Annotated in this window: 99 protein-coding genes, 1 tRNA gene, 1 other RNA gene and 5 pseudogenes (1 of these 106 running past the window's edge); 76 read left to right on the top strand and 30 right to left on the bottom strand. The window is 37.3% G+C overall.

Features of this window, described 5'->3' with window-relative positions; genetic code table 11:
* Together CBF29_RS01935 and CBF29_RS01930 are read left to right on the top strand one after the other, a co-directional pair.
* A protein-coding gene (locus tag CBF29_RS01935; RefSeq protein WP_126806716.1) for a glycoside hydrolase family 140 protein crosses the window boundary here: on the top strand, nucleotides 1-380 show its end. Its footprint begins 916 nt before the window's first position; the window shows 380 of its 1296 coding nt (coding positions 917-1296); its start codon lies beyond the left edge, outside the window; the stop codon is at nucleotides 378-380.
* The gene (locus CBF29_RS01930; protein WP_126806715.1) at nucleotides 373-1674 is read left to right on the top strand and encodes a PTS sugar transporter subunit IIC; all 1302 of its coding nucleotides are present in this window, start codon (nucleotides 373-375) and stop codon (nucleotides 1672-1674) included. Before CBF29_RS01935 ends, CBF29_RS01930 begins: the two co-directional genes overlap by 8 nt.
* Nucleotides 1675-2017: 343 nt before the next feature.
* Here the strand turns inward: CBF29_RS01930 and CBF29_RS14220 are convergent, their stop codons facing one another.
* The 3 genes from CBF29_RS14220 to CBF29_RS13680 all read right to left on the bottom strand — a co-directional run bounded on the left by CBF29_RS14220 (nucleotide 2018) and on the right by CBF29_RS13680 (nucleotide 3205).
* Nucleotides 2018-2281 carry a transposase gene (locus CBF29_RS14220; protein WP_425469880.1) on the bottom strand — a complete coding sequence of 88 codons (264 nt, stop codon included), beginning with the start codon at nucleotides 2279-2281 and terminating at the stop codon, nucleotides 2018-2020.
* 505 nt (nucleotides 2282-2786) lie between these two features.
* Nucleotides 2787-2972: a transposase gene (locus CBF29_RS14215; protein WP_126807086.1), complete on the bottom strand. Its 186-nt coding sequence runs from the start codon at nucleotides 2970-2972 to the stop codon at nucleotides 2787-2789.
* A 62-nt stretch (nucleotides 2973-3034) separates the two neighbouring features.
* Nucleotides 3035-3205: a hypothetical protein gene (locus tag CBF29_RS13680; protein WP_170169959.1), complete on the bottom strand. Its 171-nt coding sequence runs from the start codon at nucleotides 3203-3205 to the stop codon at nucleotides 3035-3037.
* Between the two features lie 297 nt (nucleotides 3206-3502).
* Between CBF29_RS13680 and CBF29_RS01915 the strand changes: the two genes are divergently transcribed.
* Nucleotides 3503-3778 (top strand): hypothetical protein, encoded by a 276-nt coding sequence (locus CBF29_RS01915; protein ID WP_126806713.1) that lies wholly within the window; start codon nucleotides 3503-3505, stop codon nucleotides 3776-3778.
* Between the two features lie 330 nt (nucleotides 3779-4108).
* On the opposite strand, the gene pbp4 is transcribed toward CBF29_RS01915, so the two are convergent.
* From pbp4 to CBF29_RS01900, 3 genes are all read right to left on the bottom strand, one after another.
* Complete coding sequence (gene pbp4 / locus CBF29_RS01910) at nucleotides 4109-6118, bottom strand: penicillin-binding protein PBP4(5) (protein WP_126806712.1); 2010 nt, start codon at nucleotides 6116-6118, stop codon at nucleotides 4109-4111.
* 146 nt (nucleotides 6119-6264) lie between these two features.
* Nucleotides 6265-7941, bottom strand: a complete 1677-nt coding sequence (rnjA, locus tag CBF29_RS01905; protein WP_126806711.1) for a ribonuclease J1 — start codon at nucleotides 7939-7941, stop codon at nucleotides 6265-6267.
* A 1-nt stretch (nucleotide 7942) separates the two neighbouring features.
* Nucleotides 7943-8158 carry a DNA-directed RNA polymerase subunit epsilon gene (locus CBF29_RS01900; RefSeq protein ID WP_126806710.1) on the bottom strand — a complete coding sequence of 72 codons (216 nt, stop codon included), beginning with the start codon at nucleotides 8156-8158 and terminating at the stop codon, nucleotides 7943-7945.
* Nucleotides 8159-8496: 338 nt separating this feature from the next.
* On the opposite strand from CBF29_RS01900, the gene CBF29_RS01895 reads away from it, so the two are divergent.
* The 19 genes from CBF29_RS01895 to CBF29_RS01805 all read left to right on the top strand — a co-directional run bounded on the left by CBF29_RS01895 (nucleotide 8497) and on the right by CBF29_RS01805 (nucleotide 28513).
* Nucleotides 8497-10230, top strand: coding sequence for an ABC transporter ATP-binding protein (locus tag CBF29_RS01895; RefSeq protein WP_126806709.1), 1734 nt, complete (start codon nucleotides 8497-8499; stop codon nucleotides 10228-10230).
* Nucleotides 10223-11977: an ABC transporter ATP-binding protein gene (locus CBF29_RS01890; RefSeq protein ID WP_126806708.1), complete on the top strand. Its 1755-nt coding sequence runs from the start codon at nucleotides 10223-10225 to the stop codon at nucleotides 11975-11977. The genes CBF29_RS01895 and CBF29_RS01890 overlap by 8 nt, the downstream gene beginning before the upstream one ends.
* A gap of 286 nt (nucleotides 11978-12263) precedes the next feature.
* Complete coding sequence (locus CBF29_RS01885; protein ID WP_425469879.1) at nucleotides 12264-14375, top strand: amino acid ABC transporter substrate-binding protein/permease; 2112 nt, start codon at nucleotides 12264-12266, stop codon at nucleotides 14373-14375.
* On the top strand, nucleotides 14376-15107 hold the full coding sequence (locus CBF29_RS01880; RefSeq protein WP_126806704.1) for an amino acid ABC transporter ATP-binding protein: 732 nt from the start codon (nucleotides 14376-14378) through the stop codon (nucleotides 15105-15107). It abuts the gene before it with no gap.
* A gap of 230 nt (nucleotides 15108-15337) precedes the next feature.
* The gene (locus tag CBF29_RS01875) at nucleotides 15338-16294 is read left to right on the top strand and encodes a glycosyltransferase family 2 protein (protein WP_126806702.1); all 957 of its coding nucleotides are present in this window, start codon (nucleotides 15338-15340) and stop codon (nucleotides 16292-16294) included.
* A 281-nt stretch (nucleotides 16295-16575) separates the two neighbouring features.
* Entirely contained in the window at nucleotides 16576-17541 is a 966-nt protein-coding gene (locus tag CBF29_RS01870) for a ring-cleaving dioxygenase (protein WP_126806700.1), read from the top strand.
* Between the two features lie 3 nt (nucleotides 17542-17544).
* Entirely contained in the window at nucleotides 17545-18150 is a 606-nt protein-coding gene (locus CBF29_RS01865) for an alpha/beta hydrolase (protein WP_126806698.1), read from the top strand.
* Nucleotides 18126-18779 (top strand): flavin reductase family protein, encoded by a 654-nt coding sequence (locus tag CBF29_RS01860; protein WP_245987228.1) that lies wholly within the window; start codon nucleotides 18126-18128, stop codon nucleotides 18777-18779. Before CBF29_RS01865 ends, CBF29_RS01860 begins: the two co-directional genes overlap by 25 nt.
* Nucleotides 18780-19015: 236 nt before the next feature.
* Nucleotides 19016-19738 carry a DNA/RNA nuclease SfsA gene (gene sfsA / locus CBF29_RS01855; protein ID WP_126807084.1) on the top strand — a complete coding sequence of 241 codons (723 nt, stop codon included), beginning with the start codon at nucleotides 19016-19018 and terminating at the stop codon, nucleotides 19736-19738.
* A gap of 132 nt (nucleotides 19739-19870) precedes the next feature.
* Entirely contained in the window at nucleotides 19871-20869 is a 999-nt protein-coding gene (locus tag CBF29_RS01850) for a Gfo/Idh/MocA family protein (RefSeq protein ID WP_126806694.1), read from the top strand.
* Between the two features lie 15 nt (nucleotides 20870-20884).
* Complete coding sequence (locus CBF29_RS01845; RefSeq protein ID WP_126806692.1) at nucleotides 20885-22069, top strand: DEAD/DEAH box helicase; 1185 nt, start codon at nucleotides 20885-20887, stop codon at nucleotides 22067-22069.
* A 46-nt stretch (nucleotides 22070-22115) separates the two neighbouring features.
* A complete protein-coding gene (locus tag CBF29_RS01840) occupies nucleotides 22116-24803 on the top strand; it encodes a sigma-54-dependent transcriptional regulator (protein WP_126806690.1) in 2688 nt (895 codons plus the stop codon).
* Between the two features lie 171 nt (nucleotides 24804-24974).
* Nucleotides 24975-25295: a PTS sugar transporter subunit IIB gene (locus CBF29_RS01835; protein WP_126806688.1), complete on the top strand. Its 321-nt coding sequence runs from the start codon at nucleotides 24975-24977 to the stop codon at nucleotides 25293-25295.
* Between the two features lie 44 nt (nucleotides 25296-25339).
* Entirely contained in the window at nucleotides 25340-25651 is a 312-nt protein-coding gene (locus CBF29_RS01830; protein WP_126806686.1) for a PTS lactose/cellobiose transporter subunit IIA, read from the top strand.
* A 303-nt stretch (nucleotides 25652-25954) separates the two neighbouring features.
* Nucleotides 25955-26176, top strand: a complete 222-nt coding sequence (locus tag CBF29_RS01825; RefSeq protein ID WP_126806684.1) for a hypothetical protein — start codon at nucleotides 25955-25957, stop codon at nucleotides 26174-26176.
* A 48-nt stretch (nucleotides 26177-26224) separates the two neighbouring features.
* Entirely contained in the window at nucleotides 26225-26374 is a 150-nt protein-coding gene (locus tag CBF29_RS01820; protein ID WP_126806681.1) for a DUF3188 domain-containing protein, read from the top strand.
* Between the two features lie 15 nt (nucleotides 26375-26389).
* A complete protein-coding gene (locus CBF29_RS01815; RefSeq protein WP_126806679.1) occupies nucleotides 26390-26803 on the top strand; it encodes a DUF3284 domain-containing protein in 414 nt (137 codons plus the stop codon).
* A gap of 157 nt (nucleotides 26804-26960) precedes the next feature.
* On the top strand, nucleotides 26961-28229 hold the full coding sequence (locus tag CBF29_RS01810) for a PTS sugar transporter subunit IIC (RefSeq protein ID WP_126806676.1): 1269 nt from the start codon (nucleotides 26961-26963) through the stop codon (nucleotides 28227-28229).
* A 212-nt stretch (nucleotides 28230-28441) separates the two neighbouring features.
* A tRNA-Arg gene (locus CBF29_RS01805) sits at nucleotides 28442-28513 on the top strand.
* Nucleotides 28514-28612: 99 nt separating this feature from the next.
* On the opposite strand, the pseudogene CBF29_RS01800 reads toward CBF29_RS01805, so the two are convergent.
* The 6 genes and pseudogenes from CBF29_RS01800 to CBF29_RS01775 form a co-directional block, all read right to left on the bottom strand.
* Nucleotides 28613-28915 (bottom strand): annotated as a pseudogene (locus CBF29_RS01800) (transposase); the annotation flags it as partial.
* Between the two features lie 158 nt (nucleotides 28916-29073).
* Nucleotides 29074-29436: a response regulator transcription factor gene (locus CBF29_RS01795; RefSeq protein ID WP_211334239.1), complete on the bottom strand. Its 363-nt coding sequence runs from the start codon at nucleotides 29434-29436 to the stop codon at nucleotides 29074-29076.
* A gap of 688 nt (nucleotides 29437-30124) precedes the next feature.
* Nucleotides 30125-30721: pseudogene (locus tag CBF29_RS01790) on the bottom strand (GrpB family protein).
* A 52-nt stretch (nucleotides 30722-30773) separates the two neighbouring features.
* Nucleotides 30774-30938: a DUF3781 domain-containing protein gene (locus CBF29_RS14210; RefSeq protein WP_425469878.1), complete on the bottom strand. Its 165-nt coding sequence runs from the start codon at nucleotides 30936-30938 to the stop codon at nucleotides 30774-30776.
* Nucleotides 30939-31355: 417 nt separating this feature from the next.
* Nucleotides 31356-32216 carry an AraC family transcriptional regulator gene (locus CBF29_RS01780; RefSeq protein ID WP_126806674.1) on the bottom strand — a complete coding sequence of 287 codons (861 nt, stop codon included), beginning with the start codon at nucleotides 32214-32216 and terminating at the stop codon, nucleotides 31356-31358.
* Between the two features lie 503 nt (nucleotides 32217-32719).
* Nucleotides 32720-33568 carry a MurR/RpiR family transcriptional regulator gene (locus tag CBF29_RS01775; protein ID WP_126806672.1) on the bottom strand — a complete coding sequence of 283 codons (849 nt, stop codon included), beginning with the start codon at nucleotides 33566-33568 and terminating at the stop codon, nucleotides 32720-32722.
* Nucleotides 33569-33725: 157 nt separating this feature from the next.
* On the opposite strand from CBF29_RS01775, the gene CBF29_RS01770 reads away from it, so the two are divergent.
* From CBF29_RS01770 to CBF29_RS01760, 3 genes are all read left to right on the top strand, one after another.
* Nucleotides 33726-35033 (top strand): PTS sugar transporter subunit IIC, encoded by a 1308-nt coding sequence (locus tag CBF29_RS01770; RefSeq protein ID WP_126806670.1) that lies wholly within the window; start codon nucleotides 33726-33728, stop codon nucleotides 35031-35033.
* Nucleotides 35034-35046: 13 nt separating this feature from the next.
* Nucleotides 35047-36213: an aminotransferase class I/II-fold pyridoxal phosphate-dependent enzyme gene (locus tag CBF29_RS01765; RefSeq protein ID WP_126806668.1), complete on the top strand. Its 1167-nt coding sequence runs from the start codon at nucleotides 35047-35049 to the stop codon at nucleotides 36211-36213.
* Between the two features lie 1131 nt (nucleotides 36214-37344).
* The gene (locus CBF29_RS01760; protein WP_126806666.1) at nucleotides 37345-38199 is read left to right on the top strand and encodes an NAD(P)H-hydrate dehydratase; all 855 of its coding nucleotides are present in this window, start codon (nucleotides 37345-37347) and stop codon (nucleotides 38197-38199) included.
* A gap of 62 nt (nucleotides 38200-38261) precedes the next feature.
* Here the strand turns inward: CBF29_RS01760 and CBF29_RS01755 are convergent, their stop codons facing one another.
* Nucleotides 38262-39494, bottom strand: coding sequence for an aminopeptidase (locus tag CBF29_RS01755; protein WP_126806664.1), 1233 nt, complete (start codon nucleotides 39492-39494; stop codon nucleotides 38262-38264).
* Between the two features lie 227 nt (nucleotides 39495-39721).
* Here CBF29_RS01755 and CBF29_RS01750 point away from each other — a divergent pair, with 227 nt between their 5' ends.
* The gene (locus tag CBF29_RS01750; protein WP_126806662.1) at nucleotides 39722-40291 is read left to right on the top strand and encodes a TetR/AcrR family transcriptional regulator; all 570 of its coding nucleotides are present in this window, start codon (nucleotides 39722-39724) and stop codon (nucleotides 40289-40291) included.
* Nucleotides 40292-40367: 76 nt separating this feature from the next.
* Here the strand turns inward: CBF29_RS01750 and CBF29_RS01745 are convergent, their stop codons facing one another.
* The gene (locus tag CBF29_RS01745; RefSeq protein ID WP_126806660.1) at nucleotides 40368-40811 is read right to left on the bottom strand and encodes a flavodoxin; all 444 of its coding nucleotides are present in this window, start codon (nucleotides 40809-40811) and stop codon (nucleotides 40368-40370) included.
* Between the two features lie 281 nt (nucleotides 40812-41092).
* Between CBF29_RS01745 and map the strand changes: the two genes are divergently transcribed.
* From map to CBF29_RS01730, 3 genes are all read left to right on the top strand, one after another.
* Nucleotides 41093-41848 carry a type I methionyl aminopeptidase gene (gene map / locus CBF29_RS01740; protein ID WP_126806658.1) on the top strand — a complete coding sequence of 252 codons (756 nt, stop codon included), beginning with the start codon at nucleotides 41093-41095 and terminating at the stop codon, nucleotides 41846-41848.
* A 31-nt stretch (nucleotides 41849-41879) separates the two neighbouring features.
* Nucleotides 41880-42788 carry a YihY/virulence factor BrkB family protein gene (locus CBF29_RS01735; RefSeq protein ID WP_126806656.1) on the top strand — a complete coding sequence of 303 codons (909 nt, stop codon included), beginning with the start codon at nucleotides 41880-41882 and terminating at the stop codon, nucleotides 42786-42788.
* Between the two features lie 394 nt (nucleotides 42789-43182).
* A complete protein-coding gene (locus CBF29_RS01730; protein WP_170169958.1) occupies nucleotides 43183-44925 on the top strand; it encodes an LTA synthase family protein in 1743 nt (580 codons plus the stop codon).
* Nucleotides 44926-45056: 131 nt separating this feature from the next.
* Here the strand turns inward: CBF29_RS01730 and CBF29_RS01725 are convergent, their stop codons facing one another.
* Nucleotides 45057-46181 carry a glycosyltransferase family 4 protein gene (locus tag CBF29_RS01725; protein ID WP_126806652.1) on the bottom strand — a complete coding sequence of 375 codons (1125 nt, stop codon included), beginning with the start codon at nucleotides 46179-46181 and terminating at the stop codon, nucleotides 45057-45059.
* A 212-nt stretch (nucleotides 46182-46393) separates the two neighbouring features.
* Here CBF29_RS01725 and CBF29_RS01720 point away from each other — a divergent pair, with 212 nt between their 5' ends.
* From CBF29_RS01720 to CBF29_RS01690, 7 genes are all read left to right on the top strand, one after another.
* Nucleotides 46394-47557, top strand: a complete 1164-nt coding sequence (locus CBF29_RS01720; protein WP_126806650.1) for an LCP family protein — start codon at nucleotides 46394-46396, stop codon at nucleotides 47555-47557.
* A 135-nt stretch (nucleotides 47558-47692) separates the two neighbouring features.
* Complete coding sequence (locus CBF29_RS01715) at nucleotides 47693-50659, top strand: GH25 family lysozyme (protein WP_126806648.1); 2967 nt, start codon at nucleotides 47693-47695, stop codon at nucleotides 50657-50659.
* Between the two features lie 109 nt (nucleotides 50660-50768).
* Complete coding sequence (locus tag CBF29_RS01710) at nucleotides 50769-51995, top strand: glycosyltransferase family 4 protein (protein WP_126806646.1); 1227 nt, start codon at nucleotides 50769-50771, stop codon at nucleotides 51993-51995.
* Between the two features lie 14 nt (nucleotides 51996-52009).
* Nucleotides 52010-53029, top strand: coding sequence for a polysaccharide biosynthesis protein (locus CBF29_RS01705; protein ID WP_126807081.1), 1020 nt, complete (start codon nucleotides 52010-52012; stop codon nucleotides 53027-53029).
* On the top strand, nucleotides 53029-54138 hold the full coding sequence (locus CBF29_RS01700; protein ID WP_126806643.1) for a capsular polysaccharide biosynthesis protein CapF: 1110 nt from the start codon (nucleotides 53029-53031) through the stop codon (nucleotides 54136-54138). The genes CBF29_RS01705 and CBF29_RS01700 overlap by 1 nt, the downstream gene beginning before the upstream one ends.
* Before the next feature lies 1 nt (nucleotide 54139).
* Complete coding sequence (wecB, locus tag CBF29_RS01695) at nucleotides 54140-55264, top strand: non-hydrolyzing UDP-N-acetylglucosamine 2-epimerase (RefSeq protein ID WP_126806641.1); 1125 nt, start codon at nucleotides 54140-54142, stop codon at nucleotides 55262-55264.
* Nucleotides 55265-55267: 3 nt separating this feature from the next.
* Nucleotides 55268-56269 (top strand): glycosyltransferase, encoded by a 1002-nt coding sequence (locus CBF29_RS01690; RefSeq protein WP_126806639.1) that lies wholly within the window; start codon nucleotides 55268-55270, stop codon nucleotides 56267-56269.
* A gap of 136 nt (nucleotides 56270-56405) precedes the next feature.
* Here CBF29_RS01690 and CBF29_RS14205 read toward each other — a convergent pair whose 3' ends face one another.
* Both CBF29_RS14205 and CBF29_RS14200 read right to left on the bottom strand, forming a co-directional pair.
* Nucleotides 56406-56669 (bottom strand): transposase, encoded by a 264-nt coding sequence (locus tag CBF29_RS14205; protein WP_170169957.1) that lies wholly within the window; start codon nucleotides 56667-56669, stop codon nucleotides 56406-56408.
* A 599-nt stretch (nucleotides 56670-57268) separates the two neighbouring features.
* Entirely contained in the window at nucleotides 57269-57463 is a 195-nt protein-coding gene (locus tag CBF29_RS14200; protein ID WP_425469875.1) for a transposase, read from the bottom strand.
* Between the two features lie 495 nt (nucleotides 57464-57958).
* Between CBF29_RS14200 and CBF29_RS14335 the strand changes: the two are divergent.
* From CBF29_RS14335 to CBF29_RS01590, 18 genes and pseudogenes are all read left to right on the top strand, one after another.
* Nucleotides 57959-58912 (top strand): annotated as a pseudogene (locus tag CBF29_RS14335) (oligosaccharide flippase family protein); the annotation flags it as partial.
* Between the two features lie 69 nt (nucleotides 58913-58981).
* On the top strand, nucleotides 58982-59161 hold the full coding sequence (locus tag CBF29_RS01670; RefSeq protein ID WP_126806633.1) for a hypothetical protein: 180 nt from the start codon (nucleotides 58982-58984) through the stop codon (nucleotides 59159-59161).
* A gap of 13 nt (nucleotides 59162-59174) precedes the next feature.
* Complete coding sequence (locus tag CBF29_RS01665) at nucleotides 59175-60038, top strand: glycosyltransferase (protein WP_126806631.1); 864 nt, start codon at nucleotides 59175-59177, stop codon at nucleotides 60036-60038.
* A gap of 28 nt (nucleotides 60039-60066) precedes the next feature.
* On the top strand, nucleotides 60067-61248 hold the full coding sequence (locus CBF29_RS01660) for an oligosaccharide repeat unit polymerase (RefSeq protein WP_126806629.1): 1182 nt from the start codon (nucleotides 60067-60069) through the stop codon (nucleotides 61246-61248).
* A gap of 29 nt (nucleotides 61249-61277) precedes the next feature.
* Nucleotides 61278-62288 (top strand): hypothetical protein, encoded by a 1011-nt coding sequence (locus CBF29_RS01655; RefSeq protein ID WP_126806627.1) that lies wholly within the window; start codon nucleotides 61278-61280, stop codon nucleotides 62286-62288.
* 103 nt (nucleotides 62289-62391) lie between these two features.
* Complete coding sequence (locus tag CBF29_RS01650; protein ID WP_126806625.1) at nucleotides 62392-63171, top strand: glycosyltransferase family 2 protein; 780 nt, start codon at nucleotides 62392-62394, stop codon at nucleotides 63169-63171.
* A 24-nt stretch (nucleotides 63172-63195) separates the two neighbouring features.
* Nucleotides 63196-63909, top strand: a complete 714-nt coding sequence (locus tag CBF29_RS01645) for a glycosyltransferase (RefSeq protein WP_126806623.1) — start codon at nucleotides 63196-63198, stop codon at nucleotides 63907-63909.
* Between the two features lie 578 nt (nucleotides 63910-64487).
* Nucleotides 64488-64732 (top strand): annotated as a pseudogene (locus CBF29_RS13925) (IS256 family transposase); the annotation flags it as partial.
* Nucleotides 64733-65005: 273 nt separating this feature from the next.
* Nucleotides 65006-65782: an oligosaccharide flippase family protein gene (locus CBF29_RS01635; RefSeq protein WP_170169956.1), complete on the top strand. Its 777-nt coding sequence runs from the start codon at nucleotides 65006-65008 to the stop codon at nucleotides 65780-65782.
* Nucleotides 65783-66207: 425 nt separating this feature from the next.
* Entirely contained in the window at nucleotides 66208-67077 is an 870-nt protein-coding gene (rfbA, locus tag CBF29_RS01630) for a glucose-1-phosphate thymidylyltransferase RfbA (protein WP_126806619.1), read from the top strand.
* A gap of 10 nt (nucleotides 67078-67087) precedes the next feature.
* Nucleotides 67088-67660 (top strand): dTDP-4-dehydrorhamnose 3,5-epimerase, encoded by a 573-nt coding sequence (gene rfbC, locus CBF29_RS01625; protein WP_211334238.1) that lies wholly within the window; start codon nucleotides 67088-67090, stop codon nucleotides 67658-67660.
* Between the two features lie 16 nt (nucleotides 67661-67676).
* A complete protein-coding gene (gene rfbB / locus CBF29_RS01620) occupies nucleotides 67677-68705 on the top strand; it encodes a dTDP-glucose 4,6-dehydratase (RefSeq protein WP_126806615.1) in 1029 nt (342 codons plus the stop codon).
* 44 nt (nucleotides 68706-68749) lie between these two features.
* On the top strand, nucleotides 68750-69589 hold the full coding sequence (rfbD, locus tag CBF29_RS01615) for a dTDP-4-dehydrorhamnose reductase (protein ID WP_126806613.1): 840 nt from the start codon (nucleotides 68750-68752) through the stop codon (nucleotides 69587-69589).
* Between the two features lie 176 nt (nucleotides 69590-69765).
* A complete protein-coding gene (locus CBF29_RS01610) occupies nucleotides 69766-70689 on the top strand; it encodes an LCP family glycopolymer transferase (RefSeq protein ID WP_126807077.1) in 924 nt (307 codons plus the stop codon).
* A gap of 731 nt (nucleotides 70690-71420) precedes the next feature.
* Nucleotides 71421-72638 (top strand): O-antigen ligase family protein, encoded by a 1218-nt coding sequence (locus tag CBF29_RS01605; RefSeq protein WP_126806610.1) that lies wholly within the window; start codon nucleotides 71421-71423, stop codon nucleotides 72636-72638.
* Between the two features lie 2 nt (nucleotides 72639-72640).
* Complete coding sequence (locus tag CBF29_RS01600) at nucleotides 72641-73567, top strand: glycosyltransferase (protein ID WP_126806608.1); 927 nt, start codon at nucleotides 72641-72643, stop codon at nucleotides 73565-73567.
* Nucleotides 73568-73917: 350 nt separating this feature from the next.
* Nucleotides 73918-75330: a lipopolysaccharide biosynthesis protein gene (locus CBF29_RS01595; protein WP_170169955.1), complete on the top strand. Its 1413-nt coding sequence runs from the start codon at nucleotides 73918-73920 to the stop codon at nucleotides 75328-75330.
* A gap of 896 nt (nucleotides 75331-76226) precedes the next feature.
* The gene (locus CBF29_RS01590) at nucleotides 76227-77150 is read left to right on the top strand and encodes an LCP family glycopolymer transferase (RefSeq protein ID WP_126807075.1); all 924 of its coding nucleotides are present in this window, start codon (nucleotides 76227-76229) and stop codon (nucleotides 77148-77150) included.
* A 290-nt stretch (nucleotides 77151-77440) separates the two neighbouring features.
* Here the strand turns inward: CBF29_RS01590 and CBF29_RS13920 are convergent, their stop codons facing one another.
* The 3 genes from CBF29_RS13920 to CBF29_RS01575 all read right to left on the bottom strand — a co-directional run bounded on the left by CBF29_RS13920 (nucleotide 77441) and on the right by CBF29_RS01575 (nucleotide 79243).
* Nucleotides 77441-77617 (bottom strand): transposase, encoded by a 177-nt coding sequence (locus CBF29_RS13920; protein WP_342775179.1) that lies wholly within the window; start codon nucleotides 77615-77617, stop codon nucleotides 77441-77443.
* Between the two features lie 502 nt (nucleotides 77618-78119).
* On the bottom strand, nucleotides 78120-78425 hold the full coding sequence (locus CBF29_RS13915; protein ID WP_126806603.1) for a hypothetical protein: 306 nt from the start codon (nucleotides 78423-78425) through the stop codon (nucleotides 78120-78122).
* A 137-nt stretch (nucleotides 78426-78562) separates the two neighbouring features.
* Complete coding sequence (locus tag CBF29_RS01575) at nucleotides 78563-79243, bottom strand: helix-turn-helix domain-containing protein (RefSeq protein WP_126806601.1); 681 nt, start codon at nucleotides 79241-79243, stop codon at nucleotides 78563-78565.
* 699 nt (nucleotides 79244-79942) lie between these two features.
* Here CBF29_RS01575 and CBF29_RS01570 point away from each other — a divergent pair.
* The gene (locus CBF29_RS01570; protein WP_245987231.1) at nucleotides 79943-80443 is read left to right on the top strand and encodes an AAA family ATPase; all 501 of its coding nucleotides are present in this window, start codon (nucleotides 79943-79945) and stop codon (nucleotides 80441-80443) included.
* Between the two features lie 166 nt (nucleotides 80444-80609).
* On the opposite strand, the gene rpsD is transcribed toward CBF29_RS01570, so the two are convergent.
* Complete coding sequence (gene rpsD, locus CBF29_RS01565; RefSeq protein ID WP_126806599.1) at nucleotides 80610-81221, bottom strand: 30S ribosomal protein S4; 612 nt, start codon at nucleotides 81219-81221, stop codon at nucleotides 80610-80612.
* A 279-nt stretch (nucleotides 81222-81500) separates the two neighbouring features.
* Between rpsD and CBF29_RS01560 the strand changes: the two genes are divergently transcribed.
* Genes CBF29_RS01560 through CBF29_RS01545 form a run of 4 tightly spaced genes read left to right on the top strand, consistent with a single transcriptional unit; the run spans nucleotide 81501 to nucleotide 84057 of the window.
* Nucleotides 81501-81905 (top strand): CidA/LrgA family protein, encoded by a 405-nt coding sequence (locus tag CBF29_RS01560; protein ID WP_126806596.1) that lies wholly within the window; start codon nucleotides 81501-81503, stop codon nucleotides 81903-81905.
* On the top strand, nucleotides 81883-82593 hold the full coding sequence (locus CBF29_RS01555) for an LrgB family protein (protein WP_126806593.1): 711 nt from the start codon (nucleotides 81883-81885) through the stop codon (nucleotides 82591-82593). The genes CBF29_RS01560 and CBF29_RS01555 overlap by 23 nt, the downstream gene beginning before the upstream one ends.
* Nucleotides 82594-82608: 15 nt before the next feature.
* Nucleotides 82609-83256: a DNA alkylation repair protein gene (locus CBF29_RS01550; RefSeq protein ID WP_281272902.1), complete on the top strand. Its 648-nt coding sequence runs from the start codon at nucleotides 82609-82611 to the stop codon at nucleotides 83254-83256.
* A 30-nt stretch (nucleotides 83257-83286) separates the two neighbouring features.
* Entirely contained in the window at nucleotides 83287-84057 is a 771-nt protein-coding gene (locus CBF29_RS01545) for an HAD family hydrolase (RefSeq protein WP_126806591.1), read from the top strand.
* Nucleotides 84058-84149: 92 nt separating this feature from the next.
* On the opposite strand, the gene def is transcribed toward CBF29_RS01545, so the two are convergent.
* Entirely contained in the window at nucleotides 84150-84731 is a 582-nt protein-coding gene (gene def, locus CBF29_RS01540) for a peptide deformylase (RefSeq protein ID WP_126806589.1), read from the bottom strand.
* A 280-nt stretch (nucleotides 84732-85011) separates the two neighbouring features.
* Here def and rpsO point away from each other — a divergent pair, with 280 nt between their 5' ends.
* Both rpsO and pnp read left to right on the top strand, forming a co-directional pair.
* Nucleotides 85012-85281: a 30S ribosomal protein S15 gene (gene rpsO / locus CBF29_RS01535; protein WP_126806586.1), complete on the top strand. Its 270-nt coding sequence runs from the start codon at nucleotides 85012-85014 to the stop codon at nucleotides 85279-85281.
* A 185-nt stretch (nucleotides 85282-85466) separates the two neighbouring features.
* Entirely contained in the window at nucleotides 85467-87584 is a 2118-nt protein-coding gene (pnp, locus tag CBF29_RS01530; RefSeq protein ID WP_126806584.1) for a polyribonucleotide nucleotidyltransferase, read from the top strand.
* Here pnp and CBF29_RS13670 read toward each other — a convergent pair.
* Entirely contained in the window at nucleotides 87581-87730 is a 150-nt protein-coding gene (locus tag CBF29_RS13670; RefSeq protein WP_170169954.1) for a hypothetical protein, read from the bottom strand. The genes pnp and CBF29_RS13670 overlap by 4 nt on opposite strands.
* Nucleotides 87731-87804: 74 nt before the next feature.
* Nucleotides 87805-88707, bottom strand: coding sequence for an Rgg/GadR/MutR family transcriptional regulator (locus CBF29_RS01525; protein WP_126806582.1), 903 nt, complete (start codon nucleotides 88705-88707; stop codon nucleotides 87805-87807).
* Nucleotides 88708-88857: 150 nt separating this feature from the next.
* Between CBF29_RS01525 and CBF29_RS01520 the strand changes: the two genes are divergently transcribed.
* The 4 genes from CBF29_RS01520 (at nucleotide 88858) to rpmG (ending at nucleotide 94911) form a co-directional block, all read left to right on the top strand.
* Nucleotides 88858-90117 carry an MFS transporter gene (locus tag CBF29_RS01520; protein WP_126806580.1) on the top strand — a complete coding sequence of 420 codons (1260 nt, stop codon included), beginning with the start codon at nucleotides 88858-88860 and terminating at the stop codon, nucleotides 90115-90117.
* A 344-nt stretch (nucleotides 90118-90461) separates the two neighbouring features.
* Nucleotides 90462-92408: a threonine--tRNA ligase gene (gene thrS / locus CBF29_RS01515; RefSeq protein ID WP_126806578.1), complete on the top strand. Its 1947-nt coding sequence runs from the start codon at nucleotides 90462-90464 to the stop codon at nucleotides 92406-92408.
* A 145-nt stretch (nucleotides 92409-92553) separates the two neighbouring features.
* Nucleotides 92554-94632 (top strand): peptidoglycan D,D-transpeptidase FtsI family protein, encoded by a 2079-nt coding sequence (locus tag CBF29_RS01510; RefSeq protein WP_126806576.1) that lies wholly within the window; start codon nucleotides 92554-92556, stop codon nucleotides 94630-94632.
* Nucleotides 94633-94761: 129 nt separating this feature from the next.
* Nucleotides 94762-94911 (top strand): 50S ribosomal protein L33, encoded by a 150-nt coding sequence (gene rpmG / locus CBF29_RS01505; RefSeq protein ID WP_126806574.1) that lies wholly within the window; start codon nucleotides 94762-94764, stop codon nucleotides 94909-94911.
* Between the two features lie 411 nt (nucleotides 94912-95322).
* On the opposite strand, the gene CBF29_RS01500 is transcribed toward rpmG, so the two are convergent.
* The 6 genes from CBF29_RS01500 to CBF29_RS01475 all read right to left on the bottom strand — a co-directional run bounded on the left by CBF29_RS01500 (nucleotide 95323) and on the right by CBF29_RS01475 (nucleotide 100336).
* A complete protein-coding gene (locus CBF29_RS01500; protein WP_126806572.1) occupies nucleotides 95323-95745 on the bottom strand; it encodes a cupin domain-containing protein in 423 nt (140 codons plus the stop codon).
* A 208-nt stretch (nucleotides 95746-95953) separates the two neighbouring features.
* Entirely contained in the window at nucleotides 95954-97207 is a 1254-nt protein-coding gene (locus tag CBF29_RS01495) for a CapA family protein (RefSeq protein WP_126806570.1), read from the bottom strand.
* 462 nt (nucleotides 97208-97669) lie between these two features.
* The gene (locus CBF29_RS01490) at nucleotides 97670-97888 is read right to left on the bottom strand and encodes a hypothetical protein (RefSeq protein ID WP_211334234.1); all 219 of its coding nucleotides are present in this window, start codon (nucleotides 97886-97888) and stop codon (nucleotides 97670-97672) included.
* Nucleotides 97889-98405: 517 nt separating this feature from the next.
* Nucleotides 98406-98804 carry a hypothetical protein gene (locus tag CBF29_RS01485; RefSeq protein ID WP_126806565.1) on the bottom strand — a complete coding sequence of 133 codons (399 nt, stop codon included), beginning with the start codon at nucleotides 98802-98804 and terminating at the stop codon, nucleotides 98406-98408.
* A 324-nt stretch (nucleotides 98805-99128) separates the two neighbouring features.
* Nucleotides 99129-99496, bottom strand: a transfer-messenger RNA (tmRNA) gene (gene ssrA, locus CBF29_RS01480).
* 66 nt (nucleotides 99497-99562) lie between these two features.
* On the bottom strand, nucleotides 99563-100336 hold the full coding sequence (locus CBF29_RS01475) for a Cof-type HAD-IIB family hydrolase (protein WP_126806563.1): 774 nt from the start codon (nucleotides 100334-100336) through the stop codon (nucleotides 99563-99565).
* Between the two features lie 381 nt (nucleotides 100337-100717).
* On the opposite strand from CBF29_RS01475, the gene CBF29_RS01470 reads away from it, so the two are divergent.
* The 11 genes and pseudogenes from CBF29_RS01470 to CBF29_RS01420 all read left to right on the top strand — a co-directional run bounded on the left by CBF29_RS01470 (nucleotide 100718) and on the right by CBF29_RS01420 (nucleotide 114876).
* On the top strand, nucleotides 100718-101560 hold the full coding sequence (locus CBF29_RS01470) for a hypothetical protein (RefSeq protein WP_126806561.1): 843 nt from the start codon (nucleotides 100718-100720) through the stop codon (nucleotides 101558-101560).
* A gap of 21 nt (nucleotides 101561-101581) precedes the next feature.
* The gene (locus CBF29_RS01465; RefSeq protein ID WP_126806559.1) at nucleotides 101582-102613 is read left to right on the top strand and encodes a DUF5105 domain-containing protein; all 1032 of its coding nucleotides are present in this window, start codon (nucleotides 101582-101584) and stop codon (nucleotides 102611-102613) included.
* A gap of 271 nt (nucleotides 102614-102884) precedes the next feature.
* Nucleotides 102885-103607: a response regulator transcription factor gene (locus CBF29_RS01460; protein WP_126806557.1), complete on the top strand. Its 723-nt coding sequence runs from the start codon at nucleotides 102885-102887 to the stop codon at nucleotides 103605-103607.
* On the top strand, nucleotides 103607-105067 hold the full coding sequence (locus CBF29_RS01455; RefSeq protein WP_126806555.1) for a sensor histidine kinase: 1461 nt from the start codon (nucleotides 103607-103609) through the stop codon (nucleotides 105065-105067). The genes CBF29_RS01460 and CBF29_RS01455 overlap by 1 nt, the downstream gene beginning before the upstream one ends.
* Nucleotides 105068-105141: 74 nt before the next feature.
* Nucleotides 105142-105411 carry a UPF0223 family protein gene (locus CBF29_RS01450; RefSeq protein WP_126806553.1) on the top strand — a complete coding sequence of 90 codons (270 nt, stop codon included), beginning with the start codon at nucleotides 105142-105144 and terminating at the stop codon, nucleotides 105409-105411.
* A 13-nt stretch (nucleotides 105412-105424) separates the two neighbouring features.
* Entirely contained in the window at nucleotides 105425-106192 is a 768-nt protein-coding gene (locus CBF29_RS01445; protein ID WP_126806551.1) for an inositol monophosphatase family protein, read from the top strand.
* A gap of 102 nt (nucleotides 106193-106294) precedes the next feature.
* A complete protein-coding gene (typA, locus tag CBF29_RS01440) occupies nucleotides 106295-108139 on the top strand; it encodes a translational GTPase TypA (RefSeq protein ID WP_126806549.1) in 1845 nt (614 codons plus the stop codon).
* Nucleotides 108140-108920: 781 nt separating this feature from the next.
* Nucleotides 108921-111869, top strand: a complete 2949-nt coding sequence (locus CBF29_RS13845) for an FIVAR domain-containing protein (protein ID WP_211334232.1) — start codon at nucleotides 108921-108923, stop codon at nucleotides 111867-111869.
* Between the two features lie 820 nt (nucleotides 111870-112689).
* On the top strand, nucleotides 112690-113382 hold the full coding sequence (locus CBF29_RS01430) for a YveK family protein (RefSeq protein WP_126806547.1): 693 nt from the start codon (nucleotides 112690-112692) through the stop codon (nucleotides 113380-113382).
* Nucleotides 113383-113397: 15 nt separating this feature from the next.
* Nucleotides 113398-114084, top strand: a pseudogene (locus CBF29_RS01425) (CpsD/CapB family tyrosine-protein kinase); the annotation flags it as partial.
* Between the two features lie 27 nt (nucleotides 114085-114111).
* Entirely contained in the window at nucleotides 114112-114876 is a 765-nt protein-coding gene (locus CBF29_RS01420) for a tyrosine-protein phosphatase (protein WP_126807067.1), read from the top strand.
* The last annotated feature ends 467 nt before the right edge of the window (nucleotides 114877-115343 follow it).

Below are 115343 nucleotides of genomic sequence, written 5' to 3'. Positions count from 1 at the left end.
TTGATAGTCCGATGTACTGGCAAGAAGCTCTTCAATTACCGGGGGCCCATGACTATGGTTTTATAAAACAACTATTTGAATTGTTAAAAGTTGACAATTTAATTCCTTGTAATGAGTATCTATTAAATGTTAGTGAGCAAATACGGATGTCTGTTACACCTGATAGCCAGTATTATTTAATCTATATCCCAAGTAATACAACGATTAGTGTTAATGTTAATTTTTCTAATTATCAAGTAACGCTTATCGATTTTAAAAACAATAATTTTTTGAAACCTGATTACAGAGTTAAAGAAAATAAAACGATATTTACATCTCACAGTTGTCAAGAGGATGTTTTAATTGTTGCGCAAAAACAAGGAGGAATTGAAAATGGATAAATATATGGATAAAGTGTTGATTTTTGCAGATAAAATATCAAATAATAAATATTTAAAAGCTGTGTCAAACGGTTTGATGGCGACGTTACCAATTAATATTATAGGTTCTATTGCTTTGTTACTTGCAGTTTTACCTATTGAAGCGTGGAAAAACTTTATAAGTACAATCAACATTGGAGGGTATTTTTCTGTCGGGTATAGTATGACTGTAGGGGTAATCTCTATTTATGCTTCTTTTTTAGTTGGGCACAGGCTAGCTACTGAATTTAATCAGTCAGCTGTTCCCGCAGGCCTCGTTTCAATGTTCTCTTTTTTAATAATGACCCCTCTAATCACAATAGATGAAACAACAACACTCGATATGTCTAAATTAGGTGCTCAGGGGCTTTTTACAGCAATTATTTGTGGATTAGTTTTCTCAAGACTTTATTGTTTCATTCTAGAAAAAAATATTTCCATAAAAATGCCAGAAGGTGTTCCTCCATTTATTACAGATACTTTTGCGGGATTGATACCAGGAATAATTTCAGGTTTTATTGCCATCATTATAAGTTGGTTGTTTGGTTTTACTTCTTATGGGTCTTTTTCAGATTTTATTTATCAAATTTTAGCTACACCACTTCAAAGTCTTTCTTCTAATGTGGGTTCTCTGTTACTCATCGTATTTATTCAAATGACGCTCTGGTTTTTTGGTATTCATGGTTCCCTGGTAGTGGGAAGTTTTATAACGGCACTTTACATGCCAATGGATGTCCAAAATATGGATGCATTAGCCGCTGGAGTTGCGCGTTCAGAGCTTCCAAATATTTTAAGCAAATCTTTTTATGATTTGTTTTCTGGGATTGGAGGTGCAGGCGGGACACTGTCATTAATAATAGTAATACTTATATTTTCTAAATCAAAACAATCTCAAACAGTTGCTAAATTAAGTTCCGCACCTGGTTTATTTACTATCAATGAACCTATGGTTTTTGGATTACCGCTAATTTTAAATCCTATTATGGCAATACCTTTTATTTTGACACCGCTTGTACAAACCTTAATTGCTTATCTAGCTATTTGGAGTGGATTATTTCCAAGATTGAGTGGTGTTCAAGTGCCGTTTGGAACGCCTATTTTAATTAATGGTTTTTTGGCAGGAGGATGGAGAATTGCTCTGCTTCAGTTAATTTGTGTTTTTGCGGGATGTTTTCTATATTTGCCTTTTGTGAAATTGATGGATAAAAATAACGAAAAAAATGAAGATTTGTCGAATGAAAATGGTAAGTTGGGTTCAATGAAAGAAACAGTTTAATTAGATTGGATGTAGTCTTTAGACTATTGTCAAGAAAAAATAATAAATTATGCAGATTTTCGTATATAAGCCTTAAAACAGTATAGATTGGAAAATCAGAGATAGATATAAGTTAGTGTGTATGTTTTTGTAATGTAGCAAAGCTGATTAATAATAAATCAAAATATTATTTTAAATTTCAGTCTGTCAAGTCCGAAATTTTGTGTGAAATACGAATCTGTCAAAAGTACAATTTTTAGCCATGTTGAGTCCTGTTGCTAACTCAGTCGGTTTATCGTTGGTGTCAAGAGTAGAAACGAAGCGGCTCTTGATGCCAACGATCAGTTGATTACAATACTGTTGGCTAAATATCTGTCAGATTAAATTTCAGATGCTTCCTTGGAGATGATGACCAGCTCTCATCATTTTCTATCAATAGAGCACCAAGAATTCGTATGGCTGAATCGTAGTTTGAGAAAATAGGAATCACTTTCTCAAGTAGACGAGCTTCTTCGTTCAACTGTTCAAGTATATTGGTCGCACGAAAGCGATGGCTGATAGTTTCAGGTAAAACCATGACTTGCACGGTGTTTTCAAAGGGAACCTTTAAAGTATTACAGGTATTGATTAGTCTTTAATCGTTACCATATTTGAGAATGAAGTTTTTTTCGCTCTCGGGTAACCTTGATGTCGAAATCTTTGGAAATAGCTTTGACCCCACCTTTGATATCTGTGGCTGTTTTTTTGGAAGCTTATCAAAGATGTTTCGGATGAAATGTATTTGCTATCGTTGCCAGCTGTCATTAAAAAGCGTTGATTGTAGGCCGTTGACTAAGCCTAGGTGAGAATATCCGAAATAACTGATTTCACATCGGACAAGTCGCTACTTTAAATTGTTCAAACACGGCAGAGCAGTTACTTTGAGATTGATGACTTCTAATCTTCGACCCCTAAAATAGAACGGATTCTTACTGTTTCGAAACCGAGCGTGATATAAATCTCTTTGGAAGGACCCGATGATTTTTGCTAACTATCATATAAATGATGTCGCACATGATAAATGGATGGGTCCTACGGGCAAGACTTTTTGTTTGTCACTCTTGGACAATCGGGTCAAATTACCTCATCAGTTTTTATTCCAGAAATTTAGAGACTGTCTGACAATCTATGATGATTTCGCTAGCTTCCGTTACTTTTCTCATAGAGATACTCGAGATAACCATTTCGATTATTTCCAATACCATAGCTTGTTTACTGTGTTGATATCGTTCGAATAAATCTGAGGTGAATTTACCGTCAAGTGTCCGAGGGACTCTGATTACAAGGTGTCGATACGTATTGTAAAGCCGTGGTAATAGTGATTGTCACGTTGGGAGAGACGCTATTCGTTGCGTTTATAGTGCGTTACCTGGATATAGGCACTGTGTGCTGTTTGTTCCATCAGTTGATTGAAGAGAATTGTTAACACAGCCCTTGGTGTCTGAGTAGCATCACTTTCAGCAATGATTTTTTGAATATTTTTGCTATTAAAAATAAAATGTGATTGGGTCATTGATTTCAACCCTATGAGTGTTTTTTTTGCCAAAAAGATTGTATTCAAAACAATTGGCAACGGCTCTTTTTATTTTATACTTTTACACAATTATATGGACTTTGTCCCCGTGAGATTATCAAGTTGAAAAAATTATTTTATAACTGCCAAGCTTAATTTTAAAATCTGTGTAAATTTCAAGTAATACCAATCCTATTAAGCCTTTGAACTAGAAAAACAGTTGTGAAATAGGTAATTATCTAGTACAATTTTTATATAAGATGAAATGTCACTATAATAAAATGGGGGTAGGTTGAAATGGGCAAGAAGTATTTGAATTATGTTGGGAATATTGTTATTGACTCTGAATATCATGCGTTGGGAGAGCCTAAAGATTACATAGAGGTTCGTGTAGATGTCGATCTTCCGTTTAGACTTTATTGCAGCAGCCATGCAGAAGATTGGGAAGAGGTATCGGAAGACGAGCGTTTGGAGCTGATTTCGCAGCTGAAAGATAAAAAAATTAAGTATTCCAAGAGTGATTATCGTTACTATATTATTGATTTTCATTTGGCCAGTCTAGGGGCGTTATAATCAGTAACATTTGGAAGCGTTTCATGTTCGAATGGGAATTTATCTGAACGGAAATGTTAAAGGGATTTTTCTATGTGCTTTTATGCACATTGAAAGTTAAATTTTTTCCCACTATGGATAAATAAAAAATTTAAAAATGTGTTGATGAAATTATCAAAAAGAATGACCGTTTAAGGCTTTTATACAAAAGTTCTTTAACGGTCGTTTTTTATGTTGTCTATTTTTCTATTAACAGAAGAACGTTACAAATAAAACAAGAATGGGCAGTCATACAACAAGCTATCACGATAACACTAGGAATAAATTTTCAATCTTTTTTCAGCAATCATGTTATCGATTATGGAGATACGTTAAAATCTCAGGTGCCAGTTGTGTGGCAGAGGTATCACCTTGCCTATCCTCAAGCATAGAAACTAGCAAATAACTGCTGTCAGCGGGATCGAAAGCTAAAAGAAAACTATTTTCCTTTCCTTTTTCATCTTGTGTATCTTTGATTTCAGCGGTTCCTGTTTTTGCAGCAATCGTAAAACCAAGTGTATTCAATGAATGAGCTGTTCCATTTTCATTTGTGACGACTTCAGTCATATTTTCTTTAATTGCAGCGGCTGATTCAGCTGTAATGACATCAGCTTTGGTTTTAGTTTCAGAGGTCATTATTAATTTAGGATAGGCTAAAGTACCGTTATTTGCAAAGACTGAATAAAGTGCTGCCTGTTGAATAGGATTGATTAATAGCTGCCCCTGTCCGTAACCGGTATCCGCCAAGAGGATTTCGGAATTAAAGCGTTCCTCATTGGAAATCTGTGCCGGACTCATGGCTATCGGCAGGTCCAGTTTTTCTCCGAAAATAAACTTGTCCAATCCCTTGCGGAAAACCTCTTCGCCCATTTTTAGTGTGGCTTGTGCCATGTAAATATTATCAGAAAAAACAAGAGCTTTCTTTAAATCAACGGGAGTCACATCCGAGACTCGGGTGACTTGATAATCCCCCCATGAAGAATCTTTTTGCCATTTAAGTCCATTGATAGCTATTTCTTCATTCGGGTCAATGGTGCCGGCATCCAAACCAATGGCAGCAGTGACAGATTTAAATGTCGAGCCGGGGGCATAGCCAGTAGCAAAACGGCTAATGAAAGGTTTAGCTTCATTCTTTTCGTAAGCATCATAATCTTCTTGGGAAATACCGTGTGTCATCTTATTCGGATCATAACTTGGTGAACTTACGGCCGTGAGTATGTCCCCTGTGCCCGGTTCCGTAATGACGGTGGCACCCGCATTATTTCCAAGAGAATTAAAAGCAAGAACTTGAGCTTCTGAATCAATGGTCAGCTGAATATTTTCTCCGTCTTTCTTCTCTTTTTCTAAAAGGATTGATGTTTCGTTGCCGCTTTCATCTGTAATGCTTATCTTACCACCATCAGTCCCGCGAAGTTGTTCATCAAAAGCGGCTTCAAGTCCTCCGCGACCAATCTTTCCGCTGCTGCTCAACTCAGAGTTTTTTTCAATATCTTCTGCGGTGATTGTCCCCACATAGCCAATCAAATGTGCGGCGGCTTCCCCTAACGGATAAACACGGCCAGTGGTGATTTGAAAAGAAGCACCAGTAGGCATTTGGGCAGGAGCTGGATCAGTCAAGATTTTCAAGGGAACAAAGTAATCCGGCTGCACCCAAGGTTGATTCAAAGCCTGCAAGATATCTTCTTCTTTAAGGTCAAATTGCTCTGCAATCTTTCGGATATTATTTTCTTTTTCTGTTCCTTCTCCCAGTCTCTCTGGCACGACACCTAATTGCTGAATGTCTCCCTCAGTTGCCAGAGGTTTTTCGTTGCGGTCAAGCAAACTCCCTCGAAGGGCAGAATCTTTAGAGATGCTGATTTTGTCTCTCCCTGACATTTTCGGGAAAATCAGATTGGGCTGCCAGATGATGCCTAATGCTTTTTCTCCCACATCGATTGTCCCTTTATACGTTAAATCTTTTATTTTTCCAAGGGAAGTTGTCAATGAAAGAGTATATGAGAAGGATAATTTTTTGTCTTCTTCTGATACTTCAATTGATTTAAATTCAAGATTTTCTGCACCGATACCTGTAAAAATGTTTTGATACTTTTCGATGATTTCTTCGTCAGGAAATCCGCTTTTTGCTTCTGTTTTTTCGGAAAGAACTTTAGATAAGTCACCAAATTCTTTATTTTTAAGTATATTAGTAAAGTTTTGTACTAATGTCTTGGCTTCCGTTAAACGCTGGTGTTTTTGATAGTACTTGAACCCAAAAAAACCGCCAATTAGTATGAGCAAACTCAATGTACTCAGGATTAAGGGTAAAGATTTCTTTTTCTTCATAGTCGCACCACTTTCTCTAATGTTGGATTAAGGTCATTATACTCGAAAAAAAGGTATAAAACAGCTTTTGAAAATAAATAGAGTTTGATAGGCGCAGATAAAAATAAAAGAGACAGCTGGAAATTTCTAGCTGTCTCTTGAATCATTTATTCACTTTCTTCCAATACCATTGGCAAGATCATTGGGTAGCGCTCTGTTTTTTCAACAAGGAACGGTTGTAATGTTGAAATAATCGTTTCTTTGAGAGCTGCCTCATCACAATCTTTTTCTTTTAATCTGCGGGCGATGGCACGATCTAACAACTTTTGACATTGATTGATCAACTCGCCGGATTCACGCATGTAGATAAAGCCTCTTGATAAAATATCTGGGCCTGCTTTAATCACTTTCTTTTTAAAATTCACAGTGGCAACTGCAAGGACTAGACCTTCTTCAGAAAGTATTTTACGGTCACGCAAAACAATGTTGCCAATATCTCCAATACCGCTGCCGTCTACATAAATATCACCTGCAGGGAATTTTCCAGCTCTTCTGGCACTATCGGCAGTCAATGCCAGCATGTCGCCGTTGTCCAAAATAAAGCAGTTTTCAGGTTTGACCCCGGTGTCTTGGGCTAATTGAGTATGGATTTTAAGCATCCGATACTCGCCGTGAACAGGCATAAAGAATTTTGGCTTCATCAGACTTAACATAAGTTTTTGTTCTTGTTGTCCGCCGTGTCCGGAAGTGTGGATATTATTTACTTTTCCATGAATCACTTCGGCCCCAGCTTCTGACAACAGGTTAATCACCCGGTTAACAGAAAGAGTATTGCCGGGAATCGGAGAACTTGAAAAGACGACAGTATCTCCCGGGTGAATACTAATCTGCCGGTGAGTGCCGTTTGCGATTCGGCTTAACGCCGCCATAGGTTCACCTTGAGAGCCTGTACATAGAATCAATAATTCATTTGCGGGATACTGATTGATCGAACGAGAATCAATAAAGGTATCTTTCGGGACATCAATGTAGCCCAGTTCTTGTCCGTTAACAATCGCATTTTCCATACTGCGGCCGAAGACAGCAATTTTTCTGCCCGTTTCCACTGCCGCCATGGCTGTTTGTTGTAGCCGGAAAATATTTGAAGCAAATGTAGCGAAAATGATGCGCCCATCAATTTTTTCAAAAATTCTTTGAATAGATTCGCCAATAAATTGTTCTGATTTAGTAAAGTCAGGTATTTCTGCGTTAGTACTGTCTGACAGCAGGCAGAGGACTCCTTCTTCACCGATTTTCGCCATCTTTTGAAGGTTTGGCGGTTCGCCTACAGGAGTGAAATCAAATTTGAAGTCTCCCGTACAGACGACATTGCCGGAAGGAGTTTTGACGACCACTCCCAAGGCATCAGGAATACTATGAGTTGTTCTGAAAAAAGAAATAGTTGTTTTTCGGAACTTGATGACTGTGTCTTCTGCAATCTGGTGAAGCTCGGCATCGCGCAGCAAGCCATGTTCATCTAATTTGTTTTTGATCAATGCTAGAGCCAAAGGACCAGCATAAATTGGAATGGCAGCTTCTTTCAGTAAATAAGGAATGCCTCCAATATGGTCTTCATGTCCGTGGGTGATGACTAAAGCTTTGACTTTATTTAAATTTTGAAGAATATAGCTGTAGTCAGGAATCACATAATCAATACCAAGTAAATCATCTTCAGGAAACTTGATGCCTGCATCTACAATGATGATTTCATCTTGGAACTGGATGCCATAAGTATTTTTTCCAATTTCCCCTAGGCCGCCAATACTAAACACGCCGGTTTCATTGTTTTTTAAATTTACTTTCATTTTACTTAAACTCCGTCAACGAAAAATCTGCATGTTCTTTTTCGTAAGCTAAATGCTTCTCGTCTAAAAATTGTAGAAATTCTAGATTGTAAGAAGTATGGGTTTCGAATAAGCGACGTGCTTCAACTTCATCGTCTGCCTCTAGATAGAGGGATTTTGTTTGTTCCCTTTTTGGATTTTGATGTTTTGTTTCTTGGTAATATGCTTTAAATATCATATATACGCTCCTTCTATTATATTTTTTTTCACACTAAAAACAGGTGATCCTCACCTTTAATTTTGTCTACAACACCACGCTGAAATCATGTTGATTTTTTGTGGAATGAAACCTCGTCTTCGTTTCATCGGCTTTATGTTTATTTAGTATTTTCATTTGTGTGCCATTCAATCATAGTACCTGTTCATAAAAGACAAAACAATTCTACCATAATTCTAGAGATAAGTATAGAAAGTGCCTCAATTTGGTGATTGTAAAGTAATAGAATTCTTGTCATTTGCGTTAATTTTGTGGTATATTGAAAGAATCATTAAAAGGTAGGGGGAGAAGATGATAAGATGAAATTAATGTGGCATTATACTGTCAGACATAAGAAATTGCTGCTTCTAAATTTTTTAAGTGTCTTTGGATTTATTATCATTGAACTGGGATTGCCGACACTTTTAGCTCGGATGATCGACCAAGGTGTGGCTCAGCAGAATTTCGATTATGTGAAGAAAATGGGTTTTGTCATGTTGGGTGTGACAATCATAGGAAGTATTTTGAACTTGTTTTTAGCTTATTTTGGAGCGAAACTGACGACAAAAATCATCGTGGATGTTCGTGACGATATGTATCGCAATATTCAAACTTTTTCCCATAGCGAATATGAAAAAATTGGTGTATCTTCACTGATCACCCGCATTACAAATGATGCCTATCAAGTAATGCTTTTTTTGGGTCAAGTATTACGAACAGGGTTTATGACACCTATGATGTTTATCGGCAGTTTAACGATGATCCTCATACAAAATGCTTCTTTAGCTAAATATGTTCTGTACAGTATCCCAATTTTGTTGGTGGGGATCTATTTGATTGCAAAATATTCGGAACCTATGTCTCAAAGACAGCAGAAAAGTTTGGATAAAATCAACCGCATCGTCCGGGAGAATCTCTCGGGATTACGTGTGGTTCGTGCCTTTGTCAACGAAAAATTTCAGGAAAAACGTTTTGGAGAAGTCAATGAAGTTTATGCTAAAAACTCAATCAATCTGTTTACCTTGATGTCTAGTGCTCAGCCAGTCTTTTTTATTTTCTTCAATTTTATTATCGTACTGGTCATTTGGGTGGGCGCAAAACAAATTGAAGTAGGGTCTTTGCAAGTGGGAGAGTTAGTTGCCTTTATTGAATATATCTTTCATGCGTTGTTCTCATTCATGATGTTTGCGGGTATTTTTATTATGTACCCTAGAGCAGCTGTTTCAGCTGACAGAATTCAGGAAGTGTTGGATACTAAAACCTCGATTCTTCCGAATGAAGGTGGAACGACAACAACCGAAACAGCGGGATATGTTGAATTTAAAGAGGTTAGTTTTGCTTATGACGACACAGAAAGTCCTGTGTTGCGCAACATCAGTTTTTCAGCTAAACCGGGACAAATTGTGGCCTTTATCGGAAGTACCGGCAGCGGCAAGTCGACGTTGATTCAATTACTGCCAAGATTTTACGATGTAACCAAAGGACAGGTGCTGATTGATGGGGTGGACGTAAGAGATTACAACATCGACAGTCTGCGGAAAAAAATCGGATATATCCCTCAAAAAGCTCTTTTGTTCAGCGGGACTATTCGTGATAACTTGTTGTTTGGAAATCCTGATGCTAAGGCTGAAGATTTTGATTATGCGTTAGAAATAGCCCAAGCGGCAGATTTTGTTTCCCAGAAAGAAAAAGGCTTGGAAGAGCCGGTGTCAGAAGGCGGGTCAAACTTTTCCGGTGGACAAAAGCAGCGTTTGGCGATTGCCCGTGCATTGATACGCCGTCCTTCAATCTATGTTTTTGACGACAGTTTTTCAGCATTGGACTACGCAACAGATGCCAGACTGCGTAAGCGTTTGGCTCAAGAAATAACAGATGCTACTGTTTTTATTGTTGCACAGCGGGTAAGTACAATCATGAATGCAGATCAAATCATTGTATTGAATGAAGGAGAGATTGTTGGACAGGGCACACATCAAGAGTTGTTGAAATCTAATCAAATTTACTATGACATAGCTTCATCTCAATTATCAGAGGAGGAGTTGGCCTATGAATAATTCAGTAAGATCTTTGAGAAGATTGTGGCGCTACCTAAAAGAATATAAAGGGACCTTTTTCTTGGCTGTTTTTTTTGAAATCACGGCTACTTTAACCAACGCAGTATTTCCTGTTGTTATGGGGTTACCTACCACTCGGATTAAGGAAAATCTAGAAGCAGGCCAGCCGATCGATTTTGATTATATTTTTAAAATCATTATTATTGTGATTATCATGTCGCTCATCTGCAATGCGGGGTTCTTTGGTTCAAGCGCCTTGATGTCTAGGGTCGTACAGCGTGCCATGAGAGACTTGCGGACGAATATTTCTGAAAAAATCAATCGCTTGCCAGTATCCTACTTTGATACTCATCAGCGGGGAGATGTTTTATCTCGGATGACCAACGACGTGGATGCGTTGACGAATGCTTTACAGCAAAGTCTGCTTCGGATTATTTCAGCTTCAATCGGAATAGTTTCTGCTATCGTGATGATGTTTAGAATCAATGTGATTTTAGCGTTGGTTTCTATACTGATGATTCCGGCTTCGCTCATTATTTCTAAATCCATTGTCGCTGTCTCTCAAAAATACTTTAGACGGCAGCAAAAAGCTCTAGGAAACTTGAACGGCTATGTTCAGGAAAACATGACCGGGTTTTCTGTGTTAAAACTATTCAGTCGTGAAAAAGAAAATTATCGGGAATTTGAAGAATTAGTTCATGAACTAGGAGATTTCGGTTTTAAATCAGGCTTTATTTCCGGCTTGATGATGCCATTAGTTCAGTTGACAGCGTATCTGACTTATATCGTCGTGGCTGTCGCCGGCAGTTACTTTGTCATCATGCGAACGATGACCATTGGTAATCTGCAAGCCTTTATTCAATACGTTTGGCAGGTCAATCAACCGATGGGACAGGTGACACAACTTTCGGCAGTTATTCAAAGTGCCTCAGCGTCAACGCAACGGATTTTTGAAGTGTTGGATGAAAAAGAGGAAGAAGAAAATGTTGAGGATGTCGTTCTTCAAGGACCAGTGGAAGGACAGGTGACATTTGAAAATGTGTCTTTCAGTTATTCGCCGGACAAGCCATTGATAGAAAACCTAAACTTTAATGTTTTACCAGGACAGACAGTGGCTATCGTCGGTCCCACAGGAGCCGGGAAGACCACACTCATTAATCTGCTGATGCGGTTTTATGATGTGACAGACGGTGCAATAAAAATCGATGATGTAGATACTAAAACCATGAATCGAAAAGAAGTTCGTTCGATGTTTGGGATGGTATTGCAAGATGCGTGGCTGTATCATGAAACAATTATGGAGAACATCCGATTTGGACAACTGGCAGCGACTGATTATGAAGTGGTGGACGCTGCTAAAATGGCTAACGTGGATCACTTTATCCGGACAATGCCGGAAGGGTACAAAATGATCATCGATGAGGAAGCAGAAAATGTCTCCTTGGGACAAAAACAACTCCTCACTATCGCAAGGGCTATTTTATCCAATCCTAAAATATTGATATTGGACGAAGCTACCAGTTCCGTGGATACACGACTGGAGATGCTGATTCAAAAAGCGATGCAGCGTGTGATGAAGGGGCGGACGAGTTTTGTCATTGCTCACCGTTTGTCAACCATTCGCGATGCTGATCTAATCTTAGTGATGGATCAAGGATCGATTATTGAGCAGGGGACACACGAAGAACTGCTGGCTCAAGGTGGTTTTTATGAGAAGTTGTACAATAGCCAGTTTGCAGAAGAGTAACTTGGCGAAAAAAGCAAAGGACATTTCCTTTGCTTTTTTGATTCAGATGAACAGGTGTCTTATTATCGGGAAAAACGCCGTCTTGATGATGACACTAGTCATGGGACTAAAGTCAGAAATGTCAAAATGACGTTGAAAAAAATTAGAAAAGCAACTGCTTCTTTTCTGAAAAAACTGTCTTATCAAAGAATATTAGTATATAATTATTACTATTACTTATCATTAAAAAACAAGGGGGATATGTATGAGAAGAAAGAATATCTGGCTTGCAGCGGCAATCATAGTCATGTCATTTTTTATAATTAAGCTGGAGCCGTCCGCCCAAGCAGCAGAAAAAACATACGATATCGGAACGGATTTAACATTTGCTCCATTTGAATTTCAGGATGCTGAGGGTGACTATATCGGAATTGACATTGATTTGCTCCATGCTATTGCAGAAGACCAAGGGTTTAAATTCAACTTGAAACCTTTGGGATTTGACAGTGCCATTCAGGCAGTACAATCCAATCAGATTGACGGGATGATTGCAGGGATGAGTATCACAGAGGAACGGAAAAAATCTTTTGATTTTTCTGATGCTTATTTCGATAGTGGAATACAAATGGCTGTCAAAAAAGGAAATGACCAAATCAAAGGTTACGAAGATTTAAAAGATAAAACCGTTGCGGCAAAAGTTGGCACAGAGAGCGCAGACTTTTTAGAAAAAAACAAATCAAATTATGGTTACGATATCCGAAACTTTGACGATGCCACAGGATTATATCAATCTTTGGAAAATGGCGGTGTTGATGCTATTGTGGATGATTACCCTGTCTTAGGTTACGCAGTGACCAATAATCAAAACCTTCAGTTTGCAGGTGAGAAAATCACAGGGAGTTCGTACGGCTTTGCAGTTAAAAAAGGGAAGAATCCAGAGTTAATCGAAAAATTTAATGCCGGGTTGAAAAAGTTAAAGGCCGACGGAACGTATGATAAAATTTTAGCTAAATATATTTCAAGCGGCAATGATCAGGAAAGTTCCGCAGAAATGGTCAAAGTGACACCGAAGAAGGACACATATATTGTTGCCAGCGATTCTACCTTTGCTCCGTTTGAATTTCAAAATGCCGACGGGGAATATGTGGGTATCGATGTTGACTTGCTTAAAAAAATTGCTGAGATGCAAGGATTCAATCTTGAATGGCAGTTTATTGGTTTCAGTTCAGCAGTCCAATCCGTGGAATCCGGTCAGGCAGATGCTATTGTTGCTGGGATGACAATCACAGAAGAACGTAAAAAGTCTTTTGATTTTTCTGATGCCTATTTCCAAAGCGGTATTCAAATTGCAGTGAAAAAAGGCAATACCTCCATTCAATCTTATGAAGATTTGAAAGGTAAGACCGTAGGGGCAAAGATAGGGACAGAAAGTGCCGATTTTCTTGAAAACAATAAAGAAAAATATGGTTTTAAAATCAAATATCTAGACACCACAGATACATTGTACAGTTCATTGGAAATCGATGAAATTGCAGCCATGATGGATGATTATCCGGTGATTGGGTATGGCGTGGCTCAAGGACAAGAAATAGAAACCCCAATTCTCCGAGAAGAAGGAGGTTCCTACGGTTTTGCAGTCAAAAAAGGGAAAAACAGTGAGTTAATTGAGATGTTTAACGCAGGACTTGCAGAATTGAAACGAACAGGGGAATACGACAAGATCGTCGGGACATACATCAAAGAAAGCAGTATAGAAAATACCGTAGACGAAACAACGTTTGCCGGTGTGATAAAAAACAACTGGCAAAGACTCTTGAATGGCCTAGGGTTGACTTTGTTAAATACAGGGATTTCTTTTGCTTTAGCATTGGTTATTGGGGTGGTCTTAGGACTATTTAGTGTTTCGCCAAAACGTTTTCTTCGTCTGATTGCTACCATTTACGTGGATATCATCCGTGGAATCCCCTTGATGGTCCTAGCCTTTTTTATCTATTTCGGCTTACCTAATGTGCTAGGCTTCAATATTCCAGTTTTTGCGGCCGGAGTGATCACCCTTACATTAAATGCCAGTGCTTATATTTCAGAAATAGTCCGGGGAGGGATCAACGCTGTTCCTAAAGGACAAATGGAAGCGTCAAGAAGTTTGGGATTGTCTTATGGCAGAACCATGCGGCGCATTATTTTGCCGCAAGCTTTTAAAATCATGATCCCATCTTTTATCAATCAATTTGTTATTTCTTTGAAAGACACAACGATTCTGTCAGCCATTGGTATGATTGAACTACTGCAAGTCGGGAAAATTATCGTTGCTAGAAATCTTCAAAGTACACTGGTGTATTTTATGATTGCCGTCATGTATTTGATTGTCATTACTGCATTGACCAAGCTGGCCAAAGTAATAGAAAAGAAGGTGAACTAGTTGAGCGAAAAAATTCTTGTAGAAAATTTAACAAAAAAATTTAATGAACAGGAAGTGCTTCATGGCTTGAATCTTTCCGTTAGCGAAGGAGAGGTTGTGTGTATTATAGGTCCTTCTGGTTCAGGGAAAAGCACCTTTCTGCGCTGTATGAATAAACTGGAAGAAATTTCCAGCGGACATATTGTGATTGACGGTGTAGATATCGCTGATAAAGGAACCGATATTAATGCCGTACGTCAGCATATCGGAATGGTCTTTCAGCACTTCAATTTGTTTCCTCATCTATCTGTGATGGAAAACATTATTTTAGCTCCAGTAGATTTAAATAAAATGAGCAGACAGGAAGCAGAAAAAAAGGGTGAGGAACTTTTGGATCAAGTTGGTCTAGCGGAGAAAAAAGATGTTTACCCTAAATCTTTATCTGGCGGACAGAAACAGCGTGTGGCGATTGCACGTGCCTTGGCGATGAATCCTAGTATTATGCTTTTTGATGAGCCCACATCTGCTCTTGATCCAGAGATGGTGGGGGATGTGCTGAATGTGATGAAAAAACTTGCTGAAGAAGGCATGACCATGGTCATCGTGACCCATGAGATGGGCTTTGCCAGAGAAGTTGCCGACCGTGTCGTTTTTATCGATAGCGGAAATATATTGGAAATTGGTACACCAGATGAAATTTTTAGCCAACCAAAAAATGAAAGAACTAGAAATTTTCTAGATAAAATATTATAAAACTTTGTTACTGGCTCGCTGGATAATTTTTTGTCTGGTGAGCTTTTTTGATGAGCGATTATTATGAAAAAAATGATGTTATAATTAAAAAACCGTAGCTTGCTACGAGCCTTTGGTCAGTTGAATTGCAAGTAATCTTGACGTATACTGGCAAAGAAGAGTTTTTGTCTTACCATACAGGTTTGTCTACTCTTTTAAAAGACATCGGACAGAAAGGAGTTCGCTCACTAATGATTAGAACATTATCGATTATAGTACCTTGCTTTAATGAAGAAGAATCGATCCCTTTATTTTATCAGGAGATGGAGAAAATCAGGGAAGGACTGCCTTACAGATTCGAATATATTTTTGTCAATGATGGTTCAGGAGATAATACATTGAAAGTCATCAAAGAAATTTATCAGGAAGATAAAAATGTTCGCTATATTTCTTTTTCAAGGAATTTTGGCAAAGAGGCTGCAATTTATGCCGGTTTGCAACACTCAACGGGAGAGTTGGTCACATTGATGGATGTTGATTTACAGGATCCCCCCGAATTGCTGCCGGAGATGATCGGCTTGCTGAAGACCAAAAAGATTGATTGCGTGGGGACACGGCGAGCAGATAGAAAAGGCGAACCAAAAATCAGAAGTTTTTTTGCCAGACAATTTTATAAATTGATCAACAAGGTCAGTGATACAAAGATGGTCGACGGTGCGAGGGATTTTAGATTAATGACTCGGCAAATGGTCGATGCAGTGTTAGAACTTTCAGAATATAATCGGTTTTCCAAAGGGATTTTTAGTTGGGTAGGTTTTGAAACAGAATATATTTCTTTTGAAAATCGTGAAAGACAAGCAGGAGAAACCTCATGGTCTTTTTGGGAACTATTTAATTACTCTATCAATGGCATCATTAATTTTTCTGAAGTGCCATTAAATATTGCTTCATTAATCGGCGGGCTCTCATGCCTTTTTTCTGGCGTTGCATTGATTTTTATTATTGTTAGAGCACTGATTTTTGGGGATCCCACCTCTGGCTGGCCATCCATGGTTTCTATTTTTTTATTTGTTGGCGGCATGCAGTTGTTGAGTTTAGGAATCATCGGAAAATATCTTGGTAAAATATTTTTGGAAACAAAAAAAAGGCCGATTTATCTGGTGAAGGAAACTGAAAAAGACAGTCCCTCAGAGGGGCAAGAAAATTAACAGATTAAAACAATTTTTGCTTGTTGACAGCATAGACTAAGTTGCCTTTTCAGAGGTGTCTTGGTCTATATTATTTCTTGCGAAGCGGACTTTTTGTAGTATGTTCCTAAAATAATATCCTAGATATCAGAAAGTAAAGGCTTTTGATTTAACAGATAAAGATTGATATTTTTGACATGTTTCCCAATAATTTTCATTCCAAGCATTTAAGTTGATTAGTCAAGTGATAAAAGTTATTATACTTACATAAAGTAAGATCCATAAGAGAGGAAGAGATAATAATGACAGTTAATTTTGATGTATTAGGGTTGCACCATGTGACAGCGATGACGAGTGATGCAGAGAAAAATTATAAATTTTTTACAGAAGTTTTAGGGATGCGTTTAGTAAAGAAGACAGTAAATCAGGATGACATTTATACTTATCATACGTATTTTGCCGATGATCTTGGCTCTTCTGGCACAGTGATGACGTTTTTCGACTTTCCCAACAATCCTAAAGGAGTACAAGGGAATAATTCGATTACACGCACAAGTTTCCGAGTACCTAACGATGAAGCTTTGTCCTATTATGCTGACCGTTTTGATACATTTGATGTTTCCCATGAAGAAATCAAAACAGAATTTGGTAAAAAAGTTTTGAAGTTTACAGATTTTGACAATCAACGTTATCAGTTGATTTCTGATGAGAATAACGAAGGCATCAAATCAGGGACAGCTTGGAAGAAAGGTCCAGTGCCAGCAGAGTTTGCTATTACAGGTTTAGGTCCAGTGGAGATAACAATCAACTATCCAGATCAAATGCAAATTTGGTTAAGAGATGTCTTAGGTTTTAAAGAGACTGCGACAGAAGGTGCAGCAACTCTCTTTGAAGCAGGAGAAGGCGGTAACGGCGCATCGGTGATTATGGTGACTGACAATGAGAGTTCTGTTGCTCGTCAAGGGTTTGGCGAGGTGCATCACGTGGCAGTGATGGTCAAAGATATGGAAGCAATCAATCACTGGACCAAGAGAATGAATGACTTGGGATTGCCTAATTCAGGACACGTTGAACGTTATTACTTTGATTCACTTTACGTTCGCATCGGTTATATTTTATTTGAATTTGCTACTGACGGCCCTGGATTTATGGGCGATGAGCCTTATGAAACAATGGGAGAAATTTTGTCTCTAGCACCATTTTTAGAACCAAAAAGAGCTGAAATCGAAGCAGCTATTCGACCTTTTGATACTAAATGGGAGGGATAAACATTGGAACATATTTTTATTAAAAAAGCTTCAGACCAGCCTGTATTGGTATTATTGCATGGAACAGGAGGGGACGAACACTCCTTAGTGCAAATCGCTGAACATTTGCTGCCAGAGGCGTCAATCCTCTCATTAAGAGGCAGGGTCAGCGAAAATGGCATGAATCGCTTTTTTAAGAGGCGTGCAGAAGGAGACTTCGATTTAGCCAGTTTAGAAGAGGAAACAGATTATTTACATGGTGAAATCAAAACTCTGGCCCAAGAATATTCTTTGGAGATATCTAAAATGATATTGCTCGGTTATTCTAATGGGGCAAATATCGGTGCTCATCTATTGTTGACAAGAGAAACACCATTAAAATTTGGTCTATTTTTCCACGTCATGTCTCTACGGGAGTTGGAAAAAGTACAGGCGAACGAGCATCAGCGTGTTTGGCTTTCCCACGGCACCATGGATCCTTTAGTGACAGAAGAAAATTATTCACTCCTGCTGGATTATTTTAGAAGCGGCGGCTCTCAAGTGACAGATTTTTCGCTCCCTGTTGGGCATGGGCTACATTCAAAGGAAATTGAGAGTGCTCAAAAATGGCTGAACAGTCTGGAGGGATGAGGATGCACGTTTATCGCAGTGAAGAATTAAGCAAGGCAGAGCAATACAAGTTTCTTTCTGGGAGTATCATTCCCAGGCCAATTGCGTGGATAATGACGAAAGATTCAGAAACAGGAAATTTAAATTTGGCACCATTTAGTTTTTTCTCGGGTGTCAGCAATGAAGAACCGCTATTGTCTCTTGCAATTTTGAGAGTTCAAGGCGAAATGAAAGATACCGCTCGGAATTTGCTGAATCAAAAAGAAGGAGTCATCCATCTGGTAGAGGAACATTTGCTGGAGAAAATGAATGAAACTTCTCGACGACTAGCTCCGGAAGAAAGCGAGCTTTCTCTCATTGATGTCACATTAGTTCCCAGTGAAACAGTCAGCTTGCCCGGTATTTTAGAAGCAAATCTTCGTTTAGAAACCCGTCTCCATAACCACATCCCCATTACCAGTGGGGACTCGGAGGCTGTAGTCACAGATTTGTTCATTTTGAAAGTGACGGCGTTTCAGTTTGCATCAGAAATCTTTGATGAAAAAGAAAAACATTTTAAACTGGATAAATTAAAAGCCGTTGGGCGTTTATCAGGTCCCAACTATGCTGTTTCATTCGATGAGCTAGTTGAATTAGAAAGACCCCAATAATAAAAAAAGACCGCAGAGGAAAATTATTTCTGATGCGGTCTTGTTCTGTATTAAAAAGATATTGTAAACATTTTAAAAATATTCTAGAAGCTGGTTTCCAAGCTTTGATTGCCCGCCAGTATTATTGTTATTAAAATTTCCTCCTATCATAAGTCAGTGGTTGGTTTTCTTTTGGCTGTGCCATACAAGAAGTTTCCTACTTAGTGTATAATAAAGTGTGAAATGGGGTGGCTGTAATCGTTTATTATAATCGTGTGGAGCTGGGGACATTTATTGAACGTCCCAATCGTTTTGTGGCAAGATGTCTGCTTCACAGTACCAATGAAGTGGTAACTGTCCATGTGAAAAATACAGGGCGTTGTAAGGAGCTCTTATTAGAAAACGTTCAAGTAGGCTTATCTTACCAACCAGGTCCTCAACGAAAGACCGATTTCGATTTGATTAGTGTTAAAAAGGGTGACAGATGGGTTAATATCGACAGTCAAGTGCCTAACGAGCTGGCCGAAATAGGTTTAACGACTAGCGTGATTCAATTACCCGGGCTACTTGGGGATATCAAGTTATTGCAACGGGAAAAAACATTTGCCTCCTCTCGCTTTGATATTTATCTGGAAACAGATGCAGATGAGAAAGCGATTATCGAAGTCAAAGGGTTAACGCTTGAGCATAATAATATCGGTGCATTTCCCGATGCGCCTTCACAACGAGCCAGTAAGCATGTGGCCCATCTGCGCCAACTGATGACAGAGGGTTATCGCAACTATTTGTTATTCATTATTCAAATGGAAAACATTGCAAAGTTTACAATCGCTGACCATATTGATCGGAAACTTTATGAAGAAGTCTCTGAGGGGATGGAGGAAGGTCTTCAAGTTCTCGGCTATGATTGCCGAGTAGGAGCAGATTTTATTCAGTTGCACCAGTCGGTTTCTTTTGAATTAACTCAAAAATTTGGTTAGAATGAAGAGTATATTTTTAGTATCGATTTCTTCAAATTGCATGAATCCCCAAAATAGATTTGTGAAATACAAGATGTTCTTTAGCAAAACAGAAACTAGACAGCCAGACAAAAAGAATAGGAGTGATTTTTTATGTTAAATCTAGGTATCATCGGTACTAATTGGATCACGCATCAATTTGTTGAAGCAGCGATAGCAATAAAAGAATTTGAGCTTCACAGCGTGTATTCTCGCAAAGAAAATACTGCGTTGGAGTTTGGGAAACCCTATGAGGTGACCAATATTTTCACAGATTTGGAGCAGTTTTTGGCTGACCCGGCATTAGAGGTAGTTTATATTGCCTCTCCAAACAGCTTGCATTATGAACAAGCAAAAGCGGCGATACTTAATAAAAAACACGTCATAGTTGAGAAACCGGCAGTTTCGATGTATGGAGAATTGGAAGAATTAGTGACTTTGGCTGCTGAGCACGGTGTATTTTATTTTGAAGCAGCACGTAATATTCATGAAGCTAATTTTAAAAAGGTGGCTGAGTTATTGCCTCCTAAAGAAGAACTGGTTGCAGCTAATTTTACATTCATGAAGTATTCTTCTCGATATGATGCGGTGTTGGCTGGCGAGGACCCTAATATATTTTCTCCACGTTTTTCAGGCGGGGCCTTGATGGACTTAGGTATCTACTTGGTGTATGCTGCGGTAGCATGGTTTGGAGTACCGGAAAACGTTCATTATTTCGCCAGAAAAATTTCTACTGGTGTTGATGGGACTGGACAGATTATTTTTCGGTATGCTAATTTTGATGTCGTGATGATGACTGGAAAAACAAGTACGAGTTTTATGCCGGCAGAAATCATCAGCTATCAGGAAACTATTTTATTGGACGCAGTTAACAGTATCTCAGAAGTCAAAATCTATCATAGACAAACAGATGAGACAGAGATAATACCAGTGACAAAAGAAGAGAATCCGATGGTGGAGGAAGCAGCCGTATTCGCTGATATGATCAATCATCCTCAAGAAAACGAAAAAGAGTATGAACAATTGCTGGAACTTACTAAAGATGTTCACAAAATTATGGAAGAATTACGTCTTCAGGAAAACATTACATTTCCTGCCGATAAAAATAACTAACAAAGGAAGTCATCAATGGATGTAAATAAATTTTCAGCTGAGTGGCAATCACAGTGGGAAAAATCAGGCTATACGACCCCCACGGCAATTCAACAGCACATGTATGAACCGATAAAATCTGGAGAAAATATTCTGGGAGTTTCCCCCACAGGTACCGGAAAAACATTGGCTTACTTGCTGCCTTTATTTGAGAAAATAAAAGCAGGTGCCGGGAACCAACTGCTGGTGTTATTGCCGTCTCAAGAGCTGGCGATGCAGGTCACGGAGGTTGCCAGATTGTGGCTGGAAAGTATGGCTTTAAATGTTCAACCGGTCATAGGACAAGCAAATATCAATCGGCAAATCGAGCGGCTAAAAGAAAAACCGGAAGTGCTGGTGGGGACGCCGGGGCGTGTGTACGAATTGGTCCAACAAAAAAAAATCAAAGCTCACTTATTGAAAACAGTCGTCTTAGATGAAGTCGATCAATTGCTGGAGCATTCAGAATTAAATGCTGCTCAAAATATTTTAAAAAGACTGCAGCAAGAAACACAGCTGATCGGCATTTCAGCTACTGGAAAAAATATTGAAGCAATGTTTACCGATTTGATCAGGAAAGAAATTCTTTTAATCGATGTGACAAAAGAGATGTCTGATAATCTGCAGGTGATTCATGCCTATCTTCGGTTGCCCTTAAGAAAAAGAAGTGCAGCCCTTAGAAGTTTAGCTCACGTCAGAGACATGAGAGCTATCGTCTTTTTCAACGAAGTGTCGGAACTGGGGGCGGTTGCTGAAAAGATGACTTATGACGGCATACCAAATGTGACGCTTGCGTCGGATCAGTCGAAGTTTGAACGTCAAGGAGCCATTCGACTGTTTCAGGAAAAGAAAGTTCCTTTTTTGCTAACGACAGATTTGGGTGCCCGGGGGTTGGATTTTCAAGATGTGGGTTATGTCATCCACTATGACATCCCTTACGAACAAGCACAGTATCTACATCGTAGCGGTCGGACTGGAAGAATGAATCAGGCTGGGACGGTTTTGACGTTTTTAAGCAATCATCAAGAGAAAGATTTAAAAAAAGTCAGTAGCTACGTGAAAGAAGGTTTACAGGAGATGTTCTTGTTTGGAGGAGAGCTGCTGTTTGAGAAACCTGAGCCGACGAAACACAAAGTCGTTAATAAAAAAACGAAACATAAAAAGAAAAAAAAGAAACGCTGAAGAAGTTAAAAGTCATAAAAGTAATAAAAGAAAGTTAGGGGTTAAGATGACCAATCGGCAAGAACAAATATTCACGTATTTAAAGCAGCAGCCACATGGGATGGATGCCAGCGAAATAGCTGAAAAGATGTCTTTGGATCGCAGCAACGTCAGTCGTTATTTGAATGAGCTTGCAAAAGAGGGACGTGTCAACCGAATTCAGGGGCGTCCTGTTATCTTTAAGGTGGTTGAAGAACTTTCCGAGGGAGAGAATTCGCAGCAATTTGAAATTTCATTTGACGATTTGGTAGGTGCTCACGATTCACTGAAGGTCAGCATTCAGCAGGCGAAAGCAGCTATTTTATACCCACCTAAAGGCTTGCATACGATTGTATTTGGAGAAACAGGCACTGGGAAATCTCTTTTTGCCGAATGTATGTATCGTTTTGCGGTAAGCTCGACCAACTTGCAAAAAGATGCACCTTTTATTTCTTTCAATTGTGCAGACTATGCTCAAAATCCTCAACTGTTGTTTGCCCATATTTTTGGCGTAAAAAAAGGGGCCTACACAGGGGCTGATGAAGATCGTGAAGGGCTGCTGGCCAAGGCTGACGGAGGTATTTTATTCTTGGATGAAATTCATCGTCTGCCGCCGGAAGGGCAAGAAATGTTATTTACGTTTATCGATAAAGGAGTTTATCGACCTCTAGGTGAGAGCTCTCAGACCTATGAAGCCTCTGTTCAGATTATCGGAGCTACTACTGAGAGTTCTGAAATATTTTTGACAACTTTCAATCGGCGCATCCCGATGTCGATTACTTTACCTCCCCTTAGAAATCGTTCCATTGACGAGCGCTATGACATCGTCACCTTGTTTATCAAGCAAGAGGCGGATCGTCTGAGACAAAAAATTGTCGTGGAAAGAGATGTGATAATGGCCTTCATGCTTTATCAAGCTGAGGGGAATATTGGTCAGGTCAAGAGAGATTTGAAACTGGTGTGTGCCAAATCTTACTTATATTATCGAACACATGAAGAAGAATATTTAAAAATCAAGCAGAAGGACCTGCCTTTACAAGTCCAAAAAGGGCTGTTAAAGATTAAGGAGATGCCCGACCGGGTAGAGCGTTTTATTGATAAAAGCAGCCATTATCTGACGTTTGAACCAGGCTCTCAAGACGTTGTCTGGCAGCAGGACCCTGCCAGAGATATGGATGTCTATGAAGCGATAGAGAAAAAAGTTACCAGTTTGTCAAAAGAGGAATTGGCTGAAGTAGATTTGGAAAAAATCATCGCATCAGATGTGGGACAATTTTTCGAAGCATATGTTGGCGAGTTAGCCAGAAATGATATTCATCGAGACTTGATTTCTGATGAACTATGGTCTTTAACAGACCGATTGTATGACATTGCCGAAGAAAAACTAGGCAGGACATATAATGAAAAGGCCCGATTTACGTTTGCGTTACATCTTCAAGGAACTTTAGAAAGAATCAAAGACAATCGAATCATTGTTCATCCAAACTTAAACGACGTTCGCATCAATTACCGTGAAGAATTTCAGGTGGCGCTGGATCTTTCAGCTATCATTGAGGCAGAATTTAATATTGAGATTCCATTTGATGAGATTGGTTTTATCACCATGTTTTTATCTATGGATTTAACCGAACCCACGAAAAAAGTGAACAATGAAGTGGCTGTCCTGCTATTAATGCATGGTAAATCAACGGCTTCAAGTATGCTTGAGGCAGTTCAGGAACTGTTAGGGACGGAAAATGGTATCGCGTTTAACATGCCCCTGGACATGGAAGTACAAACGATGTATGAAAAAGTCAGAGATTACGTCATTGAACATAAAAAAGACATGCATAGCGGGATGTTGCTGCTGACAGATATGGGTTCTTTAAACACCTTTGGCAATATGATTTTTGAAGAAACAGGAGTCAAAACTAAGGCGATTTCTATGGTCAGTACGATGATTGTTTTAGAAGCTGTCAGAATGGCACGGATGGGCAGGACGCTGGAGGATATTTATCAAAATATCCAAGGCTCGTTTGAAGGTATTATCCGAGATCAGTTCAGACCAAAGAAAAAACTTAAAAAAGCGGTGGTCGTGACTTGTTTTACCGGTGAAGGTGTCGCTGCAAAACTTTATGAGCGAGTCTATCCGGTGGTCAATACCGAAGAAGTTCAAATTTTTCAGCTTCAGTTTTTAGAAAAAGAATCTTTTAGGGAACGGATTGACAATCTGATTGAAGAATATGATGTAAAAGCCATCGTAGGGACCGTAGATATTGAATATCAAAATATCCCCTTCTTTTCAGCTTTTGATATCTTTAATGGCGAAAAGTTAAATGATTTCAAACGCATTGTGGCCGAGGAAATCCCGATTGAACAAATGATCACGTCTCTTGAAGGGTCTTTGAAGTCTGTTACCTCTGTTCCTGAATTGCTCCAGTCACTGCAAAAACTAGTGACGGAAATTCAAACAGATGCAAAGATTTTGGTGGAGCCAGGTGTAGATGCAGCGATTTTGATTCATTTAGCATTTATGGTAGACAAGCTGAAAAACGGAGAAAAAGCTCGCTCATTTACAGAATTAGAGGAATTTAAAAGAAACCATCGGATTGAGTTCAACGTAGTAAAAACTAAGTTGATGCAAATCGAAAAAAAATACAAGCTAATGTTCCCAGAAGATGAAATTGGGCTAGTTGCCCAAATGTTTGTCGAAAATCAGGTTAGAAATTTCTACTAAAAGTATCGACAAGGAGAATGAAGTTACACACTTTAATATTAGTGTGTAGCTTTTTTTTTCGTTTGTGTAGTATAATGAAAGAGTAAGGACTGCCACTCTAGTCTTTGGCTAAAAAGATGTTGGCATACTTATTGCTTATAAATAAGATATAATAGTTTAGGAGGAAGAAAAATGTCAAAAAAAACAATTATGTTAGTATGTTCCGCAGGAATGAGTACAAGCTTGCTTGTCACTAAGATGCAAAAAGCAGCAGATGCAAGGGGTCTTGAAGCAGATATATTTGCTGTGTCAGCTTCTGAAGCCGATCAAAATATCGAATCTAAAGATGTGAATGTTTTGTTGTTAGGCCCTCAAGTAAGATTTATGAAAGCGCAATTTGAAGGGAAATTAGCACCTAAAGGAATTCCACTAGACGTTATCGATATGAAAGATTACGGTATGATGAATGGTGAGAATGTATTAAACCAAGCGTTAAAATTAATTGGAGAATAGTTGAATAGTTTATTCGATGCTATTTTAAGTATGGAGGAAAATAAATGGAGCAGGAAAATTTAGAAGCCGTAATGGGTTTGATCATTAACGCTGGGAATGCCAAGAGTGATGCCATGGAAGCAATACACGCTGCCAAGGCTGGGAAGTTTGATGAAGCAGAAGAGAAAATAAAATCTGCTGAAGAATCACTTGTTCAGGCACACCACTCTCAAACCGGATTACTTACTAAAGAAGCCCAAGGCGAAGCAATGACGATTACGTTATTGACCGTCCACAGTCAAGACCATTTGATGACTGCGATTGCTTTTACAGACTTGGCAAAAGAGATTATCGACTTATATAAAAAGATCGGCTAAACAACGGACAGGTTGACTAGTTGGTTAGATCCTTTTTGGTGTTAAAAGGCGATCCTTTTTTCATAAAATGATTTCAGGAGAACACTCAATGAACGGATTAGCAGATTGACGAAAAATGATATCTTGCCAGTTGCTGCAAAACAAGAAAAACATTAGTTGTTTTTGCTGTTTGAGCAGTACTTATTTTGTCAGCAATAAAGTCTAACTTGTAAGCAGCATTTGGAGAATAATTGCTGATATACGGGCTGATATTATGTTTGTCATCTAGTTCATAGAAAATAGAAATAAGAGAGGTTGAGACAAATGATTGCAGTAAATTCTGCTATGCAACAAGATGCGATTATTGAATTGCTAAATGCATTTAACAAAGAAGGTATCACGTTTGTATTTAAGGAAAAGTCAGGTATCAAGCTGCTTTTTGAAACTAACGAAGGGGATTTAGAAAAAGCGGCAAAACTAGCAAAAGCTGAAATCAAAGCCCAGCCTTGGGGAAGTGTGTTGTACTTTCAGGTAACGCCTGCGTAAAACTCAAGATGAGGCTCAGTATCTATCGATTAAAATGGATTATTTCTGATGAGTGTCAGCTTGTTGGTTTTTGTGCTGACTTCAAATGCTAAGATAGGTACTTATGATGTGTTGAGTATTGTCACCGCCTGTTCATTTTTAACTTTAGGACTGTTTTTCTTTGTAAAAGGTAAAAATGACGAAAAGCAAAAGAAATAACACTGAGGTGAGAATATGGAAATTGTTAAACGGTTAAAAGTACCGGCATCTTACTTTTTTACCAAAGTCGTTGAATCTATTGTGATGGACATCAAGCAATCAACAGGCGACAGTTTGGCACTCGAAGAATTGGCAGGGTGTGAGTATGAAAAAAAATACCCGAACGGTCAACGGGTCAAAATAAGGATTATAGAATTAGTTAAAGATAAAACATATACTTTTGAGACATCTAATGCTCGAAATGTATTTGTATCATCTTATGAGATCAAAACACTGGATGAGGGCAGTTGTGAAATTCATTATTCAGAGACGGTAGAATCTCACGGCACCCTCAACAAAGTGAATGATGCTTTGGTCGGCTTTATGTTTGGCTTCTTTAAAAAGAAGCAGTTTAAAAAAATGTTAGAGCAAGTTGAAGCATCCTATTAAAAAACCATTATTCCTTGGGCAGAAATGTGTTTAGCCAAATACTTATTTTATTTATTATTGCTTGCGTTGTGAAGCAAGCTTCCTAAACATTTTACAAATAATAAGTGGTATAACAGTCGCAAGACTCTTATATAAAAATATTTCAGGAGGAAAGAAAATGGACAGATTTATTAGCTTTATGGAAAAAAAGTTTGTTCCTATCGCGTCAAAAATCGGTGCACAGCGTCATTTGGTTTCTATCAGAGATGCCTTCATGGTCTCCATGCCAATGATGATTTTGGGTGCTCTGGCAGTGGCAATTAACAACTTGCCGATTGATGCCTTCCAAAATGCGATGAATTCGATTTTTGGAGAAGGAAATTGGCAAGCTTTCGGGGGCAGTGTTTGGAATGGTACTTTTGCAATTTTATCAGTTTTTATCGCATTTTTAGTTGCTTATAACTTGGCTAAATCTTACGGGAAGGAAGGAACTTCAGCAGGAGCTGTTTCCTTGGGAGCATTCTTCGCATTGGGCGGTGCAAACGGCATGTCATCAACAGGATTATTCGTTGCACTTATTACAGGTATTGTTTCAGCAGAATTGTTTGTCCGCCTAATTGGTAATGATAAGTTGGTAGTTAAGATGCCAGAAGGTGTGCCACCAGCAGTTGCAAAATCATTCGCAGCTTTGTTTCCAGCAATGATTGTCATCAGTTTATTCGGTTTATTTGCCGCTATTTTGGCAGGAGCATTCGGTATTCCAGATATTATTACTTCATTTTATGAAGCGGTACAAAAACCGTTTATGGGATTGGCAAACACTTATCCTTCAGCATTGCTAATTGCATTTATCACACCTTTCTTATGGTTCTTCGGATTGCATGGGGCCAATATGATCGACCCATTCATGCAGACGATTAATGTGGATGCGATTGAAAAAAATATTGCAGCGATTGCAGCAGGAGATCCTGCACCTTATATCGTTAACAAACCTTTCATTGACAGTTTCGTTAACTTGGGAGGTACTGGAGCTACTATTGGTTTGATTATTGCCATTTACCTTGTTGGTCGTAACAGTAAGGCCTACATGGTAGTTAATAACTTGAGTGCTGGGCCTGGATTGTTTAACATCAATGAACCAATGCTGTTTGGTTTACCTATCGTGTTAAACCCAATCATGTTTTTCCCATTCATTTTGGTTCCGATGGTGTTGGTAACGGTAGCCTATTTTGCAACAAAATCCGGTATTGTACCACCGGCAACTTTTATTGCACCATGGACTACACCGCCGATTATCGGAGGATTTTTGACGACTCAAAGTATTTCTGGTGGTGTCTTAGCAGCAGTCAATGTGCTGATTTCAACAGTCATTTATATGCCATTTGTTAAAGTCAGCACTCTTCAACAAATCAAACGTGAAGAAGAGGCTGCAGCTGAAGCTGAATAGGCAGCAAGAAAGTAAATAGTTTAAAAGAATTGCACAGGAAATGTTTTTTCCTGTGCAATTTTTGAAATTTCAAGATTAGTCTAGACAATTAGCTGGATTAATGAGAAAATATATAATGTTTGATATGTATCATTGTTTTTCATTTGAGAGAAAGAATGGGATTTGTCAGGTAAAGAACTATAAGATACTGGAAACAGAGATAATCAAACTATGTCCCCTTAGTAAAATGGATATTACACGACCCTCCTAAGGTTGAATTGTAGGTTCGATTCCTACAGGGGACGTCATAAAAAAGTCGAAAACTTTTATGTTTAAGGTTTTCGGCTTTTTTATTTACACTATATATTGGTTCTTTCTCAAATTGGGCAAAATATCCAATGCTCTTTTTCATTTCGCTGATAGCGCTCAAATACCGACGGTGAAAATCCGCCATCACGTGTTCTAGGCACTTTTAATTCAAGGGTTCCGATACGAGTTGTAAAATCTCGTTCATAGTAGCCATTTCGTTGGCTTTGAGGGTTTTCTGATCGTTCGTAGTCCTCAGCTTGAATGTATTCCGTTCGTTGGTTTTCCATTAACTGGTTGAATACTGTGGTCAAAATATTTTTAGACACATCATCTTTTACCGAATGTTCTATAATTCTTTGAACCTCTTCGCTTTTCAGTGTAAAATGTACTTGGATCATGTAAAGTCCACCTTGGTATGTTTTAGTGGTTTAAAATATTGTACCGTGAATGGGCTGTTACATGGCCTTTTATCTTTTACACAATTATATAGACTTTATCACTTGAGTAGGGTTTTTCATAAGTATTTTAAGGATGGCATATTCTGTTCTTGTCAATGTTATCTCTTTTTTTCAATAGTAACAATATGGCAATCAGTGTTTAATATTAGATTATCAAATGTCAAAATTGGATTTGTCGCCGAAATATCAGGGTTACGAAGTTGTACAGCAATTCGAGCTAGAAGTTCTTTTGTATCGAAAGGTTTTGTCATATAGTCAGAAGCCCCCGCAAGTAGCAACTCCACTTTGTTATCTATGTCAACTTTAGCGCTAATGACAATAACAGGTATGTTCTTAATCTTTGGCAAAAGCTCTTCACCGCTTAGTCCGGGCAACATTAAATCCAGCAAGATAATATCTGGTTTTGAATTGGCTAACACCAGTAGTGCTTTCGTGCCAGAAAATGCAATTAGTACCTCAATACCCTTCTTTAATCAACACCTCAGAGAGCATTTCCCCAATATGTTCATCATCGTCAATTATCAAAGTTTTTTTCTTCACCATTTATTTGTCCTCATTTTTTATAGACTCATTTTCATCACGTATTGTTCGAAAAAATCATCCATTATTTCTTTTGTTAATAACCACTCATGATATTTTTCTTTTAAGTAACTTGTTCCGTTTTCAGTTGTTTTGAAATAAGTTCTTTTTTTCCCGTGAGTTATTTTTCCTTTATAATGTAATCACCTTTGCTACAAAGTTCAATTCCTCTAATGTTAAATCATCATGTAACACTGTCTATTTACCTGAGAACTCCAGTGTATATTCTTCTGCAGTAGTTTTTGCCTCACGAATAATTGTCATAGCAACACTTGTTTCAAAGCTTTTTCACCTGTAATAAAAAGATGATTATCGTATAGGGCCAATACTTGTGTCTGATCGCCGATAATCAAATCCTGTTGACTTGTAAAAGCAATTAATTCTTTAAATATTTTGTTGTTTTCTTTTCTGAATTCAACGTCTATTCTCCTGAAACGAAAATAAACAACTTGCATATCCTTTGATTATGATTTTATATTTTTAATTCTATCACCTGCATAAAAAGTATAACAAAAAAGCAGACGATAAAAAAGTTAATGGGAATTACATCTGCATAAAGTCGGTTCATTACTAGTCTTGACGTTCATATCGGTTAAAATAAAGTTTTTTTGCTAAGTCAGTATTTATTTTGATGAAGTTGCTCTTTTTTTCAGTGTAGGTATTTCTATCATGTTCGTACTTTTCCCAAAGATTAAGTTTTAATTCTTGATACTCTTTAGCAATGTCTGGATGTTCGTTGAGGTAATCTCTAAAATATAATTCGTCATTATCACTCACATATCTCAAATGGACATGAAATACTTTTTCGGCAAAACCGTTTATTGTATATCCTTTATTCAAGGAGATTCGTGAGGTCATTTCGGACATAGGTATATAACCTAAAGATTCCATCTTTTCTGCAATGCGCTTCATTGACTTATCATTAGAAATTTCAATTAAAATATCAACTATGGGTTTAGCCCAAATAGTAGAAATTGCTGTACTGCCTATATGTGATATGTGCTTATAATTGTCAGTACCTAGTGAGTTTCTGAGAAAGTCTCGTTCTTCATTGAACCATTTTTTTCACTCATTTTTATGAGGAGTTAGTTCAATAGGAAAAAGTTCCCACAACTCTTCCAACGATAAATCACTTAACTTTCTATCTGAAGGGTTAGTTTTTTTCAATTGTCTTTTCCTCCCTGTGTATGTGCGGTTATTAGTGTAAAACTATGTGCATTTACCGTGATGATGTATCATCACTGACTGCATACCAATTTTTCCCTTTCCTTGTTATGATGCAGGAAGGAGAGCGTAACTTGTTTTTACACCAATCAACCACATCATCAGTTTCCAACGAAAGATTCCTCTTTATCCGTATAATCCCTAATTCCGTTGTATGCAACTTGTCCAAATGTTGAATTAATTCATTTTCTAGTTTTGAAATGTTTTACCCTTCTTTCTTTAAGCATAAATTTCATCCATTAGAGAGTAAACATTAGGTACATTTTTTTAATTATAACAGGAAAAACAGTTCGGTTGAAACTCTTCTTTCGTATCTGAATTCTGCTTTGGCTCTTGCTGTTTGTCTTAATCAAAAGAATATCCTCTGTTTTACAGAAAATTAAAAAGAGCAAACCATTTAAAAGGATTGCTCTTAAATATTTTATTTTTGATTTTCAATTTTTTTTGCCTTTTTATGATAATCAGGAAACTAATTTAAATAACCTACCCAATCCCCCATAATGACTGATTTATTCCGATTTGAAGCGGACGATAAGTATTTTTTTACGTCTTTGCGATATTTGACTCTTTTTAGAAACTACTTTTCCTTTACGGCAATCCAGATTTCACTATACTTTTCAACCGAATTGTCCTCAAATTTTGTAAACGATATTTCAGGTGCTTCGACTAATTCATATTTTGATGCAGGTAGCCATTCTGAAAATATTCTTGCCCATGTTTCTTGTAACGTACTAGGAAAAGTTCCTTTGATTGGAAAGATTGCCCACAAATTGCTGTCAATGCTAATCTGTGTTAAATCGTAACGGTCACTTTTTTCAGTAGACAAGAAACCTATCAGATGTTCCAAGGAACCTTTCTCGTCAGTTCGTTGGTCGTTAAAACTATAAGAAGCATTAACCACTTGGTTTGGATACAAGTTTCCTAGCTTATGCATTTCGTTCTTCTGTTCCTCTGTAATTGACTGTGCCAGTTTAATGATCTCATCATTCTCACCTTCAAATTGCATAGGGACTCTTTTAGAGACACCTATAATGTTAAATGGTTCTTTTTTTTCAATCCGAAATTCCATTGAAATTCCTCCTTGTATTTTTAATGAAAATTCAAGCTTAGGGAAAAATTTCTGCCTCTTACTTTTTATGACTTCAGAAGGTCTGAAGCCGCTCCAATCTAGAAAAGCATTTGAAAAACCATCAGTGGACTGATAACGATATTTGAATGCCACATCAGTTACCTTTTCTCCCAAAAGCAAGTCTTGATTTGCCACGGATAATCGTCTGTTGCGAATATATTCATGTAACGACATCCCAGTAAGAAAAGAAAACATTCTTCTAAAATGATAGTCTGACGTTCCTGTGATTTTCGCAATGTCTTTTTGGGATATCTCTTCTTGCAAATGTCTTTCAATATAATCAATGACTTGGTTGAATTCATCAAGCATAGTTTCCCCTCCCTTGTAGCAAAAGTATACAACTAGAAATTTAATGGGGCACGATAGTATAAAGACGGAAAATATCGGATTGCCTAAATTATTGGATTAAAATTTTTATTGACTATATTTTATCTTTTTTGCTTAAATAATACTTCTACTTTGCATAATTTTTTGACTAACATCATCGTTTTTGATTAGTCTAGTCAAATGCTTCTGGTGAAATCACCAAGAATTTTTTCCGATTTTCATATCATGATCTGATACTTGACAGTGGACTTAGTTTTGAAGCTTATTAAGATTTTTTGCAGGCATCTAATATTTTTTGTCCGCTGATGACTGACCAAGCGATGATAGCCTAGTAATAGTTTTAAAATGAGGCTGACCCAAAAGTAGTTTTTAAGCCCGAGATTGAAATTTATAAATTGAAAACTCCATGAAATCATTTTCTTAAAATATTGCTTTCATGGGATGTCCTCTATTTGGGATTTTTGAGTCAGTCTTTTTTTTGTAATTTAAAATTCAAATTTGGAGATGGGTGTATATTTTTGATTTTTATAATTATTATCAAAATTACGATTAAATACACAAGAATATAATACATTTAAAACATATTCAATAGCAATTTGGGAAGAGAAATTCGATACTTTGACACTTGACTGTTCTTTATTTGGCAAAAGTAATACCTCTGTGGCATAGGACGCTAGCGGGCTATTTCTATCAGAAGTAATTGCAATGATTGGTGTACCATTTTTATGAAAATGACGTGCATCATTGACTATTTCAGCTGTTTTCCCGCTATATGATACTAGAACTGCTATGTCGTTGGGGGTAGAACTATTTGCTAGAAAAAATTGTTCAGCTTGAAAATCAATTAGTCGTACGTATTTATTAATTCGTAATAATTTCAACTGAAAATCTTTTAATCTTAAGAAACAATCACTAACACCTATCGCAGTAATTTTTTGGGCGGAGACAATCAAATCCACACAGTGATTCAATGTTCTTGTTTTTAAAAGGCTTTGTGTTTCACTAACAGTTTCGTTAGTTAATTGAGCAATTTTTGATGAAATCATTAAGTCTGTATCTTTTGGATCGAAAGGCATATGGACATCAATCTCAGCTACTCTGCGAAGATGGTCTTCAAAGTCTCGGGCAAGAACTATTTTAAACTCTTGATACCCTTTTACACCACATTTTTTACATAAACGGACAATCGTAGATGTGGAAGAATGAGTTCTGTTAGCAAGTTCATAAATCGACATATGTAAAACGGTTTCTGTATCTGAAAGGATATATTCTTTAATAACTTGTTCACTAGATGTAAAACTGGTGTGCTGTGTTAAAAAATTAATAATATTCATTTATTATCTCCTTGTCTCGAAACTTTGTTTCATCATTATCTTACATTATTATTCATATTTTTGAAACATAGAAACAAAACGTATTCAAAGCGTTTACTTTTCGACCGGAGATAACTATGATAAAAGTAACCACAAAGAAAATGGAGGAAATAATAAGATGGAAAAATTAACAATTTGGGTAGAAAAAAATTTAGTTCCAAAAGTTTCAAAAATAACTGAATTAAGATATTTTCAAGCGCTCAGAAATGGATTCTTTGCAATTATGCCCCTTACAATTATTGGTTCAATTTTTATGTTAATCACTGATTTCCCAATTGCCGGTTATGGAGACTTTATGAGTAACATATTTGGTGAGAATTGGGTAGACTTTATTTCACCAGCTTATCGAGCGACGTTTAATATGATGGGGTTAATGTTTGTCGGAACAATGTCATATAAATTGGCAGAAAGTTATGACATGGATAAATTGACTTCAATGGTGTTAGGAATTGTTTCTTATGTCATCGTTTTACCAAAGACTGTACAAACGGAATCTGGCGAATTAGTGACTAGGGTTTTATCTTTTGATTGGTTAGGAACTCAAGGTGTCATTACAGCAATTATCATGTCAATCCTTTCAGTTGAGATTACACGATTCTGTATTAAAAAAAATATTACGATAAAAATGCCGGAAAGTGTTCCTTCCATGGTAAGTAAAGCATTCAGTGCTTTAATTCCAGGTTTTTTCATTGCACTTATTTCGTTAGTAATTAATGGATTAGGCACGGCTGTTTCTGGTTCTTTTCCACAGATGATTTATTCGATTGTTCAGGCTCCTTTGCAAGGAATTGTAGGTGCTCCTTGGGCGATTATCATTGTTTCGGGATTAAACGGCTTGTTCTGGTGGTTCGGAATTCATCCGACGGTCATTAACTCTATGCTATATCCTATTCTCTATGCAAATGCAGATAAAAATCAAGCTCTTGCTGACTTGGGGCAACTTTCTTTCGAAACAGGTAATTTTGGTACCGTTCAGATGCTGGACCAATTTGCAACAATGGGGGGAGCTGGCTCGACCATTGGTTTGGCTATTTGTATGATCTTGATCGCACGTTCATCAAGAATGAAAGCCATGTCAAAGATTTCTATCGTACCAGCTGTATTCAACATAAATGAGCCGCTCATATTCGGATTACCGGTCATATTTAATCCGTTATTATTAATACCAGTAACATTAGCACCAATCGTGGCAGTTCTGATAGCTTATTTGTCAATGTCAATTGGATTTATGCCTATGTTTACGGGTGTTCAAGCTCCTTGGGCAACACCGTTCATATTTTCAGGGTTTCTTGTTTCACATTGGCAAGGTGCAGTGACACAATTGGTTGCAGTTATTAGCTCAGTACTCATCTATTATCCTTTTATTAAGCTTTTAGACACTCAATATAGAAAAGAAGAACTCAGCGAAACTGCTGAAGTTCTTTAGGAACGAGGGAAACATGAAAAGACCAGAAGATATCTGCAGTGAAATAAAAAAAGAAATTTTTAAAGACTACATCCCTATGTCTCCAGAAATTGTACAAACATCTTCCTTTTATTATCCAACCTATGATGATTTTATTAAGGTAGCAGATGATGAAAAAAACCATTATGTTTATACTAGAGGGAACAACCCTACAACTGAAATTTTAGAAAAAAAACTAGCTCAATTAGAATGTGGGGAAAAATGTAAAGTATTTTCATCAGGAATGGGGGGAATATCTTCAGTTTTCTTTACACTTCTTAGTCGTGGCGATCATATTCTCATGATTAATACTGTCTATGGTGAGGCAGTGTCATTAGTAAGTTATATGGAAAAATTTGGGATTACTTACGATAGAATTGATGTTGAAACTACACAAGATATCGAGTGGCATATTAAAGAAAACACAAAATTAATTTATTTTGAAAGTCCATCTTCACAAAAATTTGAACTTTTAGACCTAGAGTTAATCAGTTCTATTGCTAAGAAAAAGAATATTTATACAATTATTGACGGTACATGGGCATCTCCTATATTTCAAAAACCTTTACAGCACGGCATAGATCTTGTTATTCATTCGCTTTCAAAATACATTGGTGGACATTCTGATTTAGTAGGCGGAGCTGTCATTGGTGATAATTATTTAGTTGATGAAATTTTTGAACATGGACATCAATCATTGGGAGCTACTATCAGTCCATTTAATTCGTGGCTAGCACTGAGAGGACTTAGAACTCTACCAGTACGTATGAAACAGCTGGATGAATCCGTTAGAATAGTCATTGATGCCATTAAGGATGATGAAAGGATAGCTAAAATATTCCATCCATATTGTGGTGATACTTCCCAGAAAGATTTATCGAAGCAATACCTTTCAGGGTATGGTTCTCTCTTGGCAATTGATTTAGCAACTCAAAATTTTGAAAAATTATTGCGTTTTGTAAACTCGCTTGAGGTTGTTTCCATTGGGGTTAGTTGGGGAGGGTTTGAAAGCCTTGCGTTACCTGCCTTCAAAGGGAACAACTCGGAAAAATTAGCTGAAAGAGGATTATCTCCTTCTCACATAAGACTTTATATTGGATTAGAACACCCAGAAAGTATTATAAACGATATAAGACAGGCTTTAGACCAAGCATTTGAATAGTTTCTAAATAGTGTAATAGTAAACTCGACAGATAATAGGAAGTTTTATCTGTTGAGTTTATTTGCTTTTTAATGACCTTTGTCATTTGGGAACATTCAAAAGGAAACGGTAAGCATTATTGATCTTTACACCAAAATTCAGGAAAAAATTATTTGTGTAAATGGAGAAAAGATATAGATGAGATTTTAGTGAAATCATAAGAAAGGAAAGGTGTTGAAATAATTGTAGCTTATGCACTGCCAATATTTAAATGTTGGCTAGAATACCACCTAAACTATCTGCTTTGCTCAAAAGGATATTACGCTAGTGTAGTGAGTCTGAATCAAAAAATGATTCGAAATATATTGGATAATAAGAAGCTGATGACAGACTTATTGACAGTAACTGTAAACCAAAAAATCTAATCCATTTTTTAAATAAAGAAGCTCTTGAATGGTAGTTGGCACTTTTTTGAAAACTTCTTTAGAGAGTAGGCTGGTGGTAAGCTGTTCTTAGGATATTTTTCTGATATGAGATTAACGGTGCTTTTCTCGCCTCAGAAAGTCTTTAAGACCGACTCTGTATCTCTTGTCCATCATATTAATGTATCCTATGTGTAATAGCGGATTTTATGAATTTGTGATACTGTACTTAAGTCAGTGTGGATGGTTATGAGTACTAACATAAAAGGTGACCGCCTGCTACTGCCTTCATTTCATAAATATTATTCCTTCTTAATATCATTGCAGGAAAAATCCTCATTGGAAAATCGAGATTTGTGATAGCTTCAGGAGATATCGGTGAATTAATAAAGCTGATTAAATAAACTTACAATAGAACAAATTTGTTTGGAAATAGATCTGATGTAACAATTCTCTTTTTGGAGACATTCATATCTGGTCTCTCGCGTTTTATGAAATATATATATTTTCAACACATGTCGGTGTGTTCCTATAATCAAAGAACTTTCGGTTATGGTTATTTGCTTTTCATTAGAAAACCTAAAAATTGAATTGTGAAAATAATATCTTTCATAATGATGTTATATTGACTGCATCAACTATTTTATTATCATAAATTGTTATTTTACTTTTTTAATGTAAATAAAAATATATCGTGTTAAAATAACATGAGTAAAGGAGTGTTAATAGTATGAAAGTAATTTCCAAGAGTATTCTCAATGAAGTAATTACACAGAGACCGCCTCATTCGCACAAAGGAAATTATGGCAAGGTGTGTTTAATCGGCGGCAATTCTCAATATGGGGGAGCGATTATTTTAGCTAGTCAAGCAGCGGTTCATTCAGGTGCAGGACTGGTTTCGGTCGTAACTGCCTCAAAAAATCATGGGTCACTCCATGCCAGACTGCCAGAAGCGATGGTGATTGACTGGGAAAATAGAAATAAAATGTGTGAAGGCGTCAATGGGGCGTCAGTTGTTTTGATTGGGCCGGGGTTGGGATTAGAAGAGGAAAGTTTACAGAGACTAAAACTTGTCCTGAGTCTTCTAAAACAATCTCAGGTGTGCATCATTGACGGGTCAGCCATTACCTTGATTGCTCAATATAAAATCATTTTACCTCCAGGGCCGATGTACATATTTACCCCCCATGAAAAAGAATGGGAACGTCTTAGCGGTCTGCCTATCGGGAAGCAATTACTAGACGAAAATAGGCGAGCAAAAAAAGAAATTGATGGTGTGGTTGTGCTCAAAAAACATCGCACGGAAGTTTTTTTTGACGATAACGTTTGGCAAAATCCGATAGGGACACCTGCCATGGCTACAGGGGGAATGGGAGATACATTAGCAGGAATGATCGCCGGTTTTTCGGCACAATTTCAGCCGATTGATCAAGCGGTTTTAGCAGCAGTCTATTTGCATAGCTATATCGGCGAAAAAATAGGAGAAAATCATTATGTTGTTTTACCCACTAAAGTGATTGAAGAAATAAGTTTGGTGATGAAACAATTTGAAACTGAAAGCAAGACTGGAAGACTAGGAACATAAGATAAATTTTATAAAAAAACAAAAACAGGCAACTGCGTCTTGAGTTGCCTGCTTCAATTAAATTATGCCCATTCGCCGTTACGGAAAATAGGGACTTTTCTGCCATCTTCGTGGATGCCGTCAATATTCATTTCGGCAGAGCCAATCATAAAGTCGACATGAGTGGTACTTCTGTTGAGACCAGCAGCAGACAGCTCCTCCTGACTCATTTCTGTTCCACCTTCCAAGCTGAAGGCATAAGCAGACCCTAAGGCTAGATGATTAGAGGCATTTTCGTCAAACAAGGTGTTGTAGAAAACCAAGCCTGATTGAGAGATGGGCGACTGGTCTGGCACTAAAGCAACTTCCCCAAGACTTTTTGCTCCCTCATCAGTTTCAAGGAGTTTTTTCAAAACCTCTTCGCCTTGTCCCGCAGAAACGTCGGTGACACGACCTTTTTCAAACGTGAAGACCATGTCGGAAATTGTCGTCCCACCATAACTAAGAGGCTTAGTACTTGAAACGACACCGTCTATTCGGCGGTTATCTGGGGCAGTGAAGACTTCTTCAGTAGGCATGTTAGCCATAAATTGTTCTCCGCGAGCATTTTTGCTGCCGGCGCCTTCCCAACGATGATTTTTTGGCAATCCGATAGTCAGGTCTGTCCCTGGGGCTGTAAAATGAAGCGCATGAAATTGTTCTTCATTTAATTGGTCCGCCTTAGTCCAAAGAGTTTTGTCATGCTTTTCCCAAGCTGTGATAGGGTCCTCTTCATAGATCCGCGTGGTTTTAAAAATTTGATCCCACAAAGCGTTGATTTGCTCTTCCTCAGTGTCTAAATTAGGGAAGACTTTTGCAGCCCAGTTTTTTCCTGCGGCAGCCACCACAGTCCAGCTGACTTTATTCGCTTGAGTGGCCTCTCTAAGTTTAAAGAGTGCTTTACCGCTAGCTTGCTGATAAGCAGCCACTCTTTCGGTAGGTACTCCAGCATAAGCATCCGGATCTTGAGAAACAACGCTGATACGGCTGGCGCCTTTTTCCACCCAGCTATTGGTTTCGTCAATACGAAATTGTGGAATAGTCGTTAGATTTTCATCTGCCGTGTTAGCCAAGAATTCTCTGGAAACAACACTGTCAGACCATTGGACGCTGACGTTGCTTGCCCCCAGTTTATAAGCTTCCTTTACGATCAAACGGGCAAGAGCCACTTGTTCAACTTCAATTTGCAGCACGACCATATGGCCAGGCTTTACGTTGACACCAGTTTTAACAATCAATTCTGCATACTTTTGCAGGTTTTTCTGGAAATCTTTCATTAGTAGATTCCCTCCTTATTAATAGTAATTTCATTATTTATAATAGCATAAGGAGTATAAATCCACAATTTGAAGCAACCGCTTAATTTAACTATCATTAAATAAAAAATAATAGACTCAGCCCCTTTTTTTATCGGGCGTTTTATGTTACAATTTCGTTATATAACAAGCTTAAACCTTTATTGTACAGGAGTATGACGGAGGACGAATAGAGAGGATGTAGAAGTATGGCGCGAAGGAAAACGATCACCAAGGAACAAATTTTGAATGCAGCTTATGCTTTAGTTGCTTCAGAGGGGTTCTCTAAATTCACGGCCAGAAATGTCGCTTATAAGATGAAATGTTCCACTCAGCCAATATATCTCGAATTTGAAAATATGGATGATTTGAGAGAACAGGTTTTAGATAGGATAAAGAAGCACTTGGTAGAAGAGGTCTTCGCAAAGGAAATCACAGGCAACCTTTTGATCGATTTAGTGTTGAACTACGTGCAGTTTGCCAGAGAAGAAAGTATTTTGTACCGTACATTATACCTTGAAGAATATATCAATGCACAGGAACTTAGTCGTTTCAACCATGATATGTTCATGATCCGCTTAAACAAAGACTCGGAATTTGAAAAATTACCTGCATGGAAGAAAGAAAATTTGTTTATGGGGACGTGGGTCGTTGCCACAGGTATCGCCACATTGAACGCCTCAGGCTTGTTCCAACCTTCTGTGGAGGAAATCCAAAAAATGATGGGCCATGTCAATCAAAATCTTTTGGATTTTGAGGGTGTCATTTACTCAGGATAGAAGAAATCTTTTAAAACGATATGAAAAAACGTATGAAACAATTTTTGTGATACAGTTTGTTTCATACGTTTTTATTTTATTTTACTTTTTCTGCTAATTCTTTTGCAAAAGCCTCTAGTCTCTGGATGTCTTCTTCTTCCGCAGCCAAATCTACTTTAACTGATTCAGCTCCCTTGGTAGCCCCTGTTTGCGAAAAGACATGATCGAAATCATCCACACAGGAGCAAAATCTCTCATAGAACGTATCTCCCGAACCAATGACGCCGTACACCTTGCCGCTTAAATCCAACTCTTTTAGATCTTCGTAAAAGTCTACAATATCATCGGGAAGGGACCCCTCGTCATAAGTGTATGTTCCTACGACGCAGATATCCGCATCTAAAAATTCTTCTGCATCCACTTGGGTACATTCGTTTATTTCTACGTCAAGGGCCTCATTCTCTAAGGCTTCCGCGACAATATCAGCTATTTCTTCAGTGTTTCCAGTTAAACTGGCATAAACAATTTTTGCAACTGCCATTTTAAACATCCTTTCGTGTATAAGTTACTCGTCTATTATAGCAGAAAAATATTATTTGAGAATCGGAAGGGATGTGACAGCAGTCGTTTGGACAAAAATAAACATTGTGATAGAATAAAAATGTTATAAATTAATCAATCCATGCTTTTGATTTTACGATGTTTATTTTTTCATTCGATAGGGTTGAAAAAAGGAGTAAATGGTTGGGCAAAAAAGTTGTGGAGCATATCGATTATGTGATATGAATAAAATTACAGAGGATAAAAATGAGGAGCGATAAAATGATCTCACTTAAATCACCGAGAGAAATTGATACGATGGAAAAATCAGGCCAATTGTTGGCAAAGGTACATGAGGCACTGAGGGAATTTATTAAACCTGGTATTACCAGTTGGGAGATAGAAGAGTTCGTCCATAAATTTATTGTGGACCATGGGGGGATTGCAGCACAGATAGGGTTCGAAAACTATGAATATGCTACTTGCTGCAGTATCAATGATGAGATTTGTCACGGATTCCCGCGGAAAAAGCCTTTAAAAGATGGCGACTTGATTAAAGTAGATATGTGTATTGATTTGAATGGTGCGATGTCGGATTCTTGTTGGTCTTATGTGGTGGGGCAATCGACAGATGAGATTGATCACTTGATGGAAGTGACTAAAAAAGCTTTGTATTTAGGAATCGAGCAAGCTCAAGTCGGCAATCGGATTGGGGATATTGGCCACGCGATACAAACTTATGTAGAGGGTGAAAATCTTAGCGTCGTCAGAGATTTTATCGGTCATGGTATTGGACCGACCATTCATGAGGCTCCAGCTGTCCCTCATTATGGCGAAGCGGGCAAAGGTTTACGATTAAAAGAGGGGATGGTCATTACCATCGAGCCCATGGTCAACACAGGTACGTGGAAAATGAAGATGGATAACAATGGCTGGACAGCAAGAACCCAAGATGGCGGGTTGAGTTGCCAATACGAGCATACAATCGCAATTACAAAAGAAGGACCAAGGATTTTAACCCAACAGGAAGGAGAATAACTTTCTGTAGGATGAGAAAGGTAGAAAGACTATGTTAGGGCGGATAAAAAGTAACCAGGATTTTCGGCGCTTGATACAAACGGTCCGTGAACGGATCACAGATGCTGAAATAGGTATTTCATCCTCAGCGATTGCTTATTACTTACTATTGTCAATTTTTCCGCTGATTATTGCTATCGGAAATATCCTGCCTTTTTTAAATATTGATATTGAGACCTTACTGAATTATATTGCGATGATTATCCCGGCAGATGTTTTTAAGATGTTGGAGGGGACGATTCGCTCTCTATTGGAAAATTCTTATGGCAGTTTGCTGTCTTTATCTGCCCTAGCGACGTTGTGGGCAGCCAGCAGAAGTATCAATGCCTTGCAGCGCTCTTTAAACAAAGTATACGGTGTTGGGGGAAGCCGTAATATGATTGTGACCCGGATGGTTTCTTTTATCGTCATTTTCCTCTTTTTGTTTGGTGTGGTCTTACTGACGACGCTATTTACGGTTGGACAATCTATTTTTGATGCTTTGATGCCGAATTTTCCTTTTTTAAAAGGTCTGGCAGAAACTTTCTCAGCAGTTAGATGGCCAGCGATATTGTTTGGTATCTTTGCAACGATGTTTGTCATTTACTATTTTTTGCCGAACGCAAAAATTCATGTGCGCTATATTTTGCCGGGCACTTTTTTTACAACGGTTGGCTGGATGGTTTTAACACAGGTTTTTGGGTATTATGCCAAATATTTTGCCGGCAGTTTTTCCAGTTATGGGATTATCGGAAGTTTTATTATCGTTATGTTGTGGTTTAATTTTGCGGCAACCTTAATCATAGCTGGCGGTATTGTCAATGCAGTGACTGAAGAATATTTTTGTGGAACGATTGTCGAGAGAAATTTGTCTTTAGATTATATTCGAGGGAAGTTGAAAGAAAAGACAGAAAAAAATTAATTTTTTGAAAGAATCAACAATAACGTTGGTTCTTTTTTGCTTCAGGAATTATTTGAGATGGGAATATTTTTGTTGAAATCGTTATCTGAAAAGCAGAGAAATCGTGTGTGGTCTGTCTGTGTCTCTGGTTAGTTTAATTATTAGTGTGATTTATGGCATAGAACTTTTAAACTTTTGGTTAATGTGTGCTATGTTATTCTTTAATTTCAAGTGTTGTTATGTTATAGTGTTATGTAAACAAATGAGTGAAAGGCCGATTTTTATGATTCTTTTAAGTATCATCGTTTCCAGTTTATATTTCTTTTTCCTATATAAAGTCTTTAATGAGAAAAAAAAATCAGTGCTTCTTAGCACAGTGTTTCTGAATGCCACAATTTCTCTGGGATTTTATTTGATGTTTATTGGTGATTTAAGTTTTAGTCAGTGGGGCAAGATTTTTTTGGTTCCTGACATTAAAATGCTGATGATTAGTTTGATTACTGGCTTTTTCTTTTTTTCATCGTTATTTATATTTTGTTATTTTAAAGACAAAAACCTTGTATACCATAGACAGAAAAATATCACAGTTGAAAAAAGAACACAAGTGAGCCGCATCATCATGAAAACAGTATCATTGCTCTTTGTTTTCGCAGGTTTTCTTTTCTTTTTCTCTTGTCGATGGGTGATAGATTACTTTGGCGAGGTGGATATCGAGCAAGTTTTATTTACGTTGACTCAATCGGTCACAGAGTCGGGGACTCAACAAATAGAAAGTTTTGTGTTCAATCCTCTATTGACGAGTCTGATTATCAGTTTTTCCATATGGCTTTGTCTTAACTTTTTTATTGAATTTACGTTCCCTTTCACAGAAAAATTAAAAATAGAGAAGTTTGGTTTTTGGAAGTATCTCTCACTTTCTTTGTCAGCTTTGCTGCTTATTGTAAATCTATATTCTGGACTGTCCTTCTTTGGTATTGATGATGTGAAAGCAGCTTTATTTGTTCAAGGGAAAATTTATGAAAGTTTTTATGTTCCAGGTGAAGATGTCCCTATTGAGCTTCCGGAAAACAAACGCAATCTGATTTATATTTTTGCAGAATCGATGGAAACGACTTATGTTTCAAAAGAGTTAGGGGGGGCAATGGACGAGAACCTGTTGCCAAATTTATCCGCACTGGCTCAAGAAAACATCAGCTTTTCAAATACGAACCTACTAGGCGGGGCGCTTTCAGCTCCTGGAACTGGCTTTACTGTAGCTGCGATGACGGCACAAACTTCGGGAACACCAATGAGGGCTAGCGCTGAAAAGAATCAATCATGGTCAGCTGGGGGGGATCTAGGCAATGCCTATGGGCAGGAAGTCAATGATTTCTTGCCAGGGGTATACTCTCTTGGCGAAATATTGGATGAACATGGCTATCAGCAAGAACTGCTGATCGGCTCGTCTGCCTCTTTTGGCGGCAGAGATAAATATTTTCAGCAACATGGAAATTATACTATTTCAGACTATCAAACAGCCCTTGATGAAGGCTGGATCCCTGAAGGTTATAAAATTTGGTGGGGTTACGAGGATGAGAAATTATTCCAGTTTGCTAAATCCAGATTAGATGAGTTGTCTAGCTCAGGTGAACCTTTTAATTTTACTTTGCTGACAGCTGACACTCATTTTGAAGATGGGTTGATGACAGAGAACACACCCGTCGTTTTTGATGATCAATATTCGAATGTCATTCATTGGTCAGACCAGATGATTTATGATTTCGTTGAATATGTGAAAACACAACCATATTATGAAAATACGACAATCATTATTTGTGGGGACCATTTGAGTATGGATCAGGATTTCTTTGAGAATATATCTAAGGACTATGACAGAACTGTTTTCAACGTCATTATTAATAGCCCTGTCTCTCCCCAAAAAACCAATCATCGCCTGTTTTCAACCATGGACTTCTTCCCAACCACCCTTGCCGCACTAGGTGCCAATATTGAAGGGGAACGTTTAGGACTGGGGACGAATTTATTTTCGGAAAAAGAAACGTTGATGGAAGAGCTAGGTTACGAAACCTTTTATCAAGAATTACAAAAAAAATCTGAATATTATACTAACGTCATTTTAAATGGTCATTCACCAGAGACATTCAGTTCAAGTGAATAAATAACTTCTAAGAGACTTGCGTTCGTTGCGGGTCTCTTTTTTAGTTTAAACTCTGTAACTTGTTGGGTTGATGAAATCGGGGAAAAATAAAACACAAGGAGAAATCATCAGAAGTGATTTACCCTTGTGTCTTATTTATTATGTTCACTTTTTTTTTTGCGTTGTTTTTCCCGATAAGACTTATTGCCGAGATATTTTAAAATCTTTATCAAAGGTTGCCTTTCGGGTCCAACAAGTCCGATGAGTTCAACGAAAAGTTCAAGGCAGACGGCTAAAAAAAATGCCAGAAGCACAGCACCTAAGGCATTAGCATAAGAAAATATAATGCCGGTGAGAGAGAAGACAGCAGCAAGACCATAAATGGTAATGACAGCTCCTCTGTGACTGAAACCAAGATCAATCAGCCGGTGGTGCAGATGCATTTTGTCAGCTTCAGAAATAGGTTTGTTGTTGGCAATTCGCCGAATAATTGCATAAATAGTATCGGCAATCGGGACGCCTAAAATAATGACAGGAGTAATCAAGGATATCAAGGTAATGTTTTTCAGTCCTTGTAAAGAAATGACTGAAATCATAAAACCTAGAAATAATGCTCCGGTATCGCCTAAAAATATCTTGGCAGGCTGAAAGTTATATGGGAAAAACCCAACAATACTTGCAATAAGTGCAAAAATCGTAATCGTGATATAGAAGCTGGAACTATGAATGAAAAAATAAGCAATAATCCCCATGGTTGATAAAGAAATGATCGAAACGCCTGAAGCTAAACCGTCTAATCCATCAATCAGATTAATCGCATTTGTAATGGCTGTAATCCAAATAATAGTCATGGGAAAACTCAGCCAACCCAAAGAGATATTTCCAATAAATGGAAGCGAGAATGAGGACATTTTAATATCTGCAAAAAAATAAACAATACAGGCTGCGGCAATGATTCCTACTAATTTTGCTTTTGGAGACAATTCAGAAACATCATCAATGATACCTGTAAGGACAATAATCCCAGCTCCGATGATTATCGGTAAAATATAGGAAAAAGGGATAAAGTCATAAAAGATAATCATCGTTGAGATGGCAAAAGAAAGAAAGATCGCTAAGCCGCCCATAGTAGGCATGACAGTCGTATTTATCCTACGTTCTCCGGGTTTATCAACAGCGCCGATCGCAAACGCAAATTTACGAACTAACGGTGTAATACAAAGGGATACCAAAATCGTCAATAGTAATTTTAAGATAATTTTAATCATTGGAGTCATTTAGAACAACTCGCTTTCCAGGTGATAGTCTTAATCATTATACAAATAGAAACGCCAAAACACAAATGTTTTTTTGATTTCCCATAAGTAATAAGGGTTTAAAAAAAGATATAGGGAAATACTACGCTGTGTATACTAGTTTTTTTATATCTTTTGTAGTAAAATAAGGTAAACTTTTCAAGGCCGAATGAAGAATGGAAGGACTTTAAACATTGAATTCAAGAAAAATAAACGATAGAAAAATGAATCATCATCGCAATCGCACACGAAGCGAAAGACATTTGAAGCCAAAGAAAAAAAGCTTATTAAGGCGAGGAATACAGTTTTTTACTATTTTGATACTTCTTGGAGCTTTAGCAGGTATTGCTTATGGCGGGAAGTTGTATTTTGATGCAGAAAACCTTATGGATAAAGCATATAAACCAAGGAAAAACGCTGTTGATATGAATGAAACCATTGTGGCAGACGCCGATCCGTTTTCAATACTTGTTATGGGCATAGATGATAATGAAGAAAGACAGCTAGGAACGGCCAGGACGGATACTCTTCTATTAGTCACAGTAAATCCTAAAACCGAGGTAGTCAATACGCTTAGTATTCCTCGGGATACGTTTACATACCTTGAAACAGAAAATTTTACGGGTTATTCGAAAATTAATGCGGCGTACACTTATAATCAAGAAGACGGTGCAATAGATGCTGTTGAAAATTTACTGTCTATTCCGATTAATTTTTATGCAACCCTTGATTTTCAAGCGTTCGAAAAGATTGTGGATGCTCTTGGTGGGGTGGAAGTGGATGTCCCCGTTGCAATCAGTGAAGCGAATGCTGACGTAACCAAGATGATTGAATTAGAGCCGGGCTTGCAAACTTTGAATGGAGAAGAAGCTCTGGCTTTTGCACGAACAAGAAAAATAGACAATGATATCAAACGAGGGGAACGTCAGCAACTGGTTATTCAGGCAGTTATTAAGAAAGCTTTAAGTTTAGGCTCGATTGCAAGTTATCCTGATGTGATTAATTCTCTGAGCGATCATCTTTGGACAGATATGAACAGTTCAACGATGATGACATTGGCAAAATCCAGTTTGTCAAAAAATTATGAATTTAACAGTTTTGTTTTTTCTTGGATGAGCTTTAATTATTCTTATACAGGAGAAAGCATGGTTGGAATTTATCAGGATAGTCTGGAATATATTTCCCATAAGTTAAAAGTATCTCTTGGGCTAGAGGCTGAGGATGAAAGAGATGCTCCTGGTTATGAGTTTCAGTCTGATGAAGTCACGGTCAGCGACAAAACATATCCTTTGTATGAAGATGGTGTTCAGTCTGATGACTTTGTCAATGAACAAGTTTATGATCCTGTTTATTGGTAAATATGATACAATTATGAGGATAGTGAGCTGAAATATAGTTTTTTTATATTGAATGCGAATTATTCTCTTGTTTTGTTTTTTTTGCTAAACATTTCAAGTACTAATTGATAATGGATGATTGAAAGGAAAGAGTAAGTGAAACGTAATAAATTTAAAAAAGTAGGGGTATTTTTTTTGGTATCTTCACTATTTCTGAGTCCAATGGTATGTGCGGATGAAATTTCTAGTGATAGTCAGAACGAGATTGAAGAATCGGTTTCGGAAACGGAGGAAATAAGCGACAATCCAAATTTAGAAGCAGTGAATGAAATCACGATTACGAAAATGGAATCTGCCAGAGTGCAGTTGGAGTTTTTAGGAAACGAGCATAACTTGTACGATAATCCAGGCAGTTTACGTGAAGCCAATGAACTTTTGATTGGCAGTGCTCATAAAGGTACTGTGGTCACAGGTGAGGCGTTGTACACGACTTCAGACGGTGAACAACACTACAATTTTCAACTAGGGGATCGTTACTACTGGGCCAACAGCAAGGCGTTTCAACAGGCGATTACGATTACGAAAATGGAATCTGCCAGAGTGCGGTTGGAATTTTTAGGAAACGAGCATAACTTGTACGATAATCCAGGCAGTTTACGTGAAGCCAATGAACTTTTGATTGGCAGTGCTCATAAAGGTACTGTGGTCACAGGTGAGGCGTTGTACACGACTTCAGACGGTGAACAACACTACAATTTTCAACTAGGGGATCGTTACTACTGGGCCAACAGCAAGGCGTTTCAACAGGCGATTACGATTACGAAAATGGAATCTGCCAGAGTGCGGTTGGAATTTTTAGGAAACGAGCATAACTTGTACGATAATCCAGGCAGTTTACGTGAAGCCAATGAACTTTTGATTGGCAGTGCTTATAAAGGTACCGTGGTCACAGGTGAAGCGTTGTACACGACTTCAGACGGTGAACAACACTATAATTTTCAACTAGGGGATCGTTACTACTGGGCCAACAGCAAGGCGTTTCAACAGTCGATCACGATTACGAAAATGGAATCTGCCAGAGTGCGGTTGGAATTTTTAGGAAACGAGCATAACTTGTACGATAATCCAGGCAGTTTACGTGAAGCCAATGAACTTTTGATTGGCAGTGCTTATAAAGGTACCGTGGTCACAGGTGAAGCGTTGTACACGACTTCAGACGGTGAACAACACTATAATTTTCAACTAGGGGATCGTTACTACTGGGCCAACAGCAAGGCGTTTCAACAGTCGATCACGATTACGAAAATGGAATCTGCCAGAGTGCGGTTGGAATTTTTAGGAAACGAGCATAACTTGTACGATAATCCAGGCAGTTTACGTGAAGCCAATGAACTTTTGATTGGCAGTGCTTATAAAGGTACTGTGGTCACAGGCGAGGCGTTGTACACGACTTCAGACGGTGAACAACACTATAATTTTCAACTAGGGGATCGTTACTACTGGGCCAACAGCAAGGCGTTTCAACAGGCGATCACGATTACGAAAATGGAATCTGCCAGAGTGTGGTTGGAATTTTTAGGAAACGAGTATAACTTGTACGATAATCCAGGCAGTTTACGTGAAGCCAATGAACTTTTGATTGGCAGTGCTTATAAAGGTACTGTGGTCACAGGCGAGGCGTTGTACACGACTTCAGACGGTGAACAACACTATAATTTTCAACTAGGGGATCGTTACTACTGGGCCAACAGCAAGGCGTTTCAACAGGCGATCACGATTACGAAAATGGAGCCGGCCAGAGTGCAGTTGGAGTTTTTAGGAAACGAGCATAACTTGTACGATAACCCAGGCAGTTTGCATGAAGCCAATGAACTTTTGATTGGCAGTGCTCATAAAGGTACCGTGGTCACAGGTGAGGCGTTGTACACGACCTCAGACGGCGAACAACATTATAATTTTAAATTTGGTGACCGGTATTACTGGATGAACAGTAAAGGTTTGGAAAAAGTAATTACAATAACTAAACAAGAGTCTGTCAGCACGGAATTGCAGATAGTTAATGGAAATTATGATATGTATAATACGCCGCAAAACCTTAAAAACGCAATGAAATTAGAAGCATCTTCTGCTCATCTGCAAGATAGAATAAGGGGGACTGCCCTTTATACACTTTCTGATGGTAGCAGGCATTACAACTTTCAGCTGGGCAGTCGTTATTATTGGATCAATGAAAAAGGTGTGACGAAATCGACTTATAGCAGACCTTCGGCTAAAGCTGATTTTATAGATGTCTCTAATCACCAGGGAGACTTAAGCCAAAGCTTTTATAATGGGTTGAGTTCTCAAGGAATCCAAGGAGTAGTTTTAAAAGTTAGTGAAGGAACAGGCTTCTTTGATAAGTATGCCAAGAACAACTATCAACGGGCACGAAATGCGGGTCTGGTGACAGGAGCGTATCATTTTGCGCGTTATCATTCAGCTAATGGTGCTATTGCCGAAGCCAATTATTTTGATTCCAAATTAAAGGCGATTAATTTTGACAAAGGAAGCAATGGCTATGTTGTTCTTGATATTGAGCATGGAATTGCAGCAAATGCTGCAAATCAAACTGCTATGGCCAATGCATTCATAAATCGACTTAGACAGCTAGGTTACAAGAATGTTGATATGTATGTGGGAGATTATTATTTGAAGAGTAATTTGCATGCGAGTGCTCTTGCTGTGAGTAACCCTTGGATTGCAGGTTATCCAGGAACAGCGGATCAATCAGTTTCTTCTATTACGCATACTGGGGGAATGGGTGCATGGCAATTTACTGACAGATATCCAGTAGGTAGTTACCGGTTGGATGCCAGTGTCGATTATAGTGGGAAATATACGGGAGTTAGTTCAGGGAGTTATTTGTCTGGTGTAAAAATGAATGATTTTAAAATGATTCAAAAAGACGGACCGATTTTTTCTCGTCCGGGAGCATTTGCCCATAACAAAGTGGTTGGAAATTTAAGTACATACATAAATAGAAATGTTCAGGTGGTTTCCAAGGTCGTGACAAGTGATGGCGTTTATTATGAATTGGTGCACGGGAACGGCTCGATTGGTTATGTAAAGGAGAGCAATCTTTAAAATATCATGCGATAGCTGGTGGTTCGATTCAAATGATCGTCAGCTATCAATGTTATTGATTTTATGATATGATGTTAGTTGATTTTTAGTAACTGAGTGGAGATTAGGTATGAAAATATTGATAGTGAGTCAGAGCTTTTATCCTGACAATTTTAAAATAAATGAATTGATAAAGGAGTTTGCTGAGAATGGCAACGAAGTAACAGTTCTCAGCGGCTTAGGTGATTATACGACTGGGAAAGTCCATGAAAATTATCGTTTTTTTAAAAATAGGACAGAGGTTTATAATGGGTGTACTATTAAAAGAGTCAGAACTTTTTCTAGAAGAAAAGGACCATTTTTTCGTTCCCTCAATTACTTGTCGTTCGCTTTTTTTGGCTCTTTATGGAGTTGGTTTACAAAACAAACATTTGACATAGTATATGTTTATCAACCTTCACCTGCGACGATGATTTTCCCTGGGATTATCGCTGCTAAACGCAGTAAGGTACCTTTATTGGTCTATTGCTTAGATATATGGCCAGAAGCATTAAAAGCGATGAGCATAAAAGAAGAAAGTATTGTTTTCAAGATTGTGCACAGGATGAGTCGATATATGTATAATCAAGCTGATCATATTTTAGTGAGCTCGCACTCGTTTATGGAATATCTTCATCAATATAATCAAGTGCCTTATGATAAAATGGACTATCTCCCCCAACATGCTGATGTAAACACTCGCCAGAAGGTGAATGAGGTAGAAATGGAAATCCCAACGGCAGAGGTCAACTTTGTTTACACAGGTAATATTGGGTACGTTCAGGATGTTGAAACGATTATCCGTGCAGTGAATGAAATAAAATTAGATAAATCCTTTCTTTTTCATATCGTAGGGGGCGGTTCTAATTTCGAAAATTGCGTTAAACTTTCAAAGGAATTAGCCGTTGAAGATTATATTGTGTTCTATGGCAATCAACCGGTGGATAGGATGCCGTTTTTTAATGACCTTGCCGATGCTTTTTTGCTAACGTTAAAATTTGAGAATAAAATTGGATTGACTATTCCTGCAAAGCTGCAGGGTTACATGGCAGCGGGGAAACCTATTATTGCTGCAATTGATGGAGATGCTAAAACAATTATTGAGGAAGCCCAATGTGGCCTGTGTGTTTCTTCCTCGGATGCAGTATCTTTGGCTAGAGCTGTTGAAAAATTCGTTTATCTATCGAAGGAGGAAAAAGAGGCATTGGGCAATAATTCTTTAGATTATTTTAAAGAACATTTCAACAAGGAGAAATTTGTAAAAGTGACCTTAGATAAGATAACAGAAATGGTAAATAAAGATGAGGAAGGGGTTTGAGAATGACTGAAACTATGTTTAAAGATAAAATATTAATGATCACTGGAGGAACGGGTTCTTTTGGTAATGCTGTCATGGAACGGTTCCTAGACACAGAAATCAAAGAAATTCGTATTTTTTCTAGAGATGAAAAAAAACAAGACGATATGCGTAAACAATATAAAAATGATAAAATCAAATTTCACATTGGAGATGTGCGAGACCCACAGAGCATTCGAAATGCTATTCATGGCGTAGATTATGTCTTTCATGCAGCAGCACTAAAGCAAGTTCCTTCGTGTGAGTTTTTCCCATTAGAGGCTGTAAAGACGAACGTCTTAGGGACAGAAAATGTTTTACAGGCGGCAATTGATGAGGGAGTTAAAAAAGCTATCTGTTTATCTACGGATAAGGCGGCCTATCCTATCAATGCCATGGGGATTTCAAAAGCGATGATGGAAAAAGTTTTCGTAGCAAAATCACGCACAGTGCCAGAAGATAAAACATTGATTTGCGGCACAAGATATGGCAATGTGATGGCTTCCAGAGGATCTGTGATTCCATTATTTATAGAACAAATCAAAAACAATCAGTCATTGACTGTGACTAACCCGGAGATGACAAGGTATCTAATGAGTCTGGAAGAAGCAGTTGAACTGGTTATTTTTGCATTTAAAAATGCAAAATCTGGCGACATTATGGTACAAAAGTCTCCAGCTTCGACGATTGAAGATCTGGCGCAAGCGGTTAAAGAATTATTTGATTATAAAAAAGAGGTAAAGATTATTGGTACTCGCCATGGAGAAAAACTTTATGAAACGTTATTGACGAAAGAGGAGTACTCCAAAGCAGAAGATGCCGGCAATTTTTATCGTATTCCTGCCGATAATAGAGATTTGAACTATGATAAGTATTTTGGAAACGGCTTAGAAAAATTAAGCGGTGAAGAGGAATATAACTCTCACAATACGACGAGGCTTTCTGTAGAGGAAGTAAAAGAAAAGCTATTGACCCTAGACTATGTAAGAAGTGAATTAGAGAGTTGGAAAAGCTAATGAATATTTTGATAACGGGAGCAAAAGGGTTCATTGGGAGAAATCTGGCTAGTGAATTGAACAACAGAGGCTATCATCAATTGTTTTTGGTGGACAAGGATACATCCATGGGTGAACTTGAAATTTTTTGTCAAAAAGCAGATTTTGTATTTCATCTGGCGGGAGTGAATCGACCTAAACAAGAGACAGATTTTCAAGCAGGGAACACTGGATTTACACATACTTTATTGAGCATGCTGGAAAAAAATGAGAACAAGGCACCGATTATGATCTCATCTTCTACTCAGGCTGATTTAGACAATCCATATGGCAAAAGTAAGAGTGAGAGCGAAAATCTCATCCGGGAGTATGGTGAAAAAAATGATGTGCAAACCTTTATTTACAGATTCCCTAATGTGTTTGGTAAATGGAGTCGTCCAAATTACAATAGTGCGATTGCCACATTTTGTTACAATATTGCGCATGAACTTGAAATCACGGTGAATGATCCCAAAGTAGTGCTGACCTTAGTCTATATAGATGATTTGGTGAATGAGTTGCTTGGGGTGCTAGAAGGAAAAGAATCACGGGAAGGTGATTTTTGCTTTGTTCCAGTTGTTTATAAGCAAACCCTAGGATGGATTGCGGAGACGATACAATCTTTTAAGGAAAGCAGAAATAATTTACAAGTGCCAGATATGGGAAATGAATTGACAAAAAAATTATACAGTACTTACTTGAGTTTTCTTCCTGAAGCAGATTTTTCTTATGAGTTGAAAATGAATGTAGACGAACGAGGTTCTTTTACTGAGTTTCTACGTACTGCAAATGCAGGCCAAGTTTCTGTCAATATCTCGAAGCCGGGAATTGTGAAAGGAAATCACTGGCACCATACAAAAAATGAAAAGTTTCTTGTAGTTAAAGGCAATGGGGTCATTCGTTTCAGGCAACTGGATTCAGATGAAATTATCAGTTATTTTGTGAGTGACGATAAATTAGAAGTAGTGGATATCCCTGTGGGCTACACGCATAATATAGAAAATTTGGGGAGCGAAGACATGGTAACTGTGATGTGGGTCAATGAACCTTTTGACCCTAGTAAGCCAGACACGTTCTTTTTGGAGGTTTAGTGTGAAAAAATTAAAAGTGATGACAGTCGTAGGAACCAGACCTGAAATTATTCGCCTCGCTGCTGTGATTGATAAATTGGAAAAAAGCGAGGCGATTGATCATATTATTGTCCACACAGGGCAAAACTATGATTATGAGTTAAATGAAGTTTTTTTCAAGGATTTTAATTTACGGAAACCAGATTATTTCTTGGATTCAGCCGTAGGTTCAGCCATCGAAACCATTGGTAATATTTTAATCAATATTGAAAAAGTTTTAGAGAAAGAACATCCGGACGCGTTACTAGTCCTTGGTGATACTAACAGCTGTTTGAGTGCTATTGCGGCCAAAAGACGAAAAATACCGATTTTCCATATGGAAGCTGGCAATCGCTGTTTCGATCAGCGTGTGCCAGAAGAAACCAATAGAAAAATTGTGGACCATACGGCAGATATTAATTTAACGTATAGCGATATTGCAAGAGAGTATTTGTTGAGAGAAGGTCTGCCAGCAGATAGAGTGATTAAGACTGGAAGTCCGATGTATGAGGTGCTGCTGTCTAAAAGAGAAGAAATTAAAAATTCTGACATTCTAGAAAAGCTGCAATTGAAAAAAGATAACTACTTCGTCGTTTCTGCACACCGGGAAGAGAATATCAATTCTGAAAAAAATTTCTTCAATTTAGTGAGCAGTTTAAACAAGGTGGCACAAGAATATGAGTTGCCTATCCTTGTCAGCACTCATCCGAGAACCAGAAAGATGATTGAAGAAAAGAAAATCACGTTGAATCCTCTGATTATTCTATCTAAGCCTTTAGGATTTATTGACTACAATCACTTGCAAATCAATGCTAAGGCAGTTTTGAGCGATAGCGGGACAATCAGCGAGGAATCTTCTATTCTTGGTTTTAAAGCTTTAAATATACGAGAAGCTCATGAAAGACCTGAGGCTATGGAGGAAGCTAGTGTGATGATGGTGGGCCTAAGTGAGGAAAGAATCATGCAAGGGCTGATGGTGTTGGCCACTCAGGAAAAAGAGACATTGCGTCAAGTGGCAGATTATTCCATGCCTAATGTTTCCGAGAAGGTTCTGCGGATTATTTTATCTTATACAGATTATGTCAATCAAGTAGTATGGAGAAAATAGATAATGAAATATTTAGTTTATAATGTCGCGGCTGATGGAGGGGGCGCTTTGTCAGTCCTTCAAATGTACTATGAAAAATATTCTAATGATGCAGAAAATGAATATGTTTTTTTAATAAGTACTCCTGAGTTGAAAACAACAGAAAATATTACAGTTATTAATAAAAAATGGGTCAAAAAAAGTTGGTTGCATCGTTTATTTTTTGAATATATTTGTGTAAAGAAAATCATTAGAGAACATGGCATTGACGAAGTCATATCATTACAAAATATTTTACTCCCAAATGTTAATCAGACTCAAACTCTTTTGGTGCAAAACGCCATGCCGTTCACCACAGTCAAGTTTTCGATACTTCATGATACGAAATTATGGATTTATAAACATTTGATTTCAAAAAAAATTATCAAGTCAATACATCAGGCAGATGAGGTGATTGTTCAGACTGAGTGGATGGCTGATGAAATAAAAAAAATAAAAAAAAATAATCACACAGTCAAAGTTGAAAAACCATACTATGAAATAAAAATTCCTGAGTCATCAGCTAAAGAAATAATTAATGGGTGTGTTTTCTTTTATCCTGCTAGTGGGGAAAGCTATAAAAATCATCAAGTCATAGTTGAAGCAGCAAGGGGTCTTGTGGCACAAGGTAGTCAATTTAAAGTGATTTTTACACTAAAAGGAAATGAAAATTCTTTTGTGGAGAGATTATTCAATGAAGCCCAAAAGTATCGTTTGCCTATCCAATTTGCTGATAAAATGAGCCGGGAACAAGTATTTGGTTATTACAGTAAAACAATCTTGATTTTCCCCTCATTATTAGAAACAGTTGGGTTACCGTTGATGGAGGCAAGAGAAGTAGGGACTTCGATTATTGCTGCAGATTTGCCGTATGCTAGGGAAGTGTTGACTGGATATGAGACAAAGACATTTTTTGTTGATCCTTTTGATAGCGAAGACCTTCAAAAAACGATGAATCAACTAATATTAAATAAGAAGTCGGGGTAGATAAATTTGGATTTACCCAAAACATATAAAAAAGGGTTGTTTGTCAAATGGTGTTGAAGGACTAAAAACTGAATAGAAAGCAACTCATCGTTGGGGATTTTTGGCTGTTCGAGATTTAGTTTTGATGGACCTAAGATCACCGAAAACATGAAGTTAATCGATAGGGAATAATTTCTCTGTCGATTTTTTTATGCTTGTTGAAAACCAGTCCTTTTATGATGTGAATTCGGTCTCTTAGGTTATAAAAGTTACGGTAACCATAGGAACCCCGCTTTACTAGTTTGATTTTGTTAATAATCCTTTCTGTTACACCGTTAGAATAAGGAAGATGGAAGGCTTTCTCTATACCTTGCTGATGTTTCTTCAAAGTATAGAGTTTCTTTCTAAACCATAACGACAAGCTTTTACTAATCCTTTTATTTGTTGATAGAAGTCCTTAGCATTTTTTCTCTTGTGATAATAATGTAAGTACTGAACTACTTCGTAAGCTATTTTCAAGTGGGAATCATAGCTTAATAATTCATCTATAATATCATGAGAATGCAGTTCTCTTATAGACAATTTATGATAATGATAGTGCTCCGTGTCAACTGTATCAGAGTTCTTGAGAAGCAGTTTCCAGTAGCATTTTAATCGACGATATTGGCGTCACCTGTTCGAAATTAATTCATCACTGTCATTCTTAATTGATTAAAAGAATGCGTAATATGTTGGACGATATCAAACCTATCCGTGACAATAACTGCACATAGGTCAACGTATGTTTGAATACGGGAAGTTGTGTTGTCACTAATTTTGTTCCGTTCTTGGCGATTTGTCCGTGATTGATTTCTCCACACTTCTCACATTAGTCAAAAGCAAAACACGGTATGAAGTAATTTTTAAAATAGAAAAGAAAATGGCTAAATCGGCGAATTATTTTGGAACACATTATTGAATTCATTGAAGATTGGATGAACCATTATCCAAGAAAGATTTCAGTTTGGGAAACACTTTTGGCTATGCTAACTGAAGAACTTTGGAAGATAGAATGCTTGATAAATTTAGCAATTTGACACTGTACTTTCCCCAAGGAGACTTTTCGTTTGGAAAGACGGTTTGAATAAGTTGACCGTAACTAGGATTCATGTCCATCGTTAGATATTTAATCTTCAGACGGACTTTTCGAGGGTAGCGCATGAAATATTGAACCAATATAAAAAGGCAGAAGTCTTCTAATATCTGAAAAAATAATTGGTTTTTCCATCCACACAAATAGAAATCGTGACTCCATCTCAGGTTTTAGTGAACTTTGGACAACTAAAGTTGCACCACAACTGTGACATAGAAAATGGGAATATTTGAACCCTCCATTGGGAAGTCTGACGATTGCAAGACTGTCCTTAATCAAACGAACTCTTTTGGCTCAGTATCAAATCACAATTATTAATCCAAACGAACTTTCAAGAACACCAGCTTAAAAAATAGTAGCTAACTTGTATTTGATATTTAGAAACAATTAAGTTTTTCGCAACAATAGAAGAAAAATATAAATTCATGTATAATGTAAACTGAGCATTTAAAAAGTGACGCTACCGATTAGGATATGTTTTTTCTGAATATCTCAATAGTGCTTCTTGTTTAACAAAAGGTATGTTGGAACACAGCTTGATGAGACAGTACAAATTGTTGTAGAAAGTATCATCAGTTTTTTGGAGTATTTTTATTTTGAGATTAGTGATGACTGCTGTCGCTTTAGCCGCTTTTTTATTTTTTATATTTCAGACCGGGAAAAACAATGTAGTATATTGGCTGCAGGCGATCTATATCTTGGCTGCTGCAATTGATATATCTTGGCTATTTATGGGATTGGAAGACTTTAAAAAAACAGTTATCCGGAATATGGCGGTAAAATTAGTAAGTGTCGCTTTAATTTTTGCGATAGTTCGGTCAAAAGAAGATTTGGGCTTGTATGTGTTGATTTTAGCTCTATCACAATTCTTTGTACAGCTTACCATGTGGCCTTATCTGAAAAAAATAGTCAATAAAATCAGCCAGACTAAATTAAACTTAGGCAGCCATATTTTGCCCTCATTACAACTTTTTATCCCACAAGTTGCAATACAAGTTTATGTGATTTTAAACAAAACAATGTTGGGTTACTTTGCCGATTATAGCGAAGTCGGTTTTTTTGATAGCGCAGATAAATTGGTAAGAATTATTTTATCTGTTGTTACAGCCCTCGGGGTGGTAATGCTACCACGAATATCCCATACTTTTTCAAAGGGAAATTTAAAACAGGTGAATGAATATGTATACAAATCATTTAATTTTGTGAGCAATCTATCAGCACCGCTATGTTTTGGATTGGCTGCCATAGCCAAGACATTTACTCCCATTTATTTTGGTCCCAGCTTTGAAAAAACTGGAACAATCATTATGATTATTAGTCCTGTGATTATTTTTATTGCGTGGAGTAACGTCTTAGGGCAGCAATATCTTTTGCCCACCGGGGAAAATACAGAATACACTTTATCAGTAGTTTGTGGCGCTATAATCAATTTTATTGTGAATTTACTATTAGTGAGAAACTTCACCTCTATCGGCGTTTCTATCGGAACGATTATAGCAGAGTTTTCTGTCACCTCTGTTCAATTTTTTTAAATAAGACATCAGATATCAATTAAAAAATCATCTAAAGGCGTGTGGATATATATATTAGTAGGATTGATTATGTTTACTTTAGTGTTTTCAATTGGAAAATATCTTGGCTCGTCACTGAAGACAATATTGAATCAAGTGATTGTCAGTGTCTGTACATCTTTTGGTCTGTTGCTTCTTTTTAAAGAGAAAACTAACAAGAAGATATTGACGGAAGCTTTGGGACTTATTGGAATTAAAACTAGGAAATAGAGTGGAGATTCTGATGCAGCAAATGTTTTTGAAAGAAGGATTTATTATGCTCACAATAGTGATAGTGTTTTACGGCATTGATTTAGAAAAATCAATATCTTTAAGCACTTTGATGAAAAACATAAAAAAAGTTACTTCTGCTTCAGGGATTAATGTCATTTTGTATGACAATAATAAAGAAAGTTCCCAGAATTATTTTAATATTCTAGCTTCAAATGTTGAACTTGACCTGTGTTACAAGCATAATCCTGATAATCCTGGAATCGCAGAAGCTTACAACTTTGCTTTTGAAAAAGCGAAAACCTTGAATTCTGAATGGTTGATGCTGCTTGACCAAGATACACACCTTACGTCGGAGTATTTGACAGAAGTAGTTAGCAAGATTAAAAATAATAATCTGTCGGAAGCTGCAATAGTTCCTCAAATTAAAGATCCAGTAACGCATCATTTGATTAGTCCTGTTTTGAAAGACACTAAGGAAACAGTTTTTCCAGGAACTCACAAAAATCTTATGGCTATCAATTCAGGGATGGTTGTAAGTACGAAATTTTTGGAACAGATTAACGGATTTAATTTAGATTATCCTTTAGATTATTTGGATCACTGGTTTTTCCAGATGATAAAGGAAAAGAATCAATCTGTGAATGTTTTAAAAAGTGGGCTTCTCCATGATTTGTCAGTTAAAAATTTAAAAAAAGTCAGTAATCAGCGGTATGAGAATGTTTTGTTTTATGAAAAAAAATTTATAATAGAATTCCAACCAGACCAACTCAGGCATTACTATTTACATAGTATGTTAAGGTTGGCGAAGTGTCTGTTGGTTTCTCCTTCTAAAATAAAGATTATACTGAAAATAATGTTGAAAGATGTTACTTGAATGTAACTGTTGACAGGAGTTGAACGTCTTGCAAAAAAAAATAATGCTCAATCCTTTTTCAATTTTTTTTATTATTATTCTAGGGATATTGCTCACATACTCACTGAGTTGGTCAACATTTAATGAGCCACTGACTGTTCCTATGATGCTATTTCTTACCTTTATCCTTATTACGTTACTTTTGTTTTCCAAAATTTTTAATCGGACATTTCCCGAAGGTACATTTGTAAAAAGATCTTTTAGAATCAATCTTATACCTTGGACATTGTTGGCAATTCTTTCTATGGCTGCAGAGTTTGTTTATGAAAAAGCAATTCCGATTATTGAAATTTTGGTTTTGAAAAGCGGATATGAATACACTAGTTTTGGAGGGATACCTGGATTTCATGTATTTGCTGTCACCTTTGTATCGTTTCTAGGTTTATATTGCTGGCAATTATTTTTAGAAGAAAAAAGATGGTATCTGCTTCTCTTGTCAGTTTTATTTGTTTCTTTTCCAATAATGCTTTTTAATCGTGGAGGTTTCATCATGAATCTTTCGTCGATGTTTTTTATATTTTTATTACATAAAAGAACGATGGTAATAAAGTTGAAGTATTTGTCAGCCTTTGTTTTAGTGTTAATACTTCTTTTATATGCTTTTGGGATTTTTGGGAACATTCGCTCTGATTCGGAAAATGCTGCCAAAGATATTACAGATAGTTCCTTTATTTTAAGAGTAGGCCAGGCAACGGAGGAGTTTAAAAATTCCCCTGTTCCTGATCCATTTTTCTGGGCGTATTTATATGCAAGTACACCTATCGCAAATCTGCAATATATGACAGAGAATATTGAGCCAAGCAATAATCTAACTTTGTTTATTACACAAACAGTATTTCCTGATTTCATAGGAAAAAGAGTCGAAGAAAAAATTGGCAGAACAGTCCAACAAGACCAAAGACGTTCACCTGTATTTAATGTTTCAACTATGTTCATTTCTTCTTTTAAAACATTAGGTTTTTTGGGTATGCTGTTAACTTACTTCTACTTTATTTTTTTTGTTTTCCTTTATTCGTATATGATGAAGCATATGCATACGACTAAAATAATTGGTATTGCCATTTTATGTACAATCGCAATATTTAACATGTTTGACAATATGCTGGTATTTTCTGGACTGAGTTTCCAGTTAGTTTATCCAATATTATTTTGGATATATAAAAAATTATAGAGGGTGAAAAAATGTCTTTTAAAGTGGAAATGAAAAATATCGGAAATTTTTTTTATCGCAGGAAAATGATTATTTTGATTTCGATACTAGTTGCATTAATTGGCGGTATTTTATATAATATGACAATAAAAAGTCCTAAAAATACGATAGAACAAGAAAAAATACAGGAAGTTTTTGTTTCTGAATTTGGCTTGTCAATAGAAAGTAGTCAAGGGCAACCGTACGCAGGTATTGCCCAGCTAAAAACGATGTTAGTTAATGAGGATCAGCTGGAAAAAATTTCTGATCAAGGTATTCAAATTGAAAGTCAAGAATTAGAACAAAGTGTTTCAGCATTTGTAAGGACTTCTAAAGGTGAGGTAGTTTTTATCCGAGTGACGCATGCCAATAAAGAATATGTAAATAAAATTTCTGCTTTTCTCTATAACCAAATGTTCTCAGATGATTTTGATTATATAAAAAACAAGGTGGTTTTATCTGTAATGAAACCAACACAAGCAACTTCAGAAATTCCGATATACGATGATATCTATTCCACAACTGATAAATCAATGTTGCCTACGGGTGAAGGAGCAACAGTAGTGGGAAGCAAGAAGATCTCATCAATCGTTTTTATTTTGGTGGGATTGATTTTCGGTATCATTTTATCGTTAGTAATAGATATTTTTAACAAAAAGATTTATTCTATTGGTTATATTGAAGGTATCGTTGATCCGAATATCAAAATAATTGATGCAAGCTTTGACAATCGCTCATCTTTTTTGAATAGAGTAAATATTGTTGCTACTATTAATGAAAACGAAAAATGTTTAGCATTACTGCAGGAAGGTTCTAATTCAAAATTATTCAAAGATCTCCAAGAAAACGAAGAGATTGCTACTTATACGGAAATAACGGCGGAGAATTTGAAAGAATCAAAAAAAATACTGTTGTTTGTAGAAAAATCTCACACTACTATTGATTGGTTGACGACGCAAATTTCTTTATTGCAAGAAACTGATAAGAAAATAATCGTATTTTTCTTTGATACCTACCATTAGGATCAGATGTGGGAAGTTTTAGAATTTTCAAGGTGGTTCTGCGTATGGTATACTGATAAAGAACTAAAAGTATTGATAAATAAGGAAAGAGGTACAGTTGAAGATGCAAAAAGTTGTCATCAGTATTGTGACTTATAACAGTAAGTATGTCTTTGAGGTATTGGACAATTTGATAGAACATTTTGCAGATGCTTCAAATGTCAGGATAAAACTTTTCGATAATAATTCTACAGCGGAATATAAAGAACGATTAAAAAATTATTCAAAAGATGCCGAAATTACATTCCATAATGAAAATTTGGGATTTGGCAGTGCACATAACTTAAATCTTAAAAATCTTGATGAGCCATTGTTTTTAATTTTAAATCCAGATGCTTTCATAAATAAAGATGGTTTAGATAAATTAGTTGAATCCATTTCTTTAGAAGATGATACCGGCTTAGTTGTGCCACAAATTTTGAATCCCGATGGAACAACTCAACATTTGATAAGAGAAAGTGTTTCAGTATTTGACTACGCTCTGAGATTTCTTCGTTCAGGAGTTGTCAAAAAATTGTTTGATAAAAGACTGGCAAAATATGAATGTCGAAATTTACCTGACGATGAAATAGTACCTGTCAGAATAGGTTCAGGCTGTTGTATGCTGATTAAAAAAGATGTTTTTAATGCTGTAAATGGATTTGATGAGCGATATTTTATGTACTTTGAAGATTATGACCTGTGTTTGGAACTAGAAAAAAATGGTTATAAAGTTTTGTACAATCCTTTTGTTAAGTTTGTACACTACTACGGAAAAGAGGCCCATAAGAATCAAAAACTCTTCAAAATCTTTATTATTTCAATGACAAGATTTTTTAACAAGTGGGGCTGGAAATTATTTTAAGCGCAGCGGTAAGAGGGGGAGAATATGCTTTCGATTTGTATGGCTACGTATAACGGCTCAGCTTTCGTTATTCGCCAATTGGATTCAATTCTTCGTCAGTTGAGTGCCAATGATGAAATAATAATAGTTGATGACGGCTCGACAGATCAGACTAAAGCCCTTATTGAAGGATTGCATGATAGTAGAATTTGTTTATATGTGAATCAAACAAATATTGGTCCGATAAAAAGCTTTGAACGAGCTCTAGCGCTGGCAAAAGGAGAAATCATTTTTTTGTCAGACCAAGACGATATTTGGCTGGATGGTAAAGTTGATACTATTTTGCGGAAAATGCAGTTAACAGGCAGCGATGTGATCGTTCATGATTCGAAAGTCGTCGATGGTGATTTGAAAAAAATCAGCGATTCTTGGAATCAGCATAATGCTAATAATTTGCAGCCAACGGTTTTAAATACAATTATTAAAAATGGTTTTTCTGGCTGTATGATGGCTTTTACTTCCGAGGTTGCTCAAGATTCCCTTCCATTTCCAAAGACGATTGAAATGCATGACCAGTGGGTGGCCTTGAGTGCATTGATGCATAAAAAAAAGGTAACGATGATTGACGATGTGTTGATGTTATTTGTTCGCCATGGTGATAATGCAACATCTATTAAAAAAAGAAGTTTTATTGAGCGTTTGAAAGGGAGAATAAATACTTTGAAGGCTGTAATAAAGTATAATTCAGATTTTTTTTAAAAAAAGTTTATGAATTAAAGAATTTATTGAATTAAGATAGTCATTGTAAATATTTTAAAAGTGTGGCTCCCTTTTAATTGTAGAATTTTTAAGAGGATTGCCAAATGATGAAAAAGTACCGATATTCAAATATTAACGTTCAATCGACAGTATTCAACACTTTATCGATTGAACGTTGATTTATTAGTAAATCCCCCAAAATTGAGATAATCAACCATTTTTTATTGTGAATGAAACAACATATGCTGATGTGTGTTTAGTTTGATCACATTGGCTCGGGGTGGAAGAAATCAAAGGCTTGGCTAGTTTAATATACGTATAATCAAGGATGCAGAGATGGCCTAGAAACTTTCTTTTTGCTAGCGTTGAATATAACAAGCCATTTGACCAAACAAAGATTTTAAGAGTAGTGTAAATAATTGAAGTATGCAATTTCAAAAAAATTATGATATCCTAGATAAAGTCCATATAATTGTGTAAAAGATAAAAGGCCATGTAACAGCTCATTCACGGATAGGCAACCAGACTCACGACACTCTGTCATTTTTATGGATGCCACTCACATTTCCCTAAAGTGACAAACAGTTTCTAAAGAAGAAGCCCTCAATCTAATAAATAGAATGATTGAAAAGTGGAAAGAGCAGAGCCCAAGAGTGGTCAAGCGACCCTTGAATCCTGCGATATTAACATTTTTTAATTTCCTAATGAAGAGTCTCTAGAGAGAGTCTTGGACTCACAATACAATGACTACAATCAAACTTTTTTAGGATGTATTTATGAGGGGCTCAAGGAAATTCAAGGCACATTGGAATCAATGCTTTAACTGAAAAAAACAGGATGGGTTGTTCTATTTACACATAAATCTTGTCTAAATGAGTTAAGGTAAAACCAGCGTCCAACTTCATATCTTTGAGCAGCGTTGAAATGTTTAGTTTTATTTTTCTTTTGATTATAATCCTTCATCTTATCATGGGTCTAGGGATAGAAAACTATAGTTTGAACATTTTTTTCAAGCGGTGATGCAATGTTTTATGATCGCTTGTAAGCTGCTGATACGATTTTTTGTTTTATCTTTACGTTAGACATGTTTGTTTTTGTGAAGAGTCCAGCAGATTTATATAATGTTGCTATTCTAAATTCTCTGGGATATCTTGTCATTGGGGTCATAGCGAGTTTGATTGTACGCTACCGTTACAATGTTAGATTCCGAATTCCTAAAATTTCAGATTTAATAAGTCAGTATCGATACTCATGGCATCTTTTTTTATCCACTTTTTCAACGAGTATTTATAACACTACAAATATTTTTGTTCTAGGGCTTGTTGCTGGAGACTCAGCTACAGGGGATTTTAATATTGCGAATACACTGATCCGAGTATGTGCCAGTGTGGTCTCACCAATCACTCAAACATTTTATCCAAAGGTGACACAGCTCGCAATGAACTCAAAAGCTTCCGCAATGAAGCTGATTCAAAAAATATGGATAGTAGTCACTCTTGTTTTTACAGCAGGTTGCTTGATTCTTCTTTTTGGTATCGGTCCAATTCTAAGTTTATTTTTTCAAAACAATTTTCAGCATTCAGTAGAATTGATTCAAATTATGTCATTTTTGCCTCTCATGGTCGCCTGGAGCAACATTTATGGTATGATGACGATGACGACGTTTGGGTATAAAAAAGAATTGTCGAGAATTTATGTGATTTCTGGGTTGATTAGCGTCGCGACTATCATCATACTAACTTATTTCTTTCATGAAAAAGGGACAGCCGTCAACGCTTTGTTAATAGAAAGCTTCGTGACAGTCTTAATGTTTATCTTTTTAAAGAAAAAAAAGATCGATGTTCCTAAAGGCATGTATGGTACAAAGAGTTGATTTCGAGAGTCTCCGAGCGCATAACTGTTTCGTTATATTATTTAGGGTAGGGTAGGTTTTTAATGTGATGTGTCCTACATCTTTTTTGATTACTAGTGTATCAGTCTCTTTAGAATAATACCTTTGATTTTGGTATTCTAAATCAAAGGTATTAAAGTTGCAATTTTTTTTAGTCAATATTATTGGTATTAATATTTTCCTATTGATTTAGAGCGATATTAATTTTTATCAAAGAAGACTCTGCGAGATACATAGTACATAGTATGGGTCTGAGCGTGAATTTAAATTTTATTACAATCTTCTAATCTTGAGATTATACTTTGATTTTTGTGGAAATATAAAAAAGAAGGTATTATGACAAGCTGACTATTATTACCTTATTTTGTTAGAATTAAAATTAATGATTATAAATAGGAGTTGAAAAAATGAAGGGAATTATTTTAGCAGGGGGAAGCGGTACACGACTGTATCCTTTAACAAAGGCTGTTTCAAAACAACTGATGCCAGTTTACGATAAACCGATGATTTATTATCCTTTATCGACATTGATGTTGGCAGGAATCAAGGAAGTGCTGGTGATTTCCACACCGACAGACACACCAAGGTTTGAAGAATTGCTTGGAGATGGCAAAGATATCGGTTTGTCCATCGAGTATGCCGTCCAGGAAAGTCCAGATGGCCTTGCGCAAGCGTTTATCATCGGTGAAGAGTTCATCGGTACTGACTCTGTATGTTTAATATTAGGTGATAATATTTATTATGGGAGCGGCTTGTCTAAATTATTACAGCGCTCTGCGGCAAATGAAAAAGGTGCCACTGTCTTTGGTTATCATGTAAGCGACCCGGAGCGTTTTGGAGTGGTTGAGTTTGATGAAGAGATGAAAGCTATTTCCATCGAAGAAAAGCCTGATAAGCCTAAATCTAATTATGCAGTGACCGGGCTTTATTTTTATGATAATCGGGTGGTGGACATTGCCAAAAATATCAAACCTTCCGAACGTGGAGAACTGGAAATCACCGATGTCAACAGAGAGTATCTTGAACTAGGAGAGCTGAATGTAGAAGTCATGGGACGGGGATTTGCCTGGTTAGATACTGGGACACACGAATCCTTATTAGAAGCATCGACTTTTATTGAAACAATCGAGAAACGCCAAAATTTGAAAGTGGCTTGTTTGGAAGAAATTGCTTATCGTATGGGCTATATCACAAGAGACCAGCTCATCGAATTGGCCCAGCCGTTGAAAAAAAATCAATACGGGCAATATATGCTGAACTTGGCAAAAGAGGGATAAAATGGGAAAAATCAAAGTAACAGAAACTAATTTAACAGATGTGAAACTTATTGAACCAAGTGTTTTTGGAGATCATCGGGGGTTTTTCACCGAAAGCTATTCCGAAAAAGATTTTAAAGATGGAGGCATTCATTACGATTTCATTCAGGACAATCATTCATTATCAGCCGAAGCTGGAGTGATTCGTGGCCTTCATTTCCAAAATGGGGCATCGGCTCAAACTAAACTAATCAGAGTGGTTTCAGGAGTAGTTTTAGATGTGATTGTTGATATTCGTAAAGGCAGTCCGACGTACGCTCAATGGGAAGGTTATATTCTTTCGGAATATAATCATCGCCAACTACTGGTCCCCAAAGGATATGCCCACGGATTTATGACATTGACGCCAAACGTCAATTTTTTGTACAAGTGCGACAACTATTATGATGGAGCTGCAGATGCAGGCATCGCTTTCGATGACCCTGATTTGGGAATTACTTGGCCGATGTCCATTGACAAAGCTATTTTATCCGAAAAAGATCAGCAGCACCCGACACTAAAAGAATTTGAATCTATCAATCCATTTGTGTACGGTGAGATTTAAGAAAGAGGGAGTTCACATGAAAAAAATAATTGTTACGGGCGGCGCTGGATTTATCGGTTCGAATTTTGTTCACTACGTGGCAGAAAATCATCCAGAGATTGAAATCACTGTTTTAGATAAGTTGACCTACGCAGGCAATGAAGCCAATCTTGCCGGTTTGCCAAAAGATCGAGTGAAATTGGTTGTTGGAGATGTAGCCGATGCAAAGCTGGTCGACACATTAGTTAAGGACACGGATGCCGTTGTACATTATGCGGCAGAGTCTCATAATGACAACTCACTGACAGACCCTTTCCCATTCGTCCAAACTAATTTGATTGGGACATACACACTATTAGAAGCTTGCCGCAAATATGATGTACGTTATCATCATGTGTCCACAGATGAAGTTTACGGTGATTTACCTTTACGGGAAGATTTGCCTGGTCATGGCGAAGGAGAAGGGGAGAAATTCACAGCTGAAACAGCCTATAATCCTTCCAGCCCCTACTCAGCAACAAAGGCCGGCTCAGACTTATTGGTTAGAGCTTGGGTTCGTTCCTTTGGATTGCAGGCGACTATTTCGAATTGTTCAAACAACTATGGTCCGTATCAGCACATCGAAAAACTTATTCCTCGACAAATTACCAATGTCTTATGCGGTATTCGTCCAAAACTTTATGGTGAAGGGAAAAATGTTCGCGACTGGATTCACACAAACGATCACTCGTCGGCTGTATGGCTAATTTTAAACAAAGGGCGTATCGGGGAGACATATTTGATTGGTGCAGATGGAGAAGAAGACAATAAGACTGTCATCGAATTGATTTTAGAATTGATGGGGCAGCCTAAAGATGCCTATGACCACGTAGCCGACCGTCCGGGTCATGATTTACGCTATGCTATTGATGCAACCAGATTGAGAGAAGAACTCGGCTGGCGTCCTCAATTTACAAATTTTCGTGACGGTTTAACCGATACTATTAAATGGTACACAGACAATAAAGAGTGGTGGCAAGCAGAAAAGAAAGCTGTCGAAGCCAAGTATGCTAAACAAGGACAATAATATGAACACCGGAGAAATTTTGGTGGCTTGGAAGGAAGAATGTCATGATTTTACTGACTGGAGGTAACGGACAGCTTGGAACAGAGTTGCGACATTACCTAGATGAAAAAAATATTCCTTATTATTCCACAGATGCACAAGAGATGGATATTACAGATTTAGATGCAACACTGGCACTAGTTAAGCAAATCCAACCTGACATCATCTATCATTGTGCTGCCTATACTGCAGTAGACAAAGCAGAAGATGAAGGAAAACAATTGAATGAGAAAGTCAATGTGGACGGGACTAAAAATGTTGCGCTTGCTGCCAAGTCCGTTGGCGCCAAGTTAGTTTATCTCAGCACCGATTATGTGTTTGACGGGACAAAAGAGTTTGGTGAATATTCAGAAGATGACCCCCTCAATCCTCAAAATGAATACGGACGGGCGAAACTTCTTGGAGAACAAGCTGTAGCAGAAATATTAGACAACTATTATATTATTAGGACCTCTTGGGTTTACGGCGAATACGGTAATAATTTTGTCTACACGATGCAGCGCTTGGCAAAGGAAAGAGATTTTTTAACGGTGGTGGCAGATCAGGTAGGCCGTCCGACTTGGACCAGAAGTTTGGTCGAGTTTATGGTGTATTTAGTAGACAGCAATCAACCTTACGGAATCTATCAGTTTTCCAATGATAACAGTTGTTCATGGTATGAGTTTGCCAAAGAAATACTAAAAGAGACATCGACCGAGGTACGACCAGTGACTTCGGCTGAGTTTCCTCAAAAGGCAACGCGACCTAAATATTCGATCATGAGTTTGTCAAAAGCGAAAGAAACAGGATTCGTTATTGATACATGGCAAACTGCACTGGCAAAATTTAAAAAATCTATAAATTGAGTTACATTCTCGAGAAAAACAAGGAAAACTATCTGGTTTCTCTTGTTTTTCTTTTTTTGTTGTCCTACAATGGGAATAATTGTAAATGGGTTTGAATGTTGCGACAACTTAAAGAAATAAAAAAATGGGAGAGAGATATGTCAAGAGCTGAGAGACACCGTAAAGTAAAGAAAAAAATGTCTACAGGTAAAAAAGTTGGAATCACGATTGCTAGCATTCTGCTGCTTCTGGTTGTGGCTGGAGCGGGTTATGCGGTCAAAGTTTATTTGGATGTTAAAGGAACCGCTAATGAAATGTATGAAAAACCCACAAGGGAGAAATCCGAGTTGCGTGATGCACCGGTAGAAATCAACAAAAAAGTTCCGATTTCAGTCTTGCTTCTTGGAATTGATACGGGTGATCTTGGCCGTGATGAGCAGGGGCGCTCAGATACGATGATGGTGGCAACATTAAATCCGGAGGACGGGGAGACTACCTTGCTAAGTATACCACGCGATACGTATACGGAAATTGTCGGTATGGGTCAAAATGATAAATTAAATCATGCCTACGCATTTGGCGGTGCAGACATGGCCATCGCTTCGATGGAGAATTTGCTTCAGATACCCATTGATTATTATGTCAGCGTCAATATGGGGGGACTGAAAGAGGTAGTGGATGCTGTCGGTGGAGTAAATGTTGATAATACCCTCGACTTTTCTCAAGATGGAACTGATTTTCACACAGGAAACATCCACTTGAACGGAGAAGAAGCGCTGTCTTTTGTCAGGATGCGTTATGAAGACCCGGAAGGTGACTATGGCCGACAGGAGCGCCAAAGAAAAGTAGTCATGGGAATCATGAAAAAAGCAGTCAGTCCATCTATCTTGACTCAATATACAGAAATTTTGAGTACCTTGAAAGACAATGTCAGAACTGATTTAAACTGGGATCAGCTGATGACACTGCAAAAAAATTATCGCGATGCCTTTACAGTCATTGAAATGGACCAAATGAAAGGTGCTGGAATAATGTTGGATGGTATTTCTTATCAAGAGATTTCCTGGGAAGAGTTAACGAGAGTTCAGACATTATTGCAGGAACAGTTAGAACTAAAGTAGAATAAAGTTCTAACGCGACTTTATAAATTTGAATGGATGAAAACAATAAATAGCATGAGAGAAGAACACATTGATTTTTCGAGGAGAATAGTTTGAGGAGAATATGAGAAACTATTTTTGGTATGATTTAGATTTTAGAATGGTTCTGAAAATCAGATCATCGACTCAAGGGTATATGCTTAAAGGTCTAAGATTTTTTTAGATTCTATAAGCAAGATAGTGTTGATTTTCTCATGCTTAAGAAACATAGCTTCATAGATTTTTTAATAATATAGCCGGTTCTTATTTTGTGGGAAATATAAAGTTGAAAGACTTGTTATTATTAAAAGTCATGGCTCCAAAGATTAATGAAAACAGCATGTATACGTTACGTTCACCGGTAGCTGACTCTTATCTAAAAGGAATTTTATAAATAAGAATACTGGACGTATTGCAGCTTAACAAGTAGTGCAATTGTGAAATCAATAGACCTGGGAAACCATATAGTTATTAAAAAAATTTGATGGAAAATTTAATCAACCATATTTCAGGTAGAAAAAATTGTGATCGAATCTGAAATAGATAAGAAATAGGTTAAATATTTTAAAATGGCGAATTAGATTCCTAATTTGAAAAAATTTTGCTAGATTGTCAAAATTTATTATTTTTTTTTGAGTATAATGATCTAATGATTGAGCAAAAATGATCGCAAATTGTAAAGAGGCCTACTTGAAATAAGAAAGGAAAAAGGTATGACGAACACATCTTTTATAAAAAAGTATGAAACTACAATTTTTTTATTAATTTTTTTGATACTAGTTACCCCGACTGTTTTGCAGCCGGTAAAATTAGTATTCATATTAATTTGTGTTTTACTTTTGTTTTTAAGCAGAAAAGAAATTAAGTATAAAGTGAGTCGCTCAGTAATAGGGTGGTTTGCATTGTACACCCTCGTTAACACAATGTCCATATTAAAAGGGACGTTAGGTAACACTAGTGTTTTATTCCAATTGTTACCAAGCTACGTTATCTGGCCTTTATTATATTTAATCCTTTTTGTAATTCCCAAAGTAAGTATTAATTTGGAAAAGGTAACAACGTTAGCACTTTATGTCATATTAGGATTATTTATGTACACCTTTGCGTCACACTTTATAGATTTGCCATTCACTGGATTTATATCCGAATTTTTCCCATTTGTAATTGAGGAGACATCTGACTTTTTAGCTTATTTTACCCCATCGATCTCTTCGTTGATTTTTTTGGTCCCATTTTTGTTAACGATAGTATATTTTGGCGATACTTCCGATAAAAAGGCAACCATAAAAAAATATGTCCTATTATTATTGTCGCTCTTTATTGTTTTTTTAACTGGGAGGCGTGCGCTAATCGGTACAATAATGATTGCAATATTTCTTTGTATTTTAATTGATGGCATCTGGATTAAAAAAAGGAATATGTTAAAAATAATTGTTGGCATAGGAATAGCTGTATTAGTAGCTTTTGGTTTATTACTAATATTTTTCCCAAATAGTCGAATTCTAAATATTGATGCTAGCCTCATAGTCCAAGGAGATGAATTAAGGAGCTTGCAATTCGATGCTCTTATTGATGGTTGGAAACAGAAACCATTTTTTGGACATGGATACGGGGTGAATACAGAAACAATCGTAAGATCACAAGATGTTCCCGGAATGTATGAATTAACATATGTTGCATTACTTTTTCAGACGGGATTAGTAGGCTTTCTTAGTCTGATGTTTTTATATGGCTGGTTGATATATAAGTTATTTAGACTTAGTATTTTGGAAAGAAATTTTGTTAACTTAGCTTTTACAATAGGGCTAACTAGCGTTATGATCGCAAATGCAACTAATCCATATATCCAATCTTTTGATGGGATGTGGTTTCTTTTCTATGGGTTGATGCTGGTGGATAGATATAATTTGAATGAAAAGGATAAGGAATAAAAATGGAGAAACATGTTGAAATACTTATGGCAACATATAATGGTGAGAAGTATCTTTCCGCACAAATTGAAAGTATTTTAAAACAAACACATACTAATTGGACTCTGATTGTTAGAGATGATGGTTCAAATGATAATTCTATCAATTTACTAAGGCAATTTTCTGAAAAAGATAATCGCATAAGGATAGTCAACGATAAGAAAGGAAATATGGGGCAATGCCTAAATTTCAGGGAGCTTATTTCTTACGTATCTGCAGATAGTTACGTGATGTTTGCTGATCAGGATGATGTCTGGTTTGAAGATAAAATTGAGGTATCCTTGGATTACCTGATGACATTTGAAAATAAACAAAATGAAAAAATATTATTGTATACAAACTATTTTAATTATCAGGATTCAACAGGTCAAAAATCAATCGCATATGAAAACACCATGGAATTTCGTAACGTTCCAGAAAATATAATAGTACAAAATTGGTTAATGGGATGTACGATGTTATTAACTCCTGCGATGGTTAGTATTGGAAAAGATATACCGATTGAGGCTGACAACCACGATAACTGGTATGCAATCATTGCCAGCTTGTGTGGACATATAGTCTATTATCATACTCCTACCATGCTGCACAGAGTACATTCGAATAATGTTACTTATCGTGAGGAAACGAAAAAACTTAAGAATAGAGTTCAACGAACGATTAAAAGTTTTCATAATAAAGAAGCATATATAAAAAACAAAAAAACTCTCTCTCTTGAAATTGAAAAAGTAATCAACAAGCATGGGACGAGTGAAGGAAAAGATATTTTCAAAACTTATAAAAAAATTATTTTTGAAAAGGGAATAAAGAGTATTTTTGAGGCGAAAAGAAATAATTTTAAAGCTTTTAATCGGGTTCAGACATTAATTTTTTATGCATCACTATATTAATTTCTAAATAAAGGATCAGGGATTTCAAAAGCATTCGTTGCAATTAGAAATCCCCTTGCTCATAGGACTTGGGGAAAATATTGTTGTAATAAGGAGTTTCAATAATCTATGGTTATCTGATTGTCAAAGAGTCATTCAACACAATAAATCATACTTACAAAACATGAATACAGCATTGTGTATGATATTTAAATTAGACAAACTAGAAGCATTATTACGATAACTCTTCAAAAGACATTCGTGAGTTAAGAAAGTAGAAAATAATTTCGCACGAGAAGAAATTGAATGAAAATATTTTAAACGTTAGCGGCATTTATTGAATTAAGAGCCGCTCGATGGGAGGTGCTCTTTTGAAAAAATTCAAGACTCTTTTTTTTAATATCATGTATACAGTCGGCTCCAATCTGCTGACACTTTTAGTATCAACTATTGTTACTCTCTTTTTACCAAAGTTGCTAGGAATAGAATCATATGGCTATTTTCAATTATATTTATTTTATGTTTCATATGTTGGTTTTCTCCATTTTGGCTGGTGCGATGGCATTTATCTGAAATATGGCGGTGAAGACTATGAGAAACTTGATAAGTCAAAATTTAGTGGGCAATTTTATGCGCTGTTGATTTCACAAACTGTCATTACGATTTTATTCATTGCAGGTATTCTACTGTTTGCCAAGAGTAGTGCTGAGAAAGAGTTTGTTTTGCTTGCAACAACAATAAATATTGTTGTTCTTAATATGCGAACATTTTCAACTTTTATTCTTCAGGCAACCAATCGCATGAAAGATTTTTCTGTTATCACAATTATAGATAGACTAATATACATTGTTATAGTGCTAGGTCTGCTTGTTATGAGAGTTGATAAATTTGAGTACTATATTCTGTCCGATCTAGTGGGAAAGATTTTTTCATTGTTGATTTCACTATTGAAAATAAAGGGTATTGTTTTTCCAAAAAAATCTCGTATATTGTGGGATAATTCTGAATCTATAGACAATATTCGGGTGGGGATTAATCTGATGTTTGCTAATATTGCAAGCACACTGATACTTGGCATTGTTCGATTTGGAATTCAAACTCAGTGGAGTGTAGCGATATTTGGAAAAATATCTTTAACATTAAGTATCTCTAATATGCTGATGGTTTTTGTCAACGCCGTCAGCCTTGCTATTTTCCCGTTGTTAAAACGGGTGAATGAGCGTGAGTACGCTAAAATATATCCTATTGTTCGAAGCATTATTATGCCGTTGGTACTAGTGGCATTGCTCTGTTATTATCCCTTAAATATTATTTTGACTAACTGGTTGCCTGATTACGCTGATTCCCTCAAATATATGGCTATTGTTTTTCCAATGGTTGTTTTCGAAAGTAAAGTTAGTCTACTAACCAATACATATCTGAAGGTACTGAGAAAAGAAAGACAGATTTTTCAGGTTAATTTACTTAGTGCTATTTTGAGTCTGATAAGCACTCTGTTGTTCGTATTTGCATTAAAAGATTTGTTTCTTTCAATGTTAAGTATTGTGATTTTGCTGGCATTTAGAAGCTCATATGCTGAAATCATCTTAGCGCGATATATCAAGATAACTATTTATCAAGATATGCTGTTGGAATTTCTGTTAGTTGGGATTTTTATAATTACAAGTTGGAATTTAGGCATGGCAGTAGGTGGGATTATCTATAGTATATCACTAGGATTCTATCTTATTTTGAAGAAGAATAATTTCAAAGAGATAAGAGAATTGATTAAAACACAGAAGTAGAAAAAATGACCGTATTCTTATGGTTGCTCTATCTCTCTTGACTAAGAGTGATGGAGCAACTTTTTTTGCAAAATTATGAGGTGTTCATTGTTTTATCCTGTTGTCCCATTGCCCCTGACAGCGAACCTTTCCTGTTGGTGGGTTTCCACGATTAACTTTCTATCTTTAAAAGGTCAGGGGCGTGCCACTGAAGTTATCCCAGAAGTTCTCACTGTCAAGAGATAGTAGCACCCAAGCACTGTGCTCGGGTACTGACAGATGTCTGTGATAACGGATTGTCTATGTAGCTGTCAGCAGCTTCAACAATAGGTATAATCAAAGAATCTTAGTCTCAAACTTTCAAGTGAATCAAAATAGAAAATATTGACAGGATCCAAATCTTACAGTGGTTGTTTCATTCCGTTTTTACTATAACCTGAGGCATCATATTAGGGAGAACTCGTAGTCGGGACAAGTTTTTAATTCAGGTCTTAATTTTCCATGGATAACTAAGGTGTTTTGGTGACAGATGGTTTCCTGAGAAACTATTTGAAATAGTTAAATGTGGTTCTATGATTTGAAATATTTTTTTAAATGACCAGATAATACATATCATTCTTTCTGTGTGGGGTTGCCGAGAATTAATTATATCAGAAGACGGTATGTTTTTTATTAGTCAATGAAAATCATTTTCTGATTCCTCAGCCCAATAAATTCTAAGGTCAAGAAATCTATAAATTAAGTCCTATTTCGGAAAAAACAAGGAAAACTATCTGGTTTCTCTTGTTTTTCTTTTTTTGTTGTCCTACAATGGGAATAATTGTAAATGGGTTTGAATGTTGCGACAACTTAAAGAAATAAAAAAATGGGAGAGAGATATGTCAAGAGCTGAGAGACACCGTAAAGTAAAGAAAAAAATGTCTACAGGTAAAAAAGTTGGAATCACGATTGCTAGCATTCTGCTGCTTCTGGTTGTGGCTGGAGCGGGTTATGCGGTCAAAGTTTATTTTGATGTTAAAGGAACCGCTAATGAAATGTATGAAAAACCCACAAGGGAGAAATCCGAGTTGCGTGATGCACCGGTAGAAATCAATAAAAAAGTTCCGATTTCAGTCTTGCTTCTTGGGATTGATACGGGTGATCTTGGCCGTGATGAGCAGGGGCGCTCAGATACGATGATGGTGGCAACATTAAATCCGGAGGACGGGGAGACTACCTTGCTAAGTATACCGCGCGATACGTATACGGAAATTGTCGGCAGGGGTCAAAATGATAAATTAAATCATGCCTACGCATTTGGCGGTGCAGACATGGCCATTGCTTCGATGGAGAACTTGCTTCAGATACCCATTGATTATTATGTCAGCGTCAATATGGGTGGACTGAAAGAGGTAGTGGATGCCGTTGGTGGAGTAAATGTTGATAATACCCTCGACTTTTCTCAAGATGGAACTGATTTTCACACAGGAAACATTCACTTGAACGGAGAAGAGGCTCTGTCTTTTGTCAGGATGCGTTATGAAGACCCGGAAGGCGACTACGGCAGACAGGAGCGCCAAAGAAAAGTAGTCATGGGAATCATGAAAAAAGCAGTCAGTCCATCTATCTTGACTCAATATACAGAAATTTTGAGTACCTTGAAAGACAATGTCAGAACTGATTTAAACTGGGATCAGCTGATGACGCTGCAAAAAAATTATCGCGATGCCTTTACAGTCATTGAAACTGAACAGATGGCAGGTTCAGGCATAATGTTAGACGGTATTTCTTATCAGGAAATTCCAGCAGAAGAGTTAACAAGAGTACAAACGTTACTGCAGGAACAGCTAGGACTTAAATAAGACACTATTTTAATTGGCTGAAGATTCTGAGGACTTGTAAAACATATAGTTCAGGAACCATTATTTATTAATGACCTGTATTAATAAATTGTTTTAGTACATAATCAGTTAAAAACATGATTGGATTGTTTCGAAAAATTGTTAACTAGCTAAGAAAAGTAATACGAGTGTTTTCACATTGAGTGTTAGAAGGGCTATTCGTCAAATAGTGTTGATGGAGATTAAATTGATTAATAAAGTCAGATGTCTACCTAAGCAGTTTGCTTAGGTAGCTTATTTTTTATTTTTGACTAATCTAGCAAAATCAGCCCTTGAAAGAGATAAATTCTAGCATACAAGTTGAGAAAACTCCTGTAGCCATGGGCGATGCGATTTATTATTTTAATATTGTTGTTTAAGCTTTCCAAGGGACCATTACTATAGTTCGTTTTGAAGGCATTTTTAATGCCTTGTTTGTATTTGTTCAAAAAGATGAGTTTCTTCCGAAATTATTTTGGCTGTTGTCTATCCAAGGACTGAATGATATAAAAAAATGATTGGTTATCTTTCCGTCTATAGTGGTATAAAAGTAATTGGCAAGTAGTGTATGCAAGTTCTAGAGTATTATCATAGCTAGTCAGTTAGTCAATGATTGCTTTTTCGGACATCGGGCGTCGGAAGGAGCAATCATAGCGAGACGTTGAACTATCCAGTTGGTAAGAATTCTTTAAAATCAGCTTCCAATAACGCTTGAGTCGTTTATAGTTTAGAGGATCAGTTTTACGATAGTGAGTCATGGTTTGGATTCATCAAAGCAAAGGACAGAGATTAAGCAATCAAACTTTGGGTTAAAGGTGTTGACACACTTTCGCATCACCGTCACATCAAAGACAAAATATCTATCTTCACTATCTTTTCTGCTGGAATTAATCGTGAGTTTCATCGCAATTTTTCGTTTCACTTCAGATAAGATCGAGCCATTTTCTTCGATTAACTTGGTTTTGACATTAAAAGTCGACCCACATTCTTTACATAAAAAGTTGTTTTTTTAAGCTCTAAGATAATTTTATAAGAACAGACTGGAAGCAACTTGATTCGAACCGTACGGGTGCCGTATTTGATGAACTGACCTTCATTTTCCACCAAATATTTTGTGAAGCGCACAAGGGTATAGTTGAGCCTGCGTCTGATACTCGAGGTGGTGATTTCCCGAAATTTTTCTTCAACGAAACAATCTTTCGAAAAATACAAGTTTTTATCTGTTAAGCTAAGCAATTTTTTAGTATGATAGTTCATGAAGATATCCTTTCTTGGTGAATTGGTTTATTGACTTAATTCTATTAATTGATATTTCTTTTTTTATACATTTTGTGAAAAAATAGTGCCGGAAGAAAACCTATCGGGTTTTCTTCCGGCACTAAATATTATAGAACTCATTTTTTCAGACTTTGTTTATAAAGTCTCCAGAATTTTTTGATAGAATAAATGCTCCATGAAGCGAAGACAATGAATGCTAAAATGTAAAGACTTCCCTGCATTATTTGGCCTTCTTTGAATAAATCGATACCTTTGTATAACAGTATGCCGGCAATGAAAAAATTTAACAGAACCGAATATAATAATCCGAAAATTTCTGGACCATACATTTTATTTTCATCTTTTATATCGGACGAATGACGCTCATTATTTGTCTCAGTCAAGCTGTTAGAGTCTAGAGTAGTTAAAGAGAAAGCAAAGTTTACTACTGTGATAATCAGCAATGGAAGAATTATTTCAAGGCCTAGTTGGCTAGTGGCCATCATGGTAATCCATACGCCTAAGAGGAAAATATTTATCAATTTCGAAAAAGCGATCAATCTCATAAGGCGCCTTAAGTCGGCATTTTTTTCTTGTTTCTTAATATTTTCCACAACATCAGATCCTTTTAGCAATAATTTGTCTAGGGAAATGTCATAAAATTCTGCTAAACGAATTAGGCTTTCGATATCTGGCAAAGTTTTCTCGTTTTCCCAGTTTGAAATGGTTTGTCTGGAAACAAAAAGGCTAGCAGCGACTTCCTCCTGAGTAAGATTTAACTCTAATCTTTTTTCTTTGATAATTTTTCCAACGTTCATCTAGTTCCCCTTTTATTAAATGATATCCCTTTATTTGACGATATTGTATCAAATCCGCTGGAAGATTTATAGATTTTCTGGGTTTTTAGCATGTACAAGACCTTTGACATGCTGCTACATCAAGGATTAGGTTTAGTTTAGTTGCAGAAGTTGATAATGCAAGCTGGATTATCTATTCGGAGAAGAAATATGTTTTTGGGTAAAATAAGCCAATAAAAAAATGTGAGCACAGTATGAGCGGTTCACGCTCTATTTTTTAAATTATGGAAATCGTTACATAAAATTTTGAATAAAGTGGGAGAGGATATTTCGTGCAGGATTAGACAAAAAACAAGCTTTTATGAGAGGGTTGAATAGCATCATAAATTAGTAAGTGAGCTGGGGTACTTGAAAAAAGTTGATATTAGCGATATGGTCAAAAAGTTCAAATGTTACGTCATTCGGCAAACTTTTTAAGGCGAATATTTCACTAAAACTATGAAAAATTATAAAAAGTAGGTACTAGAAAATCTATTCAAGCCTTTCGTTTTTGAATGTGAAAAGAAATTTTGTAACTTGAAGTTTATCAGTGATTAAATTGTCATTGTATTAATAATCCCCTTTTAAGGAGTGATTGTTTTTCAAATTATAATTATGTTTGGTAAAATTTGATAAAAAAATATTAATGTGGTTTTAGAAAGGAGTACTATGATTATTTGAATAAATGGAGCGTTTGGATCGGGAAAAACTACCATTGCAAAAGAACTAAGCGCAGTATTAGAAGGCTCAATAATCTACGATCCTGAAATTATTGGCGGTACTATTCAGAAATTATATCCTGACTGTATGAAGTTAGACGACTCTCAAGATTATCCGGAATGGAGAGATTTTAACAAGAAACTGTTAGGGAAAATTTCTGATGAATTTGATGGGGATATTATTGTACCGATGACTCTTTATAAAAAGAAGTATTACGAAGAACTAATTCAGGGTCTAAGAGATAAAGGACATATAGTAAAACATTTTTTATTGGAAGTAACAAAGGACCAAATTTATATGAGACTGAAGAAAAGAAACGACGGGACTTTCGAATGGGGAGTATCAAAACTAGACGAATTTTTAGAGAAATGTAATCAGCTTGAGTTTACTGATGTTATTTCTAATAATTCCGAAGACACACAAATTGTCGTCAGAAAAATATTGGAAAACCTACAGAAATAGACAGTTAATTGGAATTCTATGTTTATCCATTCACTGGGTGTATAGGTTCTTTCTAAGAAATGTTATTCTCACATCAAAGTATTCAAAAGTCAGGATATGCTCTTATGAATAAATAAAAAAGCACTTAATCCCTCTGAAAAAGGGTTTAAGTGCTTTTAGTGCAATCTTAAAGTTTCTTGTTGTAGAATTCAACGATGTAAGACTCATCAATTTCTTGAGAAAGTTCTTCACGTTCAGGTAAGCGAGTTAAGCTACCTTCAAGTTTTTCATCATCGAAACTAACGTAGGCAGGGCGGCCGATAGAAGATTCGACGGCTTCTTTGATAATGTTAAGGTTTTGTGATTTTTCTTTAACAGAAATCACTTGCCCAACGCTTACTTGGTAAGAAGGGATATCTACACGTTTGCCATCAACTAAGATGTGACCATGATTCACTAATTGACGAGCTTGGCGACGAGTGGTTGCCAAACCTAATTGATAAACAACATTATCCAAACGTTGTTCAAGCATGATCATGAAGTTGACACCGTGTTTACCTTCTTTAAGTTTGCCGGCTTTGATAAAAGTATTAACAAATTGGCGTTCGTTCATACCGTACATGTGACGTAGTTTTTGTTTTTCCGTCATCTGCATCCCGTATTCAGATTTTTTTCCACGGCTGTTAGGTCCGTGTTGACCAGGTGCATATGGACGACGTGCTAATTCTTTACCTGTTCCAGAAAGTGAGATGCCTAAACGGCGAGAAACTTTCCAGCTTGGTCCAGTGTATCGTGACATTTAAAATTCCTCCAATATAATATGTTTGGAGTAAAATAATCAATTGAAAATTTTGTATTCGTTCAGTTTATCCTTCAATCTTCACCTTTGCAGCCGCGGTTACACAATTGAACCCACAAAAGGCGACAAACTGTTTACGAGCTTACATATTTTCTAGCTGCATTATTTTACACGCCTACAAGTATACCTCACATTTTAGCTGAAAGTCAATTATTACCCAACATTAATTTTATTGTCTGTCTTGGTTTATGCTATAATTGTTTTTGAAGGTGGGGTTTCATGAAAATTTTACGTGAATTATTGATAATTTTATTATTTACTTTCTTAGGAAAAAGTTTACAAGTAATCTTCCATTTACCGATTCCCGGGAGCGTTATAGGGATGATTTTTTTATTGGCAGCCTTAGTGTCCGGGGTAGTAAAAGAAAGACATGTGGCGTTGGTGGGAGACTATTTATTGGAAATTTTAAGTATTTTCTTTTTACCAGCAGGTGTGGGTTTGATGCTTCATTTTGATTTGGTAAAGGGCAGTTTGTTAAAACTGTTGTTGATTTTATTTGTGACATTTGTCGTTTCTTTGTTTGTGGTCGGCCGATTATCCCAATGGCTGAAGATGAAGAAAGAAGTGACCAAAGTAAATATTACGAAGGAGGACGTGGAACATGGTACAACAATTGACGAGTGATCCGATGTTTGGTTTTACTTTGACGCTCGCAGTCTTCCTCTTTTTTAGGCGGATAGAACAGACTAGAAAAATAAAATGGCTGAATCCTTTAGCTTTTTCGATCGTGACAATCATCCTTCTGCTAAATGTCTTTAATGTGTCTTATGAAGACTATTTTGTGGGAGCCAAATATGTAGATATGTTTATCGCTCCGGCAACGGTTGCGTTAGCTATACCCCTTTATCGCTCTTTGCATTTAATAAAAAAACATTCATTATCTATTATGGTGGGGATAGGGGTAGGCTCTCTATTAAATATTCTCATGGTCTTGGGATTGGCTTTTCTGTTTAAATTGGATAAAGTTCTGGCTGCGTCTCTTGTACCGAAATCTGTTACCACAGCTATTGCCATGGATTTATCGACACAAATGGGCGGCGTTGCAGCAATCACAGTGCTGGCAGTGATTATTACAGGGGTTTTTGCTCCCTTGATGGCTATTCCGTTTTTGCAGTTGTTTTCTATCACAGACCCTATTGCTCAAGGGTTAGCCTTAGGAACTACTTCCCATGCTATCGGTACAAGTACGGCGATGGAGATGGGAGAAATTCAAGGGGCGATGTCTGGCTTAGCGATTGGACTGGCAGGGATTGCCACAGTTGTCTTTGCCCCGATTTCCATGGAATTGGCAAATGTCTTTTTGTTTACTTAAAAGGAGTTGCTGAAAGTGACGCAATTAACTATCACATTGCCTATTTATCCTGACAAACAGGTAGAGATGGCAAAATACATGAAAAATAAATTTCCTTTTTGCGGTGTTCAGTCTCAAGAAAGGAAATCATTATCCAAAGCATTGATGAAAGAAAGCAGATTACTGTCTGTGGCTGAAGTGGTCAGTTTGATTACTGACTATTATGATAGGAAAGAACGTGAATATCAGTATATTGCTATTGACTTGGCGATTGCTAATGTAAGAAAAATGACGATGACAGAAGTCAAAAAACTTAGCGGACTTGTCAGTGAAAAAACATGGTGGGACAGTGTGGATGCATGGCGAAAGTTTTTCGCTCTCTGGGTGGAGCAAAACATGGACTGCTTTGATGAAGTTTTTCATTTGTTTTATCATAGTCAAGATTTTTGGATGAGACGAGTGGCTATCAATTTGCAGTTGATGTTTCGGGAAAACACCAAAACGGATTACTTGGAAAAGAGCATTCTGAAAGATTTGAAGACGGAGGAATTTTTTATCCAAAAAGCTATCGGCTGGTCTCTTCGTCAGTACAGTAAGACTAATCCCGAGTGGGTTCGGCAATTTATCTCAGCCCATGATTTGAGCAATCTGGCCGTTCGGGAAGGCAGCAAGTATTTATCATGAATCAAGTGTTTACTATGAAAGAGGGAAGCAATGACAAAAAAATTAATCGCATTTGATTTGGATGGTACATTATTAAATGATCAGCGGCAGGTCACGGAGCGTAATAAAAAGCTGATTAGACAGTTGCAGGCAGAGGGTCATTTTGTGATGATTGCTACCGGAAGAAGTTTGTCGACTAGCAGAGGGGTTATCGAAGAATCGGGCATCCATCATTATGCTTTGTGTAACGGAGGTTACGCTTTTGTTAATCATCAGCTTTCCTATGAAAAACCCTTACCGAAATCTGATTTAGTGGAGTTGATGAGTCTTTGCAATGAGTGGCAGTTGGATGCTATTTATCATTCTATTGAAGGAATTAAAAGCAATCGCAAGCTTCTTGACCCTGTCTTAAAAGCGCGGCTGAAAGCAATGTACGGTGCCGAACTTGGTCAAGGGGTAGATATTGAACAAGATACAATTTTTCAAGCTACTATTTATATAACAGTTGAGCAGCAAAAGAAATTTGAAAAAAATCTTGACAGGGTGCGGCTGACCCGCTGGGGAGATGGTGCGGATGCCATTCCGGCGTCAAGTTCAAAAGCCAAGACTATCCATGTACTAGCCCAAAAACACGGCATTAAACCAAAAAATATTATTACCTTTGGCGATGGGGAAAATGATATTGAAATGCTAAAAGAGGCAGGCACAGGCATTGCGATGGCAAATGCTTCTGCAATGGTCAAGGCGTCAGCGGATATCGTCACTAAAAGTAATGAAGAAGACGGCATATATTGTGCCTTGAAAGAATTAGAATTGATTTAAATTCTCAAGAAAACAAAACAGCTCCTCCAAGTCATGATAGCTCATGGCTGAGAGGAGTTGTTTTGCTGTGGATGTATTTTAAAAAAAATATCCTACAGCAATGTAATTTCTTTTTGCAGTGCAAAGGGGTCTTGTTCGTCAATGCGATCAAAAAACATGATCCCGTTAAGATGGTCTATTTCGTGCTGAATCACGATAGCTTCATAGCCTTTAAATTTTTTCTTTTGGCGTGTGCCATCCACCGTATAATAACTGATGGTGATTCGCAGATTTCTGACAACGACTCCTTCGACGACCCGGTCGACGGATAAACATCCTTCCCCATCTTCCAGTCCAGCTAATTGAACGGAGTGGCTAATGATTTTAGGATTGATCAGTATGTCAGAAAATAACGTTGGGGACTCAGCAGTATCTTCTTCCTCGGGATTATATTTTGGATTTGGGATTCGTACCGCTATAATTTTTTTTGACACATCTAGTTGGGGGGCAGCCAATCCGACGCCGCCACGCAAATCATATTTTTCTGCCAGTTTTGGGTTTTGGCTATTTTTTAGAAATTCCATCATATCCGCTGTTAATTGTTTGTTTTCATCTGATAGAGGAAATGTAACTTCCTCAGCAGTTTTTCGCAAGGTAGGGTGTCCTTCCCTAATAATATCTTCCATTTTAATCATATAAAAATACTCCCTTTCAATTCTTCATTTTACCATAGACTGAAAAAAAGTGAGATAATTTTGCAATAAAAAAATGTTGAGCTTCCTTTCGGCTATTTTCTTGATGGTCATGACTTCTATTTCTCCTTTCTTGGGAGCAAATCGGTGGTTTCTTCTTGCTTTTACACCTGTCATCATGTAAAGTATTACTGTACGATTTGTACCGTCCATGACTTGGTTAGACGATTCACCAACGTGTTACTCAGTTATTGGATGACTATAGAAGAAAGAGGTGGAGTCAATGGCAATGTCTAAAGAAAGAAAAAATGAAATTATTGCTGAATATGCTCGTCATGAAGGAGATACTGGTTCTCCAGAAGTTCAGATTGCAGTCTTGACGGCTGAAATCAATCATTTGAACGAACACGCGCAAGTTCACAAAAAAGATCATCATTCTTACCGTGGACTGATGAGAAAAGTTGGTCATCGTCGTAACTTGCTTGCTTATTTACGTAACAACGATGTACAACGTTACCGTGAGCTAATCCAAAAATTAGGCTTACGTCGTTAATTTTTGTCAAAACTTAAGAAAGTGGGGTTCTTTTTGAATCTCGCTTTCTTTTAGTATTAAAAACTATCAAAATTGAAAAGATGTTGTGTTCTTCTACTATACAAATGTGAATGCTTTTGCTGAAAAATCATTGACATTTGTCTAGTAGACCATCATTCTTTTCAAATACAAAGGAGCAAAAAAGAATGTCAGAAAAAAAAGTTTTTTCCACCACATGGGGAGGACGTCCGCTTTCTGTAGAAGTGGGACAATTAGCAAAACAAGCTAACGGAGCTGTTTTGATTCGTTATGGGGATACTGTTGTCTTGACTGCTGCAGTCGCTTCAAGAGAGCCAAGGGACGTGGATTTCTTTCCACTAACAGTAAACTATGAAGAAAAAATGTATGCAGTAGGAAAAGTTCCCGGTGGATTTATTAAACGTGAAGGTCGTCCAAGTGAAAATGCGACGTTGACCGCACGATTGATTGACCGTCCGATTCGCCCGATGTTTGCAGACGGTTTTCGTAATGATGTGCAGATCACTAATATTGTGATGAGTGTTGAGCAAGAATGTACTCCTGAGATGACAGCGATGTTAGGGTCATCTTTGGCACTATCTATTTCAGATATTCCATTTAATGGACCGATTGCCGGCGTAAATGTTGGACGTATTGACGGAGAGTATATTTTAAACCCGACGCCAGCCCAAGATGAACTTTCAGATATTGATTTAAGTGTCGCAGGAACTAAAGAAGCCATCAACATGGTGGAAAGTGGTGCAAAAGAAGTTTCCGAAGAAGATATGCTCGGCGCACTACTTTTTGGACATGATGCAATAAAAGAATTGATTGCCTTCCAAGAAGAAATCGTTGCCGCTGTCGGTAAAGAAAAAATGGAAATCCAATTGCTGCAAGTTTCTGAAGAGCTGCGTCATGAAATCAACGAAGCCTATCATTCACGGATGATTGCTGCGATACAAACAGAAGAAAAGCTGGAACGCGAAGTAAATATCGAGGCAGTGAAAAAGGAAATAAAAGCTGTCTATGAAGAAAAATTTGCTGATAATGTTGAGCTGGCTAAGAAAATGAAAGAAGTTTCTCAAATTGCTGAAGATTTGGAAAAAGATGAAGTTCGTCGTCTGATTACCAAAGAGAAGGTTCGTCCTGACGGCCGTCAAATTGATGAAATCCGTCCATTGGCAGCAGAAGTCGGCTTGCTTCCACGTGTGCACGGGTCAGGATTATTTACTCGGGGACAAACACAAGCGATGTCTGCTGTTACCTTAGCGCCATTAGGTGAGCATCAAATCATCGATGGCTTAGGAATAGAGGAAAGCAAACGATTTATCCATCATTATAATTTCCCACAGTTTTCTGTTGGTTCAACCGGACCTGCTCGTGGTCCCGGTCGTCGTGAAATCGGTCATGGTGCTTTGGGAGAGCGTGCCATGGCACAAGTTATTCCTAGTGAAGAAGAATTTCCTTATATGATTCGGATTGTTTCCGAAGTATTGGAATCAAATGGTTCATCTTCTCAAGCGAGTATTTGCGCGGGGATTTTAGCCTTGATGGATGCAGGTGTTCCAATTAAAGCACCTGTGGCAGGGATTGCCATGGGATTAGTGATGGAAGACGAAGACTATACTATCTTGACTGATATTCAAGGATTGGAAGATCATTTGGGAGATATGGACTTTAAAGTTGCTGGAACTGAAAATGGTATCACTGCTTTGCAAATGGATATCAAAATCGAAGGAATTACTGAACAAATTTTGACGGAGGCACTTGCACAGGCGAAAAAAGCTCGGTTGGAAATCCTTGATGTCATCACTGAGACTATTGCGGAACCTCGCAAAGAGTTGAGCCAGTACGCACCTAAGATTGAAATGATTCAAATCAAACCTGAGAAAATCAAAGATGTTATCGGTAAAGGTGGAGACACTATCAACAGTATCATTGATGAAACAGGAGTTAAGATTGATATTGACCAAGAAGGTAATGTGAGCATCGCTTCTGCAGATGCTGCAATGATTCGCAAAGCAATCGAAATCATTGAAGACTTGGTAAAAGAAGTGGAAGTCGGACAAGTTTACTTAGGAAAAGTTGTTCGTATCGAAAAATTCGGTGCATTCGTAAACTTGATTAAAGGGAAAGATGCTTTGGTACATATTTCTCAGCTTGCTCACGAACGTGTGAGAAAAGTGGAAGATGTATTGAAAATGGGAGATGAAATTTTAGTCAAAGTCACTGAAATAGATTCCCAAGGACGTGTCAATGCCTCTCGTAAAGCGATGATTCCTAAAGAAGATAAGAAAGACAGTTAAAAATAATAACCATAGAAAACCTCAAAGCTGCAGTGTGCTTTTGAGGTTTTTTCTATGTTAAGTTTGTTTTGACAAAGACTCCAGCAAAATCTATAAACATCAGTTCCAAACGTATCGATACACAGCTCTAATTCTTCAGCTTCCAATCTCCCGCCTCCAACATCCTTCACTCTATATTCGTCATGACTTGATGATTGGTTCATTATTTTACCTATTTAAATTAAAAAGATTTTGTATGCTTTGAATCTTTGAAATAATCTCCTATAAACCATTGTAATAAACCCAATAAACCTTTAGCAGTTTTGTCTTGTTCCAATGTTTCCAACATTTGGATAGCAAATAAACTTATTTGTTCTCCTTCTTCTTTTTTTCCATCTATCATTAGAGAGATTCCCAAATAAAAGCGATAAACAATTCTTTCAAAAGTTTGAGAATGATCAAGACTGTACAACTCCAGCTGAGATAGATAATAGGCAAAGTTTTTCCAGTCTCGTTGGTGCAGTATCACTGATAGTGAGTTTACCAGCAAGGAGGATACAATATTAGGGAATTTATAAAAATCCCGATATTTTTTTAGGCTTTTAAATGATTGTTTTAGTAGGATGAGCATCAGTTCATAGGGGAAAATATCTATATTGTTTATGAAGACATTAATCTCAATGAGAAACATGGAATCTTTTTTTCTTAAATAATTAGAAATGTATTCAACTGTTTTTTTATCAAAGGTGGTTTTTTCACTTCCTGTTTGCTCATTTTTTTCCCGCTCTAAGCAAATTCTAGCAAAAGCAGCTTGGAATTTTCCTGAATCGGAATTTTTTGGGGAGAGCTGTAGATAAATTTCTTCCAGTTTAGGTATGTTTCCACTATTTGCCGCTTCAGCGATTTTTTTAAAATTTTGTGTCCGTTCTACGTGTTCATAACCATTGTGGATATAAACCAGTTCTTCATAGGAAAGTTCCAGTCGTTCCAATATTTTCTCCAATTTGCTGACAGTTAAGTCATGTTCCCCTTTTTCAAATGGTATTGCATAGCTTTTCGATAAAATACCAGTATAAATCTCTTTGTGGGAGTACCCTTTGTTTAAGCGGATGTCGCGAATAGTAGGACCATAAAAAATTTTCATTTTTCTTTTGCTCACTTTCCCTTAATGTTTGTTTATTATAGCATGGGATAGTGTGTTTTTTAGAGAGTTAGTCCGAAATACTGTACCAAATGAAAATATTATGGCGCCCTCCTTTATAGTAAAGACAGTTAATGGAAGAGGGGATGAATTATGAGGTTACTGAAAGAATATCCGCTGTTTAGGAAAACAATCATAAATAATTTTATTTCTACGCTGGGAGATTCTATGTACTACATTGCGTTGATGACCTACGCGGCGCAACTGGATAGACCTGATTTTGGTATCATGCTGGTTTCTTTGTCCGAAAGCTTACCGTACTTGTTTAGTTTGATGATGGGAAGTCTTGCGGACATGAGCGGTCAGCGTACAAAGAAAATCATTTATACTGGGCTATGGAGAGGGGGTCTTTATTTCCTGGTTGGCATTTTGATAGGATTCAAACCTTCAATGATGATATTGGCAGGGATTACTTTGATAAATTTTGTATCGGATATCATCGGAAAATTTGATGCTGGTCTCTGGGCGCCTTTTCTGCCATTTTTAGTCAGCGCAGAAGATTTTGAAGAAGCGCAAGGAATGAAGGGGGCTATCAATCAAATCGTCAATATGATGTCCCAGTTTGTAGGTGCTTTTTTGCTGGGGATTTTTTCTTATCGCCTGCTAGCTTTTATTAATAGTTTCACTTTTTTCTTAACGGTGCTTATCGTGCTGACGATAGTTTCAGAGTTGCTTCAGATAGAAAAGAATCAGATGGATAGCAGCAGACAGCAGCTTGCCTTCAGAACGATTTGGGAACAAATGGTAAGTTCTGTTAAGGAGCTTTACCACAATCGCATACTGTTTACTCAATTAGTATTGTTCAGCCTGGCGAACGGACTGCTGACAGTGTTAGTCCCCCTAGTCAGTTTATTGTTCATTGAAAATACTCATTTGCTGATCAATAATTTTTCTTTTTCACTTGCGTTATTCAGCGCCCTTATGTCAGCTGGTGTCGTGGCAGGAAGTTTATTTGGTTCAAAAACATTTAAATCAATGGAGCTAAATACGCTATGTTTTTATATTTTTATGGCTATATTCTGTGTTGGCATTGGCATACTGGGAGCGAATATTTGGGTACTTTTTATTGGTGGAGTTGGGGTGGGGTTGTTTGTGGGCGGGGCTTCGCCGAAACTTTCTGCAGCGGTGGTACGCCAAATTCCAATAGATAAACTTGGTTCTGTCAATGGCGGCATCAGCACATTGCTGATGTCTGTCCCTCCAATTGCTACGACAATGTTTACCGGTTTGGCCAGTGCGAAAACGTTGAATGCGGCAGTTTATTTATTGCTGATTTGTTCAGTTGTTTTTGCACTTGCAAGTCTTTGGTTCGGGTTCAAAAGACTTCCCCAAAGAGATGCCAGAAAGTCATAAAGAGGATTTGCTTCATCGCGGCTTGCGAAAAAAAAAAAAGTGTGATACTATTTCAACAAGAAACCTGATAGATGATTGGATAAAGACACCTGAATTTGAATGCGTACTTATCAGAGAAGGGAAACGTGGCTGGAATTTCCCAAGTATTGCGCAAAGGATGACCACTTTTGAGAATTTAGCGGAAAGCTGAGTCGGTCGCACCGTTACCGCGTGTAAGAGAATCTTTGTATTCTAAAGTTAGGTGGAACCACGAGTAAATTCGTCCTGATGTTTCTGACAAATGTGTCAGGGACATTGGGCTTTTTTTATCTCTTTATTTTGTCAGGGAAGATGGAGGAATAGACATGTCAGAAATTAAAATTACATTTCCAGACGGCGCTGTCCGGGAATATGAGACAGGCGTTACTACTTTTGAGGTAGCTGAAAGTATCAGCAAGAGTCTGGCGAAAAAAGCTTTAGCAGGAAAGTTTAATGGAGAATTAATAGACTTAGTTCGTCCTTTGGAAGAAGATGGAGGACTTGAAATTGTCACCCCAGACCATGAAGATGCACTTGGGATTTTGCGTCACTCTGCGGCCCACTTGATGGCAAATGCCATTCGCCGTATTTATCCTGAGATTCATTTTGGTGTAGGTCCGGCGATTGAAAACGGATTTTACTATGATACGGATAATGGGGAGTCGCCTATTTCAGAAGAAGATTTGCCAAAAATTGAAGAAAAAATGATGGAAATCGTGAAAGAAAATAATCCCATCGTCCGCAAGGTGGTTTCCCGTGAGGAAGCGTTGGAATTGTTCAAAGATGATCCTTATAAAATCGAATTAATCAATGAGTTGCCGGAAGATGAAGTCATCACTGTTTATGATCAGGGAGATTTCGTTGATTTGTGTCGCGGAATTCATGTGCCAAGTACTGGAAGGATACAAGTCTTTAAACTTTTATCAGTCGCCGGGGCTTATTGGCGGGGTGATTCCAACAATCAAATGATGCAGCGGGTGTACGGCACAGCCTTTTTTGATAAAAAAGAATTGAAAGAATATTTGAAAATGCGTGAGGAAGCAAAAGAGCGCGACCATCGTAAACTAGGTAAAGAGCTGGATTTATTCATGGTCAGCCCTGAAGTAGGTTCCGGTCTGCCTTTCTGGTTACCAAAAGGTGCCACTATCCGTCGCGTGATTGAACGATACATTACTGACAAGGAAATCAGTTTAGGTTATCAGCATGTTTACACACCGGTATTGGCAAACGTAGATTTATACAAAACATCTGGTCACTGGGATCACTATCATGATGATATGTTCCCGCCGATGGATATGGGTGATGGGGAAATGCTGGTTCTGCGTCCGATGAACTGTCCTCACCACATGATGGTTTATAAAAATGATGTCCACAGCTACCGAGAATTGCCGATTCGTATCGCCGAGTTGGGAATGATGCACCGCTATGAAAAATCAGGTGCGTTGTCCGGGCTTCAGCGTGTGCGGGAGATGACACTGAATGATGGACATACCTTTGTTCGCCCGGATCAAATCAAAGAAGAATTTAAACGGACCATCGAATTGATGGTTGCTGTCTATAATGACTTTAATATTACCGAATACAGCTTCCGTTTGAGCTATCGTGATCCGGAAAATAAGGATAAATATTTTGATGATGACGAGATGTGGGAAACAGCTCAAAAGATGATCAAGGAAGCCGTAGATGAAATGGGCTTGGATTATAAAGAGGCTGAAGGGGAAGCGGCATTTTACGGTCCTAAACTGGATGTTCAAGTGAAAACTGCTTTAGGAATCGAAGAAACTTTATCCACAGTGCAGTTGGACTTTTTACTGCCAGAACGATTTGAATTGACGTATGTGGGAGAAGATGGGGAAAATACTCATCGCCCAGTAGTGATTCATCGAGGCATTGTTTCGACCATGGAACGTTTTGTGGCTCATTTGACGGAAGTCCACAAAGGGGCTTTCCCGACTTGGCTGGCGCCAGTTCAAGGAACGATTATTCCGGTGAATTCAACACTTCATGGAGACTTTGCATACAAGATTAAGGAAAAATTAACTGCTGAAGGATTGCGCTTTGAAGTGGACGACCGCAATGAGAAAATGGGCTATAAAATCCGGGAATCTCAAACCCATAAGATTCCTTACCAGCTAGTGGTAGGAGACCGGGAATTAGAAGAACAAACAGTCAACGTTCGACGCTACAATAGTAAAGAGACGACGACAATGTCGATTTCAGAATTTCTTGACCACGTGTTATCTGATGTCGCCTCTTATAGCCGGTCAGAATAAAAATGATAGAACTGGAGCGATCCAGTTCTTTTTTAGATAGTGATTATTAAGAATGTCATTAATTGCTTCAAATCTCTTTTTTTTTTTGAAGGCTTTATGTAAAATGGAGAAGATAAGATAGCAGAGGAAAGGAAACAAGCGTAACATGAAGAACTTATTAAAAAAAATAAATGACAGTGAATCAACTGTAAAAAAATCGCATATTCCTTTTCGTTTGAATTTTTTGTTTTTTATAGTATTTGCTTTATTTGTTGCCCTGATTATTCAATTGGCATATTTACAAATTGTCAATAAAGATTTCTTTGAGGCACGGATTCAATCTGGTCAGATCAACATCGTCGAAGGTCAGGCCCCAAGAGGAATGATTTACGATGCCAAGGGAACGGTTTTGGTAAGTAATAAAGCTAATCAGGCCATACTTTATACAAAAAGTAAAACAGCTACTTCTAGTGAGATTCTGGACGTTTCCCATAAAATTGCGGGCATTATTTCTGTCCAGCCAGATAAGTTGACGGAAAGGGACAAAAAAGATTTTTGGCTGGCTGATGAGGCTAATCTGGAAGAAGCGAAATCTCGTCTGACAGCAGAAGAAAAAGCCAAAAAAATGTCTACTTCTGAAGAATATATTGTGTATGTAAGCAAAGTGACAGATGATGAGATTAATTTTGATCCGTCAACCCTTGCTGTCGCTTCTATTTTTACCCGCATTAATGGGGCGTATGCTTTGCAACCTATTTTCATCAAAAATGAAGAGGTGACGAAGGAAGAAATAGCGGTTGTTGGAGAACATATGGCCGATATACCGGGACTGTCGACAGGCTTTGACTGGGAACGAGAATACCCTCAAGGCGATTCGCTGCGCAGTATTCTCGGCACAGTGACCTCTGCTAAACAGGGAATCCCGGAAGAATCTTTAGAGACATATTTGTCAAAGGGTTATGCGATGAATGACCGGGTGGGCCGCAGTTATTTGGAACAGCAATACGAATCAGTCTTACGGGGAACAAAATCTCGTTCCACGGTGAGTTTGAATAAAAAGAATGAAATCGAAAGTCAAGAACAAGTCTATGAAGGTGAAAAAGGGAAAAACCTGATGTTGACGATTGATTTAGATTTCCAAAAACAGGTAGAGGAAATTGTAAAAAGTAGTTATCAAGGACTGATTAGTGGTGGGAAAGCAGAACATTCTGAAGGGGCCTATGCAGTAGCGATGAATCCCCAAACAGGAGAAGTGCTGGCTATGGTTGGACTTGAGCGGGATTCCGAGACCGGCGAAATACGAGATGATGTTCTTGGAACGATTAACAAAGCCTTTGTCCCCGGTTCCTCCATTAAAGGGGCAACTGTGATGGCCGGGTACGAGAACGATATTTTACAAAATAATGACGTCTTTGTGGATGAGCCTTTATATTTTCAAGGCGGAACAATCAAATCGTCTTTGTTTAATGCTCCTGCGTACGCTCGAGCTGTTTCATTAAATCCGGTAGACGCACTGACGGTATCCTCAAACGTTTATATGATGAAAATCGTCTTGTCGATGATGGGTGTGGAGTATAGACAAAATCTTGTATTGCCTGATCGGACAGACTTATTTGAGACCATGCGGAAAACCTATCGGGATTATGGGTTAGGGACGAAAACAGGGATTGATTTGCCGGGTGAAGCTACAGGTTATTCTCCAACGACTCATTATGATGAGAACGGTCTGATTCCGGGAAGGATGGGACATTTGCTGGATCTGTCTTTTGGAAACTTTGATACTTATACACCGATGCAGATGGCGCAATACGTTTCGACAATCGCCAATGGCGGGAATCGCGTCGCACCGAGAGTCGTCAAAGGGATTTATGACAATGATAATTCTGGCGGTTTGGGAAATGTGGAAGAATTATTTGCACCAACGATTTTAAATGAAGTTGCCGAGAAAAATTATTTGGGTGTGGTACAGGATGGATTTTATAATGTCGTCAATGGGACTGACATTCGCCGAACTGGGGCAGGTTTACAGGGAGCAGCGTATACTATTTCAGCCAAAACAGGAACGGCGGAAACGGCAGTAGGCGATGTGGAATTGATCAACAGTACGATGGTAGCCTACAACACAGATGATCATCCAGAGATAGCAGTAGCCGTGATGCTGCCGCATTTGAAAGATGACAACGGTGGCTATAATGTGGCAATCACGAAAGAAATTTTCAATGCGTATTATAACTATACCCACTAATTGTTTGTAAAGGAGAACTACTTAACAAATTTCATTAAAAGGCTGGAAAAGCATAAAAAATCATGGTATGATAACTGAGTGTGAGAAAGAGCATGACTCATAGTTTAAGACAAGTTTGGAGGGAATACGATGCGTGTACACATTACTCTAGAATGTACTGAATGTAAAGAGCGTAATTATTTATCTAATAAAAATAAACGCAACAATCCTGATCGTTTAGAGGTAAAAAAATATTGCCCAAGACAACGTAAGGTAACTTTGCACAGAGAAACAAAATAATTTTTGATGAATGTTTGAAGCCTTGTTTTAAAGGCTTCTTTTTCTTTTGTAAGGAAAAAATGCAAGAGAATCAAAGAAAACTTTGATTTTACCGTTACTTAAAAAGCGTGTGCCTCATTTATGACTGAAAGAAAAGAATTTTCAGGGACAGGAACGGCCCAGTAGTTATTTGTATTTGAAAGGACATTATCATCGCTAGAAGTCATCGGGTAATTTTAATGAATTCTTTTTAGTATGTATCTCGCTAAATGAATTATATATCGTTATCTTATTGGGAACGGTGCTGTTTAGGAGTTTGATTTTTTATCAAAATATTTAATCTGACGTAGGTGATTTGGATATTTTTGAAAGCTCATAATTCGATATTAAAACACCTAGCAACTATTGTTGCTAGGTGTTTTATAGTGCTTATTAATGTTCATTAGGGTCATTTCTTGCGTCATTGTGTGTTTTATGAACTGTTCCAGCAACGTGATCAGGTCCGGCATAGATAGTATATAATTTTAGAGGTTCAGTACCTGTGTTCTCGACATTATGCCAAGTATCTGCGGGAACAAAAATCGCGTCATCTGCCTTAACAGGAGACTCAAAGGTTAGATTGTCTTCGGCAGGGCCCATCTTGCAGACGCCGTTTCCTTCTTCAATCCTTAGAAATTGGTCAATCCCGTGGTGAATTTCCAGACCGATATCGTCTCCAGGTTGAATCGTCATCAACGTCACCTGTAATTTTGAACCAGTCCAAATAGTTGTTCGGAAGTTCTCGTTTGCCAAAGTCATGCCTTCAATGTCTTCAACAACGGGTTGCTTACCGCGATCAGAAAAATCAAATGTCATTTTAAAGACACCTCCTTGTTTGATACTTTAATAGTAAGCTATATTTTGGGGAAAAGGAAGATAAAAGCCTTATATGACAACGATTATTGTTCTCAAATGACGAAATGTATCCGAAATAGATTTTAGAGATATCTAGGGGACATAAGTGTCAGAAAAGTGTCGAAAAAAATCTGGTCATTTTGAATTTGGTAATGTTAAAATTGCAAACTCACCATTTTATATCCAATAATTCCATCATCTCATGGTAGGCAGTTTCAATACGCTGCCGTTTTTCTTCCGGAACGGTATCAGCCTGTTTTCCATCTTTGAGATAATCTTCAGCGAGCAGTACTTGGTAATCATAAGCGGTGTATCCGTTAAAGGTCATCCCGCCTTTAGGTTCTCTTGACACCCAAGTCGGGTGGGCTTTGATATCACTCAGCACCGTTTTTTTATTTTTTTTCGTTAATTGTACTTCCATAATCACGCCACGCTCAGTCCAATAATTTTCCAATGTTTCAAATCGTTGATTTGACAGAAGATTCCCCATAGAATAGAGGATGAATTTTTTTTCGCCGTCTTTTTCAATAATCTCCGTTGGTTGTGCCACATGGGGATGACCGCCAAAAATAATATCTGCGCCAAAATCGACCATTTTTCGGTAAGTTTCCTGTTGTTCTTCGGAAGGCGTCAGACTATATTCCACTCCTAGTTGGGGCATCACAACAGTGATATCTGCGATTTCTTCCGCACGCTCGATTTCTTTTTGAACTTTTTCCATATTTAAATCTTTTAGGTAAGTATTATAATCAGATTCACTGATTGTTGCTTCGATTCCGTTAAATCCGTAACTATATCCCAAAAGTGCAATTTTAATGCCATTGATATTTTTCACTAAAATATCCTGATCCTTAGAAACGTTGACACCAAAGACATCTAAACCTTCTTTTTTGAACGCGTTGGCAGTATAGAGGAGCCCGTCGATACCCGTATCTAGAACATGGTTATGTGCAAGAGTGATGGCATCATAGCCAGCATTTTTAATACTCTCCACAACCACTTCAGGTGCGTTGAAAACAGGATAGCCGGCTAATTCTCGGTCGGGATTTATCGTTCCTTCAAAATCTCCCAGTGCTAAATCAGCTGAAGAAATAAGTGGAGTAATATGTGTATAATTATTTGTAAAATCAAAATTTTCTCCGTCAAAAGCGCCGCCGTAGACGACATCGTGATATAGCATATCCCCGCTAGCCATAATTGTCGCGGTTTGTTCTCCATCTTGCTCTTTGTCTTGTGCAACATCTTTTTGTTTTTTTAAAGGTACCGTGCTCCTAGTATTTTTAGCGTTTTCAGTATTTTCTTTTCCCATACCCAATGCATACCAACTTAACAAGACTAGTATAATACCTAAAAATGCCACTAAGGCGATTTTTGCACGCTCAATTTTCTTCCTTCTTGCCCTTTCCCTTTCTCTGCGTTTCATTTGATCACTCCCATTGTGTTATGATGACATAAAAATATTTTGAAAAGTTTTACGTTGTTTCTAAAACTACTGATGGTAAAAGACCGCTGCAATCACTCAAGCGGTATGTAAGCATTGAAATCACTTGATTTAGCTTACCTTCAGTTTAACGGAGTCTGACTGCTAATTCAATATTTTTGGGTATGTGCGAGATACAAATTGTAAATAACCAAAAACATTAATAATATTTATTAGAGTAGGTGTGTTATCAAGATTCTTATCATAGATAGAACTCATGACTCGAATAAATCGCTGGAGATTTTCACAGGAATGGGGAGCTGTGGTCGTGGATTTAATGAAAATTTTAAATATTTGCTTTAAAGATGCTTTTTGGAAAAAGATAGGAAGATGATAGGTTCGTACAATTTTTGATATTATTGCTAGTGAGATGTTTTAAGACAAACAAAAAAACCAGGTTAATCCCTAGTTTTTTGAACTGTTTAAAAAATTAAATAGGCCTAAAATAGTTTTATCCTCAAGTTTTAGTTCTTCACCGTCCAGTAATACTTTGGATACGGCAAAATAGTCTTGGAGATCGGGGACTTCAAGGTATTGTGCCGCAAGGAAGTCAGAGGACGTTTGGTAAGTTTTGATTGTTTCTTGTGTGTCATTTTTTGAAGAAAAATAATGGATTTCCAGCATGATTATCAGCCTTTCTTTTGTAGAATAAATTTATTATACAATTAAAAATAAAAAATCAGTATTAAAAACTCCGGATTGAAGAATAAAACAAAAAAACCACTCATTTCGAGTGGTGAAAGCTTGATAACTGGCTCAAGCTCAAGTGTGATGAGCTTTGTTGAAGTGATCATAACATAGTTGGTGATTTTGAGGGTGTTTGTAGTACTTGTGCTCATCACATAATTAAAATACGCAATTCATTTGATATTCTGCGAAAAAATGATTAAACAGTAATTTTTCTTGAAGGATTTATTTGAAAGTAGTTGTTCCTGATGAAATTATACTATCAGAGGATTAGTTTAGAGTAGTAAAGACTTATTTGGTTATTCAGATACGTTAGTTTCACTAAGGCTTGATTTTGATAGTATCTATTTTCCTTAAAAGTAGAACAACTGTATTAAACCGGTATTTTAAAAAACTGGCAATAGAGGCAACATTGGCTAATAGTGACTGGATAAAAATAATAAATATAATAATTTTAATATCCCTGGTCAATAATTTCCCAATCATTACTATTTGTCTTTGTTAATATGTACATGTAATTTTCATAAATTGCATCAGGAGTTGCAGCAGTCCGATATTTTCCAGCTTTATAAGTAGAAAACAATACTATTTTGTCTGACTCGTTGACAACCTCTTTTGGAAGTTTGTTGTGTTTCCAGAATTCTTTTTCTTTGTCGCTATCATAACTGATATCAATGAGCTTGTCTCCAAAACTAGAATTTTCATAGAAGTATGTTGTTACAGTGTCCATTGCCTGTTCTATTTGATTTTCAGTTAAATGGTTTTCCTTATTTAAAATAATTTTTTCTAGTCCTTGATGTCTGCAAGCGCTTATAAATAAAAGTATCAATATTATAGGAAAAATTTTTTTCATGGGACATTCCCCTTTTATATAAGTTATTACCGGTTATTTAAAGGTGGCATTATTATATATTATTTTTAATATGGATGCAAAAAACATTTAAAGATAACAGCAAACATTATCTTTGAGAATGGAGGATTAGGCTAACGTCAGTGAGTACAAAAGGATCTCTACTACTCAGAGAATCAATAGCTTTGATTTATTCGATATATATTTCGATTTCCTTGGGTCATCAACACTCACTCCTTTTTTGAAAGTCCGAGTATCGTCCAAATCCCAAGTAAAGAAAAAAACTTGCCAAAACACTGTTAATACAATGTTTTCAGCAAGTTTCTAAAGTGGAGGCGAGGGGAATTGAACCCCTGTCCAAACATATCGCCACCTAAGTTTCTACGTTCATAGTTATACTATTGAAGTTTCGCTCTAAAAGCTGCCGTATAACAGGCGTCTTTTAAAGCTAGTCTGATGGTCTCTTTTACTGACTGCAGACGGAAGTCAAGTAACGTAACCCACTGAGTTTGAGACCCTGACCCGAGCACATGGGTGATGCCGGAAGGATCTTCGTTAACTGTTTTTACGCAGCTAAAGCGAAATTGTTGTTATTGTTTTTTGCAGTTATATTTAACTGTAACGTTTTAATGTAGACGTAACCTACAGAACGCAACTCAAGCTCAAACTATGCCTGTCGAATCCAGAACGCCCCCTAATATCTATCCTTGACCATTGTATCACAAAAAGAGTGAAATTAAAAAATCGAAGCTTTAAGTTTATTAGATTAAATCGTAGTGTTTCAAAGCTTGAACGATGCCGCCTTCGGTATTTTTTGCTGTGATGTATGTGGCCATCTCCTTCAGAGAATCAATCCCATTTCCCATGGCGATTTTATAATCGCAGGCTTGCAGCAGTTCGATATCGTTGGGGCCATCGCCAAAACCAAACGTAGGAAGATTTTTCCCACCCAAATAGCTGAGAATTTCTTTCACAGCACTACCCTTAGATTTGTTTTTACTGACAGTGTCTATCGAATAGGGACCATTGCGGTAAAAAGTCAGCTCAGGAAAAGCTTCGTGGTAGACAGCATCATGTTTATCGCCAATCACCAAAAGCATATTATAACTGTTTTGTAAAATATCTTCTTGATTTACAGGAGGTACGGGTTGATGAATGTACTTATAACATTTTTCCGCCATCTCTGTCTGAGCCGATATTTTTATTTGTTGGTGGGTATAAAAAGCCAGTTCTTGTCCTAACTCTTGGGTTTTCTGGAAAAGTTTATGCGTTGTTTCCACAGGGATTTTATCATTGATGACTTCTTGATTTTCGACCATGGCATATTGTCCATTCATGGTGATACTGGAAGAAATAATCGTGTTTTCCAAAAAATGCTGAATTTCCGTATTTGTGCGTCCAGTAGCAATTACCGGCATGACGCCATTTTTTTTCATCTGTGAGAGGGCATTTGCAGTTTCAGGGGCTATTTGGGATTGATCGTTGAGCAAAGTGCCATCAAGGTCAAAAAAAGCTAAGGCTCTAACTGTGTCCATTAAAAAACTCCTTTTAAATTAAACTAATTTTTACCATCATATCAGATAAAGCTTTTTTACACTAGTGTCGCATAGAATAAAATTTAGTTTGTAAAAACATTTTTAGATATTACTAAAGTTTTAAATGTTTTGGAGATATTGTTATTTTTATGTTTTATTCTTACATGATTTTTTATTTTAAAAATGAGATGCTTCATTTCTAAGTAAATGCTAAAAGCTTGAAAGAAGAGAGGTGATTGATAGACAAATTTAGCGATTAACTAGGATAAAGGAGTAAAAACCACTAAATAAAAGATACTTATAACAAGATTCTCCTAGATGTATTGACTTTATATAACCAAAATAGTAATCTGAGAAATGTGTTATAAAAAGGAGGAAAAAATGAAACTTATTAAAATGCTGGGTGTTTTGGTTGTGCTTTGTTCAGTAACAGGGTGTTCTCCTGGTAAAAAAGCTGTTGATAAGAAAACTTCACCTTCATCCTTCCAAAAGATCGGCAAAAAAGAAATATCGTCAACATCAAATGAAGCTGATTGGGAGGTAGAGGCACAAGCAGCCGCTGAAAAAGTCTTGAATGCCGTCATAAAAAGGGATACTTATAGTTTCAAATCTGTTGGAAATAAAAAATACGAATACTTTGTGGAAGAAGTAATCGATAAATTTGTAGCAGAGAGGGTAACAGACTATGAGCCGGAAGAAGATTGGACACTTGTTCAAAATTCGAGAGTTAAGTTGCTGCCGGCAGATGTATTGAAAAATTTTAAATTGACACAAATATATAACATTGTCCCGGAAATAAAAGACTTTGACATTGAAAGGGTAAAAATAAAAGGGAATGAAGCAACAGTTTCTTTTAAATCTAAAGCGATTGCCAATAAAGATATTGAGAACATATTGACATTGATTCGTGAAACCGTTGGATTAGAAGAATTATTAGAGGGCAAAACTCACGACAACGAGGTACAGAAATTTAGTCAGTATATAAATTCATATTTGTATTGGCTGGCTTTTGAAAAAGACAGTCTGGCTATACCCGTAACTAAAGAGAAAGAAGAGTTTCAATTAGAGTTGACGCGTGAGGCTGATAATTTTATCATTGACGATCAACAATTTAATGATCTGATCAATAGTTTTTTTGTGAAAAAAAATATTGAAGAAACCGGCAATGATGAAGAGGATGAAATAGATATCGATGAATTAAAAGAAGTGAATGATATGGTTTAAAAATAAAAGGGGGAAGAAAAAATGAAAAAAAGGTTGGTATCTTTAGGTATTATCGGATTATTAACGTTAGTCGGTTGTGGTGGCGGAAATGGTGGTGGAAACGCAGGGAGCAAGAGTAAGGCAGGGAATGTGGAAATTAAAGAAGCCTATTTCTTTAAACCGGTAGAAGCAGATGAAGATGCTGACTATTTAATACTGGATTTAAAAGTGACTAATAAGTTATCTGACGGTGTATACCTTTATTCTGACAAGTTTAGTTTAACTGAAAAAGGAGACGATACCGTAATTGAACCTCTTGACTTAGGCTATAACAGCAACGTTAAAGTTATCGAAGGAGAAGTAGCTAGCGGCAAATCGAAAACGGGTCTTATTTCTTTTGAAATTGAAAAGGACAAAAAATATACCTTGAATGTATCTTTGAGCGGTGTTGAGAAGGATGAAGTGATAGAAATTGCTTTAAATCCTAATAAGTATGAAAAAACTAAAAAAGAATTTGAAAAAACTGAAGAAACAGCAAAAATATTTATCGAGTCTGCCTTTTATCAGAAAGAGAATGAAGCTTACGATGAATTGATAGGTACAGATAAGCAGCAAGTGATTGACATTGTAAAAAAAGAATTTAACAATAATATGAAAGATTATTTATTTTCTAGGTATCATCCAAGTGATGAAGAGTTAGAGAAAGCTTTTACCGAATATGTCAAACAGCAAGCGGAACGCGGAGAATTAAACGTGACATTAGAGTCATATTATGGTGAGACAGCGGCGGTTAAAGTTGAATTTAAAGGGATCAACAGTGATGTGGTTTCGTCTGACTTTAATGATATTGAAAGTGAATATCGTGAAAATAATGATTTTGATTTCACGAAAGCAGAAGAGTATGCTTTTAACAAATTCAATGAAGTTTATGCGCAGGCAGATATTGGTGAACCGAGAGATGACCAATTTTTGTTGATGAAGAAAAAAGACGGTAAATGGTTGTTTGACTTCAAGAGCGATGACAGCTATGAAAATCAACGCTTCATCAAAATTTTTAATGGTTATGTGAATTAAAATAATGAGATCAACATGTTAATTGAAATTTTTCAGCGTTACTAAACAGACTAGAAAAATTTGTCAAAACTGTCAGCCGGAAGAGATTTTTTTCCGGGTGACAGTTTTTGCTTTAAGCTTATTTTCAGATGGAGATTTTTTTAGAACGACAGCGCGTAGTTTTACTTTACAACTCTTTCATGAAAATAGTGTGAAGATTTAGAGTTTACTAAAATCTTATAGTATAATTGTATTGTATAAGGATAATAAGCAAAATAGAGGTGTGAGTGTAATGAAAATATTAATGATTGAAGATAATGAGTCGGTTTCAGAAATGATGCAGATGTTTTTTTTAAATGAAAATTGGGATGCCACGTTTGAATATGATGGTAAGGAAGGGTTAGATGCGTTTCTTGCCGAGCCGGATAAATGGGATATGATCACATTGGATTTGAATTTGCCGACCATGGACGGTGTGACCGTCTGCCGGGAGATACGCAAGGTATCCAATGCCGTACCGATTATTATGCTGACTGCTAGAGATTCTGAAAGCGATCAAGTAATCGGGTTGGAACTTGGCGCAGATGATTATGTGACAAAACCTTTTAGTCCATTGACTTTGATTGCCAGAATGAAGGCCTTGCATCGCCGTGCCGAACTTGTGGGTGAAGAGGGGCAGGCTAGTTCTGATGCGACGACAGCCTTTGATGTGGAGACCAAACATTTTAAAATGAATACTAAAACCCGTGAAGCTTACATTGATGAGCAGTTGATTGAAGGCTTGACACCCAAAGAATTTGATTTGCTTTACACACTTGCGAAAAAACCTCGTCAAGTCTTCTCGCGGGAAAAATTGCTTGAGCTGGTGTGGGATTATCAATATTTCGGTGATGAACGGACCGTAGATGCACATATCAAAAAACTACGTCAGAAAATTGAAAAAGTTGGTCCTCAAGTCATCCAGACAGTTTGGGGCATCGGTTATAAATTTGATGACTCAGGAGTAGAAATTTAATGAAATACTTATTCCAACAAATGATTGCTTTTTGGGCAATCATTTTGACTATCATGGTTGTCGTCGGTCTGTCGTTTAGTTCTTTGACGAAACAGACGATTTTGAACAATCATTACGACCAGATGCTTTCGTACGCTGAAAGTATCGTGAAAACCAGCGATTTATCCCCAGACAAACTAATTTCCAATATTTATTCATTGGAAAAATTTTTGAAAGATCAAGGGGTCACAATTATGGTTTTTCAGCCAGACAAAAAATTAGTTTATCCTGGGGACACTGCCGGTTATAAGGTGTCTGAAGATTTCCTTTCAGAAGGGGATTGGAAAAAACTGAAAAGCGGTAAAAGTTTGACTGGAACTAAGTCACAAACGTTCAACGGTAAAGAGCAGGAATATGCGGTTGTTTTTTATCCTTTGATTACAAGTCTGGCTGAGTATCCAAAATATCAAGAGTTTATCGGGGTGCTTGCAGTGTCACAGCCAGTCAGTGTGGTGGAGGAAAATACCGATGCCATGACGGAAAATTTATTTAGAGGTTTTTTGATTTCTAGTTTGATTGCTCTGGTGTTCAGCTATGTTTTAGCTCAGTTTCAAGTCAACCGGATCAATCGGATGAAAAAGGCCACTAAGGAAATTTCACATGGAAATTTTGATGTGAAAATCGAAACAAAAGGCAACGATGAGTTAGACGAATTGGCAGAAGATTTCAATAAAATGGCTCAAGCGCTTAAAGAATATGAAAAAGAAATTCAAAGACAAGAAGAACGCCGGCGCCAATTCATGGCAGATGCCGCCCATGAAATGCGGACTCCTTTGACGACAATCAACGGTTTACTGGAAGGGATCGCGTACAAGGCAATTCCTAAAGATCAGGAAGAAAAGTCGATTGAACTGATGCGGAAGGAAACCGACCGGCTCATTCGCCTAGTGAATGAAAATTTAGATTATGAAAAAATATTAAACAATCAAATCAGCATGGTGATTCAAAGATTCAATGCGACAGAGGCTACCCGTGGACTTGTGACACAATTGACTCAAAAAGCCGAAGAAGCTGGAAATACGTTAAGGCTGGTCAGCGAAGAAGATGTTTTCGTCTATGCTGATTATGACCGTTTCATCCAGATTCTATTCAATATCACGCAAAATGCTATTCAGTTTACTAAAGATGGTTTGATTACCTTGACATTGGAAAAAGGTTATAAGGAAACCATCGTGACGATTGAAGACACTGGGATGGGAATGTCAGAAGAAGAACTGAATAATATTTGGGAACGATATTATAAAGTAGATGCTTCCAGAAAAAATACAGCCTTTGGAGAATCAGGTCTGGGACTTTCTATCGTCCAGCAACTGGTAAAGCTCCATCATGGAGAAATACAAGTCGAAAGTGAAAAAGAAGTTGGCACGAAATTTATTATTCATTTTCCTGATGTGGAACCGAAAATAAATGGAAATAACTAAACAAACAAATCGAGGTCTGTCTGTAATTTCTCTGATTTGCAGGTATTCGCTAAATGGAAAGAGGGGAGCAGAAAATGGAAAAATATTATTATCCACTAAATGATGAGTGGTCCCATGAAGAGATTGTGACAGTTATGAATCTTTGGACCAAGGTTGAAGAAGCCTATGAAGAAGGGGTAGATGTGGAATCGTTAAGCACAGCCTACCATAAATTCAAAGAAGTCGTCCCTAGTATCGGTGAAGAAAAAACATTGGGACGGGAATTTGAAAAAGTCTCAGGTTATTCATTGTATCGTGTCATGCAGGCGGCTAAACAAAAAGACACCGGCAAGTTGAAAATGTAAAGGAGGGCTTAATATGTCGTTGGAAATGGTAGAGGATATTAAAGAATGGATCTATGAAGCAAGCGCACTGATTAAAGAAAGGTTGAGTTCTCCGCTGATTGTAGAACAAAAAACTAGTGCAGCCGATGTAGTTACAAATGTGGACAAGGAAGTTGAAGCTTTTTTTGTACAAAAAATCCAGCAATCCTATCCTAATGAAAAGATTTTGGGAGAAGAGGGCATCAGCGAACCGGTGGAGGACTTTTCCGGGCGGGTTTGGGTCATCGACCCTATCGACGGCACACTAAATTTTGTGAAACAGCAGGATCATTTTTGTATCATGCTGGCAGTTTATGAAAATGGCGTTGGACGTCTAGGCTTTATTTATGAAGTGATGCGTGATGAATTGTTGTGGGGCGGAGATTCGATTGGTGTTTATATTAATGAACGGAAAATCACCACTGTCAAAAAACAATCCCTAGCGGATGGCATTATCAATGTAAACACAAATATGTTCGTTGCTAATAGCTTCGGAACGAAGGATATCGCTGAAAAAGCTTTGGCCGTGCGGATGACAGGATGCGCAGGTATTGCTTTTAAAGAGGTTATTCTCGGCAAGGAAAACGGCTATTTGTCTTGTTTGCAGCCTTGGGATTACGCACCGGGGAAAATTTTGGCGGAAAGTCTTGGGCTCATAGTGGAAAGTTTAGACGGCAAGGCTTTAGATTTAAAAGCTCAATCTCCTGTTCTAGTTGCAGGTGTGGAAACGTACGAGGATATTAAAAATCTTGTCCATCATTAGTTTTTCTGAAAGTTTGTAGTTGTATTGTTAGTGTGTTTATTGTTATAATGGTTAGTCAGTTAATTTTAGAGATAGTCTATGAGGTTAGTTAGGAGAAATAAAGTGAAGACAAGAAATGATATTAGAAATGTGGCAATTATTGCCCACGTTGACCATGGAAAAACATCGTTGGTAAATGAGCTGTTACGCCAGTCACATACGCTGGATGAACGTATAGAGATTCAAGATCGTGTCATGGATTCAGATGCGATCGAACGAGAACGGGGCATTACGATTTTGGCTAAAAATACGGCAATCCGTTATCATGACACCAGAATCAATATTATGGACACGCCAGGGCACTCGGATTTTGGCGGAGAAGTTGAACGAATCATGAAAATGGTAGACGGAGTACTTCTCGTCGTTGATGCTTACGAAGGCACCATGCCGCAAACTCGGTTTGTATTGAAGAAAGCATTAGAACAAAGACTGACGCCCATCGTGGTTGTCAATAAAATAGACAAACCTTCTGCTCGTCCGTCAGAAGTTGTGGACGAGGTACTGGAATTATTTATTGAGCTTGGGGCAGACGATGACCAATTGGAATTCCCGGTGATTTATACTTCAGCAGTTAATGGGACATCAAGTTTATCAGATGATCCTGCTGATCAAGCAGAGACAATGGATCCGATCTATGATCAAATCATTGCTCATATCCCTGCACCGATTGACAATAGTGACGAGCCACTACAATTTCAAGTTTCTTTGTTGGATTACAATGAATATGTGGGACGGATCGGCATCGGTCGTGTCTTCCGCGGAACGATTAGAGTCGGCGATCAAGTGTCATTATTGAAGCTTGACGGCACAGCTAAAAATTTCCGTGTGACAAAAATATTTGGTTTCCTAGGTTTAGACAAAGTGGAAATCAAAGAAGCCCGAGCTGGAGATTTAATCGCAGTGTCTGGGATGGAAGATATCTTTGTGGGAGAAACTATCACACCTGTGGACCACCAAGATGGCTTGCCAACTTTATTTATTGATGAACCGACACTGCAAATGACGTTTTTGGTAAATAATTCGCCTTTTGCCGGTCGGGAAGGAAAATTTGTGACCTCAAGAAAAATAGAGGAACGCTTGATGAGTCAGCTGCAGACAGATGTTTCTTTGCGAGTTGAAAACACTGAATCTCCAGATGCATGGGTTGTTTCTGGTCGTGGTGAGCTGCATTTGTCAATTCTGATTGAAAATATGCGTCGTGAGGGCTATGAGTTGCAAGTCTCCCGTCCTAAGGTTATCGAAAAAGAAGTAGAAGGGGTTACATGTGAGCCTTTTGAAAGAGTACAAATCGATACACCTGAAGAATACATGGGAAGCATTATTGAATCCCTAGGACAGCGTAAAGGTGAGATGTTGGATATGATTAATTCCGGAAACGGTCAAGTCCGTTTGATTTTCCTCGTGCCTGCTAGAGGATTGATCGGCTATACAACGGAATTCATGTCGATGACTCGCGGATATGGTATTATCAATCACACCTTTGATCAGTATTTACCTAAAATACAAACCAGTTTGGGAGGCCGTCGCAACGGTGCCTTGGTTTCTGTCGATAATGGCAAAGCAACAACTTATAGTATTATGAGTGTAGAAGAACGGGGAACTGTTTTTGTTGAACCAGGTACAGATGTTTATGCTGGTATGATTGTCGGTGAAAATAGCCGTGAGAATGATTTGACGGTCAATGTCACTAAAGCTAAACAAATGACCAATGTCCGTTCCGCAAACAAGGACCAGACGTCAGTCATCAAAAAACCGAAAATTTTAACACTGGAAGAATCATTGCAATTTTTGAATGATGATGAGTATTGTGAAGTAACTCCTGAAAGTATCCGTCTGCGTAAACAACTTTTGGAAAAAGGCGAGCGTGAGCGGGTAGCTAAGAGAAAAAAATGGGCTGAGCAGGAATAGACTTTAAAATCGATTAGGGAATATACCGACCTCGCAAAAGTTAGACCAAAAATCTAACTTTTGCGAGGTTGTTTTTTAAAAAAAATGAGAAAGTAACAAATTAGATGTAGATAGAATGTCGGAAAATCAATGCATTCTCTATTTTTATTTGTTATAAAAATAGATGAAAAGAGGAGTAAAGCCCAATACCAGATATGCTATTTTTTGATAAGATCACAAATAGGAAACATTTGAGAAAAAAACCAGAGATCTTTTTGAGAACAGGAATCGGATGATAGGTTTCTGAATAGCATCAACAAACAGATTATTTGAAAAATAAGAAAGTTTTCGAATGGGCAGTAGATAGTCTTTAAAGACTCATTTTAGAAAGGGGAAATACCGGCAGTGAGCTCTTTCAGCTCTTTAAAAAAACGGTCGATTACATGGGTGGATAATTGCCTTTGAAAAAAAGCGGAAAATAAATTATTTTTTCATAAATATTAGGTATCTTAACGATTATTAGAAAATGATTTTCATAAAATTGGAAAACTTATAAATATTTTAGATTATTAAATAGAGATACTTTTTCTTTTCTCTGTTATCTTTTTCAGTGTTTTTTGTTAAAATTTTATTTTTTTAAAATAGGATAGGAAGCATTTTGTCCGACAAATAGGTTGTTCGCTTATTATTATGGTATATTAAACATATGTATATTTGATGTTAAGGGTTGGTTCATCGTGTTCGTTAAACTAGCTTTATTAACAAAAATATTATATTTTCAACGATGGAAAGGATGAATTGAATGGGAAAGAAAAATTTTCTTAAGCGTGCACTCTCGAAAGAGACGCATAAGGTAATTATGAGAAAAGGTAAAAAAGGTTGGGTAACTAAGGGGATCACATTAACTGCGGTCTTTGCTCTTGGTTTTGCTTCGCCAATCAGTACGGTTTTAGCAGTTTCTGAAAATGTTCAAAGTAGTGAAGAGGTACAATCAACAGATGTTGCAGAGGAACAACCAACAAATGTTGAAGAGGACCAATCAACAAATGTTGCAGAGGAACAACCAACAAATGTTGAAGAGGACCAATCAACAAATGATTCATTAAACGTTACTGAATCACCTGCTGCAACTTTTTCTGTACCAAACCAAAAAAGTAGAGCCCAGCTTCAGCAACGTGTTGATAGTTATGAGGGGCTAGTTAAGAGTTCGTACACTCCAGCAACTTGGAAAGACTTTGCAAATGCTATGAAAGTGGCAAAGGACATACTAGCAGCAGTAGAAGATACAACGGATGCTGGTCGTGCAGCGGTTACCGATGCTTACAATAATTTGTTCGTATCTTTTAATAACCTAATGCCCTTAAGTAAAGTTGTTAGTAAAGCTCAACTTCAGGAATTAGTTAACAGAAGTAAGGAGAAAAAGGAGAGTCTTTACACTCCAGCAACTTGGAAAGACTTTGCGGATGCTTTGAAGGTGGCAGAAGACATACTAGCAGCAGACGAAGATCCAACGGATGCTGGTCGTGCAGCGATGAAAGATGCTTACGATAGATTGTTCGTCTCTTCAGCTCAACTTGTAGACTCAAGTAAAGTTGTTAGCAGAACTCAACTTCAGGAATTAGTTAACAGAAGTAAGGAGAAAAAGGAGAGTCTTTACACTCCAGCAACTTGGAAAGACTTTGCGGATGCTTTGAAGGTGGCAGAAGACATACTAGCAGCAGACGAAGATCCAACGGATGCTGGTCGTGCAGCAATGAAAGATGCTTACGATAGATTGTTCGTCTCTTCAGTTCGACTTGTAGACTCAAGTAAAGTTGTTAGCAGAACTCAACTTCAAGAATTAGTTAACAGAAACCAAGGAAAAGAAGAGAGTTTGTACACTCCAGCAACTTGGAAAGACTTTGCGGATGCTTTGAAGGTGGCAGAAGACATACTAGCAGCAGACGAAGATCCAACGGATGCTGGTCGTGCAGCGATGAAAGATGCTTACGATAGATTGTTCGTCTCTTCAGTTCGACTTGTAGACTCAAGTAAAGTTGTTAGCAGAGCACAACTTCAAGAATTAGTTAACAGAAACCAAGGAAAAGAAGAGAGTTTGTACACTCCAGCAACTTGGAAAGACTTTGCGGATGCTTTGAAAGTGGCAGAAGACATACTAGCAGCAGACGAAGATCCGACGGATGCTGGTCGTGTAGCAATGAAGAAAGCTTACGATAAATTGTTCGTCTCTTCAGCTCAACTTGTAGACTCAAGTAAAGTTGTTAGCAGAGCACAACTTCAAGAATTAGTTAACAGAAACCAAGGAAAAGAAGAGAGCTTGTACACTCCAGCAACTTGGAAAGACTTTGCGGATGCTTTGAAAGTGGCAGAAGACATACTAGCAGCAGACGAAGATCCAACGGATGCTGGTCGTGTAGCAATGAAGAAAGCTTACGATAAATTGTTCGTCTCTTCAGCTCAACTTGTAGACTCAAGTAAAGTTGTTAGCAGAGCACAACTTCAAGAATTAGTTAACAGAAACCAAGGAAAAGAAGAGAGCTTGTACACTCCAGCAACTTGGAAAGACTTTGCGGATGCTTTGAAAGTGGCAGAAGACATACTAGCAGCAGACGAAGATACAACGGATGCTGGTCGTGCAGCAATGAAGAAAGCTTACGATAAATTGTTCGTCTCTTCAGCTCAACTTGTAGACTCAAGTAAAGTTGTTAGCAGAGCACAACTTCAAGAATTAGTTAACAGAAACCAAGGCAAAGTAGAGAGTTTGTACACTCCAGCAACTTGGAAAGACTTTGCAAAAGCATTGAAAGTGGCAGAAGACATACTAGCAGCAGACGAAGATCCAACGGATGCTGGTCGTGCAGCAATGAAGAAAGCTTACGATAAATTGTTCGTCTCTTCAGCTCAACTTGTAGACTCAAGTAAAGTTGTTAGCAGAGCACAACTTCAAGAATTAGTTAACAGAAACCAAGGCAAAGTAGAGAGTTTGTACACTCCAGCAACTTGGAAAGACTTTGCAAAAGCATTGAAAGTGGCAGAAGACATACTAGCAGCAGACGAAGATCCAACGGATGCTGGTCGTGCAGCGATGAAAGATGCTTACGATAGATTGTTCGTCTCTTCAGCTAAATTAACATACTCAAGTAAAGTTGTTAGCAGAGCACAGCTTCAGGAACTAGTTGACAGAAACCAGGGCAAAGATGAGAGTCTTTACACTCCTGAAACTTGGAAAAATTTTGCGGATGCTTTGAAAGCGGCAGAGGATATACTGGCAGCAGACGAAGATCCAAGTGACGCTGGTCTTAAAGCAATGAAAGACGCTTACGATAATCTGTTTGTGTCTTCTCATAAACTAGAAGAAAAAGTAGATCCAGAAGAACCAGTAGATCCAGAAGAACCAGTAGATCCAGAAGAACCAGTAGATCCAGAAGAACCAGTAGATCCAGAAGAACCAGTAGATCCAGAAGAACCAGTAGATCCAGAAGAACCAGTAGATCCAGAAGAACCAGTAGATCCAACAGATCCAGATGGACAAGTAGATCCAGATGGACAAGCAGATCTAGGTAAAGGCGATCCTGCAAAAACAGATGCTCCAAAAACAGATGCTCCAAAAACTGATTCTAAAGACAAAAAAGCTAAGGTGCTACCACAGACTAATTCACTTGCTGAGAATTATTTAGTGGGTCTTGGTGCAAGTATGTTTGGATTAACTCTTGCTCTTTACATAATCAAAAAAAGAGCATTAAGTAAATAATTTAAAGTTCAATTAGTTTACCTATTAAATGATATTGATAGGATGAAGACTATACGAACTCAGTCAATCGGTGAAGAGGGTACTCTTCACCGATTTTTTTATGATTTAAAGGTTACTTGCTGATTGGTGTTTTTGGAGGACTTTTAGTGTAGTGAAAAATGGCTGTTTGTCAAATAAGCGTTGTTTTTTCAATTGAACGAATGGGGGGATGAAGTACTCACATATTTCGACAGAGAGGTTAAGAGTCCATTTTTAACGATAGAAAAGACTTCATTAACGCCACCACACTGGGTCGATGAGTGGGAGTATAGTGTTAAGTGTTAAGGGTGCCAAAATAAAGCACACTCGTAAAACCTTTTATTTCAATCTCCTGACCAAATGTTTTCAAAAGTGATATTTTTATCTTCTAAATTTAATGAGGTTTGGATACAATGATGATGAGGCATATGGCTTTTCCTTTCTGAATGGGTGCTAGACAACCTTATTCTAACTTGAAAACTCAATGTTTCTATTTTTTTATAACAAAATAAGTATGAATGTATCTCTTCATCCATAACCAAAATTATACAAACGTTAAAAGAAGCAGTAGTAATCTTGAGATAGGCTTCGATTATACGAATACTGATTCTTTGACAGGTTTTAGCGGGTCAGCTTCTTAGCGGCTTTTTTTCTTAGACAAAATTACGTAATGTGATAGATATATATTTATAAGGTCCTCTTTCTGATAATATTCTACTCATTTAAGGGCCTTTTTGGCTAGGACTCAATCATAGCTAAGCCCATTTTTATTTTAATATGAGGATGCCTATAGAGAATAATATTGAATTTACAGATGATTGCTAAAATAAACATGGGACCAGAAAGCAACTCAAATGTAAACGACATCAATTTCAATCTGCAAATGATTAATACCTACAAGGACTTTATTCGTTCTGATTCTGTCTTGGACGATACAGGGCGAATTCTAAAAGAAGTGAATAACTACGAAGTAACTAGTCAGGAATTAAAAAATATGGTTTCAGTTGAACAGACTGCAAATTCGCAGATGTTTACTATCAAAGCTGTTTCTCAAGATGCGACATTATCTCAAGCTGTTGCTGGCGCTTTAGGGCAAGTGTTTCAGGAACAAGTGGTGTCAGTCTTAAATATCGATAAAGTAACAATCCTTTCTGGTGCCGCCCTAAATGAGTCCCCTGTTTCTCCTAATGTAAAACTCAATTTGTTGATAGGCAGCGTACTCGGCATAATGTTGGGAATAGCTTTGGCATTTTTACTTGAGGTGATGGATAAGACGGTAAAAAGTGAAAAAGAAATCACTGAAATCTTTGAGTTGCCGATTATGGGAATAATCCCCCACTTGCCAAAAAAAGCGGAAAACATAGCTACGCAGAAGGAGCTTTTACACGACCAACGTAAGGGAAGCGAAAGCTACAGCCGTCCAACGGAACTACCGACAAGCCGGAATTCTTCCGATGATCGGGTCGTTAGGCGTCGGAAAAGAAATAGAGTCTAAAGGAGGAGAAAAAGAATGTCAAGGAAAACACGCACGTCGAATTCTAATGCAGTGAGTTTGATCACTCTTACAAACAGCGGCTCACCGATAGCGGAGCAATATCGGGTCATTAGAACAAACATCCAATACTCCATGGTAGACCGCGAAATAAAAACCCTCACAGTGACGTCTCCAGATACGTCTGAAGGGAAGTCCACCTCAGCAGCCAACCTGGCAGTAGTTTTTGCCAATGCAGGTCAAAGGGTCTTGCTGGTAGATGCTGATCTTAGAAGACCAACAACTGCCAAAACGTTTATGCTGGGAAATTACCAAGGTTTAAGTACAATGTTGTCTAAAAATGATATGGAACTATCTCGCTATGTCCAACCTTCAGGTGTGGCAAACTTATATATTTTGACCAGTGGCCCTCTACCACCTAATCCGTCAGAAATGTTGGGATCAGCCAGAATGAAGCAGCTTTTAGAACATATGAAACAACAATATGACTTGATTATTTTTGACGTGCCGCCAGTTGTTGCAGTGACGGATGCTCAAATAGTTTCTTCCATGGTAGACGGCACATTGATTGTTGTGAGAGAGAAGCAGACACGTAAAACGATGTTGCAAAATGCTTTGCAGCTTTTATACAATGTCAATGCCCGAGTCTTAGGGGTAGTGTATAATGACGCAGCTAATAGTAAAGAATATGGTTACGGTTATTATAGAAAAGACGAGGAGTTAGGGGAGAAAATGATTGATGCACACTGCCATATCTTGCCGGGAAGAGATGATGGTGTTCAGACGATGGACGAGGCATTAGAGATGGCACAAAAGGCAGTTGCTTCAGGAATTACTCATATATTATGTACGCCTCATCATAACAATGGTTATTTTAATAACAAAAGTTCTGATGTGATTGTTGCAGTGGCACAACTACAAGAGCAATTAACGGCTGCGGAAATCCCCTTGATACTTTTTGAGGGGCAGGAGGTAAGGCTTAGCGACGACTTGATGGCTTTGTATCATCAAGGACAATTGCTAGGCACCGATCTCGAAGATCGCTATATGCTAGTAGAGTTGCCTTCAGATGATATCCCGGATTACACATTCGGAGTTTTTCAAGAATTACTTGAAGGAGGCATCACGCCAGTAATTGTTCATCCTGAGCGTCATGATTTTTTTGTCAGTGATCCTAATCAGCTAGTGCCTTTTTTACGGATGGGTGTTTTGACCCAGATGACTGCGCCGAGCTATACGGGGCAGTTCGGTAAAACAATAGAAAAGACAGCGGAACTTATGTTGGAACATGGCATGATTCATATGTTAGCTTCTGATGCTCATAATATTACGACTAGACCCTTTTTATTGCGAGAAGCATATGAAAAGCTAGAGGAAAATTTTGGAGTAGAAAAAGTCAACAAGTTTGAGCGAACAGCCAAAGCTGTTATTAATGGCGATCGGGTGATTCCCGGTAGGTTTCGTCAGGTTCAGAAACGTTTTTTTGGTTTATTTTAAATAATCACAAGACGATTATCATTTCGGATGGAGAAATAATACTGATTATTGTTTGAGTAGTGCCATTTTTATTTTTATTTTTGTTTTATTGCAATTCATATTAGAGAAAAATGGGATTCACCGGGTAGTGGCCTTTTTTTATAGTGCTTTGCATCCTATGCGAAATATTGCACACTTCGCCTAAAATCCCACATAAATCTATTTTCAGATTTTGTGGGGATTTTTGTATATCAGCAGATTTGTAACGGTTATTTATGTCATAGGTTTTTGGAACTAGGTTCTACTCAAGTGTCTCAATAAAACAATGTTATCCTACGTTGTTTGTTATTTTATATATAAACCTGAATTTTTCATACTTCAACCTTTAAAAGTTTTTCTTCCACTTCTTGTGGTGAAAAGTGGAAGAAAAAATTATTTTTCAACTTAGTAGGATAAAATCTGATAAAAATTTAAGGAAGCTGGATTCT

Source organism: Vagococcus elongatus (assembly GCF_003987645.1).
Lineage (GTDB): Bacteria > Bacillota > Bacilli > Lactobacillales > Vagococcaceae > Vagococcus_A > Vagococcus_A elongatus.
This window is presented reverse-complemented; position numbering and strand designations above follow the sequence as displayed.

Excerpts from the sequence above, each read along its gene's own strand:
- CBF29_RS01930 (WP_126806715.1), top strand. The coding sequence starts at position 373 with ATGGATAAATATATGGATAAAGTGTTGATTTTTGCAGATAAAATATCA.
- CBF29_RS13680 (WP_170169959.1), bottom strand. The coding sequence starts at position 3,205 with ATGACCCAATCACATTTTATTTTTAATAGCAAAAATATTCAAAAAATC.
- CBF29_RS01915 (WP_126806713.1), top strand. The coding sequence starts at position 3,503 with ATGGGCAAGAAGTATTTGAATTATGTTGGGAATATTGTTATTGACTCT.
- pbp4 (WP_126806712.1), bottom strand. The coding sequence starts at position 6,118 with ATGAAGAAAAAGAAATCTTTACCCTTAATCCTGAGTACATTGAGTTTG.
- rnjA (WP_126806711.1), bottom strand. The coding sequence starts at position 7,941 with ATGAAAGTAAATTTAAAAAACAATGAAACCGGCGTGTTTAGTATTGGC.
- CBF29_RS01900 (WP_126806710.1), bottom strand. The coding sequence starts at position 8,158 with ATGATATTTAAAGCATATTACCAAGAAACAAAACATCAAAATCCAAAA.
- CBF29_RS01895 (WP_126806709.1), top strand. The coding sequence starts at position 8,497 with ATGAAATTAATGTGGCATTATACTGTCAGACATAAGAAATTGCTGCTT.
- CBF29_RS01890 (WP_126806708.1), top strand. The coding sequence starts at position 10,223 with ATGAATAATTCAGTAAGATCTTTGAGAAGATTGTGGCGCTACCTAAAA.
- CBF29_RS01885 (WP_425469879.1), top strand. The coding sequence starts at position 12,264 with ATGTCATTTTTTATAATTAAGCTGGAGCCGTCCGCCCAAGCAGCAGAA.
- CBF29_RS01875 (WP_126806702.1), top strand. The coding sequence starts at position 15,338 with ATGATTAGAACATTATCGATTATAGTACCTTGCTTTAATGAAGAAGAA.
- CBF29_RS01870 (WP_126806700.1), top strand. The coding sequence starts at position 16,576 with ATGACAGTTAATTTTGATGTATTAGGGTTGCACCATGTGACAGCGATG.
- CBF29_RS01860 (WP_245987228.1), top strand. The coding sequence starts at position 18,126 with ATGGCTGAACAGTCTGGAGGGATGAGGATGCACGTTTATCGCAGTGAA.
- CBF29_RS01850 (WP_126806694.1), top strand. The coding sequence starts at position 19,871 with ATGTTAAATCTAGGTATCATCGGTACTAATTGGATCACGCATCAATTT.
- CBF29_RS01845 (WP_126806692.1), top strand. The coding sequence starts at position 20,885 with ATGGATGTAAATAAATTTTCAGCTGAGTGGCAATCACAGTGGGAAAAA.
- CBF29_RS01840 (WP_126806690.1), top strand. The coding sequence starts at position 22,116 with ATGACCAATCGGCAAGAACAAATATTCACGTATTTAAAGCAGCAGCCA.
- CBF29_RS01835 (WP_126806688.1), top strand. The coding sequence starts at position 24,975 with ATGTCAAAAAAAACAATTATGTTAGTATGTTCCGCAGGAATGAGTACA.
- CBF29_RS01830 (WP_126806686.1), top strand. The coding sequence starts at position 25,340 with ATGGAGCAGGAAAATTTAGAAGCCGTAATGGGTTTGATCATTAACGCT.
- CBF29_RS01825 (WP_126806684.1), top strand. The coding sequence starts at position 25,955 with ATGATTGCAGTAAATTCTGCTATGCAACAAGATGCGATTATTGAATTG.
- CBF29_RS01820 (WP_126806681.1), top strand. The coding sequence starts at position 26,225 with ATGAGTGTCAGCTTGTTGGTTTTTGTGCTGACTTCAAATGCTAAGATA.
- CBF29_RS01815 (WP_126806679.1), top strand. The coding sequence starts at position 26,390 with ATGGAAATTGTTAAACGGTTAAAAGTACCGGCATCTTACTTTTTTACC.
- CBF29_RS01810 (WP_126806676.1), top strand. The coding sequence starts at position 26,961 with ATGGACAGATTTATTAGCTTTATGGAAAAAAAGTTTGTTCCTATCGCG.
- CBF29_RS01780 (WP_126806674.1), bottom strand. The coding sequence starts at position 32,216 with ATGCTTGATGAATTCAACCAAGTCATTGATTATATTGAAAGACATTTG.
- CBF29_RS01775 (WP_126806672.1), bottom strand. The coding sequence starts at position 33,568 with ATGAATATTATTAATTTTTTAACACAGCACACCAGTTTTACATCTAGT.
- CBF29_RS01770 (WP_126806670.1), top strand. The coding sequence starts at position 33,726 with ATGGAAAAATTAACAATTTGGGTAGAAAAAAATTTAGTTCCAAAAGTT.
- CBF29_RS01765 (WP_126806668.1), top strand. The coding sequence starts at position 35,047 with ATGAAAAGACCAGAAGATATCTGCAGTGAAATAAAAAAAGAAATTTTT.
- CBF29_RS01760 (WP_126806666.1), top strand. The coding sequence starts at position 37,345 with ATGAAAGTAATTTCCAAGAGTATTCTCAATGAAGTAATTACACAGAGA.
- CBF29_RS01755 (WP_126806664.1), bottom strand. The coding sequence starts at position 39,494 with ATGAAAGATTTCCAGAAAAACCTGCAAAAGTATGCAGAATTGATTGTT.
- CBF29_RS01750 (WP_126806662.1), top strand. The coding sequence starts at position 39,722 with ATGGCGCGAAGGAAAACGATCACCAAGGAACAAATTTTGAATGCAGCT.
- CBF29_RS01745 (WP_126806660.1), bottom strand. The coding sequence starts at position 40,811 with ATGGCAGTTGCAAAAATTGTTTATGCCAGTTTAACTGGAAACACTGAA.
- map (WP_126806658.1), top strand. The coding sequence starts at position 41,093 with ATGATCTCACTTAAATCACCGAGAGAAATTGATACGATGGAAAAATCA.
- CBF29_RS01735 (WP_126806656.1), top strand. The coding sequence starts at position 41,880 with ATGTTAGGGCGGATAAAAAGTAACCAGGATTTTCGGCGCTTGATACAA.
- CBF29_RS01730 (WP_170169958.1), top strand. The coding sequence starts at position 43,183 with ATGTTTATTGGTGATTTAAGTTTTAGTCAGTGGGGCAAGATTTTTTTG.
- CBF29_RS01725 (WP_126806652.1), bottom strand. The coding sequence starts at position 46,181 with ATGACTCCAATGATTAAAATTATCTTAAAATTACTATTGACGATTTTG.
- CBF29_RS01710 (WP_126806646.1), top strand. The coding sequence starts at position 50,769 with ATGAAAATATTGATAGTGAGTCAGAGCTTTTATCCTGACAATTTTAAA.
- CBF29_RS01705 (WP_126807081.1), top strand. The coding sequence starts at position 52,010 with ATGTTTAAAGATAAAATATTAATGATCACTGGAGGAACGGGTTCTTTT.
- CBF29_RS01700 (WP_126806643.1), top strand. The coding sequence starts at position 53,029 with ATGAATATTTTGATAACGGGAGCAAAAGGGTTCATTGGGAGAAATCTG.
- CBF29_RS01690 (WP_126806639.1), top strand. The coding sequence starts at position 55,268 with ATGAAATATTTAGTTTATAATGTCGCGGCTGATGGAGGGGGCGCTTTG.
- CBF29_RS01670 (WP_126806633.1), top strand. The coding sequence starts at position 58,982 with ATGTTTACTTTAGTGTTTTCAATTGGAAAATATCTTGGCTCGTCACTG.
- CBF29_RS01665 (WP_126806631.1), top strand. The coding sequence starts at position 59,175 with ATGCAGCAAATGTTTTTGAAAGAAGGATTTATTATGCTCACAATAGTG.
- CBF29_RS01655 (WP_126806627.1), top strand. The coding sequence starts at position 61,278 with ATGAAAAATATCGGAAATTTTTTTTATCGCAGGAAAATGATTATTTTG.
- CBF29_RS01650 (WP_126806625.1), top strand. The coding sequence starts at position 62,392 with ATGCAAAAAGTTGTCATCAGTATTGTGACTTATAACAGTAAGTATGTC.
- CBF29_RS01645 (WP_126806623.1), top strand. The coding sequence starts at position 63,196 with ATGCTTTCGATTTGTATGGCTACGTATAACGGCTCAGCTTTCGTTATT.
- rfbA (WP_126806619.1), top strand. The coding sequence starts at position 66,208 with ATGAAGGGAATTATTTTAGCAGGGGGAAGCGGTACACGACTGTATCCT.
- rfbB (WP_126806615.1), top strand. The coding sequence starts at position 67,677 with ATGAAAAAAATAATTGTTACGGGCGGCGCTGGATTTATCGGTTCGAAT.
- rfbD (WP_126806613.1), top strand. The coding sequence starts at position 68,750 with ATGATTTTACTGACTGGAGGTAACGGACAGCTTGGAACAGAGTTGCGA.
- CBF29_RS01610 (WP_126807077.1), top strand. The coding sequence starts at position 69,766 with ATGTCTACAGGTAAAAAAGTTGGAATCACGATTGCTAGCATTCTGCTG.
- CBF29_RS01605 (WP_126806610.1), top strand. The coding sequence starts at position 71,421 with ATGACGAACACATCTTTTATAAAAAAGTATGAAACTACAATTTTTTTA.
- CBF29_RS01600 (WP_126806608.1), top strand. The coding sequence starts at position 72,641 with ATGGAGAAACATGTTGAAATACTTATGGCAACATATAATGGTGAGAAG.
- CBF29_RS01590 (WP_126807075.1), top strand. The coding sequence starts at position 76,227 with ATGTCTACAGGTAAAAAAGTTGGAATCACGATTGCTAGCATTCTGCTG.
- CBF29_RS13915 (WP_126806603.1), bottom strand. The coding sequence starts at position 78,425 with ATGAACTATCATACTAAAAAATTGCTTAGCTTAACAGATAAAAACTTG.
- CBF29_RS01575 (WP_126806601.1), bottom strand. The coding sequence starts at position 79,243 with ATGAACGTTGGAAAAATTATCAAAGAAAAAAGATTAGAGTTAAATCTT.
- rpsD (WP_126806599.1), bottom strand. The coding sequence starts at position 81,221 with ATGTCACGATACACTGGACCAAGCTGGAAAGTTTCTCGCCGTTTAGGC.
- CBF29_RS01560 (WP_126806596.1), top strand. The coding sequence starts at position 81,501 with ATGAAAATTTTACGTGAATTATTGATAATTTTATTATTTACTTTCTTA.
- CBF29_RS01555 (WP_126806593.1), top strand. The coding sequence starts at position 81,883 with ATGGTACAACAATTGACGAGTGATCCGATGTTTGGTTTTACTTTGACG.
- CBF29_RS01545 (WP_126806591.1), top strand. The coding sequence starts at position 83,287 with ATGACAAAAAAATTAATCGCATTTGATTTGGATGGTACATTATTAAAT.
- def (WP_126806589.1), bottom strand. The coding sequence starts at position 84,731 with ATGATTAAAATGGAAGATATTATTAGGGAAGGACACCCTACCTTGCGA.
- rpsO (WP_126806586.1), top strand. The coding sequence starts at position 85,012 with ATGGCAATGTCTAAAGAAAGAAAAAATGAAATTATTGCTGAATATGCT.
- pnp (WP_126806584.1), top strand. The coding sequence starts at position 85,467 with ATGTCAGAAAAAAAAGTTTTTTCCACCACATGGGGAGGACGTCCGCTT.
- CBF29_RS01525 (WP_126806582.1), bottom strand. The coding sequence starts at position 88,707 with ATGAAAATTTTTTATGGTCCTACTATTCGCGACATCCGCTTAAACAAA.
- CBF29_RS01520 (WP_126806580.1), top strand. The coding sequence starts at position 88,858 with ATGAGGTTACTGAAAGAATATCCGCTGTTTAGGAAAACAATCATAAAT.
- thrS (WP_126806578.1), top strand. The coding sequence starts at position 90,462 with ATGTCAGAAATTAAAATTACATTTCCAGACGGCGCTGTCCGGGAATAT.
- CBF29_RS01510 (WP_126806576.1), top strand. The coding sequence starts at position 92,554 with ATGAAGAACTTATTAAAAAAAATAAATGACAGTGAATCAACTGTAAAA.
- rpmG (WP_126806574.1), top strand. The coding sequence starts at position 94,762 with ATGCGTGTACACATTACTCTAGAATGTACTGAATGTAAAGAGCGTAAT.
- CBF29_RS01500 (WP_126806572.1), bottom strand. The coding sequence starts at position 95,745 with ATGACATTTGATTTTTCTGATCGCGGTAAGCAACCCGTTGTTGAAGAC.
- CBF29_RS01495 (WP_126806570.1), bottom strand. The coding sequence starts at position 97,207 with ATGAAACGCAGAGAAAGGGAAAGGGCAAGAAGGAAGAAAATTGAGCGT.
- CBF29_RS01490 (WP_211334234.1), bottom strand. The coding sequence starts at position 97,888 with ATGCTGGAAATCCATTATTTTTCTTCAAAAAATGACACACAAGAAACA.
- CBF29_RS01485 (WP_126806565.1), bottom strand. The coding sequence starts at position 98,804 with ATGAAAAAAATTTTTCCTATAATATTGATACTTTTATTTATAAGCGCT.
- CBF29_RS01475 (WP_126806563.1), bottom strand. The coding sequence starts at position 100,336 with ATGGACACAGTTAGAGCCTTAGCTTTTTTTGACCTTGATGGCACTTTG.
- CBF29_RS01470 (WP_126806561.1), top strand. The coding sequence starts at position 100,718 with ATGAAACTTATTAAAATGCTGGGTGTTTTGGTTGTGCTTTGTTCAGTA.
- CBF29_RS01465 (WP_126806559.1), top strand. The coding sequence starts at position 101,582 with ATGAAAAAAAGGTTGGTATCTTTAGGTATTATCGGATTATTAACGTTA.
- CBF29_RS01460 (WP_126806557.1), top strand. The coding sequence starts at position 102,885 with ATGAAAATATTAATGATTGAAGATAATGAGTCGGTTTCAGAAATGATG.
- CBF29_RS01455 (WP_126806555.1), top strand. The coding sequence starts at position 103,607 with ATGAAATACTTATTCCAACAAATGATTGCTTTTTGGGCAATCATTTTG.
- CBF29_RS01450 (WP_126806553.1), top strand. The coding sequence starts at position 105,142 with ATGGAAAAATATTATTATCCACTAAATGATGAGTGGTCCCATGAAGAG.
- CBF29_RS01445 (WP_126806551.1), top strand. The coding sequence starts at position 105,425 with ATGTCGTTGGAAATGGTAGAGGATATTAAAGAATGGATCTATGAAGCA.
- CBF29_RS13845 (WP_211334232.1), top strand. The coding sequence starts at position 108,921 with ATGGGAAAGAAAAATTTTCTTAAGCGTGCACTCTCGAAAGAGACGCAT.
- CBF29_RS01420 (WP_126807067.1), top strand. The coding sequence starts at position 114,112 with ATGATTGATGCACACTGCCATATCTTGCCGGGAAGAGATGATGGTGTT.